This is a genomic window from Paenibacillus canaveralius (assembly GCF_047238265.1).
GTDB lineage: Bacteria > Bacillota > Bacilli > Paenibacillales > NBRC-103111 > Paenibacillus_F.
The window spans coordinates 5365951-5481293 of record NZ_JBDFMM010000001.1 but is presented as its reverse complement, the minus strand read 5'-3'; the positions used below and the strand labels follow the sequence as shown (position 1 = coordinate 5481293).

The following is a 115343-nucleotide window of genomic DNA, read 5'->3' as shown; positions in this document are numbered from 1 at the left end:
GGAAGGCATTCCGGGGGCGGCAAGCGTGGAGATCTCCGGTCAGCATCAGCAGGAAGTCCGTCTGACCTTTGACCGGGACAAGCTGAGGACCTACGGGCTGAGCGAGGATACGGTCAAAGGAATCATCCAGGGGGCGGCTGTCCAGGTCCCTCTCGGCCTCTACGAAGTAGGCCGGACGGAGAAAACCCTCGTCGTAGACGGCAACGTAAAGAGCCTGGACGACCTGCGGAATCTTGAGATTCCGCTCGTTCCCGGCGGAGCCGGTCCGGCCAGGGCCGCAGGCGCGGCTGGCACCGGTGCGGCAGCCGGGGGCAAAGCCGGTGCGGGTGGAGCACCCGGAGCCGCCGGCGGCAGTGCGGCGGGCGGTGCAGCGCCCGGCACAGGGGCAGCCGCCCCAAGCAGCGCCGCAGGCGCCGGCAGGGCGGGAGGCGCCGCGGCTCCGGCGGCGGGAGCGTCCGGTCTGCCGACCGTGAAGCTTGCCGAGCTGGCGGGAATCGAGCTGGCCGACCGGGCCGATTCCATCTCCCGCACGAACGGCAAGGAGTCCATCGGCATCCAGGTCGTGAAGGCGCCGGACGCGAACACGGTGGACGTTGTGAACGCCGTCAAGGACAAGGCTGCGGAGTTCCGGCAGGCGAACAGCGGCGTGGAGACCGTGATCATGCTCGATCAGGGCAAACCGATTGAGGATTCGGTCAACACGATGCTGAGCAAGGCCGTATTCGGCGCTTTGTTCGCCGTGCTGATCATCATGCTGTTCCTGCGCAACTGGCGGACGACGCTGATTTCCATCGTCTCGATCCCGCTGTCGCTGCTCATCGGCATCCTGCTGCTGCAGCAGATGGACATCACGCTGAACATCATGACGCTGGGGGCGATGACTGTCGCTATCGGCCGTGTCGTTGACGATTCCATTGTTGTCATCGAAAATATTTACCGGCGGATGTCCAGTCCGTCCGAGCCTCTGCGAGGCAAAGCCCTCATCCGCGAAGCGACGCGGGAGATGTTTATGCCCATCCTTTCGTCGACCATTGTGACGATTGCGGTCTTCCTTCCGCTGGGCTTCGTGAGCGGTCCCGTCGGGCAGCTGTTCCTGCCCTTCGCCCTGACGATGGTATTCGCGCTCCTTGCTTCGCTGCTCGTCGCGATCACCATCGTGCCGATGCTCGGGCATTCCATGTTCCGCCGCAGGCTGGAGAAGATGGGACCGGCTCCGGTTCCCGCTTATGCGGAGGGGGACGTGCCCGGTATCCTTCCGCATGGCATGGACCCGGCCGAATCGATCCGGCTGCGCGTCCGCGGCAAAGGCCAAAGCCGCCGCGGCCACGACGAGACCGGCCGCCTGGGGCGTTTTTACAGGCGGGCCCTGGATGCGACGCTGAATCATAAACTCATCGCCTTCGGCACGGCTATTCTCCTGTTGGCGGGAAGCCTGCTGCTGGCTTCACGGGTAGGTGTCAGCTTTCTTCCGGAGGAAGAGCAGAAATACGTCATGGTGACCTACACGCCTGCCCCGGGAGAGACGCTGGACGAAGTGAAGCGGAAGGCGCTGGAAGCGGAGAAGTATGTGCTGGCGCGCAGCGGCGTCCTTAATCTGCAGTACTCGGTGGGCGGTCAGAATCCCATGTCTCCCGGGCCGTCCAAGTCCGCTCTTTTTTATGTGGAATACGATCCTGAATTCGCCGGTTTTACGGCTGAGAAACAGAGGCTGATCCAGGGACTGACGGATACCGTTCCGGGCAGCTGGAAGCCGATGGATATGGGGGGCGGCGTGGGGGGCAGCAAACTGAGCCTCTACGTTTACGGAGAAAAGCTGGACGAAATCCGTGCGGCCGCGGATAAAATCCAGGCTCTGATGAAGAACCGTCCGGAATTCGATAAAGTGGGTTCCAGCCTCTCGGAATCGTACGGCCAGTACACGATCGTCGCCGACCCGGCCAAGCTGAGCAAGCTGGGGTTAACGGCCGGCCAGATCGCCATGGCTTTCAGCCAGGAACGCGAGCGTCCCGTTCTGACCAAGGTCGGCGTGGAAGGCAAAGAGGTCGAAGTTTACGTACAAGCGGATAAAAAAACGTACGCGGACCTATCCGCGATCGAAAACACTACCGTCGCGTCTCCGCTCGGCGTGGAAGTTCCGCTGAAGGACGTAGCCAAAATAGAGGAGGGCCGGTCGCCCAATGCGGTTACCCACCGGGATACGAAGCTGTATGCCGAGGTTTCGGCCGATATTACTTCCAAGGATGTGGGCGCGGCCTCGACGGAGTTGAAGAACGAGATCGGCAAACTCGGCCTCCCCGCTTCCGTCCGTGTCGATTTCGGCGGAGTAACGGAACAGATCAACGAGACCTTTTCGCAGCTCGGTCTGGCTATGATCGCGGCCGTCGCTATCGTGTATCTCGTGCTCGTCATGTTCTTCGGCGGAGCGCTGACTCCGTTCGCGATCCTGTTCTCGCTGCCTTTCACGATCATCGGCGCGATTGTCGCCCTTTTGGTGACGGGAGAGACCTTGAGCGTGTCGGCCATGATGGGGGCGCTCATGCTGATCGGTATCGTCGTCACGAATGCCATCGTCCTGCTGGACAGGGTCATTCATAACGAAAAGACCGGCATGAGAACGCGCGAGGCGCTTCTTGAGGCGGCCGCCACACGGCTGCGGCCTATCCTGATGACGGCTCTCGCCACCGTCGGCGCCCTTCTGCCGCTGGCTTTCGGATTCGAAAGCGGCGGTCTGATTTCCAAAGGCCTCGCCGTTACCGTGATCGGCGGCCTGATCTCGTCGACGCTGCTGACCCTGATCATCGTGCCCGTCGTCTACGAATTCCTGGCGAAGTTCAGGCGCAGGCGCCCGGCATCCGAGCTGGAGGATTAGGCGTCGCAACGGTATCCGGCATTATCCGCCCGGCGTCATGGTGGTGCCCGTCGCCTTCCCGCATCTGAAACTGAAACCTGTTTCCCGGATAACCGGGAGGCGGGTTTCTTTATTTTTCCGCGGAGACACGCGCGTAAACTCCGACTTGTGCTACAATAATCGGAATACCTTTATCACAACTCACATCGGAAAGGAAGTCCTGTCTTGAGCAATCCGAGCACTGTCACAGTTGAAGAAATCATACGCGCCAACCATGCGCTAAGCCGGGTGATCGAGCCTTCGCCGCTTCAGCGCAGCGAGCTTCTGTCCAGGCAGTACGACTGCAATATTTATTTGAAAAGGGAGGACCTTCAGGTCGTCCGCTCTTTTAAAATACGGGGTGCCTACAACGTCATTCAAAGTTTGACGGAGGAGGAACGGAGCCGGGGCGTCGTATGCGCCAGCGCGGGCAATCATGCCCAGGGATTCGCCTATTCCTGCAACCATCTGGGGATCGAGGGCAAAATTTTTATGCCGACTACGACTCCGCGCCAGAAAATCTCCCAGGTCAAAATGTTCGGCGGCCCCTACGTGGAAGTGGTCCTGATCGGCGATACGTTCGACGATTCGTCCACCCAGGCCCGTATTTACTGCGAACGCGAGAATAAAGTATTCATTCACCCGTTCGATGATCCGCGGACGATTGCCGGCCAGGGAACGGTCGGTCTGGAAGTGCTGAATCAGATGCCGGTGTCGCCTGACTTCATCTTCACCTCCATCGGAGGCGGAGGACTCGCCGCGGGTGTCGGCGCTTACGTCAAATCCGTATCCCCGGAAACCGCCGTGATCGGCGTGGAGCCGGAAGGAGCCGCAGGCATGCAGCGCTCCATGGAGGCGGGACGGGTCGTGACGCTGGAGACGGTGGACAAGTTCGTCGACGGGGCGGCGGTCAAACAGGTAGGCGAAATGACCTTCGAGATCTGCCGGCGCGTGGTGGATGATATCGTGCTGGTGCCGGAAGGCAAGGAATGCACGACGATTCTTGATCTGTACAACAATAATGCCATCGTCATCGAGCCCGCGGGAGCTTTGCCCGTAGCGGCACTGGATGCTTACCGCACCCAAATTGTGGGTAAAAACGTGGTATGTGTGATCAGCGGCGGGAACAACGATATCGACCGGATGCAGGAGATTAAGGAGCGTTCTCTCATTTATGAAGGGCTCAAGCATTACTTCCTTGTCAACTTCCCGCAGAGGGCCGGAGCGCTCCGTGAATTTCTGGAAGAAGTGCTTGGACCGACCGACGACATCACGAGATTCGAGTATATGAAAAAAAACAACCGGGACAATGCGCCTGCCCTGGTAGGTATCGAGCTGAAAAACAAGGATGATTACGAAGGCCTCATCTCGAGATTATCCAAAAAAGATATTAATTATGTCGAAATTAATAACAACCCCACTCTGTTTAATCTGCTGATTTAACCGCTGAAAAGAGCCGTCCCTTATGGGGTGCGCGACTCTTTAGCCGCCTGGCTTGGCAGCGTTTTCTCGGTGACAAAAAATTTTAATTAACCACAGTATATTTAGTTGTGGATTTTGGATTACCCAACATGTATAATCGGTTACGCGGTATAATTAACCTAGTCCTCTCGACATATTTTTACAATTCGTATCCAATACTATTGATGCAGGGATTAGGCTACAAAAACCAAACAGGGGGTTTTACTTTTATGAAGAAATTTTTCAAGCTGTCGCTGGTCATGATGCTGGCATTCACGCTTGTACTCGCAGGCTGCGGCAAGAAGGCCGACAACGGCGCAGCGCCTAGCGACGGCAATGCGGCCGGCGGCGAGAAGAAGTCCGATGTTAAAATCGGCATGGTAACTGACGTTGGCGGCGTAAACGATAAGTCCTTCAACCAATCCGCTTGGGAAGCGCTTGAGAAGCTGAAGAAAGACACAGGCATCTCCACAAAGTACCTGCAAAGTAAAGCGGATTCCGATTACGTTCCGAACCTGAATCAATTTGTACAAGGTAAATACAACCTGACTTGGGGCATCGGCTTCGTTATCGCGGACGCTATGAAAACCGTAGCTCAGCAAAACCCGACGGCTAACTTCGCTATCATCGATAACGTGGTGGAAGCTCCGAACGTTCAGTCCATCACTTTTGCCGAAAACGAAGGTTCTTTCCTGGTCGGCGTAGTAGCTGCAAAAATGACGAAATCCAATAAAATCGGTTTTGTCGGCGGTATGGACATTCCGGTTATCAAACGTTTCGAAGCAGGTTTCAAAGCGGGCGTTGCGGCTGTAAATCCGGACGCTAAAGTCCTGATCAACTACACGGGCGCATTCGATAAGCCGGACCTTGGCAAAGCGGCGGCCGCTACTATGTACAACGACGGCGCGGACATCATTTTCCACTCCTCCGGAGCAACAGGAAACGGTGTATTCAACGAAGCGAACGACCGCATCAAGCAAGGCAAAAAAGTATGGGTTATCGGCGTAGACAAAGACCAATCCCTGGAGTTCGGCGATCAAGTAACTCTGACTTCCATGGTTAAAGGCGTTGAAGAAGCCGTAACGAAGTACTCCAAAATGGTTGTTGACGGCAACTTCAAGCCGGGCGCTCCTGTAACGCTTGGTCTGAAAGACAACGGCGTAGGCCTTGCTTCCACTTCCAGCAAGAACGTTCCTGCGGATGTACTGAAGCTTGCGGACGAGTATAAAGAGAAAATTATCAAAGGCGAAATCAAAGTACCTGAGCAATAGATTTCGTTTAGGCTGCACCCTTTTTACCATGTACCATGACGCGTGTTTATGTACGTTTTATGATGGAGCATACAACAAGGCTGGTTGCATAACTGGCCTTGTTCTTACTTTCCAGACCTTCTACCAATAACCTTAGTAAGGGTGATTTCATGAGTGCAGCGACCCCTGTCGTTGAGTTGAAGCAAATCACAAAGCGTTTTCCCGGGATTGTCGCAAACGATTCCATCTCTCTTAAGCTGCAAAAAGGGGAGATTCACGCCCTCCTTGGAGAGAACGGTGCGGGTAAATCGACCTTGATGAATATTGTTTTCGGCTTGTACCAGCCGGATGAAGGCGGTATCGAAGTCAATGGCCAGCCGGTTCTGATCGACAGCCCCAACAAGGCGATCGAGCTTGGAATCGGGATGGTGCATCAGCATTTTAAACTGGTTCAGCCGTTTACCGTTACCGAGAACATCATCTTGGGAATGGAACCGAAGAAAGGCATGAACATTGATTACAAATCCGCAGCCGAACAAGTCAAAAAGCTTTCCGAACAGTACGGCCTTCAAGTAAACCCCCATGCTAAAATACAAGATATTTCCGTCGGCATGCAGCAGCGTGTCGAAATCGTGAAGACGCTTTATCGCGGTGCTGACATCCTTATTTTCGATGAACCGACAGCGGTTCTGACTCCCCAGGAAATTACCGAGCTGATGGATATCATGAAACGTCTCGTTGCCGAGGGCAAGTCTATCATCCTCATTACGCATAAACTCAAGGAAATTATGCAAATTTCCGATACGGTTACGATCATCCGCAGAGGTAAAGTGATCGATACCGTCAAAACATCCGAGACGACGACACGCGAGCTGGCTGAGAAAATGGTCGGCCGGAGCGTCTCTTTCAAAGTCGACAAGAAGCCGGCGCAGCCGAAAGGTCCTGTCCTGCAGGTACGCAGTCTTAAGGCGAAATCGCACGACGGGCTGCCTGTTCTGAACGACTTGTCCTTCGACGTGAAAGCCGGGGAAATTCTCGGAATCGCCGGTGTGGACGGCAACGGGCAAAGCGAGCTGATCGAAGCGCTGACCGGTCTGCGCAAAGTGGACAGCGGATCGATCAAGCTGCTGGACAAGGAAATCGTCAACCGCTCACCGCGTCATATTTCGGAAGCGGGCGTGTCCCATATTCCCGAAGACCGGCATAAACACGGGCTTGTTCTTGATTTTTCCATGAGTGAGAACATGGTTCTCCAGACGTACCACCGTCCCGCTTTTAACCGCGGCGGTTTTCTGAATTACGAGGCGATCGATAAACAAGCCGAACGGCTGATTGAAGCGTTCGACGTCCGTACGCCGAGCATTCATACGAAAGCGCGTTCTCTCTCCGGGGGGAACCAGCAGAAGGCGATTATCGCCCGGGAGATCGACCGGAATCCCGATCTGCTTATCGCGGCGCAGCCGACCCGCGGCCTCGATGTTGGCGCTATCGAATTCGTGCATAAGCAGCTCATCGCCCAGCGCGACCAGGGTAAGGCGGTTCTGCTGATCTCCTTCGAGCTGGACGAGATTTTGAACGTATCGGACCGGATCGCGGTCATTTACGAAGGGGAAATAGTCGGGGAAGTTCTGCCGGAAAAAACGAACGATCAGGAACTTGGCCTGATGATGGCCGGCAGTATGAAGCGGGAAGGTGTGACCCATGAATAAAGTCATGAAGTTTTTTATGCGGGATTCCGCTATCATTCCTCTCGCGGCCATCGTGCTCGGGTTTGTATTCGGCGCCATCGTTATGCTGGCGGGCGGGTACAATCCCATAACCGCATACTCCTCGCTGTTTTCGCGGGTGTTCGGGAATATGTACGATTTCGGCGAAACGATCCGTGAGATTACCCCGCTCATTTTGACGGGGCTTGCCGTCGCTTTCGCTTTCCGTGCGGGCTTGTTTAACATCGGAGGAGAGGGCCAATTTATCGTCGGCATGACGGGAGCTTCCTTCGTCGGCATCAAGCTGGGCGGTCTGCCCGCCATCATTCATGCGCCGCTTGCCATTATCGTGGGCGCCGTTCTCGGCGGACTATGGGCGGCGATCGCCGGCTATCTGAAAGCGAAGCGCGGCGTGAACGAAGTTATCACCACGATCATGCTCAACTGGATCGCCCTTTATCTGGCGAACTACACGGTTAACCATTTCCTGCTTCTGAAAGGGCAGCAGCGTTCCGTCGACATTGAGCCGACGGCTTCGGTCAGCTTGGGCTGGCTGTCAGCGATGTTTGATAACGCCCGTCTGCACTGGGGAACGCTTTTTGCCATCCTTGCCGCCGTGTTCTTCTACTTCTTCCTGTGGAAGACGAAGCAGGGGTACGAGCTCCGTGCCGTAGGCCACAACACGAATGCCGCTGAATATGCGGGGATGAATGTGAACAAGAACGTCATCAAAGCCATGTTTATCAGCGGAATGTTTGCCGGCCTGGCCGGCGTGTTCGAGGTGCTGGGCGTGTTCCACTACCAGACCGTTATGCCGGCGTCGCCGGGTTACGGTTTCGACGGAATCGCGGTTGCCCTGCTGGGACTGACGAATCCGTTCGGCGTACTTCTTGCCGCTTCTCTGTTCGGTATCTTGACTTACGGATCCGCGGGAATGAGCTTTGGCGCCGACGTGCCGCCGGAGTTGATCCGGATCGTTATCGGTTCGATCATTTTCTTCGTAGCCGCACAAGGCATCGTGCGCTGGGTGATTGCCCCTCTCTATTTCAAGCGTAAGAAAGAGAAGGTGGTCTAGATGAGTTTGGATATTTTGGGTCAGCTGATCAATACAACGCTGGTGTTCTCGACGGCGCTCATATTTGCGGCCCTGGGCGGTATATTCTCGGAGCGTTCCGGGGTCACCAACATCGGACTGGAAGGCTTGATGGTATCCGGCGCGTTCGCCGCGGCGGTCAGCACGTTCTACGCACAGGAAGCCGGCATGGGCAGCATGTCCCCCTGGATCGGACTTCTGGCGGCGCTCGTATTCGGGGTTCTCTTTTCACTTATCCATGCCGTTGCGACCATCACGTTCAAATCGGACCAGGTCATCAGCGGTGTGGTCATCAACTTCCTGGCTGCGGGCGTAACGGTATACCTCGTCAAGCTTCTTTTCGAAGGTGCCGGTCAAACGGAAACGCTGACGGAAGTATTCAGCAAATGGGCGATCCCGGGTCTCTCGCAGATTCCGGTACTCGGTTACGGTATCTTTACGGCCTATCCGACCACCTATATCGCGCTGATTCTTGTAGCCGTATCGTATTATGTGCTGTTCAAAACGCCGTTCGGCCTGCGCCTCCGTTCCGTCGGGGAGCACCCGAGCGCGGCTGACACCGTCGGTGTCAACGTTCGCCGCATGCGGTATATCGGCGTTATGCTGAGCGGAGCTTTCGCCGGACTGGGCGGAGCCACGATCGCCCTGACGACGACAAGCAACTTTTCGCACAACACCATCTCCGGCCAAGGCTATATCGCCCTGGCGGCGATGATCTTCGGTAAATGGCACCCGGTAGGAGCGCTTGGAGCGGCCGTCTTCTTCGGTCTTTCCCAGGCGATCCGGAACTATGTGCAGTTGTTCGAATGGTCCCAGAGCATCCCGCAGGAGTTTATCTTTATGCTCCCGTATGTCTTGACCATTCTGGTACTTGCAGGTGCGGTCGGTCGTGCTTATCCGCCTGCCGCCCTCGGCGAACCTTACGATCCGGGCAAGCGTTAAGCCTTGCGGGATCAACGAAGCAAAAGCTGCTTTCCTTTTCAAAGGAAAGCAGCTTTTTTAGTTTCCTGCGGGTAAGGGCAGCGGAAGCGGTTGTGCTGGGGCCGACTTGGCCGGCCAATTAGAAGCAGTCCCCGTTTTACGTATTTCTGTCTTCGCCGCTGATTTGTATGCTCTCTCGTGTATCAGGGGCTGGTACCGGGGGGCTCAGCTGATGGCCTGCCCTACGAAGAAGCAGAATAATGGATATTCCTGACAAAAATCCGATTATACCTAACATAATCAGAAGATACTGCCAGGTTTCCGGCATATTTAACGCCAGCGGACTCAGAATAAGCGTGGCCCCCGTAACCGCCAAAAAAACGGATCTGCGGATGTGGGCACTCAGTGCCAGCTCGGGCAAGCTGTTTCTTTTAGCCGCTGAGATAATGCCCGTACACAGATAATAGATGAAGACGAGCAAAAAAGCGGAGTAGAGCAGTCCATGCGAGAACCGGAAGAAAGAAAATGCCTCGTCCGTTACCGGGGCTTCGCCCACATTGATTACATTAGGCAGTGACACAAAGATAAGTGCAATAGCGAGCAGGCGCGCCACCCGGAACGCCTGCTCCTGTTTTCCCAGCCCGCCGAGTGCGGAAGCGGCCATCCAAAATCCGATGAAATCGGGAAGCAAATCCACGGCTTGAATACGAAAATGGAGAAAAACGAGGGTCAATCCCCATGAGATCCGGACATAAAAGCGGTTCAACTTAAGGCAGCTCCCTTCTGGCTTGAACGATCGTTCGGATGCTTGAAGCCCTTAAATCCGATTCATAATTTATGAATCCGGTCATGTCGTCTTTAAAGCCGTCAGAAGTTTGCGCTTTGAGCCGGATGGCTTTTTCGATCCGGTTATATGCTTCGGCCGCTTTAGACTCCGGTGGTTCAGTTTCCGTGTCTTCGATCCGGTAAGACAAGCGTACGTAGTTTCCCTTTTTTACGGCTAAAGGAAATGAAATGTCTTCGACCGGGAGCCCTTCCGCTTCAACCTTGTCTCCTGGTCGGAGAGAGGTCCGGTAACCGGGTTCCTGTTCCAAAGAGAGTGTATCGAGATACAGTTTCAGGCGGGGGGAGCTGACATCCGTGTAAGAGGACTCCACCCCTGTCAGTATCAAGTCTTCTTTGGTCGTCACAAGAGTATATCCGGCATTCTGATTGGAAGTTCCGCCGCTTGAAAATTCGAACAAGGAGCGATCGACGGTGTTTTTAGCCGGCGGGGTAAGGGTAACGTGACCGATATCGAGCATGCGGGAACTTCCGTCATTGAACCAAGCGCGAACCTGCTTGATTTGCACAGGGGCAGCAGGCGGGTCTGTTTCCTGAATCTGCTGTTCCAGAGAGATCAGAACCGATTGATAATTTTGATAGGTATACCGGTTTTTATTTAAAAAATCGACGGAAGCATGGGGAAGCTCCGGAACTTCTACGTACACAATGTGAAGACCCCGGTGATTCTCCAGGAAGGAGAGTTTAAAGCTGGTACCCCGTTCAAGGGGGAGATCGATAAAATGGGAGAGGAAAACAGGCTCCGGCAGCTGATTCTTTTCATAAACCCACAGGTTCCCGACCCAGCTGGCCAAGGCCAGAAGAAAGACTGCGACCAACGGACTTTTTTTCAACGAACAGCCTCCGTTCCGGCATATTCTGCTCCTCGCTTCCGACAGAAGATCTAGCCGAAATTAATCAGGACATAACCGAAACAAGCGGCATTCAAAAGGAACGTGATACCCGCTCCTATAAGGATTCCTTGAACGACGGCTGTCCGTTTGCTGTAAATAAGGAGAAGCGGTAATACATAGATCATCTGTACGATGCCGATCCCAAAGAACATCGGAAGGGCAAAGAGCCATAGGAGATGGCCGAGCGCCACCCAGCCGATTCCTTTCCAGACATCCAGTCCGTTCCACGGACGACGAGGCCTTCCGGACCCGTCCTGATCGGGAGAGGGTGAAGAGGATGCCTGTTCGATGTCCATACCCGCTGCGTGATCTCCAGGTTCTACGTCCGGTGTGGACTCCGTTTCTTTTTCCTTTCCGGATTCGGATGAAGTTCCCGCCTCGGGCTGCATGCCGCTCCCAATCGGATCGTTTTTATAATCGCTCATGCAAGACCTCCTGTCTCCGCGCGCAGCTCCTCCAACAGTGCTTCCCGGCCGTCACGGTAAAATAAATTGTATGTGTCGAAGGGAATGATTCTTCCGTCGGGATGCGCGATATGCACACATGATTTTTTTACGGAACGGACATCGAAATTGTAGGGATCCAGGAACTGCATAATCAGCACGCGGAACACATTGTCATACCCGATATGCTCCGGTACGGCGACCGAGGGCAGACAGCAGAGCAGATTTTTAAGAGAAAGCGCCGACGATTCGGGAGAATGAGCGGTCGAGAATAGGTCGAAGACTTGATCCTTTAACGTCTGATCCTGCTCGAATACGATCGTATTGCGCCCGCCTTCCAGCAAAATCTGAGGATCGATCATTCCGGTCAGAGGTACGGCCTGCCCTCCCAGCTTCAAAGCATACCCCATGGCGAGGCAGTCCGGGTGACATGGAACCGGGATGATATCTTCCGGCTGAAAAATGCCGGATTGCTCGATAATCATCCGGCGCACTTCGCTGAGTGTCAGCCGGTCTTTGGCCGGATCGAACGCCTCCGTGCGGCCGGCCACTTGAACCGGCTGGAACGTGACGCCCCGGACCGCGCGCTGCTGCAGCCCGTAACGGATAATATCGCCGACCTCGGAGTCGTTGAGCCCTTTTTTCAGCGTCACCACGAGGGTGGTCGAGATGTTGAATTCGTTGAGATGTTCGATCGCCCGCCGGCGCACATCACGCAGGTCAGCCCCGCGCAGCTCGCGGAGGGCCTCTTCCTCAAAGCTGTCAAACTGGAGATACAGCTCGAACCCGGGCATATAGCCGGCCAGCCTCCGCACGAACTCCCGGTCCTGGGCGATTCTCAGCCCGTTGGTATTCACCATAAGGTGTTTAATGGGTTTTGTTTTGGCGAGATCGAGAATCTCAAAAAACTGGGGATGGATCGTCGGCTCGCCGCCGCTTATCTGCACGATATCCGGCTCTTCTTCGTTGCGTACGATAGCGTTAAGCATGGTTTCGATCTGCTCCAGAGAGCGCCAGGTCTCCCGTTTCGGAGAAGATTCGGCGTAGCAGATGGGACACTGCAGATTGCATTTGTCCGTAATTTCGAGAAGCGTCAGGCAGCTGTGCTGCTCATGATCCGGGCACAGCCCGCAATCGTACGGACATCCGTAACGGATCGGGGTGTTCCAGTGTTGGGGCATTTCCGCCGGTTTCAAAAATTCGCGGCACCGCTTGTAATACTCCACATCGTCCGAGATGAGGACCTTTTCCCGGCCGTGGCGGCCGCAATATTTAAGCAGATAAACGTTCTCATCCTCGATAATGACTTTCGCCTCCACCTTGCGGAGACATTGGGAGCATATGCTGTTGGTGAGCTCATAGAACAGATAAGGACGGTTTTTGGTAGGCATGGAGGTCAGGTTCCTTTCCCGATAAAGGTAGGTTTCGCAGTAAGCTTACGCCGCAGAAGCAGGGTGTAATAGACCAGGCCCGCCAGGCAGGCGAGCTGAATGTTGTTCAGTCCCGCATAAGGGTGGGGAGTCGGTTTTATAAAATCGATCAGCAGGCGGAAAAGCAGATAGCCTCCCATGAAAATAATGAACGACATCCCGTCCGGCAGGTGAATAGATCCTTGTCGGGACCGGATTTTCAGCAGGACGATAACGAGGCCGAGAAGAAGCAGGAAGGCGATCTCGTAAAGCTGAGTCGGATGACGGAGGATTCCATCGCCAAAATCCACACCTGTTACCCAGCTTGTCGGAGTCCCGTAGGTATGGTCATCCAGACCGGTCAGAAAACAGCCGATCCGTCCGATCATCATCCCCGTAATGAGCGGGAGTGCCATATCGTCGCCCGTGGAACGGGTGTGCCCGATTCTTTTTTTGGTCCATTCCACGCCGATCAGCCCTCCAAGAAGTCCTCCGACTATGGTTTTGCCTTCCATCAGATACGACATGTCGTTCCAGCGCTCCAGGGTCATAGCGGGGTCCTCCAGCCAGTAAAGCATTTTCGAACCGGCGGCGGCACCGAGCGTGGCAGCGACTAGAATCCAGAGAGCTTGGCTTGGCTGGAGTTTTTCCTTGCTTCGGGTATAGAGATAAAGCCGGAATCCGAAAAAGTATGCAAGCGCTTCAAAAAAAAGATGGGGATGCAGCCGGATAAATCCGAGGTCAATAAACACTGGAAAAGTCATGAGTTCCTCCCCGCTAAAGTTAAGGTAAATTATACCACACGTTACATGCGTGTCATATCGCTGCGGTATTCCGTAGGGGAGAGGCCGTACCATCTCCGGAACTGTTTGGAGAAGTAAAGCGGATCACGGAATCCAACGGAAAAAGCAATCTGCTCGATCGTCAGCTCCAGCCGCTCCCGCAGAAGCTGCCGGGCTTTATCGACACGGAGCTTGGACAGGAAAGTCACCGGCGTCTGGCCGGTATGCTCCTTGAACAGCCGGGACAGGTAAGCCCGGTTGTAGCCGAGCGCCTCCGCCATGGACTCGATCGAGATGTCCTCGGCATACTGCGCGGACAAGTAATGCAGCATCTGCTGCACCGTCACCTCCGCCCGGGAGCCGGAATGGGCCTTGCCCGGCTCGGGTAGGGGCGGCCGCGCCGCATCGGCGTATTCGGCAAGCAGCAGATGAAGATACCCGAGCGCACGAAGCGAGGCCGTGCCGCTCTTATGCCTCAGCGCGCGCTGCAGGCGCCGGAAAAGCGCCGGCACACGGCTGCCCGCTTGCGCCGTGTGAATAACCGGCTGTTCCGGCGTGAAGCCCGCTTCGCGCACACGGGCAGCCGTATCCGCACCGGTGAGGGCGAGCCAGCAGTAGCGCCAAGGGTCGGCTTCGTCGGCTTCATAGCCGACGAGCTGCTCCGGCGCGATGCAGAAGCTGTCACCGGGACCGAGAAGCCGCTCCCGGCCCGCTGCGGTAAAGCGCCCCCTTCCGGAGACAACCGTATGGATGAGGTAGTAATCGTACACCTTCGGCCCCAGGCGGTGAAGCGGTTTGGTCTGGCTTTCGCCGGAGAAGAGTATATGGAGAGCCGAATCTTCCGGCGGCTCCGGATTGGATACGACATAGTAAGTAGGCTCGGGCTTCATTGGACTTCACGTCCTCCTGTTTGCGATAATAAATGCAGAAAACGGGCGGGCAAGCGGGCGCAGTGTAAGATCTAATGTTTTTCTCGGCATATCACTGCCCTCTACAAGGGATGCCCGGCCCGTATCGTCTCCGCTTTTCTTTTATCCTACCATCTCGGGCTTAATCCGACATCACATTTTTCCATATGAACCTTACATCATTCCATAGGACTTTGAGTGGTTCCGGCTTATACTGAAGGTAGAAAGATGAAGCGATAATCCGTTAGAATATCAACTTAAATAAGAAACTACCTAAAGGCGGTGCCGAAATGGCCGATCTTAAACTCCTCAAAAAACAATTCACCGAACTTTACGGAGGTATGGAAGACGATATCACAGTTTTCCATGCTCCCGGCCGTGTCAATCTGATCGGGGAACATACCGATTACAACGGGGGCTATGTTTTTCCGGCTGCCCTGACTTTCGGCACCACTCTTCTTTTGCGCAGAAATGAGGAAGGTCTGCTTCGCATGGCTTCCACCAACTTCACCCATAAAGGATCCTGTTCCCTGGACGATGTTGTTTACCGGGAAGAAGACGATTGGATGAACTATCCGAAGGGCGTCGTCGCCCAGCTTCAGCAGAAAGGTCAAGGCCCGCGGTCCGGTTACGACATGCTGTATCACGGTGAGATTCCGAACGGGGCCGGGCTTTCATCCTCGGCTTCTATCGAAGTGGTCACGGGTTACGGACTGCTGGAAGCGGAGGGATACCCGGTAGACCGGGTTGAGCTGGCGCTGCTTTCCCAGAAAGCGGAAAACGAGTTCATGGGCGTAAACTGCGGCATCATGGACCAGTTTGCCGTTGCCAACGGACGCCAAGATCATGCGATTCTGCTGATGTGCGACACCCTGGAATATGAACTCGTTCCTTTTCAAAGCGGCCGTTACAAGCTTGTGATCGGCAACACGAATAAACGCCGCGGCCTCGTCGATTCGGCATACAACGAACGCAGAAGCCAGTGCGAGCAGGCCGTCCGGGATCTGCAAACCCGCTTTACGGATCTGACGCTTTTGGGTCAAATCAGTCTGGAGCAATTCGAGGCGAACAAAGAGGCCATCAAGGACGACATCGTCCGCAAGAGAGCACGGCATGTCGTGGAAGAAATCGACCGTGTGCTGAAATCGATAGACGTGTTGAAAGCCAATGATCTGGAAGCTTTCGGCAAGCTGATGACAGGTTCCCACGAATCTTTGCGCGATCTTTACGAAGTTACGTGCCGGGAGCTTGATGTGATGGTGGAGGCGGCGCTGGCCGTTCCGGGAGTTCTCGGATCGCGCATGACGGGTGCGGGCTTTGGAGGCTGTACCGTCTCACTCGTGCACGAAGACAGTATCGAAGCATTCCGCGAGCAGGTCGGATCGAGCTACAAAGAACAAACGGGTCTCACCGCCGATTTCTACGTTTGCAGCATCGGAGACGGCGTGGGCAGAATACAAAGCTAGGCCGAAAGCCGGGCTGTTTTGAGGATACAATGAGCGGATGAGCTCTTTTCCATAGAAAAGAAAACAACGATCGGGAGGCGGAAAAAATGGCGATTATGGTGACAGGCGGAGCCGGATACATCGGTTCTCATGCCGTAGCGGAACTGCTGGATAGAGGAGAAGAGGTTGTGATCGTCGACAATCTCCAGCAAGGGCATCGCGGTGCTGTATTGGGCGGCAAGCTGTACGAAGGCGATCTGCGGGACGAAGCTTTTCTGGACTCGGTATTCCGGGAAAACGAAATCGACGCCGTTATCCATTTTGCGGCGAACTCGCTGGTCGGGGAAAGCATGACCGATCCGGCGAAATATTACCACAACAACGTTTACGGAACTCTCTGCCTGCTGGAAAAGATGAAAAAGTTCGACGTGAAACGAATCGTTTTCTCTTCGACGGCAGCCACGTACGGCGAGCCCGAAAACACGCCGATCCTGGAAACCGACCGGACGGAGCCGACGAACGCCTACGGTGAAACCAAGCTGTCTATGGAGAAAATGATCAAATGGTTCGATCACGCTCACGGAATCAAGTCCGTTTCGCTGCGCTATTTCAACGCGGCGGGGGCACATGAAAGCGGGCGGATCGGGGAAGATCACCAGCCGGAAACACATCTGGTACCGCTTATCCTTCAGGTGGCGCTCGGACAGCGGAGCCACATCTCCGTCTTCGGAGAAGATTATGCGACGCCTGACGGAACCTGCATCCGCGATTACATTCACGTAAGCGACCTGGCGGACGCTCATGTTCTTGCCGTAGAGAAGCTGCGGCAGGGCGGAGAGAGCGGCGTTTACAATCTCGGAAGCGGCAACGGATTTTCGGTAAAAGAAGTGATCGATATCGCCCGCGAGGTGACGGGTCATCCGATTCCTGCCGTTGTCGAAGCCCGCCGTGCCGGAGATCCCGCGGTTCTTATCGCCTCTTCCGAACGCGCCCGCCAGGAATTGGGCTGGAAGCCAAAGCGGGACAATCTCCAGGCGATCATCGCCAGTGCCTGGGCTTGGCATCAAGCGCATCCGGACGGATACGCGGACGAGAAGTAACCTAACATCTGGAGTTTACCTGCCTGCCGGCGTAAGGAGTGAGTGAAGCGATGAATACGGACTTGGAACGGGAAAAAGCACAAAATCAGGCTGATCAAGCAGCGCTTGCCGTCGAACGACTGGTGTCGTTTGCCCTCGCGAAGGGGATGATCGGAGCCTTGGATGTATGCGCGGCGAGGAACGCGCTTTTGGACGCGCTGGGTCTGCCAGAGCCGTATCAAGGCGCGGAGACAGACGCGCAAGACGAAGAGGCGGCCGCGGAGCCCGGAGAAATGCTCGGAATTTTACTCGACTACGCCTATACCCGCGGACGTCTTGAAGCGGATACGACCACTTGCCGGGATCTACTCGACGCCCGTTTGATGGGACTTCTGATGCCGAGACCGTCCGAGGTTGCCCGGCAGTTCGGGGAAATCACCAGGAAAGACGGAGTAGGGAGAGCGACGGACTGGTTTTACGAGCTTTGCATAAACAGCAATTACATTCGTATGGACCGGATACGTAAGAACGGGTATTGGCCGGCTCCGACGGAATACGGAGATCTTGAGATTACCGTCAATTTGTCCAAGCCCGAGAAAGATCCGAAGGAGATCGCCCTTCTGCGGACGCTCAATCAGAGCGGATATCCCCAATGTCTCCTGTGCGTGGACAATGTAGGCTATGCGGGCAGGCTGGATCATCCAGCCAGGCAGAACCTGCGCATTCTTCCGCTTACGATTGACGGGGAAGCCTGGTACTTTCAATACTCTCCCTATGTCTACTACAACGAGCATTGCATCGTTTTAAACGAAAAGCACGTCCCGATGAAAATATCGGAACGGACTTTCCGCAGGCTCTTTGACTTTATCGAACAGATTCCGCATTATTTTGTGGGTTCAAATGCGGATCTGCCGATTGTCGGCGGGTCGATTCTGAGCCACGATCATTTTCAAGGGGGAAATCATAAATTTCCGATGGAGTCTCGCTCCCGTCGAGAGAGCGTTCGCTTCCGGCACGAACCCCGGCGTCTCGGTCGGAATCGTCCGGTGGCCGATGTCGGTCCTGCGGCTCGCGGGAAGCGGCCGCGAGGATGTTCTCCGTGCCGCCGACGAACTGCTTGCCGCATGGCGCGCCTACAGCGACCCGTCGGCCGACATCGCGGCGTTCACGGAAACGGCGGACGGTGTACGGGTTCCCCATAACACCGTCACCCCGATCGCCCGGTTCAATGCCTCCGGGCAGTACGAACTGGACCTCGTGCTCCGCAACAACCGCACGAGCGAAGAGCATCCGGATGGCATCTTCCATCCGCACCGCAACCTTCACCACATCAAGAAGGAGAACATCGGCTTGATTGAGGTGATGGGTCTGGCCGTTCTTCCTGGCCGTCTCCAGGAAGAAATCAGCGGAATCGCCGGGTTCCTTACCGGAGATTCCGCGTGGAACGGTGCGGACGGCCTGGAGTCGGGCCATCCGCTGGAGAAGCATGCCGCGTGGATCGGCGAGCTTGTCGCCGCAAGCGGCACGGCCCTTTCCCTGCCGGAGGCGCATGAACTCCTGCAGCGGGAAATCGGCGGCAAATTCAAGCGGGTGCTTGAAGATGCCGGCGTGTTCAAGCGGACCGATGCCGGTCAGGCGGCATTCGACCGCTTCCTGGGCAGCCTCGGCTACGTACCCGCCGAATAGGCCAAAAAAGCCTTTCGTCCTCCCACTTAGGAGGAACGAAAGGCTTTTTTATGCGCCGCCCGAAAGCGCCGCCCGAAAGCGCCGCCCGAAAGCGCCGCCCGAAAGCGCCGCCCGAAAGCGCCGCCCGAAAGCGCCGCCCGAAAGCGCCGCCGGAAGCGCCGCTCCGCCGGAAACGCCTATCCGGCCTGAGGCCCGCTTGCCCCGGCTTTGGCCGGACGGCTGCGCCAGACGGACATCGCAATAACCGCGACGAGCGCCAGGCCGGCCGCTACTGCAAAAGGCAGCTGAGCCGACAGGTGGTGGGCGATGTAGCCCGATAACACCGGAGCGATGGCCGCCCCCATCCAGCGCACGAAATTGTAGGCGCCGGACGTTACGCTCCGTTCAAACGGAGAAACCTCCATTACATGGCTTGTGAACAAAGCATTGTTCAATCCGCAGAACAAGCCGATGACGACAATCAGCAGAATTTGCAGCCACAGCGTGTGAACCAGGAACAGCAGCAGCAGGATGAGGCAGAACGCTCCAAGGCTCCACGGAATGATTTGCGAAGGTTTGTAGCGTTCTTCCAGAGTGTGAGCCAATTTCGCGGAACCGTAAGCAAGCATGAGGCCCCAGCCGAAGAAGACAAGGCCGAGCTGGATAGCCGACATATGGAGCATGAGTGGCGAATAAGCTAGAACGACGAAAAATCCGTAATAATAGAACATAGAGGAGCCCGCCACGCGCAGGAACGGCTTATGGGTTGCCAAGTGCATAAGCTCCTTGAGTCCCGCCGCTTTGCGGACGGATTTTTTCTCCGGTTCCTTAATCATGAACAGCACCAGCAGGAACGCGATAAGAACGAAACAGCCTGTCGCGATGAACGGCAGCCGCCAGGAAATTCCGCCGAGCAGTCCGCCGACAAGCGGTCCGCCCGCCATTCCGAGACCGATCGCGGCTTCGTACATGCCGACGGCAGTATTGGCCGAAGGCGTCAAGGCAATGAGCAGAGTCATCGCGGTGGCGAAGAACATGGAGTTCCCGAAGCCCCATCCTGCCCGGAACAAAGCGAGCTCGGTAATGCCGCCGGACGCGCCGCACAGAAAAGCGAAGACGGTCACGACGGCGAGACCGGCAACCATCATTTTTTTATCGCCGAAGCGGGTTGCCGCAAGTCCGGACGGAATCATCATAATCGCCATGGTAAGGATATAAGCGGTAAAAAGCAGCTCGATCTGCGCGGGATTCGCGCCGATTTTTTCGGCTATAATCGGGAGAATCGGATCGACGACCCCGATTCCCATAAAAGCAAGAAAAGTTGCAAACACCGTGACATAACGTGCGCGTGTTTGCTTTTTTATTCCCTGATCCATACAAATATGCACCCCTCGCACAAGTCTGGCCGGAAGTGGGTGCCACGAGCACGTCTATTGTCCGGAAGACGGAGTCTTACCGGAGGATGCCGCCGTTTGAGGCTGGCCGATCGCTTCACGCACCTTGGAGAGCAGGTCTTCCATATCTTTGCGGAACGCCTCCATCTTATGAATCTTGAGATCGAGCATGTCCACCTGTTCGGCGAGCCCGTCCGCTACGCGCTTTAGCTCCTCCTGTTTCTTAAGCTCTACGGCGTAGCCGTCCGAACCTTCGCGGTAGGAAGCGAGCAGCGTATCGATCGTCAGGAAATGCTGCAGCTCCTGCAAAGAAAAGCCGAGCACTTCGCGGGCCAGCAGCACTTTCTTCAGACGGTCCACGTTTTCCTGAGTGTACAGCCTTACGCCTCCATCACTGCGCGTAGGCGGCTCCAGAAGGCCGATCTCTTCATAATACCGGATCGTACGCTTGGTCAATCCCGTCTCCTTGGCGACATCATCAATTTTTAACCGTGTCATGTTTACCACTCCCAGTCGCTAATATCAAGATTACTCCTAATTAACGTTAACGTCAACGTTAACTTTATTTCCCCATAGATCAATTTGCAGTATACCTTTTTGAACCGGCCCCTTAATAACGGAGAGCCATGTCCATTAACATTCTTCTATAAGTATATCGTTTCCCGGGTCTTCTAACCAAATGGTTCAGCTTTGCGAAACGGCAAAAACCGCCACAACTATTGTTGGGGCGGTTCCGGTTTTATTGCGATAAGCTATCCTTAATACATGCTGTCTATTTCGCACTGTAAATCCGGATGCGCTCTCCATGGCGGAATTACATGCGGCTAGAGTTTTTTAGCCACGAGCGTGAACGATTTAGGAATACCTTTGTCGTAAATATCCGAAGACCGGTTGGGCTCTTCCTCCAGAATTTCGATAAATAATCCCGACGAGGCGGCGGCTGTAACGATTTCCCCCAGCGTCCATTTACGGTGCCGGACTTTAATTAAGGCCGACTCATCCTGCCCCTGCAGGAATTTGGAGTAAGCGACATCCGTCTCTTCTATAGAGGTATCGAAATAATCGCCGGTTACTTTGTGCTTCCGGACCTTGGCGGTCGAACCTCGTGAAGAAATCAATTTGGTCGTAACGGGATGAAAATCCTGCAGGATCAGCCGTCCGCCGGAAGCGAGGAGCCTGACCACTACATCGAATAGCGGTTTCAGTTCCAAGAAATAATGAAGAATGCCGAACTCCATTAGCGCGAGACCATAATCGCCGGTCAGCTCTTCCTCGGGAAGCTCCAGCACATCGGAGACGACGTAACGGACACGCACTCCCGCAGCCTCCGCCAGCTCCGTCCCGTATTTGGCGTTTTCCGCCGCGATATCTACAACCGTTACTTCGCGGGCACCCAGCATGCCTAGCGCTGCGGCTTTGCTGCCGTGGGAGCCGAGCAGATTAACGGCTTTAATTCCGCTGAGATCCCCGAGAAAACGGCTGAAAGACCGCACGGCTCCCTCCGGATTCCGGCTGATAAGCGCAGCTGCTTCCGCAGGGGTTCCGAACCGGTTCAGCCAAGCCTCGTAAGCGTGCTGGTTCCAGGCCGACTGGTTGTGTTCGCTGAATTGTTTTTGCACGGGGATTCCTCCTTTTGTTCCACAATCATTCATCATATAATAAAATCATCGGCAAATCCATCCGGTTCATACGGGTTTGCGGACAAGTTTTTTCCGTCTAAGGAGGAGTTCGTTTTGAAATTCAGAGTTTCCGCAGTCCAGCATCATCTGCATACCATTTCGAGCTTTGAGGAGTTTGCGGATCAAGTAGAGCATTACGTCAAAACGGCGCAGGAATTCGATTCCGATTTCGTGCTCTTTCCGGAGCTTTTTACAACCCAACTGTTGTCCATTCGCAATCCCGGGGAGGGAGCGCTGACGATCAACGATCTGCCCTCCTTTACCGACTCATATATGGAGCTGTTCAAGGGACTTGCCAAGTCGACCGGAATGCATCTCATCGGCGGCACTCATATCATCGAAGACGGCGGGCGCTTGTACAACTCCGCGTTTTTATTTTATCCGGACGGCCGGGTAGGGGAGCAGAGGAAGCTGCACATCACCCCGACGGAAGTGAAAGAGTGGAACATGGGAGCCGGCGACGCTCTTCAGGTATTCGACACGGACAAGGGCCGTATCGCTATTCTCGTCTGCTACGACATGGAGTTTCCCGAAATCGTCCGTATGGCCAAAGCCCGCGGCGCCGACGTTATTTTCTGTCCTTCCTGCACGGATGATCGTCACGGCTTCCACCGCGTCCGCTACTCCTGCCATGCCCGTACTATCGAGAATCAGATCTATGTAGTCGTGACCGGAACGATCGGGTCACTTCCTACCGTGGACTTTATGAGAGGAAATTTCGGACAAGCGGCTGTCCTTACCCCGAACGACGTCCCGTTCCCTCCCCGCGGCATACTGGCCGAAGGTGAAATCAACGACGATATGATCATTACCGCCGATCTGGATTTGGCCCTATTGGAAGAAGTCCGCGAGAAAGGCTCCGTAACCACGTGGCGCGACCGCAGAACCGATTTGTATACCGACTGGGTATAAATCCACAACTATAAGATCCCATCATTTTGAAAAAGACAAGCGGGTTACAGGAGCGGCACTAAAATTTAACGAAGCGGGGGCCTGAAACGAGATGAATGCGACACCGGAGTCCGAGACACCTAAGTATATGAAAAAAATGTACGTGTTCGACGGGGAGAAACCGGTTCCCGCTTTGATCAGAAGCTACACGGAAGCGGACTTCGAAGCTTTGATCGAAGTGCAGCGCCTAAGCTTTCCCCCGCCTTTTCCCGAGGAACTCTGGTGGAACGAAGAACAGCTTCGCAACCATGCGGGGCTATTTCCGGAGGGGGCTCTCTGCATCGAGATAGGCGGCAAAATCGTCGGCTCCATGACGGCGCTCCGCATCCCGTTCGATCCCTTGCATCCTGAGCATACATGGGAGGAAATCACGGACGGAGGCTATATCCGCAACCACGATCCCGAGGGAGATTCCCTCTATGTAGTGGATGTATGCGTAATGCCGTCTTACAGGAAGCTCGGCCTGGGCAAATGGCTGATGTTCTCCATGTACGAGACCGTCGTCCATCTGGGGCTGCGCCGTCTCCTGGGCGGGGGAAGGATGCCCGGTTACGGGGCACAGGCCGGTAAAATGACCGCCGATCAATACGTCGACGCGGTCGTGTCCGGGATGCTTCACGACCCGGTCCTGACTTTCCTGCTCCGGTGCGGGCGCATGCCGGTCGCCGTGCTGCCCAATTACCTGGAAGACGAAGATTCCCTTAACCACGCCCTTTTGATGGAGTGGAAAAACCCCTTTTTATAGAGGCTGCTCTCTATTCCTGAAGATGTGAGATGGACATAGCTTTAAGCAACACTACTTGAGAGGATGAGGCCCATGGACTACATACGTATTACCGATATCAACGACCCTTTATTTGCGAAAATGCACCGGCTTATGCAGACCGTTTTTCCCGCGGAAGAGGTGCTTGATTTTGACCTTTGGAAAGAACCGCTCCAAGATCCCGGTATCCGGGTGTTCGTAGCCGTTCACGAAGGTGAAGTTGTGGGTGCGACCGAGTACCGCTATTACACTGATCTGGGAATCGCGATGACCGACTTCACCATAATCGGCCGGCCGGGCCTGGGCATAGGCAGATTCCTGAGCCGTAAACGTCAGCATGACCTGGCGGATCTGGCTGCTCAAAGCGGAAAGCCCATGATCGGCATGTTCGCCGAGATCTATGATCCTTACCGGGTGGAGGACCATACGTTTGGCGGCGTAAAGCCGATGGATCCGTTCGTGCGCCGCGAGGTTCTGTCTCATCTGGGCTATCGCAGACTGGACTTTCCTTACGTTCATCCTTCCTGGCAGAACGACGGAGAAGCCGTAAACGAATTGGATTTGTGTTTCATGCCTACGGATGAGGACGCGGAATACTTGCCGTCTTCCCTTATTGCCGATTTTCTGACCCGATATTACGCCGTACTTGCAAATAAGCCGCATACGTGGCAGGAGATGATCTCGCGTCTCCGTTCAGCGGAGCGTACGGCGCTTCTTCCCCTATAGGCGGTAACGAGGATAGAATGAACCTATACTTGAGCAAGCCAGCGGCTTCTTCTTGTTGCAGGTCATGCGGGTCAGCGAAGTCCCGGCCTTTCCGCCAGATTATAAAAAGGGCTCCCATAGGGGCCCTTTTTTGTTTATTCGCTTAATCCTGTGTTTTTGCATCCGGGGTTTGCGTGTGCAGCTTGTCCTTATTTCGGATGGCGCGCTTATCTTCAGCCAGCTCCAGGGTGTCGTTAGCAAACTCCATATCCTGATTCTCTGCATTCATATGCGCGGTTCCCTTGTAGTTTCCGCGGTGCGTTTTGTTTTCCATGAGGGTGCCTCCTCTCTATATCTTAAGTCAGATGGAGTTAGCTTTCGTTTGCCGTTCGGAGAATATGCGCCTATACTCCTTCTTAAGAAGAGTAGTTTTCCTACGTATATAAAAACCCCCGGACGGATATGCTGATAGCATTGTCTCGCACAAGCAAAACAACTGGAATAAAAAACCTGTTGCAAAGCTATTGCTGACATGGTACATTAATTTAGCTGACACGGACGAGCCCTTGAAAAACAAGGCCGGAAGCGAAAGCTGAGAAATTAATCTTAAAAAAAGGTTGACTTCGAAAAATGGATATGGTATTATGGAATTCCGGCCAAGAGAAACGGGCCGATACAAAAGAGTAACATACACAAGATTGTCCTTTGAAAACTGAACAACGAGTGATTGAAGCGTCTCAGTAATGAGACATTAAAATGAGAAGAAATTCTCGTCAGCAACGAATGTTTGAGCTTAATCAGCTTGAGATAAACCGCTGGCCTTTGGCCGGCACAACTTTATCGGAGAGTTTGATCCTGGCTCAGGACGAACGCTGGCGGCGTGCCTAATACATGCAAGTCGAGCGGACTTGAAGAGAAGCTTGCTTCTCGGATGGTTAGCGGCGGACGGGTGAGTAACACGTAGGCAACCTGCCTGTAAGATCGGGATAACTACCGGAAACGGTAGCTAAGACCGGATAACCGGTTTCTCCGCATGGAGAGACTGTGAAACACGGAGCAATCTGTGGCTTACGGATGGGCCTGCGGCGCATTAGCTAGTTGGTGAGGTAACGGCTCACCAAGGCGACGATGCGTAGCCGACCTGAGAGGGTGAACGGCCACACTGGGACTGAGACACGGCCCAGACTCCTACGGGAGGCAGCAGTAGGGAATCTTCCGCAATGGACGAAAGTCTGACGGAGCAACGCCGCGTGAGTGATGAAGGTTTTCGGATCGTAAAGCTCTGTTGCCAGGGAAGAACGCCAAGGAGAGTAACTGCTCTTTGGGTGACGGTACCTGAGAAGAAAGCCCCGGCTAACTACGTGCCAGCAGCCGCGGTAATACGTAGGGGGCAAGCGTTGTCCGGAATTATTGGGCGTAAAGCGCGCGCAGGCGGTTTTTTAAGTCTGGTGTTTAATCCCGAGGCTCAACCTCGGTTCGCACCGGAAACTGGGAGACTGGAGTGCAGGAGAGGAAAGTGGAATTCCACGTGTAGCGGTGAAATGCGTAGAGATGTGGAGGAACACCAGTGGCGAAGGCGACTTTCTGGCCTGTAACTGACGCTGAGGCGCGAAAGCGTGGGGAGCAAACAGGATTAGATACCCTGGTAGTCCACGCCGTAAACGATGCATGCTAGGTGTTAGGGGTTTCGATACCCTTGGTGCCGAAGTTAACACAGTAAGCATGCCGCCTGGGGAGTACGCTCGCAAGAGTGAAACTCAAAGGAATTGACGGGGACCCGCACAAGCAGTGGAGTATGTGGTTTAATTCGAAGCAACGCGAAGAACCTTACCAGGTCTTGACATCCCTCTGACCGGCTTAGAGATAAGCCTTTCCTTCGGGACAGAGGTGACAGGTGGTGCATGGTTGTCGTCAGCTCGTGTCGTGAGATGTTGGGTTAAGTCCCGCAACGAGCGCAACCCTTGAACTTAGTTGCCAGCAGGTAGAGCTGGGCACTCTAAGTTGACTGCCGGTGACAAACCGGAGGAAGGCGGGGATGACGTCAAATCATCATGCCCCTTATGACCTGGGCTACACACGTACTACAATGGCCGGTACAACGGGAAGCGAAGGAGCGATCTGAAGCCAATCCTAGAAAAGCCGGTCTCAGTTCGGATTGCAGGCTGCAACTCGCCTGCATGAAGTCGGAATTGCTAGTAATCGCGGATCAGCATGCCGCGGTGAATACGTTCCCGGGTCTTGTACACACCGCCCGTCACACCACGAGAGTTTACAACACCCGAAGTCGGTGAGGTAACCGCAAGGGGCCAGCCGCCGAAGGTGGGGTAGATGATTGGGGTGAAGTCGTAACAAGGTAGCCGTATCGGAAGGTGCGGCTGGATCACCTCCTTTCTATGGAGACTCGGGTCCTGCAACGGACCCAGTCAAGAAGGCAGTGCCTTCAACCTTCAATCACTCGTTGTCAGTTTTGAAAGGAGAATTTGCTTCTCTTTTCAACCGTTGATCCTTGAAAACTAGATAGCGAAACATGTAACTAGAATCATCCAAAACCTTGATGGTTTGATGCAAAGCGAAGTTGTATGGCGCATGAGCGATTTGGCAAGCTTGCTTGCTAGCGCGAATTCGGCATATAACGGAGCGACTGGTCAAGCTAATAAGGGCACACGGAGGATGCCTAGGCGCTAGGAGCCGAAGAAGGACGTGGCGAACGACGAAATGCCTCGGGGAGCCGTAAGCAGGCTTTGATCCGGGGATGTCCGAATGGGGGAACCCAGCTGTGGTAATGCGCAGTTACCATGCAGTGAATACATAGCTGCATTGGAGGCACACCCAGGGAACTGAAACATCTAAGTACCTGGAGGAAAAGAAAACAATAGTGATTCCGTCAGTAGCGGCGAGCGAACGCGGATTAGCCCAAACCAAGGAGCTTGCTCCTTGGGGTTGTAGGACGTCAACATGGCAAAAGTTCATTAGGTGAAGTGATCTGGAAAGGTCCGCTGCAAAAGGTAACAGCCCTGTAGCCGAAAGTGAACGTATGCCTAGACGGATCCTGAGTACGGCGGGACACGTGAAACCCCGTCGGAATCCGGCAGGACCATCTGCCAAGGCTAAATACTCCCTAGCGACCGATAGTGAAGCAGTACCGTGAGGGAAAGGTGAAAAGCACCCCGGGAGGGGAGTGAAAAAGAACCTGAAACCGTGTGCCTACAAGAAGTCAGAGCCCGTTAACGGGTGATGGCGTGCCTTTTGTAGAATGAACCGGCGAGTTACGTTTGCATGCGAGGTTAAGCTGAAAAGGCGGAGCCGCAGCGAAAGCGAGTCTGAATAGGGCGACTATAGTATGCAGGCGTAGACCCGAAACCGTGTGATCTACCCCTGTCCAGGGTGAAGGTGCGGTAACACGCACTGGAGGCCCGAACCCACGAATGTTGAAAAATTCGGGGATGAGGTGGGGGTAGCGGAGAAATTCCAATCGAACTCGGAGATAGCTGGTTCTCCCCGAAATAGCTTTAGGGCTAGCCTCGGGGGATGTGTCGTGGAGGTAAAGCACTGATTGGGTGCGGGGCCCGCCAAGGGTTACCAAGTCCAGTCAAACTCTGAATGCCACAGACATTACCCCGGGAGTCAGACAGTGAGTGCTAAGATCCATTGTCAAGAGGGAAACAGCCCAGATCATCAGCTAAGGTCCCCAAGTGTGTGTTAAGTGGGAAAGGATGTGGAGTTGCACAGACAACCAGGATGTTGGCTTAGAAGCAGCCACCATTTAAAGAGTGCGTAATAGCTCACTGGTCGAGTGACTCTGCGCCGAAAATGTAACGGGGCTAAACACACCACCGAAGCTATGACTTGCACCTTGTGTGCATGGGTAGGGGAGCGTTCTGTACGGAGTGAAGGTAGATCGTGAGGACTGCTGGACTGTACAGAAGTGAGAATGCCGGTATGAGTAACGAAAAGATCAGTGAGAATCTGATCCGCCGAAAGCCTAAGGGTTCCTGAGGAAGGTTCGTCCGCTCAGGGTAAGTCGGGACCTAAGGCGAGGCCGAAAGGCGTAGTCGAAGGACAACAGGTTGAAATTCCTGTACCACCGTAAGCCGTTACGAGCAATGGAGTGACGCAGCAGGGTAGGGACGCGGACTGATGGATGTCCGTCCAAGCAGTGAGGCTGATGTGTAGGCAAATCCGCACATCATAAGGCTGGGCTGTGATGGGGAGCGAAAATTACAGTAGCGAAGGTCTTGATCTCACACTGCCGAGAAAAGCTTCTAGCCAGGCGAAGGTGCCCGTACCGCAAACCGACACAGGTGGGCGAGAAGAGAATTCTAAGGCGCGCGGAAGAACTCTCGTTAAGGAACTCGGCAAAATGACCCCGTAACTTCGGGAGAAGGGGTGCCCCGGTAGTGTGAATAGCACGAGGGGGCCGCAGTGAAAAGGCCCAAGCGACTGTTTAGCAAAAACACAGGTCTATGCGAAGCCGCAAGGCGAAGTATATGGGCTGACGCCTGCCCGGTGCTGGAAGGTTAAGGGGAGCGGTTAGGGGTAACCCGAAGCTGTGAACCGAAGCCCCAGTAAACGGCGGCCGTAACTATAACGGTCCTAAGGTAGCGAAATTCCTTGTCAGGTAAATTCTGACCCGCACGAATGGCGTAACGACTTGGGCGCTGTCTCAACGAGAGATCCGGTGAAATTTTAATACCTGTGAAGATGCAGGTTACCCGCGACAAGACGGAAAGACCCCATGGAGCTTTACTGCAGCTTGATATTGGACTTTGGTACGATCTGTACAGGATAGGTGGGAGCCTTTGAAGCCTGAGCGCCAGCTTGGGTGGAGGCGCCGTTGGGATACCACCCTGATCGTATCGGAGTTCTAACCTACTACCGTAATCCGGTAGAGGGACCGTGTCAGGTGGGCAGTTTGACTGGGGCGGTCGCCTCCTAAAGAGTAACGGAGGCGCCCCAAGGTTCCCTCAGAATGGTTGGAAATCATTCGAAGAGTGCAAAGGCATAAGGGAGCTTGACTGCGAGACATACAGGTCGAGCAGGGACGAAAGTCGGGCTTAGTGATCCGGTGGTACCGCATGGAAGGGCCATCGCTCAACGGATAAAAGCTACCCTGGGGATAACAGGCTTATCTCCCCCAAGAGTCCACATCGACGGGGAGGTTTGGCACCTCGATGTCGGCTCATCGCATCCTGGGGCTGAAGTAGGTCCCAAGGGTTGGGCTGTTCGCCCATTAAAGCGGTACGCGAGCTGGGTTCAGAACGTCGTGAGACAGTTCGGTCCCTATCTGTCGCGGGCGCAGGAAATTTGAGAGGAGCTGTCCTTAGTACGAGAGGACCGGGATGGACGTACCGCTGGTGTACCAGTTGTCTCGCCAGAGGCATCGCTGGGTAGCTATGTACGGAAGGGATAAGCGCTGAAAGCATCTAAGCGTGAAGCCCCCCTCAAGATGAGATTTCCCAGTATGTAAGACCCCTTGAAGACGACGAGGTAGATAGGTTGGAGGTGGAAGCACAGCAATGTGTGGAGCTGACCAATACTAATCGGTCGAGGGCTTGACCACGAGGCACTTACGACAGTAAAAGCCGCATCACAAGCATACCCAGTGTATGCACCACAAGATCTTTGGATGGATCGACTGCACGTTTCGCTGCTAGTTTTCAGGGAGCAACCCTGATGTGTCTGACAAGACACCTGTTTGGTGACGATGGCGGAAGGGAACCACGCGTACCCATCCCGAACACGACCGTTAAGCCTTCCAGCGCCGATGGTACTTGGACCGAAGGGTCCTGGGAGAGTAGGACGTTGCCAAGCAGTCCCACAACTGTGGGTTTTTTTATGGGATTTTGTCTCGTATGCACAATGGAGAGGTGTCCGAGCTGGCCGAAGGAGCACGATTGGAAATCGTGTAGGCGCCAAAAGCGTCTCGAGGGTTCGAATCCCTCTCTCTCCGCCAGTATTAAGGCGGCGTAGCTCAGCTGGCTAGAGCGTACGGTTCATACCCGTGAGGTCGGGGGTTCGAGCCCCTCCGCCGCTATAGATACATAAGGCCCGTTGGTCAAGGGGTTAAGACACCTCCCTTTCACGGAGGTAACAGGGGTTCGAATCCCCTACGGGTCATATACCTTTCATAAGGTAGAGAGTAATACAGCAAGAATTAATTATGGACGCTTAGCTCAGCTGGGAGAGCATCTGCCTTACAAGCAGAGGGTCGGCGGTTCGATCCCGTCAGCGTCCACCATATATGCTTTTACTGACGCGGGGTGGAGCAGCCCGGTAGCTCGTCGGGCTCATAACCCGAAGGCCGCAGGTTCAAATCCTGCCCCCGCAACCAATTCATATGGAGCTGTGGTGTAGAGGCCTAACATGCCTGCCTGTCACGCAGGAGACCGCGGGTTCGAATCCCGTCAGCTCCGCCATTTTTACAACGCTAGTTTATGTGGCGGTCGTGGCGAAGTGGTTAACGCATCGGTTTGTGGATCCGACACTCGGGGGTTCAATTCCCCTCGTCCGCCCCATTACCTTGATATGATTTTTAAATATTGGGGGTTAGCCAAGCGGTAAGGCAACGGACTTTGACTCCGTCATGCATAGGTTCAAATCCTATACCCCCAGCCATTTAGTTATGAGCCATTAGCTCAGTTGGTAGAGCACCTGACTTTTAATCAGGGTGTCGAAGGTTCGAGTCCTTCATGGCTCACCATGATTGTTTTATGTGCGCGTGTGGCGGAATTGGCAGACGCACTAGACTTAGGATCTAGCGTCTTTGACGTGGGGGTTCAAGTCCCTCCACGCGCACCAGATTTATGCGGAAGTGGCTCAGCGGTAGAGCATCGCCTTGCCAAGGCGAGGGTCGCGGGTTCGATTCCCGTCTTCCGCTCCATAATTTCATACGTGCCCTTAGCTCAGCTGGATAGAGCGTTTGACTACGAATCAAAAGGCCGGGAGTTCGAATCTCTCAGGGCACGCCATTATTACTTTCGGGACGTAGCTCAGCTTGGTAGAGCACCTGGTTTGGGACCAGGGGGTCGCATGTTCAAATCGTGTCGTCCCGATACGTCTGTCCCAGTAGCTCAGTTGGATAGAGCAACGGCCTTCTAAGCCGTGTGTCGGGGGTTCGAATCCCTCCTGGGACGTCACAGGAAGCGCAGATCTTACAGGATCTGCGCTTCTTTTGTTATCCGGCTTTTTATGATTGACGTTTCTGCTCGTTATTCATTTTTTCTTAGCCCTGTAACTTCCTCAAGGCCCCTTTTCTTAAGCTTAGCGGGAAATTGCATTATTTTTAAAAACGAATTATGTAAGGGTTATCATAGATTTATTAATCGGGTTTTCTAGAATATTACTGGGTAAAAAGCTGACTTACCGTGTTATTTGATGTAAATTTTATGTGTATTTTTTGACCGTTGTTCAAAACTTTTAACCCAATTAAACCGATATAATTGATTAGGACATAGAAATGGATGTCATCTCTTTTAGGCAATTACATAGACGTTAAACAGGAAGAGGGGGATTAAAGAGATGAAAAAACAAATGCTAACGAATAGCTTTAAAGGATTGAACCGGAACTCGTTGAAGGTGAAGATTCCGCTTCTTTTATTAATTTTGGCTTTGGTACCGCTGCTTGTCTCGGAATATTTTCTCAGTAATCAATTCACATCGGTACTCCGGAAAAATATAGAGGAGAATCAAACAAAGATAACCACCTATACGGCCGATTACATATCCTCGACGCTTGTCCAGAAAGTTTCTACGGTCCAGAGTGTGATCCAAAATCATACGGAGCTTGGAACGCTGACGGAAGCTCAGAGAATCGCGGTTCTTAAAACGATGTCGGAAAACGACACGGAGGTAAAGATTGCTCTGTTCGCGGATAAAGAGGGACAAGCGGTCGACCAGAACGGCAAGAAGAGCAGTCTCGCCAGTGACGAGACGTTTAAGAGCGTCAAGGAGACGAAGAAACGGGTTGTTTCCGATATCGTGAAGGACGCCAGTTCCAACCAATATTCTTTGAAAGTCAGCGCGCCTGTCCTAGGGACGGACGGACAATTCGCAGGTATGCTGCAAACCGCCATAAATCCGAGCCGGATGATCAGTCAGGTAAATAAGGTGAAGATTGGCGAAACCGGTTATGCTTATCTCATGTCCAAAGAAGGCATCTATATGGTTCATCCGCAGCTGGATAGGATCGGTAAGCCTTTATCGGAAATAGCGACCCCGGAAAGACTGGAGCTTTTCAATAAGACGGTGCTTGTTAAAGAGCAGGGACAAGTAGCTTATAAGGAAAAAGATAATACGAATAAGGTTGCGGCTTTCGAAGAGATTAAGGTTCCCGGCTGGCGCATAGTGGTTACGGGAAACTCGGATGAAATTTACTCACAGGTTGATCAAGTCAACTTCGTAGCCAAAATCATCGTTCTCATATCCGCTATTGTTGTAGTTGCCGCCGCTATATGGCTGTCTACGTTTATTTTGAGGCCTCTTCTCGGTATATCCGCTATGATGAAACGGATTGCCGGAGGGGACCTGTCCAGAAGATTAAAGGTGCAATCGCAGGATGAGTTGGGAGATGTACAGCGGAACATCAACGAGATGCTGGATTCCTTCTCCGCACTTCTCCAGAAGCTGAGCATGGCGATTGAGCATATGGCGGCTTCTTCCCAGCAGTTAAGCGCTATTGCGACCCAATCGGCGGACGTTTCACAGAATGTGAATCAGACTGTCCTGGTTATGGTTAAAGGGGCGGAAGCCCAATTCGAAACGGCTGAACAAACAACGGAGGCCATGAATGAAATGGCGGCGGGTGTGACCAAGATTGCGGATTCCGCCTCCACGGTGTCGGAAGTCGCGCAGGGAGCCGTACAAAGAGTAAATCAAGGCTCAAGGGACATGCAGGAAGCGATTCACCAAATCCGAAAGGCAAGCGAAGCCGTGGAAGCGACTTCCCAGAATATAAAGGCGCTGGAGGAAAGCTCAGCCCGTATTCACCAAGTAGTCGGGTTTATATCGGAAATTGCAAAACAGACGAATTTGCTTGCTTTAAACGCTTCTATTGAGGCGGCGCGGGCGGGCGAGCACGGAAGAGGTTTTGCCGTAGTTGCACAGGAGGTGAAAAACCTCGCGGAACAAACCTCTGGAGCAACGGTCCAGATCAACGATACGATCAAACAAGTACTGTCGGCGACCAAACAGGCTGCCGCATCGATGTCGCACGGCAAAGCCGAAGTGGATCGGGGTGTAGAGCAGGTACGCAACACGGACCGAGTTTTCGAGGATATGCTTGAGACGGTGTCTTCGATTAACGGACAAATCCAGGAGGTTTCCGCGGCGGCACAGCAAATTTCGGCCGGTACGGAAGAAGTTGCGGCTTCCATGCAGGAAACCGTTCAGATTTCCAGAGACTCGCTTGGTAAAATGAACGGCATGTCCCGTTCCACGGAAGAGCAGTATGCGGGTATGAAAGAGATCGTTCTCTCCGCATCCGAGCTTACCCGGTTAGCCTCCGAGCTTCAGGAGCTGTCCGGCAAGTTTACGGTAGAAAGAGACGCGTCTGCGGACCGCGAAGCCAGCGACAAAGCGCTGCAGAACAAAAAAGCCAAAAAAACGAAAGCGGAGAAGGCAAAACAGAAACAGCAGAAGCAGGGGAAATCAAAACAGCAGAAGCCCGGCAAACCGGACGGTAAAGCCGAATAGGACGAGCGTCAGATCTAATTACAGCCTCCGGCCTGCGTACAATCAATGTATAACCGATAAAAAAGAAGCTATCACCGGACTAACGGGATAGCTTCTTTTTGTTTTCTTTTAACGTGCAGAGGCAGATTACTTTTTACCGTCTTCATCTTCCGTTTCAATCTCAAATTCAATGGTATCCGCACTTACTTTGACATCATGCACTTTGATGCCGTTGCGCTTCAAGGAGGAGCTGATCAGATTGCGGTCCTGCGACGGAAAGACATAGGATGGCTTGTCCCTGTTGCTGAGAAGGTCCTGTGCGACTTGTATAAGTCTCTCCATGGTGAACGGCTTCCGCATAAACTTCTCGATATCCTTCTCGTGATAATCGAGAGGCGGCTCCAAGGCGGTGGAGACAATGACAGGTGTCCGGTTGTAGACGGGGTGATGATAAAGCTCCGAAATGAAATCCCAACCCGTCAGGCTGCCTTCCAAATGAATGTCGACGATGAAGAGCAGCGGCGTTTCCGTCGTTTTGCGCTTCAAGGAGAGAATGCCCTCCTCCGCGGAGCGGAGCTGAACCGAAGGAAGCTGGAGTTTGGCAAGCGCAACCTGGATCAGTTTGGCCAGATTATCGTCGTCCTCGAAAATAACGATTTTCTTGTTGAGTGAGACCATTTCAAACGGAACCAGCTCCACGGTAAACGTCGATCCCTTGCCCATCTTGGAGGTGAAGGTGAGCTTGCCCTGATGGCCTTCCACGATCTCTTTAACGATGGCGAGTCCTAATCCGGTACCGCCGATTTGCCTGCGGTCGGAGTTATCTACCCGGTAGAACTTGGAGAAAAGATGCTCCTTCGCTTCTTCGGGAATTCCGAGCCCGTAGTCGGTCACATCAATGAAAACGGAACCGCCGCTTTCGCGGATTTGCACGTCAACCCGCTCCGCACCCGGCGAATATTTGATCGCATTGCTGAGCAGGTTCTGAACGACCTGACGGAGCCGGTCGCTATCCCCGCGCACCCAAACTTCTGCTGGTGAGAGGGCGGTTACCGTAATGTCGTGGTTTTGCTTGTCCTGCCATTTCTCGACGATATCGTTAACGAGCTCCTTCATATCTACCGGGGCAAAATGATACACCTGGCGGCCGGATTCCATCCGCTGAAGATCGAGAAAATCGTTAATGAGGTTGGCGAGACGCGTAGCTTCTTTAAAAATGGTATCCAGGTATTTCTGCTGCTTCTCTCGCGGAAGCTCACGATGAATGAGAATCTCGATAAAACCGAGCACGCTGGCCAGCGGTGTGCGAAGCTCGTGAGACACGATGCTGACGAACTCGTTTTTCATCGCGTCGATGCGTTCTTCCTCCGTGCGGTCGCGGAAGACGAACAGATAGCCGGATTCATCGCTGTCGTTCTCGCCGACCGAGGTGGCGTAAATCTCCGTAAACTGAGGCTCTTCTCCGTTCATAAAGGTGAAGCGTTCGTTAAGCTGGTTGATGTCGCCGTCAAACAGCGCTTTAATGGACTGCGAAACGCCTGTGAACCCGCTTGAAGCCGCGGCGATTTCGCGGCAGGAATCCACGAAGTCCTGCCCGATCTGCTCATCCAGCCGGAAAAATTGATGCATCTGATTGTTGGCGATCAGAATTTTACCGTTACGGTCGCACATCATCATGCCCTCATGTGCCGCTTCCAGAATCCCCTCGATAAGATCGCGCTGGGACTCGATATACTGTTTCTCCAGAACGAGCTGATCGTTAAGCTCTTCCAAATGCGCAGCCTGCTTGCGGCGCTCGTCGTTCATAATCTGGGCGTAGAAGGCCAGATCGAACTGCCGGATCAGACCCAGCGTCAGCCGCTCCTTCTCTTCATGCCGGTCCAAGCCGTGGAAGTTGGTAAGGAGCAGGAAGCCGATCACCTGCTGCCGGTCGTCCTGCAGAGGGAAATAATGATCGACGGCAACGGAAATGCCGTCATGGAACCCGCGCTCCGCCTCGGTTGCTTCCCGCTTCTGGACAAAGGCGCAGCCTTCATCGAACACTCGCTGGGACGCGCCGTAAAGCTCGCTCTGGGCTCTGGAGGCGAAGCTGCGCGGGTACCCGCTGGAGAAGAGGACTTCATAGAGTTCGGCCTCCTTGCTTTTCAGGACGACAAGGGCGGCGTCATAGCTGACGGAAACGAGAAGGGCAGGAATCGAATGCTGCAGAAACTGCTTCAATTCAGTGAAGCCGGTCAGCTTCTCCTGATAATTCGAAATCAGCTCCAGCTCCCGCTCGCGGTCGGACAGCTTGGCCAGCGTAATCTGCTGTTCTTCCTGCTGGGCGATAATTTCTTCATTCTGGGCTTCCAGGCTTTCCGCCATGAACCGGTAGGTTTCCTCACTCTTGCGGAGCTGTGCTTCCGCACGGCTGGCTCGCAGCTGGATCAGGCCCGACCAGATTCCGATCAGGATGCCCAGAATGCCGCCGCTTAAAATGATCATCCGCGAGACGGAGCCGGCTCTTTTAATGGAATCGTGGGAAGAGTCGCTGATTTTGTTTAGCGCTTCCAGGATACTAAGGTGCAGGGTCCTATACTGGTCCATGTACTGTTTGCCGATATTGATGCGTCCCTGGGCTTCCTCCAGCTTGCCGGCCTGCACAAGTTCGATTTGGGAAGCGTAGTACGCGAGCATTTTCTGAATGTGCGGATTTACTTGAGTCTGTATAAGAAGGCGGAGATCGTCATGACCCGCTTCCAGCGTGCGAATGATTCCCAGGTCTTTCTGAAGGGCAGCTTTGCCGTCTTCGTAAGGCCCCAGATATTTCGCATCGCCGGAGATCAGATAGCCGCGTATGCCCGTTTCCTGGTTGAGCAGGTCTTGAAGAAGATTGCTGGCCGCCGAGATGACGGGAATGGCATCTTCCATAACCGCATCGCTCTGCCTCTCCATATTCAAGGAGGAAATGTAGCTGGAAGTCCCGACGAGAGCAAGCAGCAGAACGATGGCAATCACGTACGAAAGAGATAAGCGGGAGCGGTTGAATTTCATGCGTTCACCTGGTTTCTGAAAATAATTCTGGAAAAATCCAGCATTAGTCCACATTCGACATGAAAAGACCAAATCCTGCATAAAACGAGTGTGCTTTTCGTCATTGTTCTCCAGAGAGATATGGGGTAAAATGGAAGTAGGCCAAGCCGTAATGCCGACCACGTTTCAGGGAATTAAGGAAGAATTGATTTTGTTTTGCCGATGCACTGTGTTAAAATACGGGTAACTAACGTATAGATGGATTATGTGTGTGCCGCAGCCGTGGCACTTCTGTATTTTTATGCATAAGCTGTACCGTTCTCCATGCCAAAAAGACCGCGGATGCGGGGGCATCTGCGGTCTTTTTCAATAGCTCGCCCTTCAAGGGTGATCAGCTGCATATGGTGTGACGAAGATAGACCTCCAAGGCCGGTTGCCCAAGGGAGGTCTATTTCTTCTTCTGTGAAAGAATGAGAACCACTAAGCTCGCAAATGAGATCATAAGCGTCAAAGCGTCTTTAACTTCCACAGGGCATCACCTCCTACTCGAGAAGGTTAGCCGACCACCCTTGAAAATGCCTAGTCTATTGTAACTTTAGTATACCACCAATGTGGGAAAAGTTATAGCATTTTTTACCATTTCACCCATTCATCCATTCCATCCGCAAAGCAAGCAGATCACGCAGCTCGTCCGTAGACAGCTCCGTAATCCAATTCTCCCCGCTGCCCACAATTTGCTCGCTCAGGCCGAGCTTTCTCTCGATCATTTCATCGATTTTCTCTTCCAGCGTTCCAAGCGTAACGAATTTGTGCACCTGCACGTCCCGCGTCTGCCCGATCCGGAAAGCGCGGTCCGTCGCCTGGTTCTCCACGGCGGGATTCCACCAGCGGTCAAAATGAAAGACGTGGTTGGCGGCCGTCAGATTGAGACCGGTTCCGCCGGCTTTAAGCGAGAGCAGAAAGACGGAGAACTGCTCTTCCAAGGGAAGCTCCGCGTTCTGAAAACGGGCGATCATCGCATCCCGCGTCTGCCGAGGGGTGCCTCCGTGCAGGAAGGAGACGGACTCGCCGAGTTCGCTCTGCAAAATTTCCTGAAGGAGATGGCCCGTCTCCACGAATTGGGTGAAGATCAGGCACTTGTCGCCCTGCTGGCGCAGTTCCTGCACCATGTCGAGCAGACGCTCCACTTTGCCGGAGCGGTTGCGCCAGTCGGTGCGCGGTCCCTCGCGCATAATGAGCGCGGGATGATTGCAGATCTGCTTGAGCTTCGTCAAAGCGGCGAGAATGTGTCCTCTGCGCTCCATCGGAGACATCGCGTCGACTTTCTCGAAGAGGTCGCGGATGTAATGCTCGTAGAGCGTACCCTGCTCGGCCGTAAGCGTCACGAACGTCTTCGACTCGTTCTTCTCGGGAAGATCGAGCTGGATGGCGGGGTCTTTCTTAATGCGCCGCATCAGGAAAGGCCGCACGAGGCGCTGTACGCCGGAGATCAGGCCGCTGTCGCGGGACTTCTCGATCGGCGTGACGAACCGCCGGGTGAACTGCGTGAGCGTGCCGAGATAGCCGGGATTCAGAAAATCGAAGATGGACCACAGCTCCGTCAGCCTGTTTTCCATCGGTGTTCCCGTCAGGGCGATCCGGTGAAGACCCGAGAAACTGCGGATAGCGGCCGCTTGTTTCGTGTACGGGTTCTTGACGTTCTGTGCTTCGTCCAGACAGATGGAGCTCCAGGACACCTCGCGCAGTTCCTCCTCATCGAGATGGGAAAGCGTATACGAGGTGATGACCAGGTCTGTGCCTTCTACGGATTCCGAGAAGAAGCTTCCTTTGGCGCGCTGCGGCCCGTAATGAACGTGAACGCGGAGGTTCGGCGCAAAACGGCGAAGCTCCATCTGCCAGTTTCCGATTACGGAGGTCGGGCAGATGAGCAGGGAAGGCGCGTCGGGGGCTTCGGTTTCCTTCACCTGAAGAAGATAGGTGATGTACTGGATGGTCTTGCCGAGACCCATGTCGTCGGCAAGACAAGCTCCCAGGCCGAAGCGCCGCAGGAAGAGCAGCCACGTGCTGCCCTCCAGCTGATAAGGCCGCAGCGTCCCCAGGAACGAAGCCGGGGGATCGATGCGGGGCAGCTCGGCCGTGCGCGTGAGCTGCTGGAACAGCCGGCGAAGCTGGCCGGTCAGCTCGATCTCGACCGCCGGCGGCCGGTTGTCGGGATCGGCGGCTTCGTCCGCCGGTCCTTCCGCCTCTCCGCCGGTGCCGCCGCCCAGCAGCTGGAGCTCCAGCACTTCGCGCAGGGTAAGCCCCTGCTGGCGGTCCGCTCTGGCGAGCAGCTCCTCGGCCTGGCGCAGAAACTGCGGGTCGAGCTGGACCCAGCGGCCGCGGATGCGGATGAGCTTGCGCTTCTCTTCGAGCAGCTGGAGGAACTCCTCCTCGCTCAGCTCGAAGTCGTCGATGGCAACGCGCCAGTCGAACTGCATAAGCTGGGTAAGCCCGAACATCGACTCGCCGCCTCCGCCAAGCGAATTCTTGAGCTTGGCCTGGAGCTTGGGGCGCAGCTTGCGCGCCCGTTCCCACCAGGCGGGCAGCATGACGGCGAAGCCCGCCTCCACCAGGCGCACGCTGCCTTCCGCGAGGAAGCGCCACGCCTGCTCGTCGCTCAGCCGCGTGAGGAGCTGCGGCGGCTCTCCTTCGTCCGCCGCGTTCAGCCACGGCAGAAGGCGCAGCCATCTGCCGACATCCCGCGGGACGCGCCCAAGGTCCGCGGTCCAGGACTCCGGCAGGGCCAGCTCGCCTTCCAGCGGCTCGCCTGCCGGAGTTACCGCGCGCAGGACCGTGTCGTCGGAGCGGTCCTGCAGGAGGATCTGCAGCCTCCAGTCCGGGTCCCCTTCGGGTTCCATGAGCTGGAGGCTGGAGCGGAACGGCGTCGGATCGTGCTTCCAGCCGATCGACACGAGCCAGTCCTCTTCGTCCAGCCAAGTATCGGCAGGACGTGTGCCCAGGCGCAGCAGCGGATGCGCCTCTTCGAGCCGGCGGAGCGCCGCTTTGCGGGAGCCGTCGGCTTCGATCCAGGCGGGGATGAGCTGGTCGAGCCACAGCTCCGCCTGCGAGGTGACGGACGCGGCGGCTTCCCCTTCTAGCTGAAGCTTCCAGCTCAGGTTACCCGCCTTCCACTTCTCGTAATCGGGAACGAACCGTCCTCCGGCAAGCGCTTCCTTAACTTCGGGAGCGAGTTTCCGGAGATTCGTGGTGTCCGTATCCCACCGGATGGAAAGATGCTTCACGGTATGGGGATCCCCGAAAAAATCCAGCGCCGCCAGTGCGGGCAGGGACAAGCCTTCGCGGTGTCCCCATTCCGTCGTTTCAATAAAGGTTCCGTAAAAGGAAGGGGCATGCCAGGCGAAAAGCAGGCCCTTCAAATCTTGTGCATCCCAGATGCCGCCGTTCTCCCGGGTTCCCCACACGAAGAAGGCGCCGGACGGCATCCAGACGGCATGAACCGTCAACGGACTCGTTTCTATCATGGCAGCCAGCTTCCTTTCTCCAGTTCTTCCTGGAACGCGCGGAGGCGGATGAAGTGATCCGACAGCCGGTTAATGTATATATCCCATTCACGCTTCCGCCCGAGGGTCGTGTAGTAGCCGTGAAGTTTTTTGAGAAGACGGACCGCGGTTTTATAGGAAGTCCTGTTCTTCTCCAGCACGGAACGTTCCACAGCCTGATGATACAGGGGAAGAAGGAGGGCCGGATCGGATTCCTCTACCGATCTCAGCTCCAGGGCGTACAGGTTCTGGGGGCCGATCCGGTTGGCGATTTGCAGATCCACCCATTGGCGGTAGCGCTTCGTCTGGAGCAGGTAGCCGGTGTAAACATAGTAGGAACGCGGAAGAAGCTTCTCCATGATATGAACCCATTCGTCATCCGCATCGGCATGCTTGGCGGCGTCCGTCCAATATTGGCAGAGCAGGCGGAAATCGTCCTGGGCCGCCGACTGCATAGTCGGAGCGAGCCACCGCAGCCAGCTCAGCAAGGTCTCCCACTGGGCACGTTCATGACAGCGTCTCATATAGAGGATAAAATCTCTGGCTCTCCGCTGATGCAGAGCCTCCAGTCTAAGAAACGCCGCGTCCGTGTTGTCCTCCATGAGGTCAAAATGAGCCCGGGCCACTAGGAGAACGTCCTGCTTACGGTTCCTGCGGCCTTCTTCCCGGTCTTGGAGCTGTTTATCCAGCTTTTCTTTCTCGCGCTTGATCCACTCCGCCTTCTTCGGCAGAGCCCACCATACCGCACGGTAGGCATAGAGCCAGTCGTTCGGTCCCTCTTTGCCCTGCAGGGCGAGAGAGGCGAGGCGGTTCAGCGCTTCCGTCCAGCGCTTCGGGTGCTCTTTGACCGAGACCGGAAGTGCGGGGGAAGCCAGAAGCCGGTCCAGGCGGGACAGGCAGTCGGCCGCGGCTGTTTTAGCATTAGATTCATGAAAGCCGGATAAGTAGGAATTTTTGGTATCGCCGAAAAACTGTTCCATGCGGTGCATTACAAACAATGTCACGTGCAGATCGTATAAAAGCCGGATGCCGTCCGGCCAGCCGGAGGCATAAGCTTGAAACCGTTCGAAAGCGGAAGTGACAAACAGATCGAACGAGTACTGATGAGAAATCGAAAAACCGTGATACTGCGCTTCAAAAAAGCGGTGCCAATCTTCGGGAGATCCTCCCGGCACCGGCTCGGAAGTACGCCGCTTGGACTCGCGGTCCGCGTTCTTGGCGGGCTTCCGCTTCGTCGTCATCGCGCGCTTCAGCTCTTGAACAAGCAGTTCCGGCCTGCCGTGAGGAACGTACAGGGCAAATATAACCGCTGCCATGTGTCTGCACGGTTTTTCGAACGAGCAGGTGCAGTCACCTGCGCTGAAGTTTTCCAGATCGATCGTGGTACGGTAGCGGTCGTTACCCCGTACCGATGCATGCACGACCGTCCCTCCCACAAGCTCCACGCCGCTTACACGGCCTTTGTGGTGAAACATCCAACCCCGTTCCATATCCTCGGGGTCCATGTGGGTCTGCATCTGCTTGATCAAGTAGTTCATTCTGTTCTTGGGTATTTGCAGTTCGAGCATTCCGTCTGAACCTCCGGGGTATCCTTATCTCTCCATAGTACCAGATTTTTTCCTGTTTTGCCCATTGGTTTAGGATCGGCTAATGGAGGATTTTTTAGACGTGCCATAAAGATAGATGAAAAAGTCTCGGCCTTGGAAAAAAACCGCATCAGCCCTGAGGCGGCAGTCCTTGCCCGGGAGCACGCTTGCGCATGGTCCGGCATGTAATAAAAAGATGAAACCGGCACGAAAAAAGCCGGGGGCAGCCAAGGCCTTCCTATCATTTTACCATTATACGTCTGCTGATTCAGGAATTCGGTTAAAATAATAAAAAACGAACGCAGGTTTGGAAATTCAAACATCCGGGTGGTATACTGGGAACACAAGAGCAAGGCTCCGGAGCAGGAGCTTTTTCCACTTAAGGGAGGCACGCGAAACGTATGGGGATCAAGTTCGGCAGAGAGTACGAAGACATCATCCGCGATTTGATGAACGGGCTCGGTCATGTGGACGGGTTTTACGGATTTTTTGAAATGAGCGAGACGGACTGGCAGGAGCTTCCCGAGGAAGATCGTCAGGAATGCCTTCGTACGCTGGCCGACGACGTATTCTACGGTCTCGGTTCAGAGCCGCTGCTCCAGATTGCGGACGCGAAGGTGCGTTATTTGAAGGACAGACACCTGATTCAGATCGATCATGACGAACAGGTGGTCACGATCGTGCGGCTGACGTCCGCGTAGGAACGGATACGAGAGCGGTTCCGATTCAGGGTAACGGGGCCGCCCAGGAAAAGAAACAAGAGGTGCAATCTAACATGCTAGCCAAAGCGCAAGAGCTTCTGCAGCAGTATTACGGATATCCGGAATTCCGGGAAGGGCAGAAACGCATTATCAGCGCCCTCCTGGAAGGAAGGGACACACTCGGCATCATGCCGACCGGCGGCGGGAAATCGATCTGCTATCAGATCCCGGCGCTGATGATGGAGGGCGTAACGCTCGTCGTCTCGCCTCTCATCTCGCTGATGAAGGACCAGGTCGATGCTCTGCATACGGTCGGAATTCCGGCGACCTTCCTGAACAGCACGCTGGAGGCGGGAGAAGCCGGACGCCGCATCCGGGAAGCGATGCAGGGCAAGTACAAGCTGCTGTACATCGCGCCGGAGCGGCTTGAATCCGACTGGTTCCGCCAATGGATGCATTCCATGAATATCTCATTCGTTGCGATAGATGAGGCGCACTGCGTCTCTCAGTGGGGGCATGATTTCCGCCCCAGCTACGTCAATATAGCCCCGTTCGTGCAGGACCTTCCGAGCCGTCCGCTCGTTGCGGCTTTTACCGCTACGGCGACCACGGAGGTCACGCAGGATATCGCCCGGCTGCTGGAACTCGACGACCCGGAGGTCGTGGTAACGGGCTTCGGCCGGAGCAATCTGGAGCTGTCCGTACTGCGGGGCGTGAACAAACGCGACTTTGTTTTCGACTATGCCAAGGCGCATACTCACCAGCCCGGCATCGTCTATGCCGCCACGCGTAAAGAGGTGGACGAGCTGTACGAGCAGCTGCGCCGCAAAGGGCTGGCCGCCGGACACTATCACGCCGGACTATCCGACGAGGAGCGGGCCCGCAACCAGGAGGCTTTTCTCTATGATGACGTGCGGGTCATGGTTGCCACGAACGCGTTCGGTATGGGGATCGACAAGTCCAACGTCCGGTACGTGATCCATTACAATATGCCGAAAAACATGGAGGCGTATTACCAGGAAGCGGGCCGTGCGGGCCGTGACGGCGATCCCAGCGAATGTATGCTGCTGTTCAGCGCCCAGGACATTCTGACGCAGAAATTCCTGATCGAGCAGAATCAGCTTTCCCAGGACCGCAAGAGCAACGAATACAAGAAGCTGCAGACGATGATCGACTACTGCCACACACCGCGCTGTCTGCAAAATTATATTTTGCAATATTTCGGAGATGAAGGCGAGCTTGTTCCGTGCGGCAACTGCAGCTCGTGCAAGGATGACCGCGAGACCGTCGATATTACGGTGGAAGCGCAGAAGATCTTCTCCTGTGTCCGCCGTATGCAGGAACGGTTCGGCATTTCGATGGTTGCCGGCGTTCTGAAAGGGTCGAGAAATAAGAAGGTGCTTCAGTACAAATTCGACAACCTGCCGACGTACGGCATTATGAAGGACCGGACCGAGAAAGAAATCGCCGATCTGATTAACGTGCTTATTGCCGAAGGATATATGGGATTGTCCGAAGGGCAGTATCCCGTCGTCAGGCTTCAAGCGCCGGCGGTAGAGGTTCTGCAGGGACGTGTGCAGGTGTTCCAGAAGGTAACTCCGAGCCAGCCGCTGGAGTCGGCCGTGGACAACATGCTGTTCGAGCAGCTGCGCCTGCTTCGCCGGGACATGGCCGCGAAGGAAAAAGTGCCGCCGTACATTATCTTCAACGACAGCACGCTTCGTGAGATGAGTGAACGCTGTCCGACGACCGAAGCCCAGATGCTGAAAATCAAAGGCGTCGGCGAGGTGAAGTTCCGCAACTACGGTCTTCCTTTCCTGGAACTGCTGCAGCAGTATGTACGGGAGCAGGAGGCTTATGCGGGAGAGTTTTGATGTGAGGCACGGGACTTATTGTTTATAGGTAAGTAGAAAGCATTCTTTAAGGACATTGTTGGGAAAGGCTTTGGCTGATGCCCACTTTTCTTTAAAGGGTGCTTTTTTGTCGTTAAGAGAAAAGGTCCGCTCAAGAGCGGACCTTGGATAATATGGTTAAGGCATCTTCATTTAAGACAAAACTTAATTGTTACTTCATATAAAAATTGTGATTAAAGGAAAATGATTGCTTTTGTTGAATATTTCTAATAACCGTCTATTATCTCCAATAATGACCGCCTTTGGTTTCAATTCGGGCCGATAAGATTTTGACTAAAGCACTTTTCTCAGAAGGTGCTAACTTTTTATAATTCTCTGACAGTATTCCTTCCTTCTTGTAAGTTTTAATAACCCCTTTTAATGAATAATTCCAAATAGGCACATCATGATTCAAATAAATCACTCCTTATTATTAAAATGGTATTTCTATAGTAATTTTACATTTGGAGCGGATAAGTATGAAAGATAAAAAAGTTTTTTTTATGGTTATTTTATTATTTGGTGTTTTACAAATCCGTTTTTTGTGGTTGACCTATGAATACCCTTACATAGGAGCGATTACCGAACAAAACGAATATGACCAATGGTCTATCATACAATTTGAAAAGCTGGCTAAAGGAAAAGATTTTGGCCTTATGATTGGGGACATAATCATTCACATAGATAAGGACGAGAAATTAAACCATGATCAGTGGAAGCGATGGCGTAATTTAGAACAAGCAAGCTTTATAGACGTAAGTAGAGACGGAGAGATTATACAAATAAAGGTGCCGAAGAATGAATCGGTCTTCAGCATGGATTTAGGCGCCCTTATTATTGAAGCACTTAGTTTACTCATGGCTTATTTTCTCTATTTAAAAGCCAAAACCTCTTCGTCGGCGAGGTACTTGGCAATTGTTTTCTTGGCTATAGGATTGGAGTTCATGGCATTAGGGGCTTCATCACGAGGTGATGTCATAGGTAAATATATAATAACTACAGTTATTTTGCTGGTTCCAATAACATTTTTAAAATTTCTCACAACTTTTTTCAAAGAAAGAGAAGCTGTCGTATTTCCGGGTATTTATTTAAAATCATTATATATAATAACTGCCATAGCAGCCCTTCTTAGAATGCTATATTTTAATGAAAATACGGCTTATTTTTATTATGAGTATGGAGAAGCCACTGTAATACCCATCTTTTTAGCCGGGATATTTTGTAACATTTATTTCCTTGTTCAGGCTTATCGCCAGTTAAAAAAACAACCTCACATGCGCTTTCTTATCAAAAGCATTTTATACGCTTTCCTTTTAAGTTTTGCCCCCTTTTCGTTCTTGTCCTTTCTACCCATGCTATTTATGGGGATTGAGCTTGTGAATTCATTTTATAGCAGTTGGTTCATACTTATTTTCCCGATGTCTTTTGCATACCTCATTTTATCAAAAAAACTTTATGATATTGACCTTTACCTACGAAGAATTTTATTTACCATTCTGGTATCTGTTCTACCTGCCGCTCTAACTGTAGCTACGGTTATTTTTCTCGATCACCAACCAATTCGTTGGGTACAAATTACTTATATGTTTGTAGTTATATTATTTATATTTGCCATTTTCGCTTACTCAATGGAATATCTTGCAACAAAGTTGGAAAGATTGATGTTTCCGCGTAAATACTTTTTAAAAAAATCGTTGAAGAAAATATCAAAATCTCTTGGTTCAATAACGAATTTTAGTGCTCTAAAGGAAATTATTCTGAACGATATTGTAAATACCCTGGATATACACGGGGCTGCAATTGTGTTTAGAGGAGTGGATGGAGTACAGGTCATTACATCGGGAAATATAGATGACAGTGACCTGAGGTCTCTGATGGAAAATGAAAAGTGCATGGGCGAGAAATATACTTCATTTGAAATTAATAAACACGAAGAATATTGCAGCTTCTTGATAATAACCGGCAAAAAATCCAACACTCATCTCGGTCAGGAAGACCAGCACTGGATCAATCTGATTGTCACGTACTTGTCCGCAAGCCTGGAGAACGTATACCTCATCCGCAAGCTGACGCTGAAAATGTACGAACTCATGGCTAATATCCCGAACGAGGAGGCGACGCCGGAGTTCGTCTGGCTCCGCAAAACGATGTACGACATCCAGGAGAAGGAACGCATCCGCATTGCGATGGACTTGCATGATACAACGATGCAGGATCTTTTTCTGCTCAAAAGAAGGCTGTACCCGATTCTCCAGCGTTTTCCCAAGATGACGGACGAGTACGGTCAGTTGACGGGCATTCTCACGCATATCGATCTGATTAACGAAAATCTGCGGCAGAGCTGCTTCGAGCTGAACCCGTACGTGCTGCAAAAGACGGGGCTGGTCGGCAGTATCCGCAAACTGGTCGATGTGGAGAGTTCCTACAGCGAATTTCAGGTTGAGTTTATCGCGGACTGTACGGCGCAGATCGAGCTGCTTGAAGTCGAAAGGAAGAAGCACCTGTTCCGGGTGATTCAGGAGCTGCTCAACAATGCGAAGAAGCACTCGCAGGCCGAGCATGTTACCATCCGGCTGGTGGAGGAGAACAGCATCATCAGTCTGTTTTATGAGGACGACGGGGTAGGGTTCGATCCCCAGTTAAAAGAGCTTAACCGCAAGAACCGCATTATTTCGGGAGCGGGCATCGGGCTGGATCAGATGCAGGGAAGGGTGCTGCTGATGAACGGGGAATTTCATATGGATACCGAACGTGGAAAAGGTGTACAAATCGAGATTCGAATTCCTTTCCTGGAGGGTATTTCTGCATAGAGGGGAAAGGAGGGAATACAATGGCTGCTGTAAACAAGCTTTCGTACGATCAGGTGGCTGTGAAGCTGGCCGGTTTGAACGGCTGGAATTTGCGGGACGAACGCACCATCGAGAAAACATATGAATGTCGTGATTTCAAAACGGCCATTGATTTTGTCCGCCGTGTGGCCGATGTGGCAGAGTCTCTAAAACATCATCCCTTTATCAAAGTGGACGACAGACGGGTCACGATGCAGCTCAGCACGCATGATGCGGGCGGTCTCACAGACCTTGATTTTACTTCGGCGGTAAAATACGATGATGTGCTTCCTGTAGCTTAGCCTCCGGCTCCGACCGGATGATAGATAGTGGACCGCTGTCTTGCGGTCTCTTTTTGTGAAAAGGCACGGCCGTTTGTTAAAATAGAAGAAAACCGTTCACCTGAGAAAAGATTAATCGCGTTAACGATAAAGCGGGAGGAGCAGGCCGGTATGGAACGTAAGAACAACTGGCTGTCGGCCGGGTTCGGCAAAAAGCTGAACCGGCTGCACGCCTGGAATGCCTGGGTCACGCTTGTATTGGCCCTGACCGGCATCTTGCTCAGCATCGGCTGGATCCGCGGCGACCTCGGAGCTCTGCGTGTAGTGCTGAAGCAGGGGCACATCTGGCTCGGCGTCTTCTCCATTCTGCTGCTGGCGCTATACGTGCCGATGCTACCGAAGCATCTGGGGCAGCTGCGCAAGCGCAGGAAAGCCGGGCAGCAGGGCAATCTCGCCGGCGTGCTTGTGTTTACGGCCGGCTGGATCGTCAGCGGCGTCATCCTGTGGCAGTTTCGCAGCCTGCCGCCGGTGTGGAGCAATACGGCCCTGTTCGTCCACGATGCTTTTACGTGGGTGGGCGTGCCGTATCTGCTCTACCACTCCGTCACCCGCAGCCGCTGGGTGAAGAAGCGCAGCGCGGAGCGGGACGCATCCGCTTCCACGCCGCGGACTCCCGCGCCGGCAGCCGGAGCCGCACGTAAGCAGGCGGATGCGCCGCAGCCTATTCTCCGCGCGGATACGGGCGCCGTTTTCCGCGACGAGACGCGCGATGCGGGTGGAGCGGCGCAGCCGAGCGCCTGGAGCGACTCGCTGGGAAGGCGCATGACACGCGGCACCTTCCTGAAGCTGGGCGCGGCTGCGGTGCTCGCGGCCCTGATCGGCCCGTCGTTCGTCCGATGGGCGCGCGGCAATCTCATGGGCGGGGGAGGGCTTGAAGAAGCGGTGCGCGCCGATGCGAACCGCATGCTTCCCGCCCCCGTGCCGCTGGCGGACTCGTCGCCTCCTATCGGCGGCGGGGCGAAAGGGGATTTCCGGATCTACACGGTAACGGAAATCCCCGCGTTCTCTTCCGACAACTGGGCGTTCAGTGTGTCGGGGATGGTCGATAAGCCGCTCCGGTTCACCTGGGAGGAGCTGCAGCAGGTGGAACGCCTTGTCCAGGTCAGCGATTTTCACTGCGTGACCGGCTGGTCGGTGAACAGCGTGACCTGGGAGGGCATCCGGCTGTCCGAGCTGCTCCGCCGGGCGGGGGTACAGCCCGGTGCCGGTTTCGTGAAGTTTATCTCCGGTGACGGCGTTTATACGGACTGCCTCAGTCTGGAACAGGCTTCCATGGATGAAGTGCTCGTCGCGCTGCTCATGGACGGCAAACCCATCCCGCAGCGGCTTGGAGGCCCTGTCCGTCTGATCGTCCCGAGCATGTACGCTTACAAATCGGTTAAGTGGCTTCAAAGCATCGAGCTGATCCGTGACGAACATATCGGGTACTGGGAGGTGCGGGGGTACGAGAAAGACGCCTGGGTTCCGGATTCCCGGCTGAAGAGAGGCGTTTAGTTCAGCTTGCGGACTTTCGGAAACCGGCGCGGCGCCCTTTAGAACGGAAAACAAGGAAGGGGCTTGATCAGCCCCTCCCTTCCCTTCCCTTCCCTTCCCTTCCCTTCCCTTCCCTTTCCTTTCCGACGGGCGGCTGCAGATCGCTCCGTATGTACGGTTTCTAAACCGGCAGGCGGCGATGGCGCCCGCAAGTACAATTGTAAACGCTATCATAAGAGGATGGCATAGGCTCAGCCGAAAGGAAGTTCCCCTGGGAGGCCGCCGGAAGCCCCAACCGAATAACAAGCTTATGCGGGTTCCGCTCCGTAAACCATACAGTGCATCATTGCCATACCGGTCGGCGTCATCCGCTCGTACGTATCCGTGATGGCAAAACCCGCCCGGATGTAAGCTTTTATGGCACGCTCGTTGCGCACGAGTACTTCTAAGTCAATTTCGTTGCCGGGATACCGTTTGCGCGCTTCGGCAACCAGGCATTCCACGTAGGCAGGCCCGAACCCCTGCCCGCATAAATCCGGACGGATTCCGAGTCCGAGGCGGGTCACGCCCGTCAGAAGGAAAAACTGCACAAACCCGCACAGCTCGTCTCGTTCGTCGACAACCGCCGCGTACTGCTTCTCGCGGATATCGGGATCGGCGAATTCTTCCGCTCTCGCTGAAAGTTCATCCCAGGAAGGCCAATTGTACACGTTGTAAGGGGCGGGATAGGACCAGGTGCAGACGGCTTTTCCGTCGCTTTCGGTAAAAGGGCGCACGCGCCATGAAGCTGCATGAATCATGTTTTGTCCGCCTTTGGTTAAAATAGGATTGAGTCTATTATAGAACAGAACTCTGTATTAGAACAGGCTTTGAATTACCCTTGAACAGACTGGTAACAGTTTCGGAAAGGAAAAGTGCGGGGGAAAGGAAGTCCGGGATAATCTCCGCATAAAGTAAAAACGGCCCCTTATCCCCGGTAATTTTCTTGAAGGAATAGGCCGTTATTGTTTGTAAAATATTCGGGTGTGGATTCCCTTGCTTAGGAGTGACGGACATCGGCAAAGTCAGTCTGCCGTTCCTTCTCCTTTGTCGAGGTTGTCGATCATATGAGCGAAAATCCGCGACATATTGGTCATATCATCGTCGGTTAAGCCCTGCATCATCCGTTTGATAATGCCGAGCCGGTATTCACTCATTACTTTTACCATCTCGCGGCCTTTATCCGTAACATCCAGGAACACGACGCGACGGTCTTCTTCCGTCCGTATCCTTTCCGCATAACCCCCGGCAATCAGTTTGTCCGACATTCCCGTGATAGCTCCCGCCGTAATAAACAGCGCTTCCGCCAGGCTCGATACTTTCTGGGGTCCTTCCTTGACCAGCTTTTCCAGAATAAGAAACTGCGATTTGGAAAAAGAGCGATCGACGTACTTCGTCCATTCATTGGACATTTTCCTCAAGAGCTGTCTGAAGGACTGTTCCATCTCAAGATAACCCTGTTCGGGCATGATCCATCTCCTTTACCGGGCATAAGATTCTAAATAAATATTTAGATCTAAATCATATACCGCTATAGATATTTTTCTTATAGGGTTTCATATGGTAAACTTATACTTACCCCCGTTTATTATCTCTATTATAAAATACCTTGTCTATAAGGGCAAAAATAAATCCCACATTTTTTGTCGATAAAAATCAAGTGACAGGAATGACAAATTAAGGAATACTAAGGATTAGAAGAGGAGGTTGTGTATGAGCCGTGTGGAAATACGTGAGGCGGAGCTGAACGACCGTGATGCTCTCCGTGGATTGATGAACACTTATATTTACGATTTTTATCAATATCCGCGTCCGGAAGAGGAGAAGCTGGAGAACCTGTTGGATGTCTTGATGGAAAAGAAAGCAGGTACGCAATTCGTCGCCGTATACGAAGGAGAGTTAGTCGGCTTCGCAACCTTATATTTTACATATAGTACGCTCCGCACGGGCAAAGTCGTTATTATGAATGACCTGTTCGTAACGGAAAAATGCCGGATTCAAGGCGTCGGCACCAAATTGTTCCGTGCATGCAACCAGTATGCCGCTTATAATGGCTATGTGGCCATGCTTTGGGAAACGTCCAAGGCCAATGAGAATGCCCAGAGGTTTTATGAAAAAATGGGCGGAGAACGTGAAGAATGGTACCCTTACTCCATCAAGCCCGTCATCGGTGTAGGAGACTAGGCCGCCCGGCCGGCCGGTTCCATATCCGGGACGGCTGCGATTGGCCGGAGAAGGCCCGTTTCTTTCCGCTCCGCCATGCGGTTTTAAACTCATTATGCAGCCTGCCAGGGCGGGGAGGACATTGATTCGAATGCGGAATATTGTCAGTTTGGAATGGCTTAACGAACATCTGCAGGACCCCGATCTTCTGATCGCGGACTGCCGGTTTGCGCTGGGCGAGCCGTGGAGCGGCCGCCAGGACTACAGCATCGACCATATCCCCGGTGCTTTCTACGTGGATCTGGAGGAAGATATGTCCGGCGAGAAGCGGGAGCACGGCGGCCGCCATCCTCTGCCGGACCTCGGCGCTTTCTCCATGCGCGCTAGCGCAATCGGAGTCGACGCCTCCAAGACGGTCGTCGCTTATGACGACCAGGGCGGAGCGATGGCAGCGAGGCTGTGGTGGATGCTGCGCTTTCTCGGTCATGAGCGCGTTTACGTGCTGGACCGCGGCTATTCGCAGTGGAAGGCGGCCGGGTATCCCGTAACGGCCGAGGCTCCGCAAGCGAGCCCGGCGACCTTCTCGCCGAAGGTTCAGCGGCACATGCTGGCGAGCATGGACGAGGTGAAGGCGAAGCTGGGCGCGGAGGACACGGTCCTGATCGATTCGCGCGAGGGAGCCCGCTATCGCGGCGAGCAGGAAGCGATCGATCCGGTGGCGGGACACATCCCGGGCGCGCGGAACCGCTTCTGGAAGGACGCGCTCGACGCGGAAGGCTCCTGGCGGAGCGCCGAGGAGCAGAAGGAGAGGTTCCGCGGGCTGGAGAACGCGGAAGAACTGATCGTGTACTGCGGCTCCGGCGTCACCGCCTGCCCGAACGTGCTCGCGCTGGAGGAAGCCGGCATTCCGGGCGTGAAGCTGTACGCGGGGAGCTGGAGCGACTGGGTTTCTTATGAGGAGAACCCGATCGCGACAGGAGAAGAATAAGAGCCGGAAGACCGCGTCGGACGCGGGTTGGAGGAGGGCTGTATCAGGCTGCCGATGGGCAGGCTGTTGCGGCCCTCTTTGTTTTCTGGAGTGAGAGCGCATCACCGGTATTCTGTGCTGTGGGACAGCATCTGAACCACCTCTCCCGACGGGGAACACAAAGCCGCCAAAGGCTGGCGGCGATGTTACACGGCCGATGAGAATAGAAAACATGAGGCTGCGACGGATAGACACCGTCAGTTTAGCCGGCAGAAGCGAAAGCTAACCTGCCAACAGGACTGCCGTAAGGAAAACGAGCTGCAGCATGGTTCGTAGAAACAGCTTAGACACGGGCTGTCCTCCGATAGTTAATTGTTTTTTTGCGGCCAGAACATTGGCGGGAAACATGGCGGCGAGCAGTATGGCTAAACCGAGGGAAGCGGCCTTGGAAGTGGCGGGGAGCAGGATACCGGCAGCTCCGGCGATTTCAAGCAGCCCCGTAATGGTCACGATCAGGTCCGGCCGGGGAAATGCTGACGGTACCATGCGGATCAGGTCCGGTCGCCTGGACCCCCAATGCGCGGAAGCGGTCAACAGCAGCATGACGGCAACAGCCCCCTGAAGCGAAGTATGCCAGCCTTCGAAATGGGACAAGCCGATCAGGCCAAGACCCTTGAACAACAGAAACGATGCAACAAGCACGTAAAAAGGCATCATGCGAATCTCTCCTTAGGATTCAATTAAAGCCCTGCGTAAGGCTGAAAGGTTTCCTTCGATCTTGACCGACATCCCAAAGGTTAAAAACCTTTCATGACCATTAGGTACAGGATGGCCAGCGGCAGCAGCGTTGCGGCGATCCCAAAGGTGTTCCAGGCCCGGGAAGCATCCCAATAGGCTTTGGATATAGTTCCGCTATCGATGCACTCGGCACTGTATCTGATCATGCGGCGCTGAAGCGGAATCAGGACAGCTACCCAGATGACGGCCGTGACGGCGAACAAGAGGAGCGACAACGTCAGCCAGTTTAAACCCGCCAGCGAAAAATTCGCACGCCCGGCCAAAATGCTGCCCGAAACGATCACTAACGCGAGCCCCGGGATCGTAAACACGCAGTCTGCGAGCATGACGTTTTTGGCGGCGTGGTGGATTTCAACCGGTTGGTTCGTCACATCCGCGCTTACTTTCCAAAAAGCTGCCGTCACGATATTACCGACGAACAACACGACTCCCAGCAGATGAAGCGTTAGCCACACATTCATTATGAATTCCCCTCCTTCGTTTCTTCTCTTGGCTGCAAAACCCGGGAAATCCACGACGAGAAATTGTGCGCGTTAAAAGCGGCCGGCGCATACGGAATGGAGGCGCGTACGCGCAAACCGAGCGTCAAAAGCACAAACATGTCGGCGGTTTGCTCCGAGTCGACCGATTCCGGAATCACACCGTGCTTTTTGCCGGTCTCTATCCACTCCTTGGATAAATTAACGGATCGCTCATAGTACTCCTTGAGTGCTTCCGCGACCAAAGGCTGATCCTCCTTGCCGAGCAAGTACAACAGTACTTTGTTCGTCACATCCTGCGCGTCTTCGTATAACGCGATGCTTTCTGAAATTGTGCGCATGGGCTCGTCGAACGACTGCCTGTTTTGTTCCACTTCATTCATAAAGCTTAGATTTGTTTCTTCTAGCCGTCCCTGAAGCATCCAAACGAAGATTTCGTCTTTGGTTTTTACATAGTGGAAAATCGCGCCCTTTGACAGACCCGATTTGTCCATGATGTCTTTCATTGTGATCGAATGGCAACCTTTTTCATGTACAAGCTCTTTGACCGTATCCAGCAGAAGTTTTATCGTTTGCTCCCGTCGCTGTTCTTGTTTCAAACGAATCCCTCCATAGTGATAGTTGAATTTCTTATCGTATTATATTTATTATAAAAACCGACCATCGGTTTGTAAATGAGTTTATAAAAAATCGTTTTACGTATGAGTTCAGATATCCGCCCAGCTAGCACCGGCAAGTACGATAATGATGCCAGATGAGTGGAGAAGGCAAGGAGTCATTTGACAGCGAATTTAATGGCAAGAGCGGCCGAGTGGGCTTGGCTTTCGATCGACGACGATTCGCCGCAGGTTCGAGATGCAGCTTGGCGCTTTCATGTGATCAGGGGAGGACTCGGATAGGCTTACTTGATCGTACGCATTCAGGGGTAGGGGTTCCTACATTGGCGATGTTTGTCATTGCCGCGGCAATCGTTACTTCCAAAGAAATTAAGCAATCCGATAAAACGCAGCCCGCCGGGTCTCGGGGAAAATAAAAAGGAGCCGCAAATCTTACGGCTCTTAAATCTCGAACGTTAATGATCATGGTTACGAAAGGGTCAATTCCCTTATAATTTCAATGCCCTCCCGGCCTACTTCTTCAAAACCTAACGAAGCATACAGATGGGACGCCCGTTCGTTTTCGGCCCGGTGCCCGAGTACAATTTTGTCGCAGCCATGCTTATCGCGGATATAACGGACCAGCTCCTCCATGCCGGATCGTCCCAAGCCTTGATGCTGGAACTTGTGATCGATCATGTAAGCCATAATCCAGTAGCTCCCGTCTTCAGGATCGACGGCGTAAACCGCGAATCCGATTAATTGTTTGCCGGTATACAACGCCAGAGGAGTAAACCCGCAATAAGCCGACTCCGCAAGCCAATACACAACAGGAACGGGAAATACGTTCTTCTGCTCGTCCGTAACTTCAAGCTCGGTACAGTCATACCAGTTGTGCTCATCAATGGGCTTGAGTTCGACGCTTGGTCGATACCGTTCGTTTTCATCTATTTCCTTATTTGTTCCCGTCAGCCTATCTTTAGACAGATCATTCCATTCCGGTGAGCCAAAGCGACCCATATCCTCTTCGTTGTTTGGGATTTTTGTGTTTTTGTTCCTATTCAAACCCTATCACTCCTTTAAGTCGTTAAAGGGAATTTATAGCCTTTTACTGTGTAGATTGTTATGTTCCCCCACAAACCATCGTCGGACAATTTGCCGCCGCTATCAAGGTCGAGTTTAGACTTATCCAATTTATCCGAACCCACTTTGCACAATGCCGTAGCCCTTGACAATCTCTTCAGCTTTTAAGATAATGAAACTGTGATTGTTGATATATCAACTAATATGGTCAGGGTGAACGAATGGAACGGGACATGGAAGAGCATATCGGTTTGATGATCCATATGGCGGATTTGGAGATTACCAGCTACTTGAAGAAACGGCTGGCGCCCATGCAGCTTGCTCCGGAACAGCATCTGGTGATCGCGCTTCTGCTGAGGCAGGAGGGGTTGTCGCAGAACGAAATTGCGGAAAATCTGAGCAAAGATAAGTCCGGCATCACGCGGATGCTTGCCAGTCTGGAGAACAAAGGCTTTATCCGCCGCACTCCCAGCGCGGGCGACCGCCGCTCGATTGAAGTGTATTTGACCGATGAGGGACGGGCGCTCCGGAAAAACGTAGAAGAGATCAGCAGCCATATGAAACAGCATCTTCGGGCGGGTTTTACGGCTGAAGAGACGGCCGAGCTCAGGAGGCTTCTTACAAAGGTCCGCAACAATGTGCGCAAGCGGTGAACCGCCGTGCACACCTTTTCGCCTTTTAGTTGATATAGCAACTATAAAAACTATCGGAGGGTTTGCTTATGAAAATCGCAGCAGTTATCGGAAGCAACCGCAAAAACTCATATAACCTGAAACTTGCGGAGTATGTGCAAAAGACTTTCAAAGACCGGCTCGACGTGGAAATTGTCCGAGTGAACGATCTGCCGTTCTATAACGAAGATATCGAGCTGACACCGGACCAGTCGGTGCTGGATTTCCGCGGCAAAATCGCGGGCGCCGACGCCGTGCTTTGGGTTACGCCCGAATACAACTACTCCATTCCCGGCGTGCTGAAAAATGCCCTCGACTGGCTTTCGCGCGGAGACCGCGTGATGATCGGCAAACCGTCCTGGATCATGGGCGCTTCGATGGGGCTTCTTGGCACTGTGCGGGCACAAGAGCATTTGCGTGATATTTTGTTCTCGCCGGGTGTTTCTTCCGTGCTTCTTCCCGGCAACGAAGTGTATGTAGGCCTTGTCCATGAAAAAATCGATAAAGACGGCAACCTGCATCACGAGCCGACTATTGAGTTCTTGAATGTGGTCGTAAACAATTTCATTAACTGGCACGATAAGCTGCACAAAAATTAAGCCGGAAGCCGGCATTATCCCGATCCGGGTTTTGAGGGATCTTCTCTCTAAAAGGCTGCATGAGATACGCAAAGTATCCCATGCGGCCTTTTCTTGTTTCTGAATTCTCCTTGACAGGAGGGAAGATGATTTGGTAAGTTTTTATTGTCAAAAAAAACTGACAAGTCAAATGGAGCTGACATGTATGAAAAATAAAAACGATATTATGGTGCTAACGAATCTCGAACAGTTGAAATCTTTGAGCGATCCGCTGCGGATTGAAATCTTGTGCCTGCTGGTAGAGGAGGCTCGGTCGGGGCAGCAGCTTTCCCAGCAGATGGGGGAATCGCGGTCGAAAGTCCACTACCACCTGCAGGATTTGGAGAAGAACGGCTTGATTCGGCTGGTGGAGGAAAATCGCAAGGGGAACATGACTCAGAAGCTGTACCAGGCCATGGCGAAAAGCTTTATTCCGTCTACGGAACTGCTATCCTTCCACCAAGAATACGGGGAGAGCCGCCGACTGATGACGATATCCACTCTGGACCGGGCCAAGAGCCGTGCCTTGGCGGCCCCGGAGAGCGCCTTCCTGACGGATTCCGAAGATCACAGGAAATGGCACCGCATAGCGAGTCAGACTGAGGTGAACATTTCGAAGGAAAAGTTTAAGAAATGGGTCGCGAAATATCACGAGCTGGTCCAGGAGCTGAACCGGATGGCGGAAGAAGAAGTTTCGGAGGAGGAGATGGAAACTTTTTATCTGATGACGGTAGCATTCCAGATTGACGAGCCGTATTTCAAAGGGGAGAAGGAAGATGAATAGCTTGGGGGCCCGAATCCAAGAGGCGTGGATACCCCGGCCGGCATCGTCGCTCTTCCGGGAAAGGGCGTTCGTCATGCTGTGGCTGTCTACGATTTTCTCCGGCCTCGCCCTGAACATGTTCTATTTTGCGGAAGCCTGGTACGTGGTGAACGTCTTGAACATGGAGGCTTCGCTCGGCGTTATTTATCTGATCGGGACGCTGCCCCGCGTCTTGTTCATGGCGATCGGAGGCGTGCTGGCGGACCGGATCAGCCCGTCGAAGATCATGTTCGTGTCGACGATAACCAAATCGTTACTGCTCGCCGTCCTGGTTCTGGTTCTGGTGGAAGGCGGGGGAATCGGACTGGGTGCCCTGACGGCTTTCGCACTGCTGTTCGGCATATTGGACGCTTTCTTTTGGCCCGCTTCGGGATCGATCGTCCCGTCCATCGTCGCTAATGAAGGGCTGACGAGGGCCAACTCCATTATCCAGACGACGAATCAGTCCACCTCGATATTCGGACCGATGCTCAGCGGTTTTGTTATCGTCGCTCTCCGGTATGAAGGAATCTTCGGCCTGATTACCTTGCTGCTGGCGCTGGGGGCCCTATTCGCGCTGCTAGTCCGTGTGCGGAAATCCCCATCGCCGGATACGAAAGCGGAACGGATTACGATGCTGACCAGCGTCAAAGAAGGGATCGGCTACGTCCGTCAGGCACCCGTATTGAAGGCGTTTGTGCTGAAGACGCTGTTTTTGAATCTGTTTTTTACAGGCCCCTTTGCCATCGGCATCCCGGTTTTCGTCAAACACGTTCTGCACGGGGAGACACTCGATTTCAGCATGCTACAATCCTTCCTGGCGGGAGGAATGCTGGTCAGCTCGATTGTGCTGGGCATTCTCAACTTGAAACGCCGGAGGGGCTTGATCAGCATACTGGCCCAGTTAGGCCTGTCGTTCAGCTTTCTCGCGTTGAGCATGGCCGTTACATTTTGGACCGGAGCAGTGTTCGCCGCCTGTATGGGAATCTCCATGGGAATCTCGAACATCTGCGCCATTTCCGTGATCCAGAATCATGCCGACAAAGCATATATCGGTCGTGTGATGAGTATTCAGACTATGTCTTCCATGGGACTTACACCTATTTCGTACGGTTTGACTTCACTGCTTCTCAGCGTTGGTGTGGGAATACAAAACATTGTAATGGGCGGCGCTCTTCTCCTGCTCGCCTTTACCTTATGGCTGATCGTTAAAATCCCGCCTTTGCGGAAAGCAGACTAAAGCCTACTTTCAGAAAACGGCCTCACTGAATTGTAGCGTGCTTCCATGCGCTAAATCAGCGGGCCGTTCTGTTTTTTGTACGACTCTGCCGGTTTAACCTTGCCTGCTGCGCACGTACTCCTCCGGAGATTTGCCGACAACCGTTTTGAAATCTTTAATCAGGTGAGCCTGGTCGTAATAACCGAGCTCTACCGCGAGCTTCGACCAGTCCGGCGATCCTCCCGCATCCGCCGATACGGCGGCATCCTGCAGGCGGTATCTCTTAATTACCCATTTCGGGCTGACGCCGACATACTGGCTGAACATCCGCTGCAACGTTCTTGCGGAGATGCCGAATCTGGACCCCACGTCTTCCACCCGGTTGATTTCCCTGTGCTCCGCAATATAATCGATCACCGAATTGACGATTTCGACTTGTTCATCAGCGGGCGGACGCTCACTATTGAAAAAGTCATCCACGAAGCGTACCTTCGCATCTTCATTTGTTCCGGAAAAAAGAGCCTCTTCCAGGGGAAGGCAGCTTCTGCCGAAAACTTCCCGGAAGGGCAGGCTGCGGTTGGCCAGCTCAGAAGCAGGCCGCCGGTAAAACGGATAAAACCCGCCCGGCCGGAACAAAACGCCGAACACTTCTCCTTTACCCTCAAGCAGCTGCGACGTTTTCCCTTTGTTCGTTCCGTAGATCCGCGTGTTATCTTTCTCAAAAACCAGATTAAAGCACGGAGGCTGGAGCACCTCCTGAGTATGGGAGGGGAGTCCTCTCAAATCCCAATGAATCAGCCAGTAATGCCGGATAAAAAAAGCCAGCTCCGGAGCGGGCAATCTTCGGGAAATGGTGAACTTTTGCCGGCCCTTTTCGAAATTCAAAATGCCTTTGTTGACGACGACCGGGTTCTCCTCGGGTTTCATGCGGAGCCGCCTCCGTTCCAGATGAAGTCTCAGGCAAGATGTCGCTTTTTTACAATCGCTTTGCGGCGCAGCCCTGTAAAGTTGATGGTAGCAAAACGGCCAAGCTATCACAAGATGCCGACACTAGGCTAGGGAGGAATTTTCAATGGATCTCACTTATCATTTTTATATCGACGGCAGCCCGGAGCAGGTGTGGGAGGTTTTCGTAACGCCGGAAAAAACCCGTAAAATCTTTTTCGACTGTGTGATCGATTCTTCTTATGTCCCCGGCGAATCTATTCGGTTTATCGGGCCCGGCAATGACGGCGAGCAGACTGTCCATATTTACGGAGAAGTACTGGAATACGAGCCGAACCGCGTCCTGAGTTATATCGAACACCCCGGACCCTCCTACTATTCGAATCATGCGGAGATCACAACGCGGGTAACCTTTAAGCTGGAGCCGTTCGCCGGCTGCACCAAGCTGACTCTGATCAACGATCAGTGGGTTGAAAATCACCCGTCCTATGAAAAGGCGGACCCCGCATGGTGGATGCTGCTGAGCGCCATTAAAACGTTTGTGGAAACCGGTAAGAAACTGGATTTCGGCTGGTAAAGCGTAGAAAGGCTGAGCTCCGTAAGAACGATCCTGCATAGGAGAACGGAGTATTATACAGGAAAAAGCCGGACAGGATATAACCTGCCCGGCTTTAAACTCCCGCCATCCGGCGGGATTATTTTTGTAAGCCGACAGCAGGGGAGCGGTAAGGTTCCCCTGCTGTCGGCATTTTCATTTTTTAATGAAAAGTTCGATTGAATTAGTGATGATGACGTTCCTCGAAAGTTTGACAGCAGGTGTCGGTGATGCCCTCGGCGGAATCCTGATGTCCGGAATCGTAAGGCAGACCGTCCCGCTCCTGCGGTTGCGGTTTGTTCGAATGAGCGTTTACTTCGATCATAATAACTTCCGCGCTGCAGTTATTGCCCTGCTCCCAGTATTCGCAGTTGGCAATGCTGCATTTCACCATTGGATTTTCCATGTTTATCACCTCGTACTTCTATTTACCCGAAGAACGGAGCTTTAAACAGGGGGAAGGCCGTCCGGGGGAAAATCAGTCGGGACCCGATCCGGAGTCAGGTTTAGCCTCGGCCAGCATACGCTTGTAGATCTCGATCGCTGCGGCGCGGGAGCTCTTCAGATCGACGATCGCGTCCGCCTGCGTCTTGTGAATCTCCTTATCGCTCAGATGAGCGAGATGGGGAAGCCACCGCCGGATGTACATTCCCGTCGGATCATGCGTCTCCGACTGCGTGACCGGGTTCATAACGCGGAAGTACGGAGAAGCGTCGAAGCCGAGCGAAGCGCTCCACAGCCAGCCGCCCCGGTTGAGCACGTTGTCGTAATCGGCGAGCTTGCGCCGGAAATACCGTTCACCCAGCGTGAAGGGGCAGCGCAGGTTCTTGGTCAGGAACATGGCCGTCACCATTGGCAGCCGGTTCGGCATATGCCCCGTGGCGTTCAGCTCCGCCATGGCCGCATCCACGACCGGAATGCCGGTCTGCCCCCGGCACCACCGCTCGAAGAACGTGTCCTCCAGGCCGGAGAAATCGAATTTCTTCTCGTAGACGAAGAAATCCGGGTTATAGACGGCCTGGTACAGGTAGAAGTCGCGCCATGCCAACTGGCGCGTCCAGGCTTCGTGCCGCTCGCTTCCGAGAGCGGCTTCATACGCCCGGCGCACCGAGAGCGCGCCGGTGTTCAGGTGGCGGCTGATCCCGCTGGTCGTCTCGAAGGCGTACCGGTCTCTTTGCGCTTCATAAGCGCGGAGACCTCCTTCGAGAAAACCGCTCAGAGTCTGAGCGGGATCAGGCGCCGTGCCTGCCGCTTCCGGGTCCAGCGGAAGCGGAAACCGGGCGGACCAGGCTTCGCGGTCCGGCAGCGGCCGTGTCTGCAAGTCGCGCACGGTGACGGGCGAAGACGGCCGGAAAAAAAGATGCATGTAAGCGTTCCATTTTTTATAAAAAGGGGTAAAAACCTGGTAAGGAGTACGACGTTCCGCGAACTGCTGGAAATCCCCGAAATCGGCGAGAGTGTGGTCGATCAGCGTAGTAACCGGAACGCCGCGGGCGGAAGCTGAAACCTTCAGTTTGCGGTCGCGTACTAAAGCATAGGGCGTAACGTCGCCGTGCAGCACGATTTCTTCAATCGGAAGCTCGGCCATCAGTCGGTCGACTACAGCATGCGGCTCACCGGCAAGCACTTCCAGATGCGCACCCGCTTTCCGGTATTCGCGTATGAGCCTGGAGACGTGACGGAGGAAGTTGACTCCGCTGTGTTCCCGTTCCCGGCCGCCGCGCAGCAGGAAAGGGTCCAGAATGAGAATGTGCAGGCTCGGCCGTCCCAAGCTGTGAATATAATCGAATGCCGTCATGTCATCAACCCGCAGATCTTTGCGATGAATAAAAAGGATCATAATGAAGGGACGCTCCTTGCTTTTTCGTCTAACTTCATAGTAACAGGAAATCGTCCACAAATGAAAAGAAGCCCGGCAAGCCAGGCGGCAACCTGGATTACGGGGCTCCCTCTCGGGTATATGCTGCGTTCCATTACGAGTGCGTCTTACTAGTCTGCAGTGATCTTGTTAAAAAGGTCATCGCCGATAACGCGGCGTGCAGAAACGTATCGTTTCGCATAGTAAGATTCGCTCAAGTCACTCTTTGTAACACCTTTGTTCGTTGCGGAGTGGGCGAATTTATTGTTCCCGATGTAAATACCTACATGGGAGATGCCTTTTCCGTCGGTGTTAAAGAATACAAGGTCACCCGGTCTCAGATCGCTTTTCGCAACCGAGGATCCTTGGCCGTTCTGTGCTTTTGAAGTGCGTGCCAGATCAACGCCGAACCGGTCGAATACGTAGGACGTGAAGCCCGAGCAATCAAAACCGCTGGTCGAGGTGCCCGAATACTTGTAAGGCGTCCCTACCAATCCGTCAATCGTGGAGCTGAGCGTCGACTTCGCGGATGCGCTGCCGATTTCCACACTCAAAAACAGGGTCAAGCTCAAAACAAACAACAAGACTTTCTTCAACTGTGTTGCTCCTTCCTGTGCCTACGAGGTTAGCTGGAGGGTTCGGTAGAAGGTGTCCCCTATGATCCCTTTGTTGCAAGATCAATTCACCCAGAGTGGATCCCCCGTTCTCTTCCTTTTCGTCTAAGAAGAAATTCGGCAATCTTTTTCTGTTCCGACACTAAATATTCGCCATAGGTCCAGAAATTCCTTCCAAAAAACTAAAAATAGTTACAAAAAATTTTCAAAAGCAGTTATTTAGTCGGATTTCAGGGGAAAAAGTAGATCAAAAAACCCGCCTTCTTCTATAAAAAGGGCGGGTTTTCCATGTCTTTCAGCTCAGAGGCGATCTAAGTCTTCGGCTGATCCGGAAACTTCACGCGCAGTCCGGGTTTCGTTTCGGCAAGCAGTTTTTCCTGCAGGGCGTTGAGGTCTTCCTGCGTTTTCAGCTCGCCTTTTTTGACGAGAAATTCGATCGTCTTTTGCTGGAGGAGATATTTGGCGTACTGGTTGACGGTTTTGGGATCGGTCCAGTAGGTCGCTTCGGTCAAGCCGGCGCTTTTGTAGAGCATTTCCTTCAACTGAGCCGCTTCGGGACCGGCCGCTTCCAGCGCTTTGCGCTGCTGGTCGATAGCCTGCTTTACTTCGGCCTCCTTGACTTTAACTCCGCGTTTCTGGCCGTAACGGACGAAGAGCTCGTCCTTTAGCATCAGATCGAGAAGCTGATCGTTGGTCAACGTGTTTTGGGCGCCCTGCATTTGAAAGGCCAGATCGACTTCGGCTTTCATTTTGTCGAATGCCTGGTTGGAAATGCGGACGTCGTGACCGATCGCCACAACCTCTTTGGCTTTAACGTCGGACTGTCCGTATAAGAACGACCCGGCGGCGACACAAAGGCCAATTACTGCCGCCACGACGGTGCTTGTCCGTGGGGATATCATCGGTAATGCCTCCTTTTATCTTCTATCTTTCCATGATAGCTGAAATACACGCAAATGGAAACTAAAAACCCCCTGGCCGTGAACGGCAGGGGGAGACGGGTATCGCGCCGGAATAATCCGGAAAGAGAACGGTTAAGAAGTGCGGCCTGTGAGCAGGACTGATCTGCCTTGCCGCCGGGTTTACGGGCAGAAAAGCCGGCGTCCTAGGACCGGTAGCTTTCCCAAATTTCGCGCTGCGCCGCGATGGACCACATTTTGACGAAAGTACGGACCAAGGGATAAATCTGATGAATGATGAGAGCAGTCAGACCGGCCCATACATAGGATGCGGTAGTTGCCGCGATGGCAAGAAGGAAGCCGAGCAGAATGAGCAGCAGGGCATTGCACGTGATTCGTAAGCCTTGGCGGAGCACGACCGGAAGTACCGCAAGAAGTCCCCGTCGATCCTCGGAAGCCCGGCCGAATTGCAGGAACAGGAAGAGAAGCTGAATCAGGAGGGCATACACGGCATAGAGAGCCGCCCACGGAAGCAGGGACAGGAGAAGCTCCTCGTATCCGTAAGCTTCGTTGAACAAAGCAAGCGCTTTGGGAGCCAGCCAGTATAGAGGCGCCAGCATCAGTACCGTTTGAAGAAGATAGTAGAGGAGGAAGGGCAGCAGCAGCTCGCGGATTCCTTTCATAAACCGGTAGCCCGCATTCATCTGCCGGTGCTCCAAAGAATACAGGACACCTGCGTTCAGCATCGGGCTGATCAGCATCCGGACGGCCAGAAGAATGATCAGCCATTCTAGATAAGGCTGAATGAGATCCGTTTTCACAAGACGAAACTGGCTTTCCGCCGCGAATAATTGGATAGCGCTCTGGGGCTGATCGCCGGCCGGATAACGGTGGAGCAGAGGGACGATTATGGATTGAACCCACTTATAGAGCAGGATCCCCCAGGCAAACTGGTACACATACAGCACGCAGACGGCGAACGGCTGCTTGAGGGCGGCCGTTAAGCCTTGTCGAAGATAGCGGAGCATCTTATCACCTCACCAGGCTACAGTATCGAACAGCGTTTCCAGCAGTTTGACGACGCCGAGGGTCCAGCGGATTCTCCACGTGGTGTCGACTTCGGTTTTCATGTAGTTGTTGATGTGCCGGTTTTCGAGCTTCATGGTGTATTTGGGATCGAGCGAGACCCAGTCCACCGGGGATTTATGGGTCAGCTTGTACTCGATCTGCTCGCCCTGCCCGTCCCAGACCTTCTCTGTCGTCGTACCGTCGGCAAAATGGAACCGGATGGGAACTGCGGGTACGCTGCCGCCGAACTTGCGGACCAGCACGCTGCTTTCGTACAACGTCTGTCCCGATTCGTTCACCTGGCGGGTGCGGATGTTATCGACCGCATAGTCGGTCATCATGCTGCCGTATACATACTGATCGAAAAACTCCGTCCATTTCGTTTTGGTGATTTCCTCTACGACCGTTTGAAAATCGCGGGTGCCCGGGTGCTTGAATTTCCAGCGCTGGAAGTAAGTTTTCATAATGCGGTCCATCGTGTTCAGCCCGACCCGGTGTTCGATCTCCTTGAGAACCAGCTTGGCGCGCGTATAGACATTGTCGGCATACTCACTGTGGCTGCGGTAACCCCACGCATTTTTCTGCAGAGCGGCCGGAGAGGTGATGTAGCTGGCTTCGACCGGAAGGTTGGGTTTCGACCCGTATTCCAGTTCCATCAGCTTATCTTCGGTATAGGAGGTGAACCCTTCGTCAAGCCAGGCTTCCTCGAATTCGTTGGTGGCGACGAGCCCGTACCAGAACTGGTGGCCGATCTCATGAACGACGACGCGCTCCAGTTCCAGGTCGGGCGTTCCCTCGGCGGCTCCCCAGGCGGTAACGAGAGTAGGGTATTCCATGCCGCCCGCCCCGTTGGCCTCTTCCGGCGGCACGACGATGGATAAGGTCGAGTACGGATACGTACCATACCACTGGGAGTACCGGCTCAGCGCTTTTTTGGCGGCGATAATATAGCGGGACTTGTACGGTTCATGTTTGGGATCAAGGTACAGCTTGATCTTGACCCCGGGCAGGTTGGGAGCGGCATAGGGCTCTTCAAACATCTTGAAGTCGGGCGAAGCGGACCAGGCGAAATCGTGCACGTCATCCGCATAAAACTGATAGGTTTTTTTGCCGGCATCGACAACCGGATTTTTGGTGGGAAAACCGGTAGCGGCCACGATGTAATCCGCGGGGACTTTCACCCGGACATCGAAAATGCCAAAGTCGGCGTAAAATTCCGAATTACCGTGATACTGGTGCAGGTTCCAGCCCTCCGCGCTCCGCCCCCGGGTGCCGGCAGGCTCGTACACGGCAAGCTTGGGAAACCACTGGCCCGCCATAACGAAATCTTTCGTTACGCCCATACGGGCAAACACTTGCGGAAGCTTGACCGCAAAATCCGTATGCAGCGTAATGTCGGCACCTGCGGCGACGGGCTTCGGAAGCGTGATCTTGATCAGCGTCCGGTCGTCGGGGTTTCCGTCATCGGGCTGGACGAACTGCATCGTGGAGCTGAGGTCGGTTTCGTCCTCGGTCTTGATGCTGCGCAGTTCCATATCGCCGAAGCTGCCCTTTTTGGCTTCGTCTCTCCGCAGCTTGCCGCCGGACTCCTTCATAAAAGTCGTCTTTTCCGAGGCGAACGCGTTCGGATAAAGATGCATGTACAGTTCCTGCACAGGCTGACTGCCCGGGTTTTTCCAGGTGACGGTCTGCTGGCCGAAGAGTTTCTGGTTTTCCGGGCTGTATTCCACATTGATGTGATATTCGACGATGCGCTTGCTGAGAGGCTGGTGTACGCCTTCTCCCGACACCGGCGGCTGGCCGATGGAAGAAGAAGGTTCCGCGTTCACCGGGGAGACTGGATTTTGCGGAGTCCCGGACAGAACGGCCCGGCTTGTCTGGCCCGTCCTTTCTTCAGGGGAAGAAAGGAGTGAATTGGCGAGGAAAGCCGCGCCCAGAAACGCGGCGGCTGCGGTTGCGAGCCAGGCTTTTTTTCGGTTGGCCATCTTTACTTTCATGATTTTCACCCCGTTGACAAGCATCTACAGCATGTATATGTTTGCATTCCGGGGATTATTAGCTAAAATAAATGAAGAAGAGCAGATTTATTTTTCTAGGAAAGCGTAGGTGCCTTTCATGGATTCCCATAAAGAAGAACCGAAGAAAAAACCGGCGGCGCTCAATATCGTCAGCACGAAGGTGAATCACAAAGGCTTCGGAGCGGGCTCAATTGACTTGAGCAACGTTTCCAGCCTTATCATCGACGGAGAGGAAGCTTACCTCGACATGGGCGCGCTGCACGCGAAGAGCCAGGTGGAGAAGCGGATCAAATTCTCGACGAACAAAGAAGACGTCCCGGACGGACGCCGCTGCTGGATCGTATGGGTGGCCGTGGACCGTTCCCCGGAAGGAACTTTCTACGGCGGAGTGACGGCTTGCGAGATGCTGATCGATACCGAAGCCCGTAAAGGGTGGAAAATTCTTGCCGATCACGTGAACCGGATGGATGCCGCCATGAAGCGCAAGATCATGGTAGAAGGTCTGGACGACACGGAAAAAGCCGTGCTGCGCAAGGCTTTGATCGAGCATAACGAGGAATGGTGGAACCACTCTTCCGAAGAGCTTAAACAGGCGCTTGCCTAGCCTCACGGTAAATGTGTACAAATTGTGTCATGGATTGTGAGTCCCAGGGGAAGCGGGTATACTAACACTAGTGTATGTTACACTCATATACTAGGACAGCAAAAAGGCAGACTAAGGACGCTTAGTTCTGCCTTTTTGCGTTGGATATAAATGACTCACCATCCGGGTATTTCCTGCAGAAGGGCTTCGGGTTTTTGAGGAAGCTTCAATAAAGAAGCTGCCTAAAGGCCATCTGCGGATCATAGGGCGAACTCAAAAAAGGCGTATACGAGTTAGGGCTCGTATACGCCTTTTTGGTTTCTTCCAATGAAGGGGCTGACGTTTCGGGCGGTGGCGGTAACGGTGGCCGGGAACGGACAAGCAGCACCCGAACGGTTTCTCTGCCCGTACGTGAGTCCCCCGCACGGTGCCCGGCGTCACATAACGCTGGGCACCTGCGTACCGTTCCGCAACTCGGCCGCGAATTTCCCGGCCGCTTGTTCCGGCAGCAGGTTTCCCGGCGCCGGGCCTTCCGCTACAGCGGGAAAGGAAGCGGCCGGAACGCCGCATGACAGGCCGTCATCCCCTCAAGAGGGATGACGATTGCCTGCCTCCGCTGTTATTCGTTCCACCAGCGCTTCACATCTTCCCACCAGGAGCGCGCTCCGCTGCCGAACCCTTTGCCCTTGGCGGCCCGGTTCGTGCAGTATTCCGTCGGCTCCGTGCCGGAGAGGAACGCCTCGTTGCGCGCGCCGGTCGTACAGTCTTCATTGGCGAGCTTGCCGCTCTTCGGATCAATGTAGACGGTCGTGACTCCCTCCGGCACCGGGAAGAGCTTTGGCGGAATCGCCTCCAGGACGGCTTCGGTGTAGCCGGCGAAGATCGGCGAGGCGAGATGCGATTCCGCCGTGTTGATCGCCCGTCCTTTGTCGTAGCCGACCCAGACGGCGGTGACGAGCTCGGGCGTGTAGCCGACCATCCACGCGTCGGCGTCGGTCGTGCCCGTCTTGCCCGCGACGGGCCGCTTGATCGTGGCGGCCACCCGGCTGGCGGTACCGCCTTCCTCGAACACGCTCTCCATCATATGGGTGAGCACGTAGGCGGGAGCGGCGTCCGCGACCCGTTCGCTTTTCGGCGCCGCCTGGTAGAGCACGCTGCCGGCCATATCTTCGATCTTGATAATGGCCGTCGGCTCGACGCGCACCCCCTGGTTGGCAAGCGCCGAGAAAGCGGCCGCCATCTCGTACGGGCTTACCGGGTAGGTGCCCAGCGCAAGGGAGGGCAGCGGCTTCAGATCGCTCGTGATGCCGAACTTCCGCGCGTTGTCTATGACCTTCTGGGGACCGACCTTCAGAACCGTATCGACCGCGTAAATATTGTCCGATTTGGCGATCGCCCGGCGCATGTCGATGGCCGCATTTTCATACTGGTCATTGTAGTTGCGGGGCGTGTAAGACTGCCGGCCTTCATCGTATTTGAACACGGTCGGTTCGCTGCGGACCGTGCTCAGCGGCGTAAAGCCGTTCTGCAGAGCCGTCAGATAGACGAACGGCTTGAACGAGGAGCCCGGCTGACGGGTCGTCGCGAACACGCGGTTAAACTGATTCGCGGCGTAATCCTTGCCGCCTACCATCGCTTTCACGTAACCGGTCCGCGGATCGAGCGAGATCAGGGCACCCTGAATTTCACTTTCCTTGGGAAGCTGCTTGGCCACCTGCTCTTCCGCGATTTTCTGCGCCTTCAGGTCCAGCGTCGTGTAAATGTTCAGGCCGCCCTGCTCGAACTGGTCTTCCGTAATGCCGAGCTTCTGCACGGCCAGGTTTTTGATATAGTCACGGAAGTACGGGGCCTGCGAAGGTTTCTTCTCCACCAGAGGCTGAACGGTCAGCTTCTCCTGCTTGGCCGCGTCGGCTTCCTGCTGGGTAATGAAGCCTTCCTTGGCCATCGTCTGGAGCACGACGTTTTTCCGGTCCATCGCATTCTCCATGTTATAGTAGGGCGAGTAAAATTTCGGCCCTTTCGGAACGCCTACGAGCATCGCGCTTTGGGCCAGAGACAAGTCCTTGGCATGTTTGCCGAAGAACAGCTGGGAGGCCGCTTCGATTCCATACGTGGAATGTCCGTAATAAATCTGATTCAGGTAGCTTTCCAGGATCTGATCCTTGGTCAGCTGCATCTCCATCTGCACGGCATACACCGTTTCTTTGATTTTACGCGTCCAGGTGCGGTCATGATTCAAATACAAGTTCCGCGCCAACTGCTGGGTAATCGTACCGGCCCCCTGCACCTTGGACATGCTCTTCAGATTGACGATGGCGGCGCGGGCTATGCTTTTGACATCAAAACCCGGATGATTGTAGAAGTTCTGATCTTCTATCGCGAGCGTCGCCTTAACCACATACACGGAAATGTCGCTGATCGGCACGATCTTGCGGTTTTGGCCGGAATCCAGCGTATCGATTAAAGCTCCGTTAACGTCAAAAATCTGGGACGTCTGGAGCACCTTCGTGACCGGAAGCGCCTGTGACCGCAAATAGAGAAGGAATACCCCTCCAAGTACGCACAGGACCAGAAACGTCGTAAAGGAGAAAGTGAATCCCCGTTTTAAACGGCGGGGCCAGTTCTTGTCGGCCGGACCTGGTGTTTTTTTGTCGGGAGCGGCGTTGTTATCGGGTTCTTTCTGTTCGTCGGCCAAGAGTCCCTCACTCTCCTTTCTTGTCGGGCCTAGCGGGTTCAAGCGTGAGCTTCAGGATGCATAATAGCGGCATATTACACAGTATGGAAAAGCTTTCCGGCCCCTATTCAGATATTTTTCCTCCCGCTTCCTAAAATTTCGTAAAACGGCCCGTCCGTCCTGCAAATTTCTTGCATTTCGGGTTCAATCCTCTATAATACAATTTGTGCGTGCAAACCCTCAAGGCGCAAGGCTCATTTCGCGCATGGATTTACCCGCTTGTGGTACAATGATGAGGATACTATTCAGTACGAAATTATGGAGCGGTCGGTCTCATTTCGGGGCTTGTCCGCATGCACTCCTTACATCACTAGACTTAAGAAAAGAGGCTGGGAATATGGAACTTTGGTATACCGAGAAACAGACGGAAGACTTCGGCATCACCGCCAAGATTAAAGAAACGCTGGTGACCGAGAAAACCGATTTTCAGGATCTGGCCATGATCGATACGGCCGAATGGGGCCGGATGCTCGTTCTGGACGGCATGGTCATGACGACCGTAAGAGACGAGTTCGTTTATCATGAAATGGTTGCGCATCCCGCTCTGGTTACCCACCCGAACCCTAAGAACGTTCTTGTGGTAGGCGGCGGTGACGGAGGCGTTATCCGTGAAGTGCTCAAGCACCCGAAAGTGGAGAAAGCCGTTCTCGTTGAAATCGACGGTAAAGTAATCGAGTATTCGAAGAAATACCTTCCCGAGATTGCCGGCGAGCTGGACAATCCTCGTGTCGAAGTAATCGTCAACGACGGATACATGCATATCCACGATCATAAAAATACATACGACGTGATCATGGTGGATTCCACCGAGCCTGTCGGACCGGCCGTGGAACTGTTCTCGAAAGGCTTCTACCAGGGCATCTACGATGCGCTTAAGGAAGACGGCATTTTCGTGGCTCAGACGGACAACCCGTGGTTCAAAGCGGACCTGATCAAAACGGTTAACCGCGACGTTCGTGAGATCTTCCCGATCGTCCGTGTTTACGGCGCGAACATTCCGACTTACCCGAGCGGTCTCTGGACATTCACCATGGGCAGCAAAACATACGATCCGCTTCAAGTCGAGGAAGCTTCGATTCCCGAATTCGAAACGAAATATTACACGCCGCGCCTTCACAAGGCCGCGTTTGCCCTGCCAAAATTCGTTGAAGATCTCGTAAAATAAGGACCGTTTTCGAACAGAAAGGTGCGATGACCCCATGCGTTTAGACCAAGCTTACTCCGGCAACATTTTTATCGCCGCCTCCGAGGACTACGCGTCCTCCCGCGCCGTACTTTACGGAATGCCCATGGACTACACGGTCAGCTTCCGTCCGGGTTCCCGTTTCGGCCCCGCCCGCATCCGTGAAGTTTCCATCGGGCTGGAAGAATACAGCCCGTATCTCGATAAAAGCCTTGACGAAGTGAAGTACTTCGACGCCGGCGACCTGATGCTGCCTTTCGGCAACGCCGGACGCAGCCTCGACATCATCGGTGAATACGTCCGCGGCCTTCTTAGCGACGGCAAATTCCCGCTCGGAATGGGCGGCGAGCACCTTGTGTCGTGGCCGGTCATCCGGGAAGTGTACGCGAAGTATCCCGACCTTGCGCTCATTCACATCGACGCGCATGCCGACCTTCGCGAGCAGTACGAAGGCGAGCCGCTGTCCCACTCGACGCCGATCCGCAAGGCGGCCGAGCTTATCGGCGGCAAGAACGTGTACCAGTTCGGAATCCGTTCCGGTATGCGTGAAGAGTTCGAGTACGCGCGCAAGAACCTGAACTTGTACCCGTTCGAAGTTCTGGAGCCTCTCAAGAAGGTGCTTCCGGAGCTTGCGGGCCGCCCGGTTTACCTGACGATCGACATCGACGTGCTCGATCCGTCCGCGGCACCGGGTACAGGCACGGCCGAAGCGGGCGGCATCACCAGCAAGGAACTGCTTGCGGCCGTTCACGCTATCGCCGGTTCCGAGCTGAATATCGTCGGAGCCGACGTGGTTGAAGTGGCCCCGGTTTACGATCCGTCCGAACAGACGCAGATCGTGGCGGCCAAGCTGATCCGCGAGATTTTGCTGGGACTGGTGAAATAATTTTTAACCTTAACCATATACGATTCGTAATCCCATCCTCCAGGTCTTGTGCCTGGGGGATTTTTACTCATCTTGGTTAACACTGGCGGTGCCGGCGAATAAAGGCTTTTGGCCGCGGCTGCAATGATCCATTGAAAATACCCGTATGATACTATACACTTAGAGCTAACTTTGCTTTTTGCCAAGCCGTACGGGCGGGAAGACGGTTTAAGGCCGGTAAATTCCCGGAAGCGGCCGGGCACAGTCAAGAAAGAACGGAGCGTTCGGATCATGTCCAACAAGAAAAACGTCCGCATCCGCATAACAAGCAGGGCCGGACAAGAGTCGATCATGCAGGAAGCCCGCGGAGAGCTGTACATCCGGGAGGGGAAAGTATATGTCCTCTATCAGGAGACATCCGAAGAAATGGGCAGCACTTCAACGATGGTAAAAGCGGGTCCCGAAGAACTCAAGATTACGAGAAAAGGGCAGATCGGATCGGAGCAGACGTTTGTCGCGGGTCATTCCCGGACAGGCTGGTACCGGATGCCCGAGGGCTCAATCCCCATGGAAACCCGCACGCGGACGTACGTCAGGAATCTCCAAGACGGCATCGGCGTCATTGATTGGAGCTACGACCTGTATGTAGGTGAGGATCATGCCGGTTTATATACATTATCGTTAACGATTCAGGAGGATGTAAGATGAATGTGCTCGAGCAGGTAAAAGAAACGCTTAAACTAACGATAGGCGAGGCCGCGGTCGCAGCGGGACTCGTACAGGCTTCGGAGCTTCCCGAGATTGTGCTGGAAGTACCGAAAGACAAGGCCCACGGTGACTTTGCGACCAACCTGGCCATGCAGCTTTCCCGGATCGCCAAGCAGAACCCGCGCGCGATTGCGGAACAGCTGATCCAGAAGCTCGACAGAGAAAAAGCCCAGATTGCGGAAGTTCAAATCGCGGGTCCCGGATTTATCAATTTCCGTATGGACAAGAGCTACCTCTATCCGATTCTTGCGCAGGTGGAGGAACAGGCGGACCGTTACGGAGCCGTCAACGTGGGACAAGGACGCAAGGTTCAGGTAGAGTTCGTCAGCGCGAACCCGACCGGTTCCCTGCACCTCGGACATGCCCGCGGAGCGGCTGTGGGCGACGCTTTGTGCAACGTGCTGGCTCTTGCCGGATACAACGTTACGCGTGAATATTACATCAACGATGCGGGCAACCAGGTGAACAACCTGGCCAAATCCATCGAAGCGCGCTATCTTCAGGCTCTCGGCCAGGATGCCGAAATGCCGGAAGACGGCTATCACGGCGAAGATATCAAAGGATTCGCCGCTGAGCTGGTAGCCGAAGAAGGCGATCGCCTGACCAAGCTCGGACAGGACGAGCGGTTGTCTTACTTCCGCCAGTACGGGCTGAAAAAAGAACTCGATAAAATCAAGCGGGATCTCGGACGGTTCGGCGTCAAGTTCGACGAGTGGTTCTCCGAGACTTCCATTTATGAAAATAACCTGATCGACGACGTGCTCGGCAAACTCCGCGAATCCGGTTACGTGTACGAGCAGGAAGGGGCGACCTGGCTGCGTACGACAGAGCTTGGCGACGACAAAGACCGTGTTCTGATCAAAAACGACGGTTCTTTCACTTATTTGACGCCGGACGTGGCTTATCACCGGAATAAGTTCCAGCGCGGCTACGACGAGCTTATCAATATTTGGGGAGCGGATCACCACGGCTATATTCCGCGGATGAAAGCGGCCATGACGGCGCTCGGCTACGACGCGAACCGTCTGACCGTGCTTATCGCCCAGATGGTGAGCCTGTTCCAGAACGGCGAGAAAGTGAAAATGTCCAAGCGTACCGGCAAAGCGGTCACGATGGAAGACTTGATGGACGAAGTCGGCGTCGACGCCATCCGTTATTTCTTCACGATGCGCAGCATGGACTCGCATCTTGATTTCGACATGGATTTGGCGATTTCCAAATCCAACGAGAATCCCGTGTTCTATGTGCAGTATGCACACGCACGGATTTGCAGCATCTTCCGGCAGGCGGAAGAGCAGGGAGTGGAGCTGCGCGGTCTGGCGCAGGTGGACCTGTCCCGGCTGTCGACGGAAGCCGAGTACGAGCTGCTTCGCAAAATCGGCGAGCTTCCGCAGGAAGTCGCCGTCGCGGCCGAGCTGTATGCGCCGCACCGCCTGATCCGCTACGTATATGATCTGGCGGGGCTGTTCCACAGCTATTACAGAGCGGAGCGCGTGATCACCGAGGATGCGGAACAGACGCAGGCCCGCCTGGCGCTGCTGGGCGCCCTGCGCACCGTCATCGCCAACGTGCTGGCGGTCGTAGGCGTATCCGCTCCGGACCGGATGTAGGCTCCCGCCGCATACCGGCAGCGGCCGCATGCCCGTCCTCCGAAGCTGTTTTGCCGCTTCGGGGCATACCAAAACAAACAAAGCCTGACGCTCTCGGCGGCTCAGGCTTTGTTTGTTTTGAGCAGGGCGGTGACGGCCCGCCTCGCATGGATAAGGCCGGGAGGATCGGTACCTTCCGGCTGCTTCGCTTTCGTGAGCGGCGTTGCGCAGCGCCGGAGAATCTGCTTGATCTGCTGCGGCCGCAGGGACGGCCTCACCGACAGCATAAGCGCGATGACACCGCTCACATGTGCGGTCGCCATCGAGGTGCCGCTGAGCTCGTTGTATTTGCCGTGCAGCCAGCATGAATAAATGCTTTCGCCCGGCGCATAAATGTCTATGCGTTTGCCGCGGTTGCTGAAGGGGGCGACTTTGTTGACCTTGGTTGTCGCCCCCACGGAGAAGACGCTTGGAAAACGCGCCGGGTAGTCAATCGCCGCTCCCTTGCCGTCATTGCCGGAAGAAGCGACGACGATGGTGCCGGATTGATAGGCGTTGATCACCGCTTCCTCCAGCGCCCGGCTGTACGTTTTCATCCCGAAGCTCATGTTGATGATGTCCAGGCCGTTGCGTACGCACCAGTCGATACCCGCCACAATGTCCGAGACGAACGCGCTTCCGTTCATATCGAATGCTTTAACCGCGTGGATGACGGCTTTGGGGGCCACTCCCATAATTCCTATCCGGCCCGCGGCGGCGATGGTTCCGGCTATATGCGTACCGTGCCCGTTATCGTCATAGGGCGGCTGGCTGCGGTTGAGCAGATTGATTCCCCTGGCGACCGAAGCCTGCAAATCCGGATGATAGTAGTCGATTCCGGTATCGATGACACCGATTGTGACGCGGCTCCCTTTGGCCTTTTTCCATACGTCCGGAGCTTTGATCTGCTGGACGCCCCAAGGAATAAACTGGGGGTCTTCGGACGTCTTTTCGACGATTTCCGATGTTTTCACGGTTTTTCTGGGCCGCAGCTGGATATTTATGGACGCATCCTCTTCAATAGAGAGAACGGCAGGGTGCTTAATCAGTTCCGCACGGTTACGGATAGGACACGAGATCCCCCGGATCAGTTTCAGATCGTATACGGAGGACAAGGCGGAATGTGTACCATTGTGCAGGCGGATAAGCTCGGTGACCTGCCGGTAATCCCGATCGCTCTGGAAAAGAATGATGTGCCGGCGCTCCCCCTGCGATGCCTGGATTTCTTCATGCAGCATCATGAGCAATCGTTTCGAGTCCACAGCCCCATTCCTCCCATAAACCGAAGGTGCAATTCTGGCTTATTATATGTACAGGTCGGGGGGCCCGACTGAGAATAAGGCCTCTTTCCAAATAAATAGGTGCAGTGCCGTGTCAACGTGCTCTTGCCTACATACCATAAAGGGAGAGGTGAAACATCTCTCGGTTTCAAGGGGCGGGGATGAGCGGATCGGCGATTCGTTCGTAACCGCAGGATACAGTCGGGAAGCGGAGGGAAACCTTCGCTTTTGCTCTTGTTTCGGGGGACAGGCGGGCGGGAGTTGCATTTTTACATAAAATAGGTTTTACTTAAGGATGAAATGGGATAAGGTAGTTAAAGTATTGTTAATACGGTGAAGGGAAGTGCCACAAATGAGTAGCCCGTACACACTGAAAATCAAGCCGGAAAAAGCCGCGGAAATGCCGATGGTGGATCTGGCGTTTGAGGTGCTTAAAGCGGCCAACACGCCGTTCTATTACCGCGACCTGATGCAGGAAATCGCGAAAATCAAAGGTTTGGCTGAAGATGAAACGATGAATGTCATTGCCCAACTATATACAGAGATTAATATCGATGGCCGTTTTGCCTGCGTCGGAACCAACCTGTGGGGCTTGAAGCGCTGGTATCCGGTCGAGAAATCGGACGATGCCGTAGGCAACGCCAAGCGTCCGCGTATCATCAACGACGAGGACGACGATCTCGACGAAGATCCGTACTCCGAGGAAGAAGAGTACAAAGAAGAAGAGTACGATACCTTCACGGCGGACGGTTTCGACAAGAATGACGCCGAAGAAGAAGAGGAAGAAGAGGAAGAGGAAGATACCGAATTCTTCGAGGAAGAAGAGCTGGATGAAGAACTGGAAGACGCCGAACTCGACGAAGAAGTGGATGAAGAATCCGACGACGATTCCGACGACGATGAAGATTTCGAGGCCGACGACGAGAAGGATAAATAATTCATCGTGGCGGTTCTTGACAGAGGATGTCGTTCTTAGTAAACTATTGCATGGGCTTTAAAAAGAACGACCAAATTTACGCCATATAAAAAGTGCCCCGTATACCACGGGTGTCACTTTTTTTTGTTTTTCAGGGACATTATTTGATGTCCCGGAGGTTTTGGTGGAAGCCTAGAAGGGACCGGCCGTTTTCTTGGACTGCCGCATATGCGGCATGCACTCAGACGTTCGGTCCCCCACTTTTGTACGGCGAACCTTTATGCACCCAAGAATCTAGATATGCTCGAAAGGAGTTCTCAGATGACTAAGTATATTTTTGTAACCGGGGGTGTCGTTTCCTCGCTCGGTAAAGGCATCACGGCGGCTTCTCTGGGCCGCTTGCTCAAAAACCGGGGCCTGAAAGTGACCATCCAGAAGTTTGACCCCTACATCAACATCGATCCGGGGACGATGAGCCCTTACCAGCACGGGGAAGTTTTCGTAACGGACGACGGCGCCGAAACTGACCTCGATCTGGGTCACTATGAACGGTTTATTGACATCAATCTCTCGAAGAACTCCAACGTAACGACGGGTAAGGTATATTCCTCCGTTATTACCAAAGAGCGCAGAGGGGAATACCTGGGCGGGACGGTACAAGTTATTCCTCACATTACAAATGAAATCAAGGACCGCGTGTTCCGTGCGGGCCGCGAAGCGGGCTCGGATGTGGTAATCACCGAAATCGGCGGAACCGTCGGCGACATCGAGAGCCTTCCGTTCCTCGAAGCGATCCGTCAGATCAAGAGCGATATCGGCCGCGAGAATGTCATGTACATTCACGTTACCCTGATTCCTTACATCAAAGCGGCGGGCGAAGTCAAAACGAAACCGACCCAGCACAGCGTGAAAGAACTGCGCAGCCTCGGTATTCAGCCGCACGTCATCGTCTGCCGTACGGAGCATGCTCTTACGGAAGATATGAAGCGCAAGATCGCCCAGTTCTGCGACACCGATCCGGAAGCGGTCGTGGAATGCCTGGACGCCGAAACCCTGTACGAAGTGCCGATGATGCTCAGAGAGCAGGGGCTTGACGATATCGTCGTCAATCACTTGAAGCTCGGCGGCGCGGCGCAGCCGGACATGACCGAGTGGGAGCAGCTCGTCCAGCGCGTCAAAGGCTTGAAAGAAACGACAGAGATCGCTATCGTCGGCAAGTATGTCGCCCTGCATGACGCTTACCTCAGCATCGTGGAATCGCTCGGCCATGCCGGCATCGACAACGGAGCCGAAGTGAAGATCCGCTGGGTCAACGCGGAAGAAGTATACGATCACAACGTGGACGAGCTTCTCGGCGGCGTGGACGGTATTCTCGTTCCGGGCGGCTTCGGAGACCGCGGTATCGAGGGCAAGGTTATCGCCATCCGCCATGCGCGCGAGAAGAAAATTCCGTTCTTCGGAATCTGTCTGGGCATGCAGGTAGCGGTGATCGAGTATGCACGCGCGCTTGCCAGCCTCGAAGGAGCGAACAGCTCCGAGATCAACCCGGTCACGCCTTATCCGGTTATCGACCTGCTGCCTGAGCAGAAGGATATCGAGAACCTTGGCGGAACGATGCGTCTGGGTCTTTACCCTTGCAAGCTGGTGGAAGGTTCCCTGGCCATGCAGTGCTACAATGACGAGCTCGTGTATGAGCGTCACCGTCACCGGTATGAGTTTAACAATGAATACCGCGAATTAATCGAATCCGCAGGACTGCGCATCTCCGGTACTTCTCCGGACGGCCGTCTGGTCGAAATCGTCGAGCTTCCGGACCACCCTTGGTTCCTGGCCGTTCAATTCCATCCGGAATTCACGTCCCGTCCGAACCGTCCGCAGCCGCTTTTCCGTGAGTTCGTGAAAGCAGCCTTTACCTATAAGCAAGAATCCCGGGCGTAATAGCCGGGATTTTTCTTTTTTTTTACTTATTTGTACATTCTCCAGGAAACGAGGGAGGAAAACGGCGAGTCGATAGCGAAGTAGGGGGGAGTTCGAGTTCGTACGGCTGCAAAGTTCATATTCGGAACTCAGCCTTAAGCTTGTGGAAGGAGGCTTTCCCGTGAGTAAAAAAATCCTAATCGTGGACGATCAGAATGGAATCCGGATGCTTCTTATGGAAGTGTTCAGTAACGAGGGTTACGAGACCCATCAAGCCCCTAACGGCAAAACTGCCTTGGAGATTGTTAAAACACATTCTCCCGATCTGGTCCTTCTGGATATGAAAATACCAGGCATGGACGGTTTAGATATTCTGAAACACGTTAAAAGTATCGACCCCTCCATCAAGGTCATCATGATGACCGCCTACGGAGAGCTGGATATGATCAAAGAAGCCACGGAGCTTGGGGCCATCATGCATTTTACAAAACCGTTCGATATCGACGAATTGCGTCTGGCCGTTCATACGCAGCTCATTGAAACTACACCGCTGGGATCCTGATTGCAAAGGGTCCTTTTTTTGTGAAAACTTTCACGTCAACCGGCAGGCTCGGTTACGTTTTGTCAGGGAGTGTGCTATAATAACACCGTATGACAAAAAGAGCGGCAGCGCATCTTAAAAACGATCAAGCCAACACACACAGTAGGAGGAAGAAATCATGCCATTGGTTTCAATGAATGAATTTTTACCTAAGGCTAAGGCAAACAAGTTTGCGGTAGGCCAGTTCAACATGAACAACCTGGAGTTTGCCCAAGCGATTACAGAAGCGGCTATGGAGCTGAACTCTCCGTTCATTTTCGGTGTCAGCGAAGGCGCGCTCAAGTATATGGGAATCGAGTACACGGTAGCGATCGCGGAAGCGGCTGCCAAGCAGTCCGGTCTTCCGATCGCCCTTCACCTCGACCACGGCAGCTCTTTTGAAGTGGCAATGAAGTGTATCCGTGCCGGCTTCAGCTCTGTTATGTTCGACGGATCCCACTACTCTTATGAAGAGAACGTACGCTTGACCAAAGAAGTCGTAAAAGCCGCGCATGCAATGGGCGTTTCCGTTGAAGGCGAGCTTGGAACGATCGGCGGCGTTGAAGATGATATCTCCGTAGACGAAGCGGATGCTAACCTGGCGAAGCCGGAAGAAGCTATTCGTTATTACGAAGAAACCGGAGTCGATTGTGTGGCAATCGCGGTCGGAACTGCACACGGCATGTATGCAGGCGAGCCGAACATTCACTTTGACATCATCGAGAAAGTTTCGCAGGCAATCCCGATTCCTGTCGTTCTTCACGGCGGATCCGGCGTTCCGGACGAAATGATCAAGAAAGCGATCGAAGCTGGCGCAGGCAAGATCAACGTGAACACGGAGAACCAAGTGGCTGCTACTGCCGCTATCCGTGAAGTTCTCGGCGCTGACGCTAAAGTATACGATCCTCGCAAATACCTCACCCCAGCACGCAAAGCGATGGTTGAAGTCGTGAAGTCCAAAATTCACCTGTTCGGCAGCGCTAACCAAGCTTAATACGGATTCAGATAGAGAAAGAGACGGGAAATGCATCTTAACGGATGCATTTCTCTCTTCTATTTTAGGTTCCAAATCCATCCCAGACGTCCTATACTCCCTTAAAAGTTGACAACGCACGTAAACTGCGTTTTATTTAGTATGTACGCTTTGATTTCCAGTTGATTTGAGATCACGACAAGTTTGTCGTATGAGCCAGAAGCCAGCCCCGATTTGCGGGCGGCCTTCTATTTTTGTGTGCAGCCAAACAAGAGCTGCTTCTAGTTGTTGCAGGTCATTTTTTATTTTTACAAATTGTAGTAAGCAGCTAAGCTATCTACCGGAAGCAGGGGGAAGATAACGCATTATGGAAAAATTAATGATCGCAGGCGGACGTCCGCTCAAAGGGACAGTAACAATCAGCGGGGCCAAGAACAGTGCCGTTGCTTTAATACCCGCCGCGATACTTGCCGAATCGACGGTTACCTTGGACAATTTGCCGCACCTCAGCGATGTGGCTATCTATACAGAAATTCTTAGCGAACTCGGAGCTTCCATCGAATGGAACAACGAACAGATGATCATCGATCCGAGCGCCATGAAGAGCAAGCCGATGCCTAACGGCAACGTGAAGAAGCTCAGAGCCTCCTACTATCTTATGGGAGCCATGCTGGGAAGATTCGGCGAGGCTATAATCGGTTTGCCGGGCGGCTGCAATTTCGAGCCGCGTCCGATTGATTTGCATATCAAAGGGTTCGAAGCGCTGGGCGCCGAAATTTCGAACGAGAACGGCTCGCTGCATATTCGGGCCAAACAGCTTCGCGGAGCGAAGATTTATCTGGATATGGTCAGTGTAGGCGCAACCATCAACATCATGCTGGCCGCCTCCCGTGCCAAAGGCTTCACTTTAATTGAAAATGCGGCTAAAGAGCCTGAAATTATAGATGTGGCAACACTCCTCAACTCCATGGGAGCGAAAATCAAGGGTGCCGGAACCGAAACGATCCGCATCGAAGGCGTAGACGAGATGCACGGCTGCCGACACTCGATTATCCCTGACCGCATCCAGGCGGGGACCTACATGATTGCCGCGGCGGCAACGCGCGGTGACGTAACGGTAGATAACATTATTCCGAAACACATGGAAGCGATGACGGCTAAACTGCAGGAGATGGGCGTCGAAATTCATGAAATGGACGAGTCGATCCGTGTGGTGGGTCGTGCTCTTTACGACAGTATAGATGTAAAAGCGCTGGTGTATCCCGGCTTTGCGACGGATCTTCAATCCCCGATGACGAGTCTGCTTACGCAGACCACCGGTGTGAGTATGCTGACGGACCTTGTCTACAGCAATCGGTTCAAGCATGTGCCCGAGCTGGTCCGCATGGGGGCCAAGATCAAGGTAGAGGGCCGGACGGCCATCATTGAGGGTGGTACGCTAAGTGCGGCGAAAGTGAAAGCAAGCGACCTGCGGGCAGGCGCAGCCCTGGTTATTGCGGGTCTTACCGTGCCGACCGATGTTACGGAGGTTACAGGTGTGGAATATATTGACCGCGGTTATGACAATCTTGTTGCCAACCTGACTCTACTTGGCGCGGAAGTATGGCGCGAGAACGGCGAAGACTAGGCCCGGAATAAGAAAGGGGCCTTAGGGCAACACTGGGTACTAGCTTTTTAGTTTTGTGGAATTAATAACTTACTAGTTTGGTGGTTGAATAGAATGGATATGCACCTCGCGCAGTTGGAGGCACTCAAGCTTACCGAGCTTTATAAGCTCGCCAAAAAATATCAGATCCCTTACTATGGGCAGCTTAAGAAAAAAGAGCTGATCTTTTCCATTCTGCGGGCCCAGGCGGCGGAAAGCGGCCTTATGTTCATGGAGGGAGTTCTGGAGGTTCTGCAGGAGGGCTTCGGTTTCCTGCGTCCCATTAACTACCTTCCGAGTACGGAGGATATCTACATTTCGGCCTCCCAGATCCGTAAATTCGATCTTCGCTCGGGAGATCTTGTTTCCGGCAAATGCCGTCCGCCGAAAGAGAACGAGCGTTATTTCGGACTTCTGCACGTGGAAGCCGTCAACGGCGAAAGCCCGGACACGGCGTCCGAGCGTCTGCACTTCCCGGCTCTCACGCCGCTATACCCGCAGACGAAAGTCGTTCTCGAAACGTCCCCCGAGAAGCTCTCGACGAGAATCATGGACCTTATGGCCCCCGTCGGTCTCGGACAGCGCGGTCTGATCGTTGCGCCTCCTAAAGCGGGGAAAACCCTGCTTCTCAAAGAAATCGCGAACAGCATTTCCACGAATTACCCGGAGATCGAGCTGTTTGTTCTTCTGATCGACGAGCGTCCGGAAGAAGTGACCGATATGCAGCGTTCCGTCAAAGGGGAAGTGGTCGCTTCCACGTTCGATGAGCTGCCCGAAAATCACATCAAGGTAGCGGAACTGGTTTTGGAGCGTGCGCAGCGTCTCGTTGAACATAAGAAGGACGTCGTCATTCTTTTGGACAGCATTACCCGACTGGCTCGTGCTTACAACCTCGTTGTTCCGCCGTCCGGCCGCACATTGTCCGGGGGTATCGATCCCGGCGCATTCCATCGGCCGAAGCGATTCTTCGGTGCCGCCCGGAATATCGAAGAAGGCGGCAGCCTGACGATTCTGGCTACCGCGCTTGTCGAAACGGGATCGCGTATGGATGACGTCATTTATGAAGAATTTAAAGGCACGGGGAACATGGAGCTTCATCTGGACCGTAAATTGGCCGAACGCCGTACATTCCCGGCTATCGATATCCGCCGTTCGGGTACGCGCCGCGAAGAAAGTCTGCTTACCAAGGAAGAACTTGAAAAGGTATGGGGACTGCGCAAGAGCATGAACGATACTTATGAATATACGGAAGCTTTCATCAAGAAACTGGGTGAGACGAAGACGAATCAGGAATTCCTGGATTCCCTGGAGACCAACAACGGGAACGTTACGCTGGGCAAAGGGAAAATGAAAAATTCCGCTTCCTGAATATAGGTTGCTGAAAAATTCGCTTCAATCCCCATTCAAAGGAGTACCTGACAATGAATGTGGTTTATGCGGACCCGTCCGGCAATGTATTCGATCATCCCGAATACGAAGCGCTCGGTCGGAGTGCCGATCAGATTGTGGAATTATTGGAAGAAGAGCTTATCCCGCTTCCGGAGGGGGCGACTTTGGTAAGTCTGCCTCACACGAGAGCGGTCGGGATCAACACGGAAACGGGCGAGATGGAAGTGCTGCCCGGGGATTATGCGGCCGTTGGCGCGCTTCTGCCCCAAGGCTTTACACGGCTTATGCTGCCCGGCTATGTGAAAACCGATAAGGAGGAAAAGTTCCCTCTATTCGGTTATACGGCCGTCGTGTGGAAGGACGGGGCCTTCTACGTCGCCGCGGAGCAGTGCGACGACCCCGAACCCTGGAATCCGCGCAACTGTGATCCGGACGAGCTGGAAGTCAGCGTCGAAAAACTGCGTGCCCGATACCCGGAGAACCGGCTGTACGAACATCTGTCCAAATGCGCGCTGGAGTACGAATGCCTCACCGCGTCGAATACCTTCCTGAACCGCTGGGAAGGCGCGGTGCCGGTTTCTTTCTCCTGCAACGCGGGATGCTTCGGCTGTATTTCCGAACAGCCCGACGACAGCGGATTTCCCGCTCCGCAGACACGGATGAACTTCAAGCCGCAGGCTAAGGAGTTCGCCGAAGTTATGCTGGAGCACCTTAAGACACCGGACAGCATTATCTCCTTCGGCCAAGGCTGCGAAGGTGAGCCGTCCACGCAGGCTAAACTCATTATCGAGGCCATGCGCGAAGTGCGCAGCCGCACCGATATGGGCTATATCAACATCAATACCAACGCGGGCTTAAGCGATCATATCCGCGGAATTGTAGACGCGGGACTTGATCTCATGCGGGTCAGCACCATTTCGGCTCTCGACGATCACTATAACGCGTACTACAAGCCGCGGGGATACACGCTCGCCAACGTCGAGAAATCGCTGAAGTACGCCTCGAGCAAAGGCGTTATCACGTCGATCAACTATCTGATCTTCCCGGGTGTAACCGACCGGGAAGAAGAAGTGGAAGCGATGATCGAATTTGTACGCCGGACCGGACTGCGTCTGATTCAGATGAGGAACCTCAATATCGACCCCGAGAGCTATCTGAATCTGATTCCGAAAGCCCAAGGCGATATTCTCGGCATGAAGCAGATGCTGGATATTTACCGTGAAGAGCTTCCGGATGTAGTGATCGGGTCTTACACGCATATACCGGCTTTCTTCGATCGTGCCCAGCGAGCTTGAACAACCCCATTGCAATAAAAGATACACTCATGCTATAATGAGTTTATGTGTCATCATAACTCTGGTTCGACGAATAGATCCAGGGCGGAAAGAGGTGAATGGGAATGAAACAAGGGATCCATCCCAACTATCACGAAACAACGGTAACTTGCGCATGCGGCAACACTTTCGAGAGCGGCTCTGTTAGAGAGAACCTCCGCGTTGAGATTTGCTCCAACTGCCATCCGTTCTTCACCGGCAAACAGAAGTTTATCGATGCCGGCGGTCGTGTGGACAAGTTCAAGAAGAAATACGGTATCTAATTCGAGGTTTTTCCTCAATTCGGATTGCATAACACAACCCTCCCGGGTCATCCTAATAGCGTGCCTAGCACGAAGCAGGATACCAAGGGGGGTTTTTGCTTTGGGAAACGTTAATGTCAGGCGGTCCGCAGGTGGTTTATTGGCCGGTCTTGTGATGGCGGCAGCCATAACCGGATGCAGTCCGGGCCAGCCGGCCGGTCCGAAAGCGTACAATTACTCCAGTGACGGTTATTTGGGCACGACCAGCGCAAATCCGAATTTGGCGTTAAACCCGGGCTACCACACTTACCAGGCCGATTCGGATATCGCGCTGTCAGTGCTGGGAACGCTGAAAGGCGTCGTGGACACGCATCTTCAGTTTAACGGTCCCATCGGTTACGTGAAGCTTTCCGTCCGGCCGGGGACACCGCCCGAGAAGGCGGCAGCGATCCGGGCACAGGCCGAGCAGGATTTGCACACGCATTTGCCGAGATACCGGTTTATCGTTACCGTTAAACGGTAGAAGAGCGCTTTTATTCCAGAGCCTGAACGCTGTTGTTTGGTAAGTTTCTCCCCGGAGTTGCACTTTGCTTCACAATGGGCTATACTTATTTTTGCCGTGCTAGACGGGGAGGTAGCGGTGCCCTGTTGCCCGCAATCCGCTGTAGCGGGGTTGAATCCCTGTTAGAGGTACTGTCGATGTGAGGTCTGGCCTTTACACGTGGTGTTGAGAGTCGGGTCCTTCGCAATGAGCACCAGTGAACCCGGTCAGGTCCGGAAGGAAGCAGCCGTAAGCAGGACCGCCCATGTGCCGAGGGGTTGCCTAACTTGAGCTAACGATAAAGGTACGTTCGTATCGCTTTATCAATAACAGGTGCACGGCCTTATATAAGATTACAAAAAACGAGCCTTCCGGCAGCGGAGGGCTTTTTTTGCGTTCTCTTTTTCTACATAAAAATGACAGTTCGTCGATTTTTGTTTTCCAATAGAAGGAAAATGCTAAAAATGAGAGAATAGGTAAACATTCGCAGTCTTTCGGCTTAAAGCTGTTATAAAGAGGGGGAAGGACAAATGTTGGATGCCAGCCTTCATCATATAGGGGTGTTCATTTCCGCAGCTGAGCTGGGAGTAAGATTGGAAGAAATGTTTAAGGGCTGTTTGATTGTAGCCAACGCTCACAATGAGATGGTGTACGTGAACGAACCATTTTTGACTCGAACCGGATATACCGCGGAGGATATGAGAACGGCGTCTTTTTCGGAGGTCATCCAACTTCCTGAACCGGTGGACCGTTTCTATAGCCGGCATTTTGATACGGACCGCGACAAGGCGGACGGCAAGGTTCCCATCGCGATCGTAAAAGACAGCCAAGGATTTATTCAGCTGCAGAAATGCAGCATGCTGTTTGCGGAAGTGAACAGCGAACCTCACTACCTCTTCCTGCTCGATGACTTGGAGGAGATATCGGAACAAAATTTGCTCCAGCGTTTTTCGGGCACCTTCTTAAGAGACGTCAATCTGGGAGTTCTGCTCATAGATACCGAATTCCGGCTCGTGGATATTAGCGATATGGCCTGCCGGGTGCTGGGCTTTCATAAAGAATCCATCCTGTTCAAAAGAATAGAAGATATCTTCGCTGCGGTTCCGCCGGAACACCGCCTCGTTGAGAGAACTCTGCTGGACGGCAGAATCGTGAGGAATCATGCGGTATCGTGGATGAACAATCAGGAACGGTACGAACTGCTGCTGGATTCCAATTTACTGAGGGACAATGAGGATCAAATCGTTGGCGCTTACATTATTTTTAAAGACGTCACCAACCTCCGCTCTCTCGAAGCCCAGGTTCAGCGCAGCGACCGCCTGGCCATGATCGGCCAGATTGCGGCGGGTACGGCACACGAAATCAGAAATCCGTTAACGTCGATCAAGGGATTTTTGCAGGTGCTTAAAAAGACGTTCGAATCCAAGGATATGGCCAAAGAGCAGGGCTATATCGATGTGATGCTGGATGAGATCAACCGGGTAAACGAACTGGTTAACGAATTCCTCCTCCTCGGTAAGCCCAAGAACGTTCTGCTGCAGAAAATAGACGTCTCAACGGTCATCAAAGGAATACTGCCGATCATCAACAACGAGGCTATTCTGCATAAAGTACACATGAATTACGAAGAATCCTGCGGATTGCCGCCCGTTATCGCCGATCAGGAGCTATTGAAGCAGGTATTTCTGAATATATGCAAAAACGGCATCGAAGCGCTGACCGACGGAGGAACTCTCACGATAGCGGAAAAGCTGGAGTCCGACGGCAGATTTGTCAATATCGAAGTACACGATACGGGCCCGGGTATTCCGGTTTATGTTATCGATAAAATATTCGATCCGTTCTTTACGACCAAAGAGGAAGGAACGGGACTCGGACTGTCGGTCTGCCAGCGGATTATCCATGATATGGGCGGTCACATACGCGTATCGTCCAAAGGCTACGGAACCACCTTCACAGTCAGCATCCCCTGCATCTGATTCCCCGCGCTTTCCGAGTTTAATTCCCGCCCGGGTTATAGTATAATGAGTTCAATAATTCAGAACGAATTATTGGAGAGTAAACCTATGACACATATCGCTTTATACCGGACTTGGCGATCCCAAGCATTCCGGGAGTTAGTCGGCCAGAAGCCGATCGTACAGACGCTGCAGAATTCTCTGCGTGAACAAAGATTTACCCATGCTTATTTATTCAGCGGTCCCCGCGGTACAGGGAAGACGAGCGCGGCCAAGATTTTGGCCAAAGCCGTTAACTGTGTACATGGGCCCGCCGAAGAACCGTGCAATGAATGTGAAGCCTGCATCCGGATCTCCGAGGGCTCGGTTATGGACGTCGTGGAAATCGACGCCGCATCCAATCGCGGTGTGGAAGAGATTCGCGACATCCGGGACAAAGTGAAATATGCACCGACGGAAGTTCGGTACAAAGTATATATCATCGACGAAGTCCATATGCTGACCACGGAAGCTTTCAACGCGCTTCTAAAGACGTTGGAGGAGCCGCCGGCTCACGTTATCTTTATTTTGGCTACGACGGAACCTCACAAGCTACCCGCTACCATCATCTCCCGCTGTCAGCGGTTTGATTTCCGCCGCGTGTCAATGGAAGAGCAGGTCGGGCGGCTTGCCTACGTGTGCCGAGAAGAGAACATCGGTATCGAAGAAGAGGCTCTTCACTATATTGCTCGCCTGTCCGAAGGCGGGATGCGTGATGCCTTGAGCCTGCTGGATCAGGCATCTTCTTTTGCCGTCGGAACCATCACCGCGAGCGATGTGGTTGCCATGACGGGCGGATTGGCATCGGAGCAGTTTGAGAAACTGGTCGGAAGCATGAGAGAGCAGGACATCGGCGCCGCACTCGAACTGATTGATCAGTTTATGCAGGAAGGCAAGAGTGCGGATAAATGCATGGAGAACCTGATCCATTATTTCCGCGATCTACTGATGATCCGCCTCGTTCCGGATTCGTCCGTGCTGACGGAACGCGTTTTCGATGTCGCCAGGCTGGAGCAGGTTGCGTCCCGTTTCGGGACCGATCAGCTTATCGCGATCATCGAAGTGCTGAATCAGTACCAAAGCGAGATGAAGTACTCCGTGCAGCCGCAGACAATCCTGGAAGTCGCAGTCATGAAAGCGTGCGGAGCCATCGCTTCGGGAGGCGGGGGCCGTCCGGCGGAAGCCGCCCCCGTTACCCGCTCGGCGGCGGCTGAGCCGGAACCCGAAGCCCTGTCCCAGCTTACCCGCCGAATTCAGCAGCTGGAAGAGCAGCTTGCCAAGCTGATGCAAGGGGGAGTCCCCGCTGCGGGGGCGCAGCAGCCGGCACGGTCTCCGGTAGCGCCGCGTTCGTCTAATGCCGCGGTGCGCAGGGCATCGGTCCGGCTGGACGATTTCACGGGCGCGGTCGAGAGCCATCATACACGTGCCTTGCTCGGCAAGTGGACGCAGATTTTGGCCATGGTCAAGGAGCGGAAAATTACCGTTCATGCGTGGCTGGTGGACGGAGAGCCCGTCGCTATTCACGGAGACACGGTGCTGGTGGCTTTCAAAAGCGCCATGCACCGTGACACGACGGAGAAACCGGCCAATAAGCAGCTGATTGAGCAGGTGATTTCTGAAGCGCTCGGAGAAACGCTTAAGCTGGCGACCGTCATGCAGAAAGAATGGAAGGAAGCCCGCGAAGGCGCCTCCGAACCGGCGAGGGAAGAAATGACGCTCCAAGCCGAAGACTCGGAACCGGACAAGGAACCGTGGGTGGACGAAGCGATCAAGCTGTTTGGCGAAGATCTGGTGAGCATTAAAGATGAATAAGGTCAGCCCCATTAAGAAGAAGGAGTTGGGAATATGAATAACATGAACCAAATGATGAAACAAGTGAAGAAAATGCAGGAACAGATGCTGAAAGTTCAAGAGGAACTCGGCAGCAAAACAGTTGAAGGAACGGCCGGCGGCGGCGTCGTTACGGTCACTGCGAACGGGCATAAGAAAGTGACGGCAATCGCGATTAAGCCGGAAGCAGTCGATCCGGACGATGTCGAAATGCTGCAGGATCTTGTTCTGACTGCCGTGAACGATGCGCTTAACAAAGCGGAAGAAGTGGCCGGCAAGGACATGGGTAAATTTACGGGCGGAATGAATATTCCCGGACTGTTTTAAGGTAAAGGGCTTCGTAAGAAGCCTTTTTTCCATCTTTATTCACAAAAAGGAGAAACCCCGCGTTGCATTATCCAGAACCGATTTCCAAATTAATCGACGCATTTACACGCTTGCCCGGCGTCGGCCCCAAAACAGCCGGACGTCTGGCTTTTCACGTTCTCCGCATGAAGGAAGAAGACGTGCTTGATTTTGCCAAGGCGCTCGTGAACGTCAAGCGCAATCTGCATTACTGCTCCGTCTGCTGCAATATTACGGATATTGATCCGTGCCGTATCTGTCAGGACAAAAGCCGCGACGGGTCCGTTATCTGCGTGGTTCAGGAGCCGAAGGATCTGGTTGCGATGGAGCGGACGAGAGAATTCGACGGCTACTATCATGTGCTGCACGGCGCCATTTCTCCCATGGAGGGCATTGGCCCGGATCAGATTCACATTGCCGAACTGCTGAAACGTCTCGGAGACGAGCATGTCAAAGAGATGATTCTGGCCACCAATCCAAACATTGAAGGCGAAGCAACGGCCATGTATCTTTCCAGGCTGGTTAAAGGCTTTGGCCTTAAAGTGACCCGTATCGCGCACGGTCTGCCGGTAGGCGGAGATCTAGAGTATGCGGACGAGGTGACGCTCACCAAGGCACTTGAAGGACGCAGGGAGATCTAGATAGGCTTTCTCCATTGTCTGCAAGGCATACTTGATCAGCCGTAAAACAAATATCCTTGGCCGTCCTTCTTGTAAGGGCGGTTTTTTTGTTGCCGGACAAGTTCTAAACCGGTCCTTTTTCTCCATAAATATTAAAGATGACAGGCTCATGGCGATTATGAGTACAGGGGGAAAAGGCAATGAATGAACTGAGGAAGAGTGCGTTTCTGTTTCAACGGGGTACGCAAAAGACGGAGGAACAGGACAAGCGGGAGCTGCTGGCCGAGATCAGATTGGCTCATTCGCAGTGGAAAACGGCGCAGCATCATTTTGAACAAGCTCTGGAAAAAGACGAGATCGATTATGCCATCTATGCGGTAGAAGCGGCGGAAAAGCGCTATGAAATGCTGCTCAGGCAGGCTAAAAAGCAAAACGTGACGTCCGCGTATCATATTACTGAGGAGGTGCGGGGATGAAAATGGCCGTATGGGGAATGCTTGCTTTGTCGGCCGGAGCCCTGCTGTTTATGCTGGTTCGCCAACCGGGCGCCCGCAGGATTTTTTCGAGCATCGGAGTGCATGTTGTAGTAGCCGCATTTCTGCTTTACGGTATGCAGACTGCTTAACGGATATACCGGGCTTGAACTGCCGATTAACATCTACACGGTAGGAATCGTATCCGTTTTAGGCGTGCCTGGATTAATGCTTTTATCCGCTCTCAAAGTCGCGTTGGTATAAGCCGATGAGGCATATAGTTTACCTGGTTAAAAATGTATGTTTGAAAATTGTTGACTTCGTATTTGTGCCGTGGTATCTTATTTAAGTCGCCGCTGAAACACGGTGCCGACAACGAGGCTGACAAGCCGAGATTGTCCTTTGAAAACTGAACAACGAGTGATTGAAGCGTCTCAGTAATGAGACAATAAATGAGAAGAAATTCTCGTCAGCAACGAATTTTTTGAGCTTAATCAGCTTGAGATAAACCGCTGGCCTTACGGCTAGCACAACTTTATCGGAGAGTTTGATCCTGGCTCAGGACGAACGCTGGCGGCGTGCCTAATACATGCAAGTCGAGCGGACTTGAAGAGAAGCTTGCTTCTCCGATGGTTAGCGGCGGACGGGTGAGTAACACGTAGGCAACCTGCCTGTAAGATCGGGATAACTACCGGAAACGGTAGCTAAGACCGGATAACCGGTTTCTCCGCATGGAGAGACTGTGAAACACGGAGCAATCTGTGGCTTACGGATGGGCCTGCGGCGCATTAGCTAGTTGGTGAGGTAACGGCTCACCAAGGCGACGATGCGTAGCCGACCTGAGAGGGTGAACGGCCACACTGGGACTGAGACACGGCCCAGACTCCTACGGGAGGCAGCAGTAGGGAATCTTCCGCAATGGACGAAAGTCTGACGGAGCAACGCCGCGTGAGTGATGAAGGTTTTCGGATCGTAAAGCTCTGTTGCCAGGGAAGAACGCCAAGGAGAGTAACTGCTCTTTGGGTGACGGTACCTGAGAAGAAAGCCCCGGCTAACTACGTGCCAGCAGCCGCGGTAATACGTAGGGGGCAAGCGTTGTCCGGAATTATTGGGCGTAAAGCGCGCGCAGGCGGTTTTTTAAGTCTGGTGTTTAATCCCGAGGCTCAACCTCGGTTCGCACCGGAAACTGGGAGACTGGAGTGCAGGAGAGGAAAGTGGAATTCCACGTGTAGCGGTGAAATGCGTAGAGATGTGGAGGAACACCAGTGGCGAAGGCGACTTTCTGGCCTGTAACTGACGCTGAGGCGCGAAAGCGTGGGGAGCAAACAGGATTAGATACCCTGGTAGTCCACGCCGTAAACGATGCATGCTAGGTGTTAGGGGTTTCGATACCCTTGGTGCCGAAGTTAACACAGTAAGCATGCCGCCTGGGGAGTACGCTCGCAAGAGTGAAACTCAAAGGAATTGACGGGGACCCGCACAAGCAGTGGAGTATGTGGTTTAATTCGAAGCAACGCGAAGAACCTTACCAGGTCTTGACATCCCTCTGACCGGCTTAGAGATAAGCCTTTCCTTCGGGACGGAGGTGACAGGTGGTGCATGGTTGTCGTCAGCTCGTGTCGTGAGATGTTGGGTTAAGTCCCGCAACGAGCGCAACCCTTGAACTTAGTTGCCAGCAGGTAGAGCTGGGCACTCTAAGTTGACTGCCGGTGACAAACCGGAGGAAGGCGGGGATGACGTCAAATCATCATGCCCCTTATGACCTGGGCTACACACGTACTACAATGGCCGGTACAACGGGAAGCGAAGGAGCGATCCGGAGCCAATCCTAGAAAAGCCGGTCTCAGTTCGGATTGCAGGCTGCAACTCGCCTGCATGAAGTCGGAATTGCTAGTAATCGCGGATCAGCATGCCGCGGTGAATACGTTCCCGGGTCTTGTACACACCGCCCGTCACACCACGAGAGTTTACAACACCCGAAGTCGGTGAGGTAACCGCAAGGGGCCAGCCGCCGAAGGTGGGGTAGATGATTGGGGTGAAGTCGTAACAAGGTAGCCGTATCGGAAGGTGCGGCTGGATCACCTCCTTTCTATGGAGACTCGGGTCCTGCAACGGACCCAGTCAAGAAGGCAATGCCTTCAACCTTCAATCACTCGTTGTCAGTTTTGAAAGGGCAAGAACCTTTCAAGCTACAAACCTTCTGGAGTTTGGCGACTCCGGAGACCACGCAATTCGTTTGGTGACGATGGCGGAAGGGAACCACGCGTACCCATCCCGAACACGACCGTTAAGCCTTCCAGCGCCGATGGTACTTGGACCGAAGGGTCCTGGGAGAGTAGGACGTTGCCAAGCGAACCCACTTTGTGGGTTTTTATTTTGCGAAAAGAGCAGGCAGTTGCTTGCTGGCATGCAAGACCAAAGTGAGTGAACACTCACGACATACGGGCCCTTAGCTCAGCTGGTTAGAGCGCACCCCTGATAAGGGTGAGGTCGGTGGTTCGAGTCCACTAGGGCCCACCATAACACCCCAAAAAGTGAAGCGCAGCTTCGCGGAAGAGTCCGAATACTTTTCGGGGGCCCCATAACCATGTGGGCGATATAATGAGGGGCCATAGCTCAGCTGGGAGAGCGCCTGCCTTGCAAGCAGGAGGTCAGCGGTTCGATCCCGCTTGGCTCCACCAAAAACCGTCTTCAACATCCTCTTAATTTCCAGTAAATTACGGGTTGATCTGAAGATGCGTGATATGGTAAGATACCTCTTGCCGCTTTGAGCGGTAACGAAGTAAGTTGATCCTTGAAAACTAGATAGCGAAACATGTAACTAGAATCATCCAAACCTTTTGGTTTTGATCGATGTAAAGCGAGGTTATATGCTGAAAAGTGATTTTGTAAGCGCAGCTTACTAGCACGAGTCAGGATATAACGGAGCGACTGGTCAAGCTAATAAGGGCACACGGAGGATGCCTAGGCGCTAGGAGCCGAAGAAGGACGTGGCGAACGACGAAATGCCTCGGGGAGCCGTAAGCAGGCTTTGATCCGGGGATGTCCGAATGGGGGAACCCAGCTGTGGTAATGCGCAGTTACCATGCAGTGAATACATAGCTGCATTGGAGGCACACCCAGGGAACTGAAACATCTAAGTACCTGGAGGAAAAGAAAACAATAGTGATTCCGTCAGTAGCGGCGAGCGAACGCGGATTAGCCCAAACCAGGGAGCTTGCTCCTTGGGGTTGTAGGACGTCAACATGGCAAAAGTTCATTAGGTGAAGTGATCTGGAAAGGTCCGCTGCAAAAGGTAACAGCCCTGTAGCCGAAAGTGAACGTATGCCTAGACGGATCCTGAGTACGGCGGGACACGTGAAACCCCGTCGGAATCCGGCAGGACCATCTGCCAAGGCTAAATACTCCCTAGCGACCGATAGTGAAGCAGTACCGTGAGGGAAAGGTGAAAAGCACCCCGGGAGGGGAGTGAAAAAGAACCTGAAACCGTGTGCCTACAAGAAGTCAGAGCCCGTTAACGGGTGATGGCGTGCCTTTTGTAGAATGAACCGGCGAGTTACGTTTGCATGCGAGGTTAAGCTGAAAAGGCGGAGCCGCAGCGAAAGCGAGTCTGAATAGGGCGACTATAGTATGCAGGCGTAGACCCGAAACCGTGTGATCTACCCCTGTCCAGGGTGAAGGTGCGGTAACACGCACTGGAGGCCCGAACCCACGAATGTTGAAAAATTCGGGGATGAGGTGGGGGTAGCGGAGAAATTCCAATCGAACTCGGAGATAGCTGGTTCTCCCCGAAATAGCTTTAGGGCTAGCCTCGGGGGATGTGTCGTGGAGGTAAAGCACTGATTGGGTGCGGGGCCCGCCAAGGGTTACCAAGTCCAGTCAAACTCTGAATGCCACAGACATTACCCCGGGAGTCAGACAGTGAGTGCTAAGATCCATTGTCAAGAGGGAAACAGCCCAGATCATCAGCTAAGGTCCCCAAGTGTGTGTTAAGTGGGAAAGGATGTGGAGTTGCACAGACAACCAGGATGTTGGCTTAGAAGCAGCCACCATTTAAAGAGTGCGTAATAGCTCACTGGTCGAGTGACTCTGCGCCGAAAATGTAACGGGGCTAAACACACCACCGAAGCTATGACTTGCACCTTGTGTGCATGGGTAGGGGAGCGTTCTGTACGGAGTGAAGGTAGATCGTGAGGACTGCTGGACTGTACAGAAGTGAGAATGCCGGTATGAGTAACGAAAAGATCAGTGAGAATCTGATCCGCCGAAAGCCTAAGGGTTCCTGAGGAAGGTTCGTCCGCTCAGGGTAAGTCGGGACCTAAGGCGAGGCCGAAAGGCGTAGTCGAAGGACAACAGGTTGAAATTCCTGTACCACCGTAAGCCGTTACGAGCAATGGAGTGACGCAGCAGGGTAGGGACGCGGACTGATGGATGTCCGTCCAAGCAGTGAGGCTGATGTGTAGGCAAATCCGCACATCATAAGGCTGGGCTGTGATGGGGAGCGAAAATTACAGTAGCGAAGGTCTTGATCTCACACTGCCGAGAAAAGCTTCTAGCCAGGCGAAGGTGCCCGTACCGCAAACCGACACAGGTGGGCGAGAAGAGAATTCTAAGGCGCGCGGAAGAACTCTCGTTAAGGAACTCGGCAAAATGACCCCGTAACTTCGGGAGAAGGGGTGCCCCGGTAGTGTGAATAGCACGAGGGGGCCGCAGTGAAAAGGCCCAAGCGACTGTTTAGCAAAAACACAGGTCTATGCGAAGCCGCAAGGCGAAGTATATGGGCTGACGCCTGCCCGGTGCTGGAAGGTTAAGGGGAGCGGTTAGGACTAGTCCGAAGCTGTGAACCGAAGCCCCAGTAAACGGCGGCCGTAACTATAACGGTCCTAAGGTAGCGAAATTCCTTGTCAGGTAAATTCTGACCCGCACGAATGGCGTAACGACTTGGGCGCTGTCTCAACGAGAGATCCGGTGAAATTTTAATACCTGTGAAGATGCAGGTTACCCGCGACAAGACGGAAAGACCCCATGGAGCTTTACTGCAGCTTGATATTGGACTTTGGTACGATCTGTACAGGATAGGTGGGAGCCTTTGAAGCCTGAGCGCCAGCTTGGGTGGAGGCGCCGTTGGGATACCACCCTGATCGTATCGGAGTTCTAACCTACTACCGTAAGCCGGTAGAGGGACCGTGTCAGGTGGGCAGTTTGACTGGGGCGGTCGCCTCCTAAAGAGTAACGGAGGCGCCCCAAGGTTCCCTCAGAATGGTTGGAAATCATTCGAAGAGTGCAAAGGCATAAGGGAGCTTGACTGCGAGACATACAGGTCGAGCAGGGACGAAAGTCGGGCTTAGTGATCCGGTGGTACCGCATGGAAGGGCCATCGCTCAACGGATAAAAGCTACCCTGGGGATAACAGGCTTATCTCCCCCAAGAGTCCACATCGACGGGGAGGTTTGGCACCTCGATGTCGGCTCATCGCATCCTGGGGCTGAAGTAGGTCCCAAGGGTTGGGCTGTTCGCCCATTAAAGCGGTACGCGAGCTGGGTTCAGAACGTCGTGAGACAGTTCGGTCCCTATCTGTCGCGGGCGCAGGAAATTTGAGAGGAGCTGTCCTTAGTACGAGAGGACCGGGATGGACGTACCGCTGGTGTACCAGTTGTCTCGCCAGAGGCATCGCTGGGTAGCTATGTACGGAAGGGATAAGCGCTGAAAGCATCTAAGCGTGAAGCCCCCCTCAAGATGAGATTTCCCAGTATGTAAGACCCCTTGAAGACGACGAGGTAGATAGGTTGGAGGTGGAAGCACAGCAATGTGTGGAGCTGACCAATACTAATCGGTCGAGGGCTTGACCACGAGGCACTTACGACAGTAAATGCCGCATCAGAAGCATACCCAGCGTATGCACCATAAGATCTTTGGATGGATCGATTGCACGTTTCGCTGCTAGTTTTCAGGGAGCAACCTAAGAAACCTCTATGAATTTATTTCATAGAGGTTTTTTGCTGTATTTGCATATTTTTCAGGATAGCGTTAAAACTAAAGAGAGGAAGTTCTGCTTAACTCGTTATCAGGTACTTGCAAAGTAATATGGAAATGATTATAATTGAGTTAAGGTCAAAGAAAGTCAAAGTCAATTTACTTCTCAACAACGGGAGGCTGAATTGATGCGTAATGTTTCCGAGATTATCGAGCAATATCTAAAGCACATATTGCAGCAAAGCCCCGAAGGGTCCATTGAAATCCAACGGAACGAGCTCGCTGATCAATTCCAGTGTGTGCCGTCTCAGATTAATTATGTCATCAGCACACGATTTACCCTTGAAAAAGGCTACGTGGTCGAAAGCAAGCGCGGAGGCGGAGGTTACATCCGGATTCAGAAGATCGAATTAAACGCCTACGGCTCCTTGCTGGACACCATCATGACGACCATTCGTGAAAGTATAGATCAAGCGTCGGCCGAAGGGTTGATTTACCGCCTGGAAGAGGGCCGGTTGATCAGTCTAAGGGAAGCTGCCATCATCAAAGCCGCAATATCGCGGGATGTGCTTCAGTTTAAGCTTCCTTTACGGGATGAAGTCCGTGCCCGGATTTTGAAGGCGATGCTGATATCCTTACTGAGCAAATAAGGAGGGGTTGACGTGCTTTGTCAAGAATGCGGCAAACGGCCCGCAACGCTTCATTTTACGAAAATTGTAAACGGTGAGAAGACAGAGTTTCACTTCTGTGAAACGTGTGCTAAAGAGAAGGGCGAGCTGATCCCCGGTACGCCGGGAGGTTTCTCCATTCATAATCTGCTTTCGGGTCTGCTCGACTTCGATCCTTCTTCCGGAACGGTTTCAAGCAAAGCCCGTCCGATAAGATGCGAGCACTGCGGACTTACGTATTCACAATTCAGTAAATTGGGACGTTTCGGCTGCAGCCACTGCTATGAAAGCTTTCAGGATAAGCTGGATCCCCTTTTTAAGCGGGTTCACGGGAATACGCAGCATGTCGGCAAAGTGCCGAAACGCTCCGGACAAGAGATCGAGCAGAAGCGTGAGGTAGAGCGACTCAAGAAAGAACTCCAGACGCACATCGAACAGGAAGAATTCGAGAAAGCGGCTCAACTGCGGGACCGTATTCGCGACCTCGATAAGAAGTCAGCCGGCAGCAGTTAACTTCGACGCCCGCCTCAAACCTTTGAATTTGGAGAAAAGGAGGGTTCCTCTTTGAGACATTTTGTCAAGGAAGCATTAAGCGAATGGATGAAAGGGGACGGTCCCGATTCGGATATCGTGATCAGCAGCCGCATTCGTATAGCGCGGAATCTGCAGGATTATCCGTTTCCGATGTTGGCCACGAACCAGCAGTCCGCCGAAGTGCTTGAGAAAGTTTCAGCTGTTCTGGGCAATGAAGACTTAAAAACGATCAGCGACTTTACGCTTGTGCCGCTCTCGGAACTGAATGAACTGGAGCGAAGAATCTTGGTAGAGAAGCATCTGATCAGCCCGAATCTGGCAACCGAATCGCGGAACGGAGCCGTTATCCTTAACGACAACGAATCTATCAGCATAATGGTGAATGAAGAGGACCATCTTCGGATTCAATGCCTTTGTCCCGGATTCCAAATTAAAGAGGCCTGGGATTTGGCTAACCAGATTGACGATATTTTCGAATCCCAGCTCGACTACGGCTTTGACGAAAGACGCGGCTACTTGACCAGCTGTCCCACGAATGTGGGAACCGGTATACGGGCTTCGGTCATGATGCATCTTCCCGCTCTTGTTTTGACCCAGCAAATTAACCGAATTCTATCCGCGGTTTCACAGGTTGGCCTGACAGTCCGGGGCCTATATGGCGAAGGAAGTGAAGCGTTAGGAAATTTGTTTCAGATTTCCAATCAGATTACGCTCGGCCAGTCCGAAGATGAAATCATTGATAATCTATATAGTGTAGCCAAACAGATTATCGAACACGAGCGTGCCGCCAGAAGGCAACTCATGCAGGAATCCAGAATACGTATAACTGACCGTGTTATGCGGTCATACGGAATTCTGACTCATGCTTCGATTATCGATTCCAAGGAAGCGGCACAGCGGCTATCCGATGTCCGCCTTGGCATAGATCTTAATTTAGTGGGGGAAGTTCCCGCACACACCATGAATGAGCTTCTCGTAATGACACAGCCGGGATTTTTGCAGCAAATAGCAGGTGAACTGTTATCACCGGACGACCGGGATATCCGGCGCGCCCAAATCATTCGGGAAAGATTCAAGCCGTGTCATAACGTTTAATGGTACTATACGACTTTCGTTCGAAATTACAATGGAGGTGCTAAGTATGATGTTTGGAAGATTTACGGAACGTGCACAGAAAGTTCTTTCCCTTGCACAGGAAGAAGCAGTACGCCTGGGTCACAACAATATAGGTACGGAGCATATCCTGCTGGGCCTGATTCGCGAAGGCGAAGGTATTGCGGCTAAAGCGCTGGTGGCTCTCGGACTCGGACTTGAAAAAATTCAGGATGAGGTCGAATCTTTAATCGGCCGCGGACAAGAGCAGCCCTCCAATATCGCTTACACACCGCGTGCCAAAAAGGTCATTGAACTTTCGATGGACGAAGCCAGAAAGCTTGGCCACACATACGTAGGTACGGAGCATATCCTGCTCGGTCTGATCCGTGAAGGCGAAGGGGTTGCGGCACGTGTGCTGAACAACCTGGGTATTTCGTTAAACAAAGCCCGCCAGCAAGTTCTGCAGCTTCTCGGAAGCAGCGAAGTTGTTTCGAGCAATCACGGCAGCGGCAACAACGTCAACACGCCTACGCTGGACAGTCTTGCGAGAGACCTGACGGCTATCGCCAAGGAAGGCAACCTGGATCCGGTTATCGGACGTTCCAAAGAAATCGAGCGTGTTATTCAGGTTCTCAGCCGCCGTACCAAAAACAACCCGGTTCTGATCGGGGAGCCTGGTGTAGGTAAAACGGCCATTGCCGAGGGCCTTGCTCAAAAGATCATTAACAATGAAATTCCGGAAACGTTAAAAGATAAGCGTGTCATGACACTCGATATGGGTTCCGTCGTGGCAGGCACCAAATACCGTGGTGAATTTGAAGACCGACTGAAGAAAATTATGGATGAAATCCGCCAGGCGGGGAACATCATTCTCTTCATTGATGAGCTGCATACTTTGATCGGTGCAGGCGGTGCAGAGGGCGCGATCGATGCTTCCAACATTCTGAAGCCGGCCTTGGCTCGCGGCGAACTGCAGTGCATCGGGGCCACTACGTTGGATGAATATCGCAAATATATCGAGAAGGATGCCGCTCTGGAGCGCCGCTTCCAGCCGATTACGGTAGATCAGCCGACTCCGGAAGAAGCGATCCAGATCCTTCACGGACTGCGTGACCGCTACGAAGCGCATCACCGGGTGAAAATTACCGATGAAGCTATCGAGGAAGCCGTCAAGCTGTCAGACCGGTATATTCCTGACCGTTTCCTGCCTGATAAAGCGATCGACTTAATCGATGAAGCGAGTTCGAAAGTAAGGCTTCACTCTTACACGGTACCGCCTAGCTTGAAAGAGCTGGAACAGAAGCTCGAAAACATCCGCAAAGAGAAAGACGCGGCTGTTCAAAGCCAAGAGTTCGAGAAAGCCGCTTCTCTGCGTGATACGGAGCAGAAGCTGCGCGAAGAACTCGACAGCACGAAGAACGATTGGAAAGAAAAGCAGGGACGTATGGATACGGAGGTTACTCCGGACGACATCGCCCAAGTTGTAGCGAGCTGGACCGGGATTCCGGTTCGTAAATTGGCCGAAGAGGAAACCGAGCGTCTTCTTAAAATGGAAGATATTCTTCATAACCGCGTAATCGGTCAGGAAGAAGCGGTTAAAGCGGTCAGCCGCGCAATCCGCCGTGCAAGAGCCGGTCTGAAGGATCCGAAGCGTCCGATGGGCTCCTTTATCTTCCTGGGTCCGACCGGTGTAGGTAAAACCGAGCTTGCCCGCGCTTTGGCGGAATCCCTGTTCGGAGACGAAAATGCCGTTATCCGCATTGATATGTCCGAATACATGGAGAAACACTCGACGTCCCGTCTCGTAGGAGCGCCTCCGGGATATGTAGGCTACGAAGAAGGCGGCCAATTGACCGAAAAAGTACGCCGCAAGCCTTATTCCGTTGTCCTGCTCGATGAAATCGAGAAAGCACATCCGGAAGTGTTCAATATCCTTCTGCAAGTACTGGAAGACGGACGCCTGACCGACTCCAAGGGCCGTACCGTTGACTTCCGCAACACTTTGATCATTATGACGTCCAATGTGGGCGCCGATACGATCAAGAAAAATTCGACTCTCGGCTTTACGGCTGTCCAAGATTCCGGTAAAGATTACAACAACATGAAGGACAAAGTAATGAACGAGCTGAAGAAAAGCTTCCGTCCCGAGTTCCTGAACCGGATCGACGAGATTATCGTCTTCCACTCTCTCGACGAGAAGCACATTGCTGAAATTGTCAGCCTGATGGCCGATGAGCTCCGCAGACGTCTGAAAGAACAGGAAGTTGACTTTATCCTCACCGATAACGCAAAGAACTTCTTGGCGAAGGAAGGCTTTGATCCGAGCTACGGAGCAAGACCGCTTCGCAGGGCGATCCAGAAACACATTGAGGACCGACTCTCCGAGGAACTCCTCAAAGGAAGCATTTCCAAGGGCGACTCCCTTACTATAGACGAAAAGGACGGCGAACTTGTTGTGCTTCGGAACGAAGAAGCGATGACGCAGTCCAAGTAAGTCATATAATCAAGCATTTTGCGGTATGCAGCTGTACCGCAAAATGCTTTTTCTTTTGCCAAGTACTTTCATAGCATTCGCAAAAATGGTAAACTTTGAATGACGCTGGAACGGTTTGCCCGTTTTACGCGTAGAAAGAGAAGGGGAACTTCGCGCCATGAGTAAAACGAAAACGAAATTCATCTGCCAGCAGTGCGGGTATGAAACCCCGAAGTGGCTCGGCAAATGTCCCGGCTGCGGAGCGTGGAACAGCTTTGCCGAAGAAGTAGAGACGGTTGTCAAAACGCAGGGAATGAATTCTTCTTTTCTGCGGACGAAAGAAAAACCGACTCCGATCATAAACATAGAAAGCAGCGTAGAGCAGCGTGTGCTTACGGACAACGGGGAGCTTAACCGCGTTTTGGGCGGCGGCTTCGTACCCGGTTCGCTCATTCTGGTCGGGGGAGATCCCGGCATAGGGAAATCAACGCTGCTCCTGCAAACCTCGCACTCGTTAACGAAAGAGGGGCGGAAGGTTCTATACATCTCAGGCGAGGAATCGATTCGTCAGACGAAACTTCGCGCGGACCGGCTTGATGCCGTTTCGCCGAATCTTTACGTGCTCTGCGAAACGAATATGGAAGTGGTGGAAGAGGCGATCCAGGAGGTCCAGCCGGATTTTCTGGTCATCGATTCCATTCAAACCGTCTATCACCCAAGCGTATCCTCCGCCCCGGGAACCGTTTCCCAAGTGCGTGAATGCACAAGCCATTTCATGCGCATAGCTAAGCTTAAGAATATAGCGACGGTTCTCGTGGGCCATGTAACCAAGGAAGGCGCTATTGCCGGACCGCGCCTGCTTGAGCACATGGTGGACTGCGTGCTTTATTTTGAAGGGGAACGGCATCACACTTACCGCGTGTTGCGTGCGGTTAAAAACCGGTTCGGTTCAACGAACGAAATCGGCATTTTTGAAATGCGCGAGACCGGGTTGGCCGAAGTGAGCAATCCGTCGGAGCTTTTCCTGTCCGAGCGCCCGCTTGGCGTGGCCGGATCGACAGTCGTCGCCAGCATGGAAGGAACGAGACCGGTCCTGGTTGAGATTCAGGCGCTCGTCTCGTCAACCAACTTCCCGTCTCCGCGCAGAATGGCTACGGGAATCGACCATAACCGGCTGTCGCTCATTATGGCGGTCTTGGAGAAACGGGTCGGTCTGTTCCTTCAAAGCCAGGACGCTTACTTGAATGTAGCCGGCGGAGTCAAGCTCGATGAGCCGGCTGTCGATCTGGCCGTGGCGATAAGCATCGCCTCCAGCTTCAAAGAGCAGCCGACGCAGGCTTATGACGCCGTGTTCGGTGAGATCGGGCTCACGGGAGAGGTCCGCGGCGTATCGCGTATCGATCAGCGGGTCAAGGAAGCGCAGAAGCTCGGCTTCCGGCGTGTCATCATGCCCGAAAAAAGCCTTAAGGGCTGGACGCCTCCAAAAGGCATCGAAGTGATCGGTGTAAGCACGGTGTCCGAGGCTTTAAAAGCGGCATTGGACTAATCGATGCAGCCGGGTTCGCCCGGCCCCTTGCAAGACGGATCTATTGAAAACAAGGCTAGCGTGAAGACGCTCGGCTAACAGAACGGAAATGCTTCAGGAGGATTAACATGAGCAAAGAAGAAACTAAACGAGACGTCATGAGCCAACTGCTCCAGCTGGTCGCTCCGGGTACGCCTTTCCGCGATGGGCTCGAGAACGTGCTTCGTGCCAAGACGGGAGCCTTGATTGTCGTCGGATGCACTCCGGAAGTCATGGAAATCGTGGACGGCGGGTTTTCCATCGACTGCGATTTTACGCCAAACTACTTGTATGAATTGGCCAAAATGGACGGAGCCATCATTTTAAACGAAGATGCCAAGAAAATTTTATATGCGAATACCCAATTGATTCCGAACTCTTCGATTCCATCGACCGAGACGGGGATCCGGCACCGTACGGCCGAGCGGGTTGCCAAGCAGACGAACAAACTGGTGGTGTCTATTTCTCAGAGACGGAACATTATTACCTTGTATCAGGGAAACTTGCGGTATTCACTCAAGGATATCGGAGTTATTCTGACCAAGGCGAATCAGGCGATCCAGACGATGGAACGATACAAGACGGAACTGGATCAATCCTTGATCAATCTGGGTGCTTCCGAGTTCGAAGAGCTTGTGACTCTGCATGACGTCACCAATGCCATTCAACGGGTGGAAATGGTGCTTCGTATCAAGAACGAGCTCAACAGATACATCACGGAGCTTGGAACCGAAGGACGCCTGATTTCCATGCAGCTCGAAGAACTGGTCGGCAATACGGAGCTGGAAGTGCGTCTGCTTCTGAAGGATTATGTCCGGGAACTCAGCGAAGAGAAGATCAAAGATATTTTGCTGGGGCTCAAACGCCTTTCTTCCGAAGAACTGCTTGATCCGCACCATATTATCCGGCTGCTCGGCTATCCGCACACCAACGCCGTATCGGAGGAACTCGTTTCTCCAAGAGGGTTCCGGGTACTCAATAAAATCCCGCGGCTTCCTTCCATCATTATCAGTAATCTGGTGGAAAAATTCGGTCATCTGCCTCATATCACGGTAGCGACGATCGAAGAATTGGATGAGGTAGACGGAATCGGGGAGGTCCGGGCAAGAGCGATCAAAGAAGGACTGCGAAGAATTCAGGAGCAAGTATTAATTGACAGGCATATTTAAATTGCATACAATCATAAAGTATAAATATGGGTTGGATCACGTTGTTTTAATGGGGTACAGTATACTTAGAGGTGGACTAAACTAATATGATAACCAAATCGCTTCCTAGCTTGTTTACTGTTGGGAATCTGTTTTTAGGCGTTCTTGCCATCATTCTCGTGTTTAACGAAAGACCGGATACGGCTGCCGTGCTTGTTATCGTGGCTATGCTTCTCGACGGTCTGGATGGACGAGTTGCTCGTGCGCTCAACGCACAGAGTGAGTTTGGTAAGGAACTGGATTCGTTGTCGGATGTCATTTCGTTCGGTGTAGCACCGGCGTTTATTATGTACGTTGTCGCATTCGGCGATATCCGCCCTGCCGCGGCAGCCTGGGTCGTAACGGCCATATTCCCGATTTGCGGAGCTCTTCGTTTGGCACGTTTTAATGTGGTGGCGGGTACACCGGGTTACTTTATCGGCTTACCTATTCCGGCGGCAGGCGGCATACTTGCAACGCTGGCATTGTTCCACACCGAGCTGAACGTCTATGTTCTGCTGGTCAGCACAGTACTGCTTTCCTATCTGATGGTGAGCAACGTTAAATATCCGAACTTTAAGAAAGCGGGCATTCCCAAAGCCGCTATCTGGATTACACCGATTATCGTGATCATTGCGGTTATTATCGGAATCAGCAAACCATCGTTCATTTCCAAAATGATTTTCATACCGCTTGTGATCTACGCGCTTTATGGCTTAAAAAAAAACGTTGATCGCCTCTTCGTTCTTCGCCGCAGAAAGCACAAAAGCATGGAAACGACCGAAGATCTGGCGAATTCCAAAACTCATCTATAAAAAAGAGCAGGGAGCTTAAGCTTCCTGTTTTTTTTCGCGAATATATATGACGGTGTACAAAAAAAGCATCTATTTTCATCCGGGCTGCGGAGGAGAATACATGCTTTTTTTCTTCTATCTAAGACATATTGAAAAATCCGAGTGTCGAGCATTTTTTCGATTCGTCTTCGAGTACTTTTTCCAAGTTTACATCAAGAAGGTTGCTCAGAGCGGAAAGATAAAAAAGGTGCTTCCCGATTTCGGTGGAAATAGCTTCCATGCAGTGTTCGCACAGCTCGCCTTCCAAATGGGTTTGCAGTCTCGATTTTAGCTTGATCCAATGTCATTTCGGAAGAGTACTCCTGTTTCTTGGCATTGACTTCAATACAGCCGCATTCGGTAATCGATTTGATGACAGAGCGGTTCACACCGGCATTGGATTGTTGAAATTTGGACAATACATCAAGCAGGCTGCGATGGCGAAGCAGCAGTTCACCAACTTGTTCCTGGAAATCTTTCAGGGACAGGGCACTCATCTCATGCACCTCATTTTAGTTTCGTCTCCATCTCATTATATAGAAATTAGGATAGAGAGGCAATCTGACACCTTCCGCGTGTTTAACCATCCAACATTTGGAACATACTTGTAACAGGGGAAAGGAATCCTCTTACTTTGGATGATGGAGGTGAATCCGTAAGATGAAATGGATTCAATGGATTATTGCCGTCTTAGGTGGTGCACTCGGTTACGGGTGGAGTGATGCCATTATTCAATTATCGGGAATCAACGGTGGAGCGGTTGCGGATTACACGGCGGCCGGAGCGGGTTTTGTCGGGATGTTTATCGTGTCATGGATAGGCATGGGCCTTATTTTAAGACTGATGCAGCGTGGAGAAAACAGCTTGTCGCAAATGCCCGCTTCCGATCTTCTTCCGGCGGCATTCGGTATGATCGCGGGACTGCTTGCGGCAGTGCTCGTATTCCCGGTGCTTGAACGGGTTCATGTGCTGTTGGCCGGTACGGCTACCGTTCTTCTGGCCGTCATGGGCGGCCGGATCGGCTATAGCAAGAGCGAGGAAATCTCCGAGCTTCTGAGTCGGAAAGACGGCGGAAGCGGCAAAGGAAAAATGCCGGAGGAACACAAGATTCTTGATACGAGCGTGATTATAGACGGACGGATTGCGGATATCTGCAAAACCGGATTTATTGAAGGGACGCTGGTTATTCCGGAATTTGTCCTTGAGGAGCTTCAGCATATCGCCGATTCCTCCGATTTGCTCAAGCGTAACCGCGGCAGGCGCGGATTGGATATTTTAAATAAGATTCAGAAGGAACTTGACGTGAAAGTTCTTATCTATGAAGGCGACTTCGAAGAAATTTCCGAGGTGGACAGCAAACTTATCCGGCTCGCGAAGGTGCTCCAAGGCAAAGTAATCACCAACGATTATAACTTGAACAAGGTTTGTGAGCTCCAGGGTGTATCCGTTCTGAACATCAACGACCTGGCGAATGCCGTAAAACCGGTGGTCCTTCCCGGCGAAGAGATTCTGGTCCAGGTCATCAAGGACGGCAAAGAGCATGGGCAAGGAGTAGCGTATCTGGATGACGGAACCATGATTGTCGTGGAAGGCGGACGAGACTTTATCGGCTCCCTGCTTGAAGTAATGGTAACCAGTGTCCTTCAAACGTCGGCGGGGCGAATGATCTTCGCGAAGCCCAAGCTCTTGGAAAAAGCGCAATAAAGGGTTATCATAGGGAGAGTATTTCGCTGGGGCTGCAGCTTGTCACGTTACAGCAGAGGAATTAAAGCTGCAGCAGCAAAACCCGGTGGTAACCGGAGGTATGCAGGTGAATAAAGTCGGCGTCATCGTCGTTGCGGCAGGCAGAGGTTCACGAATGCGGACGGCGGAAAGCAAACAATATCTGGAACTGGCGGGCAAGCCGATTTTGGTACATACGCTGGAGTTGTTCGAAAAGATCGCCCGCATCGATTCCGTCGTGCTGGTGACCGGGGAAGCGGACGTCCCGCGCTGCGAATCGTATGCCGCCCGCTACGGGCTGCATAAAGTCAGCCGGGTCATTGCAGGCGGTGCGGAGCGGCAGGACTCCGTCCGGTCCGGGCTTGAGGCGCTCGGTGCGGAAACGCGCTGGGTGCTCATCCATGACGGTGTCCGTCCGCTCGTTACCGAAGAGCAGGTATGCGCCTGTCTGGACAAAGCCATAGATACCGGTGCGGCGGTGCTCGCCGTTCCCGTTAAAGACACGATCAAGGTCGTGAGTGAGGATGGCCAGATCATGTCCACACCCGACCGTAAAAGCTTGTGGGCGATCCAAACGCCGCAGGCTTTTCGGTTTTCTCTTTTAAAGGAAGCGCATGAGGAGGCGGCCCGAGACGGATTTCTCGGCACGGACGATGCCATGCTCGTTGAACGGGCGGGGCATACGGTGCATGTCGTCGAAGGGGACTATGCGAATATTAAAATCACCACCCCCGAAGATCTGCCATGGGCGGAATGGTTGTTAGGCAACAGGAGAGGAGAATAGACGGATGATTCGAGTAGGACAAGGATTTGATGTGCATCAGTTGGCGGAGGGCCGCCCATGTATTATCGGAGGCGTTACGATTCCGTATGAGAAGGGACTGCTGGGACATTCGGATGCGGATGTGCTGCTTCACGCGATTACGGACGCGATCCTGGGCGCGCTGGGTTTGGGCGATATCGGCAAGCATTTCCCGGATACGGCTGCCGAATTCAAGGATGCGGACAGCCTGGTGCTGCTGAAGCGGGTCTGGTCCCTGGCCAGAGAACGCGGTTACCGGCTCGGCAACGTGGACTCCACCATCATCGCACAGAAGCCCAAAATGGCTCCGTATATTCCACAAATGGCGGAAATTATTGCCCGGGCGCTGGATGCGGAACTGGAGCAGGTGAATGTAAAAGCGACCACTACGGAGCAGCTCGGCTTTACCGGAAGAGGCGAAGGAATAGCGGCGCAGTCGGTTGTTTGTTTGATAAAAGGTGTGCTATCATAAATTATTATTTCAAAGGATCCCGCAAGGGAAAACGGAAGAGAGGCTAATACCATGAGTACCCCACTCCGCGTACGTTACGCACCGAGTCCGACCGGACATCTTCATATCGGTGGAGCCCGTACCGCTTTATTCGATTATTTGCTTGCCCGTAAAAACGGCGGCCAATTCGTGGTCCGCTTCGAAGATACAGACCAGACCCGCCATGTCGAGTCCGGCGTACAAAATCAGCTGGACGGCTTAAGCTGGCTGGGACTGAATTGGGATGAATCGGTCGATATCGGCGGGCCGTATGCTCCTTACCGTCAGATGGAACGTCTGGGCCTGTACCAGCCGTTTATCGATCAGCTGCTGAACGAGGGGAACGCGTATCACTGCTACTGCACCGAGCAGGAGCTCGAGCGCGAACGGGAAGAGCAGGAAGCGCGCGGAGAAACTCCGCAGTATTCGGGAAGATGCCGCCACCTGACCGCCGAGCAGAAGGCGGAGTTCGAATCGGAAGGACGCAAGCCTTCTATCCGGTTCCACGTACCGAAGGATAAGATAATCGCTTTTAAAGATAAAGTGCGCGAAGAGGTCGAATTCGAAACGAACGGAATCGGCGACTTTATCATCGTCCGTCCCGACGGAATTCCGACCTACAACTTTGCTGTTGTACTGGACGACCATCTGATGAAAATCTCCCTCGTCATCCGGGGCGAAGAGCATCTGACGAATACACCGCGCCAGATCATGCTGTACGAGGCACTTGGCCTGCCGGTACCGGATTTTGCGCATCTTTCGCTGATCCTCAACCCGGACCGCAAAAAAATGAGCAAGCGCGACGAATCCATCATTCAATTCGTACAGCAGTACAGCGAATTGGGTTACCTGCCGGAAGCGGTAGTGAATTTCATCGCTTTGCTGGGCTGGTCTCCCGGAGGCGAGGTGGAGATGTTCACACTGGAAGAGCTTGTGGAACAATTCGACCTGGACCGTGTTTCCAAAAGCCCGGCCGTGTTCGATATGGACAAGCTCAACTGGATGAACAATCATTACATCAAACAGGCGCCGCTTGACAGAATCGCCGCTCTGGCTATTCCGCACCTTCAGAAAGCGGGACTTCTACCTGCGGAGCTGTCGGAAGACCAGCAGCGCTGGGCGGCCGAACTCGTCGGCTTGTATCAAGAGCAGCTTCGTTACGCTGCGGAGATCGTTGATCTCGCCGAGCTGTTTTTCCGGGAAAAGCTGGCTTTCGACGATGAAGCGTCCGCGCTGCTTGCCGAAGAACATGTGCCGGCCGTGGTGCAAAGCTTCTTGAAGCAGGTGGAAGGGGCCGACAGCCTGGCGCCGGAAAATGTGCAGAAGCTGCTCAAAGCCGTGCAGGCGGAAACCGGCTATAAGGGTAAGCAGCTCTTTATGTCCATCCGCGTAGCTTTAACGGGACAGATGCACGGAAGAGACCTGAACATGACCATCCATCTGCTGGGCCGCGAAAAAGTGCAGGAACGGCTCCGCGCCTTATTGTAAAGCTGTCTCTTTTGAGCTATACTGATACCAACTTTATACGTTTGTGAACAGCGCCGAACAGGAGAGTACCCATAAGACGGAATCTCCAGAGAGGATAACCGAGCGGCAACCCCGCAAGGCTGAAAGTTATCCGATCCCGTTATGAGGAAATGCACCTGTGAGCTGCTGCGCCGAATGATGGCTTGTCCATTTGTAGGTTCAGCCGGATCGTACCCGTTAACAGCGCAGAGTTGGGAGACTTCACAGTCACCAAGCAGAGTGGAACCGCGATTATACGCCTCTGCAGCCTTAGGGCTGCGGGGGCTTTTTGATTTTTTTGCCAGGAGCAGTTGGTAGGAGCTAAGCATCCCAGAAACGAATAAGAAGGTGATGAACCTTGTGGAAAACCATACGTTCTGATATAAAAGCCGTCTTCGATAATGATCCTGCCGCCCGAAGCTGGTTCGAAGTTGTGTTTACTTATTCCGGGCTCCATGCCATTTGGGCGCACCGGATTGCTCACTGGCTCTACATCCGCAAGCTGTTTGCGGCGGCACGTATCATCTCGCAGTTCAGCCGCTTTATGACAGGCATAGAAATCCACCCGGGAGCCACAATCGGCGAAAGGCTGTTTATTGATCACGGGATGGGGGTAGTGATTGGCGAAACGTGTGAAATCGGCAATGACGTTATTCTTTATCAGGGTGTCACCCTCGGCGGAACGGGAAAAGAAAAAGGCAAGAGGCATCCGACGATCGGCAGTAAGGTGGTTATCTCCTCGGGGGCCAAGATACTGGGTTCCTTCAAAGTGGGAGACAACGCGATGATCGGGGCTAATGCGGTCGTGCTTAAGGAAGTTCCCGCGAACTCTACGGTAGTAGGCATTCCCGGAAAGATTGTGAAAAGGGACGGAATCCGGGTCAACCGGCTGGATCACGGCAACGTGCCCGATCCTGTACTTGATCTTTGCCGCACTTTACAGGTGCAAATCGACGAATTAAGGGAACAATTAGAAGAAGAGAAGATCAAGAATGGAGGCGTTAGGGAGCATGACACTCAGAATGTTTAATACGATGACAAGAGAAAAAGAAGAATTTAAACCTCTTGAACCGGGCAAGGTGAAAATGTACGTGTGCGGCCCGACCGTATATAACTATATTCATATCGGCAACGGACGCCCGGCGATTTTCTTCGATGTCGTCCGCCGCTATTTAACCTATGTCGGTTACGAAGTGACCTACGTGGTAAACTTTACGGACGTGGACGATAAGCTGATCCGCAAAGCGGAAGAGACGGGGGAGACCGTCCAGGAGCTGGCCGACCGTTTTATCGCCGCCTATATGGAAGATATGAAAACACTCCGCATCGAGCCGGCCACGATTCATCCGCGGGTAACGGACAACATGGAGATCATCATCACCTTCATTAATTCGCTGGTCCAGCAGGGCTTCGCTTACGAAAACGGCGGAGATGTGTACTACCGGACCTCCCGTTTTAAGGAATACGGCAAGCTGTCGCATCAGAATCTGGATGAGCTTCAATACGGTATCCGCATCGAGGTGGATGAGCGGAAGGAAAATCCGCAGGATTTCGTTCTTTGGAAAGCGGCGAAACCGGGCGAAGTGTTCTGGTCCAGTCCTTGGGGCAACGGGCGTCCGGGGTGGCACATCGAGTGCTCCGCTCTGGTGCACAAATACCTGGGAGAGTCCATCGACATTCACGGAGGCGGCGTCGATTTGACGTTCCCGCACCATGAGTGCGAAATTGCCCAGACGGAAGCGATTACCGGCAAGCCGATGGCGAAATACTGGCTGCACAACGAATTTCTCAATATCGATAACGAAAAAATGTCCAAATCCCTCGGTAACGGAGTGCTGATCCGTGAGATCGCCAAAAAGATCAAGCCGGAAACGCTCCGCTTCTTCATGCTGTCCTCCCATTACCGGAATCCGCTTAATTTCAGTGAAGACGGGTTGACACAGGCGGGCAACGGACTGGACCGTATCCAGAATTGTGTGACCAACCTGAAGCACCGGCTCGGCATCGCCCAGGAAGATGCGCTGGACGATCAGGTGGAGGCGCGCGTGAAAGAAATCGAAGCCCAGTTTATTTCGAAAATGGACGACGATTTCAACACTCCGGACGCGATTACCGCCGTTTTCGATCTCGTCACGGAAGCTAATCGCGTACTGCAGCAGGAGCGGGTATCCGCGGCTACGCTCAGACTGATTATGGGACGCTTCCGCAACTTCGATTCCGTACTCGGCATCCTGGCAAAAGAAGAGGATGAACTGCTGGACGAGGAAGTCGAGGGACTGATCGAAGAGCGCAATGAGGCGAGACGGGCGAAAAACTGGGCGCGCGCCGATGAAATCCGCGATCTGCTTACCGAGAAGGGCATCTATCTCGAAGATACGCCGCAGGGGATCCGTTGGCGCCGGAAATGAATCTTCCCGACAAGTTGGCCCCGCAGTTGTTCCGGTACCCGCCTTCCCAGAAGCCGGAACTGCTTAACCCGCTGGTCCTGGCTTACGTGGGGGATGCCGTATACGAGATGTTCATCCGTCAATACGTCATTTCCATGCCGAGCCAGCGCCCCAATCACCTGCACCGGACGGCTACGCGCTACGTATCGGCCAAAGCGCAGTCGAAAGCTCTGCAGGCGCTTCTTCCTCTCCTTACGGAGGAAGAAGCGAACATCGTTAAACGCGGCCGCAACGCCAAATCCGGCTCGACGGCCAAAAACGCGGATGTGCTGGAATACCGGCACAGCACCGCATTCGAATCCCTGATCGGCTATTTGTATTATAAGCAGGCGTATGAACGCCTGAACTATATCATGGAAGCTTCGCTGGCGCCGGAGGAAATTACGGCTTTGACGGTTTCGGAGTCCGAAGCGGGCACAGCCCCGAATCAACCCGGCGGAACGGACACCGTCACCGGAAAAGTTCAAGCCGGCGTTTCCGGAGATACGGAGACGTCTGAAACCGTTCCGGATCTGCAGGCGCCGTCCGATGCAAACAAACTTTAGCAGAATTCATTGTAGGAGGCACGACCATGGAAGAATACATCGGCGGTAAACACTCGGTGCTCGAAGCGCTGCGCTCCGGCCGCACCATTCATAAAATATGGCTGAGCGAGTCCGCCCAGAAGCAGCTGGCCCAGCCCGTTGCCGCGGAAGCCAAGAAGCTCGGCGTCATCGTGCAGACGGCCGACAAGCGCAAGCTCGATCAGCTTGCTCCGGATTTACAGCACCAGGGCGTCGTCGCCCAGGTGGCGGCGTATGACTACGTCAGCGTGGACGACATTCTGGCCCGCGCCGAACGCAAAGGAGAGGATCCGTTCATTCTGATCCTCGACGAGATCGAGGATCCGCATAACCTCGGATCCATTCTCCGTACGGCGGACTGCACCGGCGTGCATGGCGTCATCATTCCCAAGCGGCGCTCCGTCGGCTTGACCGCAACCGTCTCGAAGACATCGGCCGGAGCGGTGGAATATGTGCCCGTAGCCCGCGTGACGAATATTTCCCAGACTATCGGCGATCTGAAAGAACGCGGTGTCTGGGTAGCGGGCACGGACGTGACTGCGGCCGAAGACGTCTACCGCAGCAACTTTAAAATGCCGCTGGCTCTGGTCATCGGCAACGAAGGCCGCGGAGTCGGTCGCCTGATCAAGGAATCTTGCGACTTTCTCGTAAAGCTGCCGATGCACGGACGGGTGAATTCGCTCAATGCATCCGTAGCCGCCGGAGTATTGATGTACGAGGTAGTCAGACAACGTACGACGGGATAACCTCGTATGAAAGAATTCCTGATTGTGGACGGCTACAATATCATCGGGGCCTGGCCCGAACTGAAGCAGCTGCGCGACCGCAGTCTGGAAGAGGCGAGAGACAGGCTCATCACCATAATGGCGGAATATCAGTCTTTCTCGGGCATAAAGGTATATCTTGTTTTTGACGCGTATCAGGTTCCGGGACTTGGCAAAACTTACGTGCAGAGCAGACTCAGCGTTCTATATACGAAAGAGAAGGAAACGGCCGACGAACTGATCGAGCGTCTCGTTACCGAACTGACCGGCCGGCGCCGTCAAATTTACGTGGCGACCTCCGATATGACCGAGCAGCATGTGATATTCGGCAAAGGCGCGCTCCGTCTTCCGGCTTCCGAACTTTTCGTCAAAATCAAACAGAGCCGCACGGAGGTCCGCAAACGTATCCGGGAAGAGGCCGAGAGCGGCCGAAACACCTTTGACAGCAAGCTAAATGAGGAAATGCGGGAGATCTTCGAGAAATGGAGACGGGGAAAGTAACATCAGACACATTTGAAAAAGTCTGGAAAAAGAATGTCCGTTTGCATTGACGATGTAAGATTACATAATGTATACTTATCCTATCCTTTTTTAGCAAAATTGGTAGTTTTGCAGGCCGGAGGGATTGTTGGTGAGTGTCGACCTCAAAGAGCTTAGAATGACCGATTACGATCTCAAGACTGACGAAGACATCGTCGACGCTGTCCATTGCGGCAACAGCGACGCGCTGGAGTATCTGATCAACAAGTATCGCAATTTTGTACGCGCTAAAGCCCGTTCGTATTTTCTCATCGGCGCTGACCGCGAAGATATCGTGCAAGAAGGCATGATCGGTTTATATAAATCGATTCGTGATTTCCGTGGAGACAAGCTATCGTCATTCAAAGCGTTTGCAGAGTTGTGCATTACGCGGCAGATCATTACGGCTATTAAAACGGCGACCCGCCAGAAGCATATCCCGCTTAACTCTTACGTTTCGCTGGACAAGCCTATCTACGACGAGGATTCGGACCGTACGCTGCTGGATGTTATTTGCGGCTCGAAGGTTACGGACCCTGAAGAACTGATTATCAATCAGGAAGAATTCAGCGGACTCGAAGACAAGATGGGCGAGATTCTGAGCGATCTGGAACGCCGTGTGCTTATGCTCTATTTGGATGGAAGATCTTATCAGGAGATTGCGGTAGATCTGGACCGTCACGTGAAGTCGATCGACAACGCGCTGCAGCGGGTCAAACGTAAGCTGGAACGATACTTGGAAGTACGCGATTTATAGATGAGGCACCCTTTCGGTGAATGGGTGTTTTTATTTTTGCCGCCGGACGATGATGGAAATAACGTATGTTTAAGGGAATGTCGGCTGGTCGATAATGAGGAGAGAACCCGGGTCGAGAAAGGGTTTTTTGCTGTGCGCGGGGCAGGATGTTATCCTTGACACCCCATACCGGTTATGTTAAAGTATTGCAGGTAGCCCTATCGCTTTTTTTTGTGCGCAAAAAAGGGTATATCTTGATACGGGAGGTGTAACACATGCGAGTTGTTATGACGCTAGCTTGTACAAACTGCAAGCAACGGAACTATACTTCCAACAAGAACAAGCGTAACCATCCAGACCGTATGGAGTTCAAGAAATTCTGCAAATATTGCAATGAACATACCGCTCATCGCGAAACCAGATAGTCTGTGGAGGTGTAGTGCGTGGCTTTCTTAGCTAAAATGAAGCAGGGTTTCGGCTCCTCGTTCTCGTTTTTTACTGAAAGCTGGAGCGAACTGAAGAAGGTCAAGTGGCCAACACGCAAGGAAATGATCAGCTATACGACCGTGACCCTTGTAACGGTGGCTTTCGTGACTGTCTATTTTTTCTTGCTCGACCTGGGGATCTCTGAGTTGCTGCGGCTTGTCTTCAAATAAATTCAGGAACTAGGTGGCAAATATGGAAAAAAGATGGTATGTCGTTCATACCTATTCAGGTTACGAGAACAAAGTCAAAGCCAATTTGGAGAAGCGCGTTGAATCTATGGATATGGCGGACAAGATCTTCCGCGTACTCGTACCCATGGAGGAAGAGCTGGTAAACAAAGACGGCAAGAAGAAAACCGTCATGCGTAAAGTTTATCCCGGATACGTGCT

At 53.4% G+C, this 115343-nt stretch carries 95 protein-coding genes, 16 tRNA genes, 6 rRNA genes, 1 other RNA gene, 2 pseudogenes and 1 riboswitch (2 of these 121 only partly in view); of the genes and pseudogenes, 89 read left to right on the top strand and 31 right to left on the bottom strand.

The features are described from left to right. From ABC395_RS24845 to ABC395_RS24820, 6 genes are all read left to right on the top strand, one after another. Positions 1 to 2869 carry the 3' portion of an efflux RND transporter permease subunit gene (locus ABC395_RS24845; RefSeq protein WP_413006801.1) on the top strand. Its footprint begins 491 nt before the window's first position, so only the last 2869 of its 3360 coding nucleotides appear in the window; the start codon falls outside the window, past its left edge; it ends in the stop codon at positions 2867 to 2869. Positions 2870 to 3073: 204 nt separating this feature from the next. Continuing rightward, positions 3074 to 4330: a threonine ammonia-lyase IlvA gene (gene ilvA, locus ABC395_RS24840; RefSeq protein ID WP_413006391.1), complete on the top strand. Its 1257-nt coding sequence runs from the start codon at positions 3074 to 3076 to the stop codon at positions 4328 to 4330. A gap of 248 nt (positions 4331 to 4578) precedes the next feature. Next, positions 4579 to 5619 (top strand): BMP family ABC transporter substrate-binding protein, encoded by a 1041-nt coding sequence (locus ABC395_RS24835; RefSeq protein WP_103995635.1) that lies wholly within the window; start codon positions 4579 to 4581, stop codon positions 5617 to 5619. Between the two features lie 149 nt (positions 5620 to 5768). Further along, a complete protein-coding gene (locus tag ABC395_RS24830; RefSeq protein ID WP_413006390.1) occupies positions 5769 to 7307 on the top strand; it encodes an ABC transporter ATP-binding protein in 1539 nt (512 codons plus the stop codon). Then, positions 7300 to 8379 carry an ABC transporter permease gene (locus ABC395_RS24825; RefSeq protein ID WP_413006389.1) on the top strand — a complete coding sequence of 360 codons (1080 nt, stop codon included), beginning with the start codon at positions 7300 to 7302 and terminating at the stop codon, positions 8377 to 8379. The genes ABC395_RS24830 and ABC395_RS24825 overlap by 8 nt, the downstream gene beginning before the upstream one ends. Continuing rightward, positions 8380 to 9339: an ABC transporter permease gene (locus tag ABC395_RS24820; protein WP_009675785.1), complete on the top strand. Its 960-nt coding sequence runs from the start codon at positions 8380 to 8382 to the stop codon at positions 9337 to 9339. A gap of 136 nt (positions 9340 to 9475) precedes the next feature. Here ABC395_RS24820 and ABC395_RS24815 read toward each other — a convergent pair whose 3' ends face one another. From ABC395_RS24815 to ABC395_RS24790, 6 genes are read right to left on the bottom strand one after another with little or no spacing between them, the layout of a single operon-like run. After that, on the bottom strand, positions 9476 to 10084 hold the full coding sequence (locus tag ABC395_RS24815) for a hypothetical protein (protein WP_413006388.1): 609 nt from the start codon (positions 10082 to 10084) through the stop codon (positions 9476 to 9478). Between the two features lies 1 nt (position 10085). Next, the gene (locus ABC395_RS24810; protein WP_413006387.1) at positions 10086 to 10994 is read right to left on the bottom strand and encodes a hypothetical protein; all 909 of its coding nucleotides are present in this window, start codon (positions 10992 to 10994) and stop codon (positions 10086 to 10088) included. Positions 10995 to 11044: 50 nt separating this feature from the next. Then, positions 11045 to 11479 (bottom strand): hypothetical protein, encoded by a 435-nt coding sequence (locus tag ABC395_RS24805; protein ID WP_413006386.1) that lies wholly within the window; start codon positions 11477 to 11479, stop codon positions 11045 to 11047. After that, positions 11476 to 12888, bottom strand: a complete 1413-nt coding sequence (locus ABC395_RS24800) for a radical SAM protein (RefSeq protein ID WP_413006385.1) — start codon at positions 12886 to 12888, stop codon at positions 11476 to 11478. Before ABC395_RS24800 ends, ABC395_RS24805 begins: the two co-directional genes overlap by 4 nt. Before the next feature lie 5 nt (positions 12889 to 12893). Then, positions 12894 to 13670 carry a prolipoprotein diacylglyceryl transferase gene (locus ABC395_RS24795; protein ID WP_413006384.1) on the bottom strand — a complete coding sequence of 259 codons (777 nt, stop codon included), beginning with the start codon at positions 13668 to 13670 and terminating at the stop codon, positions 12894 to 12896. 41 nt (positions 13671 to 13711) lie between these two features. Next, a complete protein-coding gene (locus ABC395_RS24790; protein ID WP_413006383.1) occupies positions 13712 to 14578 on the bottom strand; it encodes a helix-turn-helix transcriptional regulator in 867 nt (288 codons plus the stop codon). Positions 14579 to 14886: 308 nt separating this feature from the next. On the opposite strand from ABC395_RS24790, the gene ABC395_RS24785 reads away from it, so the two are divergent. From ABC395_RS24785 to ABC395_RS24775, 3 genes and pseudogenes are all read left to right on the top strand, one after another. Then, a complete protein-coding gene (locus ABC395_RS24785; RefSeq protein WP_413006382.1) occupies positions 14887 to 16062 on the top strand; it encodes a galactokinase in 1176 nt (391 codons plus the stop codon). An 86-nt stretch (positions 16063 to 16148) separates the two neighbouring features. Continuing rightward, positions 16149 to 17141: a UDP-glucose 4-epimerase GalE gene (gene galE, locus ABC395_RS24780; RefSeq protein WP_413006381.1), complete on the top strand. Its 993-nt coding sequence runs from the start codon at positions 16149 to 16151 to the stop codon at positions 17139 to 17141. A gap of 50 nt (positions 17142 to 17191) precedes the next feature. Then, positions 17192 to 18806 (top strand): annotated as a pseudogene (locus ABC395_RS24775) (UDP-glucose--hexose-1-phosphate uridylyltransferase). A 176-nt stretch (positions 18807 to 18982) separates the two neighbouring features. Here ABC395_RS24775 and ABC395_RS24770 read toward each other — a convergent pair. From ABC395_RS24770 to ABC395_RS24760, 3 genes are all read right to left on the bottom strand, one after another. Beyond that, positions 18983 to 20161: an MFS transporter gene (locus ABC395_RS24770; protein WP_103995646.1), complete on the bottom strand. Its 1179-nt coding sequence runs from the start codon at positions 20159 to 20161 to the stop codon at positions 18983 to 18985. A gap of 54 nt (positions 20162 to 20215) precedes the next feature. Then, positions 20216 to 20677: a MerR family transcriptional regulator gene (locus ABC395_RS24765; protein ID WP_413006380.1), complete on the bottom strand. Its 462-nt coding sequence runs from the start codon at positions 20675 to 20677 to the stop codon at positions 20216 to 20218. Positions 20678 to 21003: 326 nt separating this feature from the next. Continuing rightward, positions 21004 to 21798 carry a class I SAM-dependent methyltransferase gene (locus ABC395_RS24760; RefSeq protein ID WP_413006379.1) on the bottom strand — a complete coding sequence of 265 codons (795 nt, stop codon included), beginning with the start codon at positions 21796 to 21798 and terminating at the stop codon, positions 21004 to 21006. A gap of 114 nt (positions 21799 to 21912) precedes the next feature. Between ABC395_RS24760 and ABC395_RS24755 the strand changes: the two genes are divergently transcribed. The 3 genes from ABC395_RS24755 (at position 21913) to ABC395_RS24745 (ending at position 24298) form a co-directional block, all read left to right on the top strand. After that, positions 21913 to 22770, top strand: a complete 858-nt coding sequence (locus ABC395_RS24755; RefSeq protein ID WP_413006378.1) for a carbon-nitrogen hydrolase family protein — start codon at positions 21913 to 21915, stop codon at positions 22768 to 22770. Positions 22771 to 22861: 91 nt separating this feature from the next. Next, positions 22862 to 23554 (top strand): GNAT family N-acetyltransferase, encoded by a 693-nt coding sequence (locus tag ABC395_RS24750; protein ID WP_413006377.1) that lies wholly within the window; start codon positions 22862 to 22864, stop codon positions 23552 to 23554. A gap of 72 nt (positions 23555 to 23626) precedes the next feature. Then, on the top strand, positions 23627 to 24298 hold the full coding sequence (locus ABC395_RS24745) for a GNAT family N-acetyltransferase (protein ID WP_413006376.1): 672 nt from the start codon (positions 23627 to 23629) through the stop codon (positions 24296 to 24298). Positions 24299 to 24440: 142 nt separating this feature from the next. On the opposite strand, the gene ABC395_RS24740 is transcribed toward ABC395_RS24745, so the two are convergent. Continuing rightward, positions 24441 to 24611 (bottom strand): hypothetical protein, encoded by a 171-nt coding sequence (locus ABC395_RS24740; protein WP_413006375.1) that lies wholly within the window; start codon positions 24609 to 24611, stop codon positions 24441 to 24443. Positions 24612 to 25114: 503 nt separating this feature from the next. Here ABC395_RS24740 and ABC395_RS24735 point away from each other — a divergent pair. The 18 genes from ABC395_RS24735 (at position 25115) to ABC395_RS24650 (ending at position 33967) form a co-directional block, all read left to right on the top strand. Beyond that, a 16S ribosomal RNA gene (locus ABC395_RS24735) occupies positions 25115 to 26668 on the top strand. A 252-nt stretch (positions 26669 to 26920) separates the two neighbouring features. After that, positions 26921 to 29837 (top strand): 23S ribosomal RNA (locus ABC395_RS24730). A 134-nt stretch (positions 29838 to 29971) separates the two neighbouring features. Next, positions 29972 to 30088 (top strand): 5S ribosomal RNA (gene rrf, locus ABC395_RS24725). Together the 16S, 23S and 5S rRNA genes with 14 tRNA genes alongside form the textbook arrangement of a ribosomal RNA operon. Positions 30089 to 30138: 50 nt before the next feature. Beyond that, positions 30139 to 30230: transfer RNA gene (locus ABC395_RS24720), tRNA-Ser, on the top strand. 7 nt (positions 30231 to 30237) lie between these two features. Further along, positions 30238 to 30311, top strand: a tRNA-Met gene (locus ABC395_RS24715). An 11-nt stretch (positions 30312 to 30322) separates the two neighbouring features. Continuing rightward, positions 30323 to 30394, top strand: a tRNA-Glu gene (locus tag ABC395_RS24710). A gap of 45 nt (positions 30395 to 30439) precedes the next feature. Next, positions 30440 to 30515, top strand: a tRNA-Val gene (locus ABC395_RS24705). Between the two features lie 16 nt (positions 30516 to 30531). Beyond that, positions 30532 to 30608: transfer RNA gene (locus ABC395_RS24700), tRNA-Met, on the top strand. Positions 30609 to 30616: 8 nt separating this feature from the next. Then, positions 30617 to 30693: transfer RNA gene (locus tag ABC395_RS24695), tRNA-Asp, on the top strand. Positions 30694 to 30716: 23 nt separating this feature from the next. Next, positions 30717 to 30792: transfer RNA gene (locus ABC395_RS24690), tRNA-His, on the top strand. A 25-nt stretch (positions 30793 to 30817) separates the two neighbouring features. Continuing rightward, positions 30818 to 30892 (top strand) — tRNA-Gln (locus tag ABC395_RS24685). Between the two features lie 9 nt (positions 30893 to 30901). Continuing rightward, positions 30902 to 30977 (top strand) — tRNA-Lys (locus tag ABC395_RS24680). Between the two features lie 14 nt (positions 30978 to 30991). After that, a tRNA-Leu gene (locus ABC395_RS24675) sits at positions 30992 to 31075 on the top strand. Positions 31076 to 31082: 7 nt separating this feature from the next. Then, positions 31083 to 31157 (top strand) — tRNA-Gly (locus ABC395_RS24670). 11 nt (positions 31158 to 31168) lie between these two features. Beyond that, positions 31169 to 31245, top strand: a tRNA-Arg gene (locus tag ABC395_RS24665). Between the two features lie 10 nt (positions 31246 to 31255). Then, positions 31256 to 31329, top strand: a tRNA-Pro gene (locus ABC395_RS24660). A gap of 7 nt (positions 31330 to 31336) precedes the next feature. After that, positions 31337 to 31410, top strand: a tRNA-Arg gene (locus ABC395_RS24655). 385 nt (positions 31411 to 31795) lie between these two features. Next, on the top strand, positions 31796 to 33967 hold the full coding sequence (locus ABC395_RS24650; RefSeq protein WP_413006374.1) for a methyl-accepting chemotaxis protein: 2172 nt from the start codon (positions 31796 to 31798) through the stop codon (positions 33965 to 33967). A gap of 126 nt (positions 33968 to 34093) precedes the next feature. Here the strand turns inward: ABC395_RS24650 and ABC395_RS24645 are convergent, their stop codons facing one another. From ABC395_RS24645 to ABC395_RS24630, 4 genes are all read right to left on the bottom strand, one after another. After that, positions 34094 to 36979: an ATP-binding protein gene (locus tag ABC395_RS24645; RefSeq protein WP_413006373.1), complete on the bottom strand. Its 2886-nt coding sequence runs from the start codon at positions 36977 to 36979 to the stop codon at positions 34094 to 34096. 427 nt (positions 36980 to 37406) lie between these two features. Further along, positions 37407 to 37487, bottom strand: coding sequence for a putative holin-like toxin (locus tag ABC395_RS24640; protein WP_219819079.1), 81 nt, complete (start codon positions 37485 to 37487; stop codon positions 37407 to 37409). A gap of 112 nt (positions 37488 to 37599) precedes the next feature. After that, the gene (locus ABC395_RS24635; protein ID WP_413006372.1) at positions 37600 to 40479 is read right to left on the bottom strand and encodes a DEAD/DEAH box helicase; all 2880 of its coding nucleotides are present in this window, start codon (positions 40477 to 40479) and stop codon (positions 37600 to 37602) included. Continuing rightward, entirely contained in the window at positions 40476 to 42065 is a 1590-nt protein-coding gene (locus tag ABC395_RS24630; protein WP_413006371.1) for an SWIM zinc finger family protein, read from the bottom strand. The genes ABC395_RS24635 and ABC395_RS24630 overlap by 4 nt, the downstream gene beginning before the upstream one ends. Positions 42066 to 42484: 419 nt before the next feature. Between ABC395_RS24630 and ABC395_RS24625 the strand changes: the two genes are divergently transcribed. Both ABC395_RS24625 and recQ read left to right on the top strand, forming a co-directional pair. Further along, a complete protein-coding gene (locus tag ABC395_RS24625; protein ID WP_413006370.1) occupies positions 42485 to 42784 on the top strand; it encodes a hypothetical protein in 300 nt (99 codons plus the stop codon). Between the two features lie 74 nt (positions 42785 to 42858). After that, positions 42859 to 44658 carry a DNA helicase RecQ gene (gene recQ / locus ABC395_RS24620; protein WP_413006369.1) on the top strand — a complete coding sequence of 600 codons (1800 nt, stop codon included), beginning with the start codon at positions 42859 to 42861 and terminating at the stop codon, positions 44656 to 44658. Between the two features lie 259 nt (positions 44659 to 44917). Here recQ and ABC395_RS24615 read toward each other — a convergent pair whose 3' ends face one another. Beyond that, positions 44918 to 45091 carry a hypothetical protein gene (locus tag ABC395_RS24615; RefSeq protein ID WP_413006368.1) on the bottom strand — a complete coding sequence of 58 codons (174 nt, stop codon included), beginning with the start codon at positions 45089 to 45091 and terminating at the stop codon, positions 44918 to 44920. 1459 nt (positions 45092 to 46550) lie between these two features. Here ABC395_RS24615 and ABC395_RS24610 point away from each other — a divergent pair. The 3 genes from ABC395_RS24610 (at position 46551) to ABC395_RS24600 (ending at position 49339) form a co-directional block, all read left to right on the top strand. Next, positions 46551 to 47486: a sensor histidine kinase gene (locus ABC395_RS24610; RefSeq protein WP_413006367.1), complete on the top strand. Its 936-nt coding sequence runs from the start codon at positions 46551 to 46553 to the stop codon at positions 47484 to 47486. A gap of 20 nt (positions 47487 to 47506) precedes the next feature. Continuing rightward, entirely contained in the window at positions 47507 to 47806 is a 300-nt protein-coding gene (locus ABC395_RS24605) for a 4a-hydroxytetrahydrobiopterin dehydratase (protein WP_413006366.1), read from the top strand. Between the two features lie 150 nt (positions 47807 to 47956). Further along, complete coding sequence (locus tag ABC395_RS24600; RefSeq protein WP_413006365.1) at positions 47957 to 49339, top strand: molybdopterin-dependent oxidoreductase; 1383 nt, start codon at positions 47957 to 47959, stop codon at positions 49337 to 49339. 287 nt (positions 49340 to 49626) lie between these two features. Here ABC395_RS24600 and ABC395_RS24595 read toward each other — a convergent pair whose 3' ends face one another. Together ABC395_RS24595 and ABC395_RS24590 are read right to left on the bottom strand one after the other, a co-directional pair. After that, positions 49627 to 50118 (bottom strand): GNAT family N-acetyltransferase, encoded by a 492-nt coding sequence (locus ABC395_RS24595; RefSeq protein ID WP_413006364.1) that lies wholly within the window; start codon positions 50116 to 50118, stop codon positions 49627 to 49629. A 264-nt stretch (positions 50119 to 50382) separates the two neighbouring features. Continuing rightward, entirely contained in the window at positions 50383 to 50826 is a 444-nt protein-coding gene (locus tag ABC395_RS24590) for a MarR family winged helix-turn-helix transcriptional regulator (RefSeq protein WP_326050998.1), read from the bottom strand. A 244-nt stretch (positions 50827 to 51070) separates the two neighbouring features. Here ABC395_RS24590 and ABC395_RS24585 point away from each other — a divergent pair, with 244 nt between their 5' ends. After that, positions 51071 to 51541 carry a GNAT family N-acetyltransferase gene (locus ABC395_RS24585; protein WP_413006363.1) on the top strand — a complete coding sequence of 157 codons (471 nt, stop codon included), beginning with the start codon at positions 51071 to 51073 and terminating at the stop codon, positions 51539 to 51541. A 130-nt stretch (positions 51542 to 51671) separates the two neighbouring features. After that, complete coding sequence (locus tag ABC395_RS24580) at positions 51672 to 52508, top strand: sulfurtransferase (protein WP_413006362.1); 837 nt, start codon at positions 51672 to 51674, stop codon at positions 52506 to 52508. 261 nt (positions 52509 to 52769) lie between these two features. On the opposite strand, the gene ABC395_RS24575 is transcribed toward ABC395_RS24580, so the two are convergent. From ABC395_RS24575 to ABC395_RS24560, 4 genes are all read right to left on the bottom strand, one after another. Then, positions 52770 to 53204 carry a DoxX family protein gene (locus ABC395_RS24575; RefSeq protein ID WP_413006361.1) on the bottom strand — a complete coding sequence of 145 codons (435 nt, stop codon included), beginning with the start codon at positions 53202 to 53204 and terminating at the stop codon, positions 52770 to 52772. An 80-nt stretch (positions 53205 to 53284) separates the two neighbouring features. After that, on the bottom strand, positions 53285 to 53746 hold the full coding sequence (locus ABC395_RS24570) for a DUF2269 family protein (RefSeq protein WP_413006360.1): 462 nt from the start codon (positions 53744 to 53746) through the stop codon (positions 53285 to 53287). Then, entirely contained in the window at positions 53746 to 54363 is a 618-nt protein-coding gene (locus ABC395_RS24565) for a TetR/AcrR family transcriptional regulator (protein WP_413006359.1), read from the bottom strand. The genes ABC395_RS24570 and ABC395_RS24565 overlap by 1 nt, the downstream gene beginning before the upstream one ends. A gap of 486 nt (positions 54364 to 54849) precedes the next feature. Continuing rightward, on the bottom strand, positions 54850 to 55380 hold the full coding sequence (locus ABC395_RS24560; protein ID WP_413006358.1) for a GNAT family N-acetyltransferase: 531 nt from the start codon (positions 55378 to 55380) through the stop codon (positions 54850 to 54852). A 284-nt stretch (positions 55381 to 55664) separates the two neighbouring features. Between ABC395_RS24560 and ABC395_RS24555 the strand changes: the two genes are divergently transcribed. The 4 genes from ABC395_RS24555 (at position 55665) to ABC395_RS24540 (ending at position 58773) form a co-directional block, all read left to right on the top strand. Next, positions 55665 to 56096 (top strand): MarR family winged helix-turn-helix transcriptional regulator, encoded by a 432-nt coding sequence (locus ABC395_RS24555; RefSeq protein WP_413006357.1) that lies wholly within the window; start codon positions 55665 to 55667, stop codon positions 56094 to 56096. 68 nt (positions 56097 to 56164) lie between these two features. Continuing rightward, a complete protein-coding gene (locus tag ABC395_RS24550) occupies positions 56165 to 56713 on the top strand; it encodes an NADPH-dependent FMN reductase (RefSeq protein ID WP_413006356.1) in 549 nt (182 codons plus the stop codon). A 184-nt stretch (positions 56714 to 56897) separates the two neighbouring features. Further along, positions 56898 to 57515, top strand: a complete 618-nt coding sequence (locus ABC395_RS24545; protein ID WP_413006355.1) for an ArsR/SmtB family transcription factor — start codon at positions 56898 to 56900, stop codon at positions 57513 to 57515. Further along, positions 57508 to 58773: an MFS transporter gene (locus ABC395_RS24540; RefSeq protein WP_413006354.1), complete on the top strand. Its 1266-nt coding sequence runs from the start codon at positions 57508 to 57510 to the stop codon at positions 58771 to 58773. The genes ABC395_RS24545 and ABC395_RS24540 overlap by 8 nt, the downstream gene beginning before the upstream one ends. 93 nt (positions 58774 to 58866) lie before the next feature. Here the strand turns inward: ABC395_RS24540 and ABC395_RS24535 are convergent, their stop codons facing one another. Next, positions 58867 to 59679 (bottom strand): DUF6597 domain-containing transcriptional factor, encoded by an 813-nt coding sequence (locus ABC395_RS24535; RefSeq protein ID WP_413006353.1) that lies wholly within the window; start codon positions 59677 to 59679, stop codon positions 58867 to 58869. A 145-nt stretch (positions 59680 to 59824) separates the two neighbouring features. On the opposite strand from ABC395_RS24535, the gene ABC395_RS24530 reads away from it, so the two are divergent. After that, positions 59825 to 60274 (top strand): SRPBCC domain-containing protein, encoded by a 450-nt coding sequence (locus ABC395_RS24530; RefSeq protein ID WP_413006352.1) that lies wholly within the window; start codon positions 59825 to 59827, stop codon positions 60272 to 60274. A 202-nt stretch (positions 60275 to 60476) separates the two neighbouring features. On the opposite strand, the gene ABC395_RS24525 is transcribed toward ABC395_RS24530, so the two are convergent. The 6 genes from ABC395_RS24525 to ABC395_RS24500 all read right to left on the bottom strand — a co-directional run bounded on the left by ABC395_RS24525 (position 60477) and on the right by ABC395_RS24500 (position 66728). Beyond that, positions 60477 to 60698 carry a DUF1540 domain-containing protein gene (locus tag ABC395_RS24525; protein ID WP_009671636.1) on the bottom strand — a complete coding sequence of 74 codons (222 nt, stop codon included), beginning with the start codon at positions 60696 to 60698 and terminating at the stop codon, positions 60477 to 60479. 72 nt (positions 60699 to 60770) lie between these two features. After that, a complete protein-coding gene (locus tag ABC395_RS24520; RefSeq protein ID WP_413006351.1) occupies positions 60771 to 62132 on the bottom strand; it encodes a cryptochrome/photolyase family protein in 1362 nt (453 codons plus the stop codon). A gap of 149 nt (positions 62133 to 62281) precedes the next feature. Beyond that, entirely contained in the window at positions 62282 to 62746 is a 465-nt protein-coding gene (locus tag ABC395_RS24515) for a C40 family peptidase (protein WP_103997967.1), read from the bottom strand. A gap of 3 nt (positions 62747 to 62749) precedes the next feature. Beyond that, positions 62750 to 62897, bottom strand: a riboswitch (cyclic di-AMP (ydaO/yuaA leader). A gap of 178 nt (positions 62898 to 63075) precedes the next feature. Next, positions 63076 to 63666 carry a SurA N-terminal domain-containing protein gene (locus ABC395_RS24510; RefSeq protein WP_103997965.1) on the bottom strand — a complete coding sequence of 197 codons (591 nt, stop codon included), beginning with the start codon at positions 63664 to 63666 and terminating at the stop codon, positions 63076 to 63078. Positions 63667 to 63869: 203 nt separating this feature from the next. After that, on the bottom strand, positions 63870 to 64691 hold the full coding sequence (locus ABC395_RS24505) for a hypothetical protein (RefSeq protein ID WP_413006350.1): 822 nt from the start codon (positions 64689 to 64691) through the stop codon (positions 63870 to 63872). A gap of 9 nt (positions 64692 to 64700) precedes the next feature. Next, positions 64701 to 66728: a M1 family metallopeptidase gene (locus ABC395_RS24500; protein ID WP_413006349.1), complete on the bottom strand. Its 2028-nt coding sequence runs from the start codon at positions 66726 to 66728 to the stop codon at positions 64701 to 64703. Positions 66729 to 66846: 118 nt separating this feature from the next. Here ABC395_RS24500 and ABC395_RS24495 point away from each other — a divergent pair, with 118 nt between their 5' ends. Beyond that, positions 66847 to 67353, top strand: coding sequence for a YwhD family protein (locus tag ABC395_RS24495; RefSeq protein ID WP_413006348.1), 507 nt, complete (start codon positions 66847 to 66849; stop codon positions 67351 to 67353). Positions 67354 to 67951: 598 nt separating this feature from the next. Here the strand turns inward: ABC395_RS24495 and ABC395_RS24490 are convergent. Beyond that, a complete protein-coding gene (locus tag ABC395_RS24490; RefSeq protein WP_413006347.1) occupies positions 67952 to 70027 on the bottom strand; it encodes a transglycosylase domain-containing protein in 2076 nt (691 codons plus the stop codon). Between the two features lie 376 nt (positions 70028 to 70403). On the opposite strand from ABC395_RS24490, the gene speE reads away from it, so the two are divergent. The 4 genes from speE (at position 70404) to argS (ending at position 74492) form a co-directional block, all read left to right on the top strand. After that, a complete protein-coding gene (gene speE / locus ABC395_RS24485) occupies positions 70404 to 71231 on the top strand; it encodes a polyamine aminopropyltransferase (protein ID WP_413006346.1) in 828 nt (275 codons plus the stop codon). 34 nt (positions 71232 to 71265) lie between these two features. Beyond that, positions 71266 to 72135 carry an agmatinase gene (speB, locus tag ABC395_RS24480; RefSeq protein ID WP_103997960.1) on the top strand — a complete coding sequence of 290 codons (870 nt, stop codon included), beginning with the start codon at positions 71266 to 71268 and terminating at the stop codon, positions 72133 to 72135. A 270-nt stretch (positions 72136 to 72405) separates the two neighbouring features. Continuing rightward, positions 72406 to 72822: a YwiB family protein gene (locus tag ABC395_RS24475; RefSeq protein WP_413006345.1), complete on the top strand. Its 417-nt coding sequence runs from the start codon at positions 72406 to 72408 to the stop codon at positions 72820 to 72822. Next, positions 72819 to 74492, top strand: a complete 1674-nt coding sequence (gene argS / locus ABC395_RS24470) for an arginine--tRNA ligase (protein ID WP_413006344.1) — start codon at positions 72819 to 72821, stop codon at positions 74490 to 74492. The genes ABC395_RS24475 and argS overlap by 4 nt, the downstream gene beginning before the upstream one ends. 101 nt (positions 74493 to 74593) lie before the next feature. On the opposite strand, the gene ABC395_RS24465 is transcribed toward argS, so the two are convergent. Then, positions 74594 to 75772, bottom strand: coding sequence for a S8 family peptidase (locus ABC395_RS24465; protein WP_413006343.1), 1179 nt, complete (start codon positions 75770 to 75772; stop codon positions 74594 to 74596). A 370-nt stretch (positions 75773 to 76142) separates the two neighbouring features. Here ABC395_RS24465 and rpoE point away from each other — a divergent pair, with 370 nt between their 5' ends. The 29 genes from rpoE to pssA all read left to right on the top strand — a co-directional run bounded on the left by rpoE (position 76143) and on the right by pssA (position 104901). Then, positions 76143 to 76727 carry a DNA-directed RNA polymerase subunit delta gene (rpoE, locus tag ABC395_RS24460; RefSeq protein WP_413006342.1) on the top strand — a complete coding sequence of 195 codons (585 nt, stop codon included), beginning with the start codon at positions 76143 to 76145 and terminating at the stop codon, positions 76725 to 76727. Positions 76728 to 77027: 300 nt separating this feature from the next. Then, complete coding sequence (gene pyrG, locus ABC395_RS24455) at positions 77028 to 78644, top strand: CTP synthase (protein ID WP_103997955.1); 1617 nt, start codon at positions 77028 to 77030, stop codon at positions 78642 to 78644. A gap of 160 nt (positions 78645 to 78804) precedes the next feature. Continuing rightward, the gene (locus tag ABC395_RS24450; protein ID WP_103997954.1) at positions 78805 to 79185 is read left to right on the top strand and encodes a response regulator; all 381 of its coding nucleotides are present in this window, start codon (positions 78805 to 78807) and stop codon (positions 79183 to 79185) included. 157 nt (positions 79186 to 79342) lie between these two features. Beyond that, positions 79343 to 80197: a class II fructose-1,6-bisphosphate aldolase gene (gene fba / locus ABC395_RS24445; RefSeq protein WP_413006341.1), complete on the top strand. Its 855-nt coding sequence runs from the start codon at positions 79343 to 79345 to the stop codon at positions 80195 to 80197. Positions 80198 to 80543: 346 nt separating this feature from the next. Further along, complete coding sequence (murA, locus tag ABC395_RS24440; RefSeq protein WP_413006340.1) at positions 80544 to 81803, top strand: UDP-N-acetylglucosamine 1-carboxyvinyltransferase; 1260 nt, start codon at positions 80544 to 80546, stop codon at positions 81801 to 81803. Positions 81804 to 81896: 93 nt separating this feature from the next. Further along, on the top strand, positions 81897 to 83189 hold the full coding sequence (gene rho / locus ABC395_RS24435) for a transcription termination factor Rho (RefSeq protein ID WP_009671576.1): 1293 nt from the start codon (positions 81897 to 81899) through the stop codon (positions 83187 to 83189). A 53-nt stretch (positions 83190 to 83242) separates the two neighbouring features. Then, positions 83243 to 84505, top strand: coding sequence for a radical SAM family protein (locus ABC395_RS24430; RefSeq protein ID WP_413006339.1), 1263 nt, complete (start codon positions 83243 to 83245; stop codon positions 84503 to 84505). Between the two features lie 104 nt (positions 84506 to 84609). After that, positions 84610 to 84807: a 50S ribosomal protein L31 gene (rpmE, locus tag ABC395_RS24425; RefSeq protein WP_016423669.1), complete on the top strand. Its 198-nt coding sequence runs from the start codon at positions 84610 to 84612 to the stop codon at positions 84805 to 84807. Between the two features lie 100 nt (positions 84808 to 84907). Next, on the top strand, positions 84908 to 85309 hold the full coding sequence (locus ABC395_RS24420) for a hypothetical protein (RefSeq protein WP_413006338.1): 402 nt from the start codon (positions 84908 to 84910) through the stop codon (positions 85307 to 85309). 94 nt (positions 85310 to 85403) lie between these two features. Continuing rightward, positions 85404 to 85668: signal recognition particle sRNA large type (ffs, locus tag ABC395_RS24415), an RNA gene on the top strand. A gap of 189 nt (positions 85669 to 85857) precedes the next feature. Further along, a complete protein-coding gene (locus ABC395_RS24410; protein ID WP_413006337.1) occupies positions 85858 to 87306 on the top strand; it encodes an ATP-binding protein in 1449 nt (482 codons plus the stop codon). Between the two features lie 87 nt (positions 87307 to 87393). Further along, positions 87394 to 89136, top strand: coding sequence for a DNA polymerase III subunit gamma/tau (gene dnaX, locus ABC395_RS24405; RefSeq protein ID WP_413006336.1), 1743 nt, complete (start codon positions 87394 to 87396; stop codon positions 89134 to 89136). Positions 89137 to 89169: 33 nt separating this feature from the next. Then, positions 89170 to 89481, top strand: coding sequence for a YbaB/EbfC family nucleoid-associated protein (locus tag ABC395_RS24400; RefSeq protein WP_103997947.1), 312 nt, complete (start codon positions 89170 to 89172; stop codon positions 89479 to 89481). A 62-nt stretch (positions 89482 to 89543) separates the two neighbouring features. Continuing rightward, a complete protein-coding gene (recR, locus tag ABC395_RS24395; protein ID WP_413006335.1) occupies positions 89544 to 90140 on the top strand; it encodes a recombination mediator RecR in 597 nt (198 codons plus the stop codon). Between the two features lie 179 nt (positions 90141 to 90319). Further along, positions 90320 to 90595: a DUF2508 family protein gene (locus ABC395_RS24390; RefSeq protein ID WP_413006334.1), complete on the top strand. Its 276-nt coding sequence runs from the start codon at positions 90320 to 90322 to the stop codon at positions 90593 to 90595. Further along, complete coding sequence (locus tag ABC395_RS24385) at positions 90592 to 90744, top strand: hypothetical protein (protein WP_413006333.1); 153 nt, start codon at positions 90592 to 90594, stop codon at positions 90742 to 90744. The genes ABC395_RS24390 and ABC395_RS24385 overlap by 4 nt, the downstream gene beginning before the upstream one ends. After that, positions 90737 to 90856 (top strand): pro-sigmaK processing inhibitor BofA family protein, encoded by a 120-nt coding sequence (locus ABC395_RS24380; protein WP_413006800.1) that lies wholly within the window; start codon positions 90737 to 90739, stop codon positions 90854 to 90856. Before ABC395_RS24385 ends, ABC395_RS24380 begins: the two co-directional genes overlap by 8 nt. Before the next feature lie 271 nt (positions 90857 to 91127). Then, positions 91128 to 92681, top strand: a 16S ribosomal RNA gene (locus tag ABC395_RS24375). A gap of 146 nt (positions 92682 to 92827) precedes the next feature. Continuing rightward, positions 92828 to 92944 (top strand): 5S ribosomal RNA (gene rrf, locus ABC395_RS24370). A gap of 91 nt (positions 92945 to 93035) precedes the next feature. Then, positions 93036 to 93112 (top strand) — tRNA-Ile (locus tag ABC395_RS24365). 85 nt (positions 93113 to 93197) lie between these two features. Further along, positions 93198 to 93273, top strand: a tRNA-Ala gene (locus ABC395_RS24360). A gap of 252 nt (positions 93274 to 93525) precedes the next feature. Beyond that, positions 93526 to 96442, top strand: a 23S ribosomal RNA gene (locus ABC395_RS24355). Positions 96443 to 96753: 311 nt separating this feature from the next. Further along, positions 96754 to 97215 carry a CtsR family transcriptional regulator gene (locus ABC395_RS24350; RefSeq protein ID WP_103998034.1) on the top strand — a complete coding sequence of 154 codons (462 nt, stop codon included), beginning with the start codon at positions 96754 to 96756 and terminating at the stop codon, positions 97213 to 97215. A 12-nt stretch (positions 97216 to 97227) separates the two neighbouring features. Continuing rightward, positions 97228 to 97746 (top strand): protein-arginine kinase activator protein McsA, encoded by a 519-nt coding sequence (gene mcsA / locus ABC395_RS24345; protein ID WP_103998033.1) that lies wholly within the window; start codon positions 97228 to 97230, stop codon positions 97744 to 97746. Between the two features lie 87 nt (positions 97747 to 97833). Further along, the gene (gene mcsB / locus ABC395_RS24340) at positions 97834 to 98862 is read left to right on the top strand and encodes a protein-arginine kinase McsB (protein WP_413006799.1); all 1029 of its coding nucleotides are present in this window, start codon (positions 97834 to 97836) and stop codon (positions 98860 to 98862) included. A 46-nt stretch (positions 98863 to 98908) separates the two neighbouring features. Beyond that, complete coding sequence (gene clpC / locus ABC395_RS24335; RefSeq protein ID WP_413006332.1) at positions 98909 to 101356, top strand: ATP-dependent protease ATP-binding subunit ClpC; 2448 nt, start codon at positions 98909 to 98911, stop codon at positions 101354 to 101356. Positions 101357 to 101513: 157 nt separating this feature from the next. Continuing rightward, the gene (gene radA / locus ABC395_RS24330; RefSeq protein WP_413006331.1) at positions 101514 to 102881 is read left to right on the top strand and encodes a DNA repair protein RadA; all 1368 of its coding nucleotides are present in this window, start codon (positions 101514 to 101516) and stop codon (positions 102879 to 102881) included. Positions 102882 to 102988: 107 nt separating this feature from the next. Next, positions 102989 to 104068, top strand: a complete 1080-nt coding sequence (gene disA, locus ABC395_RS24325) for a DNA integrity scanning diadenylate cyclase DisA (RefSeq protein WP_042235469.1) — start codon at positions 102989 to 102991, stop codon at positions 104066 to 104068. A gap of 86 nt (positions 104069 to 104154) precedes the next feature. Next, positions 104155 to 104901, top strand: coding sequence for a CDP-diacylglycerol--serine O-phosphatidyltransferase (pssA, locus tag ABC395_RS24320; RefSeq protein ID WP_413006330.1), 747 nt, complete (start codon positions 104155 to 104157; stop codon positions 104899 to 104901). Positions 104902 to 105019: 118 nt separating this feature from the next. Here pssA and ABC395_RS24315 read toward each other — a convergent pair. After that, a pseudogene (locus ABC395_RS24315) lies at positions 105020 to 105416 on the bottom strand (DUF1573 domain-containing protein). A gap of 163 nt (positions 105417 to 105579) precedes the next feature. Here ABC395_RS24315 and ABC395_RS24310 point away from each other — a divergent pair. The 13 genes from ABC395_RS24310 to nusG form a co-directional block, all read left to right on the top strand. Then, a complete protein-coding gene (locus tag ABC395_RS24310) occupies positions 105580 to 106623 on the top strand; it encodes a PIN/TRAM domain-containing protein (protein ID WP_413006329.1) in 1044 nt (347 codons plus the stop codon). A gap of 100 nt (positions 106624 to 106723) precedes the next feature. Then, positions 106724 to 107425: a 2-C-methyl-D-erythritol 4-phosphate cytidylyltransferase gene (gene ispD / locus ABC395_RS24305; protein ID WP_413006328.1), complete on the top strand. Its 702-nt coding sequence runs from the start codon at positions 106724 to 106726 to the stop codon at positions 107423 to 107425. A gap of 4 nt (positions 107426 to 107429) precedes the next feature. Continuing rightward, entirely contained in the window at positions 107430 to 107915 is a 486-nt protein-coding gene (ispF, locus tag ABC395_RS24300) for a 2-C-methyl-D-erythritol 2,4-cyclodiphosphate synthase (protein WP_103998026.1), read from the top strand. A gap of 51 nt (positions 107916 to 107966) precedes the next feature. Beyond that, the gene (gene gltX / locus ABC395_RS24295) at positions 107967 to 109421 is read left to right on the top strand and encodes a glutamate--tRNA ligase (protein WP_413006327.1); all 1455 of its coding nucleotides are present in this window, start codon (positions 107967 to 107969) and stop codon (positions 109419 to 109421) included. Positions 109422 to 109797: 376 nt separating this feature from the next. After that, positions 109798 to 110469, top strand: a complete 672-nt coding sequence (cysE, locus tag ABC395_RS24290) for a serine O-acetyltransferase (RefSeq protein ID WP_413006326.1) — start codon at positions 109798 to 109800, stop codon at positions 110467 to 110469. After that, positions 110450 to 111847, top strand: a complete 1398-nt coding sequence (gene cysS, locus ABC395_RS24285; RefSeq protein WP_413006325.1) for a cysteine--tRNA ligase — start codon at positions 110450 to 110452, stop codon at positions 111845 to 111847. The genes cysE and cysS overlap by 20 nt, the downstream gene beginning before the upstream one ends. Further along, positions 111832 to 112431, top strand: coding sequence for a Mini-ribonuclease 3 (locus ABC395_RS24280; RefSeq protein WP_413006324.1), 600 nt, complete (start codon positions 111832 to 111834; stop codon positions 112429 to 112431). The genes cysS and ABC395_RS24280 overlap by 16 nt, the downstream gene beginning before the upstream one ends. Before the next feature lie 26 nt (positions 112432 to 112457). Further along, positions 112458 to 113195 (top strand): 23S rRNA (guanosine(2251)-2'-O)-methyltransferase RlmB, encoded by a 738-nt coding sequence (rlmB, locus tag ABC395_RS24275; protein WP_413006323.1) that lies wholly within the window; start codon positions 112458 to 112460, stop codon positions 113193 to 113195. 6 nt (positions 113196 to 113201) lie between these two features. Further along, on the top strand, positions 113202 to 113714 hold the full coding sequence (locus ABC395_RS24270; protein WP_413006322.1) for an NYN domain-containing protein: 513 nt from the start codon (positions 113202 to 113204) through the stop codon (positions 113712 to 113714). A gap of 130 nt (positions 113715 to 113844) precedes the next feature. Then, complete coding sequence (gene sigH, locus ABC395_RS24265) at positions 113845 to 114489, top strand: RNA polymerase sporulation sigma factor SigH (RefSeq protein ID WP_009674492.1); 645 nt, start codon at positions 113845 to 113847, stop codon at positions 114487 to 114489. 254 nt (positions 114490 to 114743) lie between these two features. Beyond that, positions 114744 to 114893 (top strand): 50S ribosomal protein L33, encoded by a 150-nt coding sequence (rpmG, locus tag ABC395_RS24260; protein ID WP_082211310.1) that lies wholly within the window; start codon positions 114744 to 114746, stop codon positions 114891 to 114893. Between the two features lie 18 nt (positions 114894 to 114911). Beyond that, complete coding sequence (secE, locus tag ABC395_RS24255; RefSeq protein ID WP_103998021.1) at positions 114912 to 115124, top strand: preprotein translocase subunit SecE; 213 nt, start codon at positions 114912 to 114914, stop codon at positions 115122 to 115124. 22 nt (positions 115125 to 115146) lie between these two features. Further along, positions 115147 to 115343, top strand: the start of a protein-coding gene (gene nusG / locus ABC395_RS24250) for a transcription termination/antitermination protein NusG (protein WP_009674510.1). Its footprint extends 337 nt past the window's final position; only the first 197 of its 534 coding nucleotides appear in the window; the start codon lies at positions 115147 to 115149; its stop codon lies off the right edge, out of view.

Bases quoted from the DNA above. Each gene is read 5' to 3' on its own strand.
- ABC395_RS24805 (WP_413006386.1), bottom strand. From the start codon at position 11,479: ATGAGCGATTATAAAAACGATCCGATTGGGAGCGGCATGCAGCCCGAG.
- ABC395_RS24520 (WP_413006351.1), bottom strand. From the start codon at position 62,132: ATGATCCTTTTTATTCATCGCAAAGATCTGCGGGTTGATGACATGACG.
- ABC395_RS24605 (WP_413006366.1), top strand. From the start codon at position 47,507: ATGGCTGCTGTAAACAAGCTTTCGTACGATCAGGTGGCTGTGAAGCTG.
- ABC395_RS24765 (WP_413006380.1), bottom strand. From the start codon at position 20,677: ATGACACGGTTAAAAATTGATGATGTCGCCAAGGAGACGGGATTGACC.
- ABC395_RS24820 (WP_009675785.1), top strand. From the start codon at position 8,380: ATGAGTTTGGATATTTTGGGTCAGCTGATCAATACAACGCTGGTGTTC.
- ABC395_RS24740 (WP_413006375.1), bottom strand. From the start codon at position 24,611: ATGGAAAACAAAACGCACCGCGGAAACTACAAGGGAACCGCGCATATG.
- gltX (WP_413006327.1), top strand. From the start codon at position 107,967: ATGAGTACCCCACTCCGCGTACGTTACGCACCGAGTCCGACCGGACAT.
- rho (WP_009671576.1), top strand. From the start codon at position 81,897: ATGGATATGCACCTCGCGCAGTTGGAGGCACTCAAGCTTACCGAGCTT.
- ABC395_RS24575 (WP_413006361.1), bottom strand. From the start codon at position 53,204: ATGATGCCTTTTTACGTGCTTGTTGCATCGTTTCTGTTGTTCAAGGGT.
- radA (WP_413006331.1), top strand. From the start codon at position 101,514: ATGAGTAAAACGAAAACGAAATTCATCTGCCAGCAGTGCGGGTATGAA.
- ABC395_RS24830 (WP_413006390.1), top strand. From the start codon at position 5,769: ATGAGTGCAGCGACCCCTGTCGTTGAGTTGAAGCAAATCACAAAGCGT.
- dnaX (WP_413006336.1), top strand. From the start codon at position 87,394: ATGACACATATCGCTTTATACCGGACTTGGCGATCCCAAGCATTCCGG.
- ABC395_RS24530 (WP_413006352.1), top strand. From the start codon at position 59,825: ATGGATCTCACTTATCATTTTTATATCGACGGCAGCCCGGAGCAGGTG.
- ABC395_RS24350 (WP_103998034.1), top strand. From the start codon at position 96,754: ATGCGTAATGTTTCCGAGATTATCGAGCAATATCTAAAGCACATATTG.
- ABC395_RS24570 (WP_413006360.1), bottom strand. From the start codon at position 53,746: ATGAATGTGTGGCTAACGCTTCATCTGCTGGGAGTCGTGTTGTTCGTC.
- argS (WP_413006344.1), top strand. From the start codon at position 72,819: ATGAATGTGCTCGAGCAGGTAAAAGAAACGCTTAAACTAACGATAGGC.
- ABC395_RS24790 (WP_413006383.1), bottom strand. From the start codon at position 14,578: ATGAAGCCCGAGCCTACTTACTATGTCGTATCCAATCCGGAGCCGCCG.
- ABC395_RS24535 (WP_413006353.1), bottom strand. From the start codon at position 59,679: ATGAAACCCGAGGAGAACCCGGTCGTCGTCAACAAAGGCATTTTGAAT.
- murA (WP_413006340.1), top strand. From the start codon at position 80,544: ATGGAAAAATTAATGATCGCAGGCGGACGTCCGCTCAAAGGGACAGTA.
- ABC395_RS24580 (WP_413006362.1), top strand. From the start codon at position 51,672: ATGCGGAATATTGTCAGTTTGGAATGGCTTAACGAACATCTGCAGGAC.
- ABC395_RS24525 (WP_009671636.1), bottom strand. From the start codon at position 60,698: ATGGAAAATCCAATGGTGAAATGCAGCATTGCCAACTGCGAATACTGG.
- ABC395_RS24650 (WP_413006374.1), top strand. From the start codon at position 31,796: ATGAAAAAACAAATGCTAACGAATAGCTTTAAAGGATTGAACCGGAAC.
- speB (WP_103997960.1), top strand. From the start codon at position 71,266: ATGCGTTTAGACCAAGCTTACTCCGGCAACATTTTTATCGCCGCCTCC.
- cysS (WP_413006325.1), top strand. From the start codon at position 110,450: ATGACACTCAGAATGTTTAATACGATGACAAGAGAAAAAGAAGAATTT.
- ABC395_RS24555 (WP_413006357.1), top strand. From the start codon at position 55,665: ATGGAACGGGACATGGAAGAGCATATCGGTTTGATGATCCATATGGCG.
- ispF (WP_103998026.1), top strand. From the start codon at position 107,430: ATGATTCGAGTAGGACAAGGATTTGATGTGCATCAGTTGGCGGAGGGC.
- pssA (WP_413006330.1), top strand. From the start codon at position 104,155: ATGATAACCAAATCGCTTCCTAGCTTGTTTACTGTTGGGAATCTGTTT.
- ABC395_RS24600 (WP_413006365.1), top strand. From the start codon at position 47,957: ATGGAACGTAAGAACAACTGGCTGTCGGCCGGGTTCGGCAAAAAGCTG.
- rlmB (WP_413006323.1), top strand. From the start codon at position 112,458: ATGGAAGAATACATCGGCGGTAAACACTCGGTGCTCGAAGCGCTGCGC.
- rpmE (WP_016423669.1), top strand. From the start codon at position 84,610: ATGAAACAAGGGATCCATCCCAACTATCACGAAACAACGGTAACTTGC.
- ABC395_RS24500 (WP_413006349.1), bottom strand. From the start codon at position 66,728: ATGAAAGTAAAGATGGCCAACCGAAAAAAAGCCTGGCTCGCAACCGCA.
- ABC395_RS24610 (WP_413006367.1), top strand. From the start codon at position 46,551: ATGGAAAATGAAAAGTGCATGGGCGAGAAATATACTTCATTTGAAATT.
- ABC395_RS24495 (WP_413006348.1), top strand. From the start codon at position 66,847: ATGGATTCCCATAAAGAAGAACCGAAGAAAAAACCGGCGGCGCTCAAT.
- ABC395_RS24835 (WP_103995635.1), top strand. From the start codon at position 4,579: ATGAAGAAATTTTTCAAGCTGTCGCTGGTCATGATGCTGGCATTCACG.
- ABC395_RS24585 (WP_413006363.1), top strand. From the start codon at position 51,071: ATGAGCCGTGTGGAAATACGTGAGGCGGAGCTGAACGACCGTGATGCT.
- ABC395_RS24750 (WP_413006377.1), top strand. From the start codon at position 22,862: ATGAATGCGACACCGGAGTCCGAGACACCTAAGTATATGAAAAAAATG.
- galE (WP_413006381.1), top strand. From the start codon at position 16,149: ATGGCGATTATGGTGACAGGCGGAGCCGGATACATCGGTTCTCATGCC.
- ABC395_RS24545 (WP_413006355.1), top strand. From the start codon at position 56,898: ATGAAAAATAAAAACGATATTATGGTGCTAACGAATCTCGAACAGTTG.
- ABC395_RS24270 (WP_413006322.1), top strand. From the start codon at position 113,202: ATGAAAGAATTCCTGATTGTGGACGGCTACAATATCATCGGGGCCTGG.
- ABC395_RS24630 (WP_413006371.1), bottom strand. From the start codon at position 42,065: ATGCTCGAACTGCAAATACCCAAGAACAGAATGAACTACTTGATCAAG.
- ABC395_RS24645 (WP_413006373.1), bottom strand. From the start codon at position 36,979: ATGAAATTCAACCGCTCCCGCTTATCTCTTTCGTACGTGATTGCCATC.
- ABC395_RS24625 (WP_413006370.1), top strand. From the start codon at position 42,485: ATGGGGATCAAGTTCGGCAGAGAGTACGAAGACATCATCCGCGATTTG.
- ABC395_RS24595 (WP_413006364.1), bottom strand. From the start codon at position 50,118: ATGATTCATGCAGCTTCATGGCGCGTGCGCCCTTTTACCGAAAGCGAC.
- ABC395_RS24800 (WP_413006385.1), bottom strand. From the start codon at position 12,888: ATGCCTACCAAAAACCGTCCTTATCTGTTCTATGAGCTCACCAACAGC.
- ispD (WP_413006328.1), top strand. From the start codon at position 106,724: ATGCAGGTGAATAAAGTCGGCGTCATCGTCGTTGCGGCAGGCAGAGGT.
- ABC395_RS24385 (WP_413006333.1), top strand. From the start codon at position 90,592: ATGAAAATGGCCGTATGGGGAATGCTTGCTTTGTCGGCCGGAGCCCTG.
- ABC395_RS24560 (WP_413006358.1), bottom strand. From the start codon at position 55,380: ATGGGTCGCTTTGGCTCACCGGAATGGAATGATCTGTCTAAAGATAGG.
- ABC395_RS24825 (WP_413006389.1), top strand. From the start codon at position 7,300: ATGAATAAAGTCATGAAGTTTTTTATGCGGGATTCCGCTATCATTCCT.
- recQ (WP_413006369.1), top strand. From the start codon at position 42,859: ATGCTAGCCAAAGCGCAAGAGCTTCTGCAGCAGTATTACGGATATCCG.
- ABC395_RS24745 (WP_413006376.1), top strand. From the start codon at position 23,627: ATGGACTACATACGTATTACCGATATCAACGACCCTTTATTTGCGAAA.
- ABC395_RS24795 (WP_413006384.1), bottom strand. From the start codon at position 13,670: ATGACTTTTCCAGTGTTTATTGACCTCGGATTTATCCGGCTGCATCCC.
- rpmG (WP_082211310.1), top strand. From the start codon at position 114,744: ATGCGAGTTGTTATGACGCTAGCTTGTACAAACTGCAAGCAACGGAAC.
- ABC395_RS24635 (WP_413006372.1), bottom strand. From the start codon at position 40,479: ATGATAGAAACGAGTCCGTTGACGGTTCATGCCGTCTGGATGCCGTCC.
- mcsB (WP_413006799.1), top strand. From the start codon at position 97,834: ATGAAAGGGGACGGTCCCGATTCGGATATCGTGATCAGCAGCCGCATT.
- fba (WP_413006341.1), top strand. From the start codon at position 79,343: ATGCCATTGGTTTCAATGAATGAATTTTTACCTAAGGCTAAGGCAAAC.
- ABC395_RS24590 (WP_326050998.1), bottom strand. From the start codon at position 50,826: ATGCCCGAACAGGGTTATCTTGAGATGGAACAGTCCTTCAGACAGCTC.
- pyrG (WP_103997955.1), top strand. From the start codon at position 77,028: ATGACTAAGTATATTTTTGTAACCGGGGGTGTCGTTTCCTCGCTCGGT.
- ABC395_RS24785 (WP_413006382.1), top strand. From the start codon at position 14,887: ATGGCCGATCTTAAACTCCTCAAAAAACAATTCACCGAACTTTACGGA.
- ABC395_RS24410 (WP_413006337.1), top strand. From the start codon at position 85,858: ATGTTGGATGCCAGCCTTCATCATATAGGGGTGTTCATTTCCGCAGCT.
- ABC395_RS24540 (WP_413006354.1), top strand. From the start codon at position 57,508: ATGAATAGCTTGGGGGCCCGAATCCAAGAGGCGTGGATACCCCGGCCG.
- disA (WP_042235469.1), top strand. From the start codon at position 102,989: ATGAGCAAAGAAGAAACTAAACGAGACGTCATGAGCCAACTGCTCCAG.
- clpC (WP_413006332.1), top strand. From the start codon at position 98,909: ATGATGTTTGGAAGATTTACGGAACGTGCACAGAAAGTTCTTTCCCTT.
- ABC395_RS24390 (WP_413006334.1), top strand. From the start codon at position 90,320: ATGAATGAACTGAGGAAGAGTGCGTTTCTGTTTCAACGGGGTACGCAA.
- ABC395_RS24770 (WP_103995646.1), bottom strand. From the start codon at position 20,161: ATGGATCAGGGAATAAAAAAGCAAACACGCGCACGTTATGTCACGGTG.
- rpoE (WP_413006342.1), top strand. From the start codon at position 76,143: ATGAGTAGCCCGTACACACTGAAAATCAAGCCGGAAAAAGCCGCGGAA.
- ABC395_RS24550 (WP_413006356.1), top strand. From the start codon at position 56,165: ATGAAAATCGCAGCAGTTATCGGAAGCAACCGCAAAAACTCATATAAC.
- ABC395_RS24505 (WP_413006350.1), bottom strand. From the start codon at position 64,691: ATGCTCCGCTATCTTCGACAAGGCTTAACGGCCGCCCTCAAGCAGCCG.
- ABC395_RS24310 (WP_413006329.1), top strand. From the start codon at position 105,580: ATGAAATGGATTCAATGGATTATTGCCGTCTTAGGTGGTGCACTCGGT.
- ABC395_RS24510 (WP_103997965.1), bottom strand. From the start codon at position 63,666: ATGATATCCCCACGGACAAGCACCGTCGTGGCGGCAGTAATTGGCCTT.
- ABC395_RS24400 (WP_103997947.1), top strand. From the start codon at position 89,170: ATGAATAACATGAACCAAATGATGAAACAAGTGAAGAAAATGCAGGAA.
- ABC395_RS24475 (WP_413006345.1), top strand. From the start codon at position 72,406: ATGTCCAACAAGAAAAACGTCCGCATCCGCATAACAAGCAGGGCCGGA.
- speE (WP_413006346.1), top strand. From the start codon at position 70,404: ATGGAACTTTGGTATACCGAGAAACAGACGGAAGACTTCGGCATCACC.
- ABC395_RS24430 (WP_413006339.1), top strand. From the start codon at position 83,243: ATGAATGTGGTTTATGCGGACCCGTCCGGCAATGTATTCGATCATCCC.